General features: G+C 72.3%; 106 protein-coding genes, 1 tRNA gene, 2 pseudogenes and 2 riboswitches (2 of these 111 cut by a window edge). Of the genes and pseudogenes, 69 read left to right on the top strand and 40 right to left on the bottom strand.

Features of this window, described 5'->3' with window-relative positions:
- The 4 genes from rdgB to FHS22_RS25550 form a co-directional block, all read left to right on the top strand.
- On the top strand, positions 1-242 hold the 3' portion of the coding sequence (rdgB, locus tag FHS22_RS25565) for an RdgB/HAM1 family non-canonical purine NTP pyrophosphatase (RefSeq protein WP_184945593.1). 388 nt of this gene lie to the left of the window's left edge; 242 of the gene's 630 nt are visible here — the last part of the coding sequence; the start codon falls outside the window, past its left edge; the stop codon is at positions 240-242.
- 146 nt (positions 243-388) lie between these two features.
- Positions 389-2,167 (top strand): molybdopterin-dependent oxidoreductase, encoded by a 1,779-nt coding sequence (locus tag FHS22_RS25560; RefSeq protein WP_184945592.1) that lies wholly within the window; start codon positions 389-391, stop codon positions 2,165-2,167.
- 112 nt (positions 2,168-2,279) lie between these two features.
- Entirely contained in the window at positions 2,280-3,029 is a 750-nt protein-coding gene (locus FHS22_RS39360) for a toxin glutamine deamidase domain-containing protein (protein ID WP_338047941.1), read from the top strand.
- The gene (locus tag FHS22_RS25550) at positions 3,026-3,295 is read left to right on the top strand and encodes a hypothetical protein (RefSeq protein WP_184945591.1); all 270 of its coding nucleotides are present in this window, start codon (positions 3,026-3,028) and stop codon (positions 3,293-3,295) included. The genes FHS22_RS39360 and FHS22_RS25550 overlap by 4 nt, the downstream gene beginning before the upstream one ends.
- Before the next feature lie 92 nt (positions 3,296-3,387).
- On the opposite strand, the gene FHS22_RS25545 is transcribed toward FHS22_RS25550, so the two are convergent.
- Positions 3,388-5,910, bottom strand: coding sequence for an ABC transporter permease (locus tag FHS22_RS25545; protein ID WP_184945590.1), 2,523 nt, complete (start codon positions 5,908-5,910; stop codon positions 3,388-3,390).
- A gap of 1 nt (position 5,911) precedes the next feature.
- Complete coding sequence (locus FHS22_RS25540; protein WP_184945589.1) at positions 5,912-6,682, bottom strand: ABC transporter ATP-binding protein; 771 nt, start codon at positions 6,680-6,682, stop codon at positions 5,912-5,914.
- Positions 6,683-6,821: 139 nt separating this feature from the next.
- On the opposite strand from FHS22_RS25540, the pseudogene FHS22_RS39645 reads away from it, so the two are divergent.
- Positions 6,822-6,935: pseudogene (locus tag FHS22_RS39645) on the top strand (LEPR-XLL domain-containing protein); the annotation flags it as partial.
- Here FHS22_RS39645 and FHS22_RS25535 read toward each other — a convergent pair.
- Entirely contained in the window at positions 6,887-8,002 is a 1,116-nt protein-coding gene (locus FHS22_RS25535) for a hypothetical protein (RefSeq protein ID WP_184945588.1), read from the bottom strand. The pseudogene FHS22_RS39645 and the gene FHS22_RS25535 overlap by 49 nt on opposite strands.
- 129 nt (positions 8,003-8,131) lie before the next feature.
- Here FHS22_RS25535 and FHS22_RS25530 point away from each other — a divergent pair, with 129 nt between their 5' ends.
- Together FHS22_RS25530 and FHS22_RS25525 are read left to right on the top strand one after the other, a co-directional pair.
- The gene (locus tag FHS22_RS25530) at positions 8,132-9,175 is read left to right on the top strand and encodes a sensor histidine kinase (protein WP_184945587.1); all 1,044 of its coding nucleotides are present in this window, start codon (positions 8,132-8,134) and stop codon (positions 9,173-9,175) included.
- Complete coding sequence (locus FHS22_RS25525) at positions 9,172-9,804, top strand: response regulator (protein ID WP_184945586.1); 633 nt, start codon at positions 9,172-9,174, stop codon at positions 9,802-9,804. The genes FHS22_RS25530 and FHS22_RS25525 overlap by 4 nt, the downstream gene beginning before the upstream one ends.
- 72 nt (positions 9,805-9,876) lie before the next feature.
- On the opposite strand, the gene FHS22_RS25520 is transcribed toward FHS22_RS25525, so the two are convergent.
- A complete protein-coding gene (locus FHS22_RS25520; protein WP_338047940.1) occupies positions 9,877-10,542 on the bottom strand; it encodes a response regulator transcription factor in 666 nt (221 codons plus the stop codon).
- A gap of 11 nt (positions 10,543-10,553) precedes the next feature.
- Positions 10,554-11,750 (bottom strand): sensor histidine kinase, encoded by a 1,197-nt coding sequence (locus tag FHS22_RS25515; protein ID WP_420830009.1) that lies wholly within the window; start codon positions 11,748-11,750, stop codon positions 10,554-10,556.
- Positions 11,751-11,916: 166 nt separating this feature from the next.
- On the opposite strand from FHS22_RS25515, the gene FHS22_RS25510 reads away from it, so the two are divergent.
- A complete protein-coding gene (locus FHS22_RS25510) occupies positions 11,917-12,633 on the top strand; it encodes a hypothetical protein (RefSeq protein WP_184945584.1) in 717 nt (238 codons plus the stop codon).
- A gap of 391 nt (positions 12,634-13,024) precedes the next feature.
- On the opposite strand, the gene FHS22_RS25505 is transcribed toward FHS22_RS25510, so the two are convergent.
- The 3 genes from FHS22_RS25505 to bcp all read right to left on the bottom strand — a co-directional run bounded on the left by FHS22_RS25505 (position 13,025) and on the right by bcp (position 14,137).
- Positions 13,025-13,097, bottom strand: a tRNA-Leu gene (locus FHS22_RS25505).
- A gap of 190 nt (positions 13,098-13,287) precedes the next feature.
- Positions 13,288-13,563 (bottom strand): hypothetical protein, encoded by a 276-nt coding sequence (locus tag FHS22_RS37440; protein ID WP_221474078.1) that lies wholly within the window; start codon positions 13,561-13,563, stop codon positions 13,288-13,290.
- A 97-nt stretch (positions 13,564-13,660) separates the two neighbouring features.
- Positions 13,661-14,137 carry a thioredoxin-dependent thiol peroxidase gene (bcp, locus tag FHS22_RS25495; RefSeq protein WP_184945583.1) on the bottom strand — a complete coding sequence of 159 codons (477 nt, stop codon included), beginning with the start codon at positions 14,135-14,137 and terminating at the stop codon, positions 13,661-13,663.
- Between the two features lie 98 nt (positions 14,138-14,235).
- Here bcp and FHS22_RS25490 point away from each other — a divergent pair, with 98 nt between their 5' ends.
- Positions 14,236-14,574 (top strand): DUF3618 domain-containing protein, encoded by a 339-nt coding sequence (locus FHS22_RS25490; RefSeq protein WP_184945582.1) that lies wholly within the window; start codon positions 14,236-14,238, stop codon positions 14,572-14,574.
- Between the two features lie 54 nt (positions 14,575-14,628).
- Here the strand turns inward: FHS22_RS25490 and FHS22_RS25485 are convergent, their stop codons facing one another.
- Complete coding sequence (locus tag FHS22_RS25485) at positions 14,629-15,822, bottom strand: amino acid deaminase/aldolase (RefSeq protein WP_184945581.1); 1,194 nt, start codon at positions 15,820-15,822, stop codon at positions 14,629-14,631.
- 153 nt (positions 15,823-15,975) lie between these two features.
- On the opposite strand from FHS22_RS25485, the gene FHS22_RS25480 reads away from it, so the two are divergent.
- Positions 15,976-16,593 (top strand): DUF6286 domain-containing protein, encoded by a 618-nt coding sequence (locus tag FHS22_RS25480; RefSeq protein ID WP_184945580.1) that lies wholly within the window; start codon positions 15,976-15,978, stop codon positions 16,591-16,593.
- A gap of 185 nt (positions 16,594-16,778) precedes the next feature.
- Here FHS22_RS25480 and FHS22_RS25475 read toward each other — a convergent pair whose 3' ends face one another.
- The 5 genes from FHS22_RS25475 to FHS22_RS25455 form a co-directional block, all read right to left on the bottom strand.
- Positions 16,779-18,680: a hypothetical protein gene (locus FHS22_RS25475; protein WP_184945579.1), complete on the bottom strand. Its 1,902-nt coding sequence runs from the start codon at positions 18,678-18,680 to the stop codon at positions 16,779-16,781.
- 105 nt (positions 18,681-18,785) lie between these two features.
- Complete coding sequence (locus tag FHS22_RS25470; RefSeq protein WP_184945578.1) at positions 18,786-20,162, bottom strand: L-serine ammonia-lyase; 1,377 nt, start codon at positions 20,160-20,162, stop codon at positions 18,786-18,788.
- Between the two features lie 73 nt (positions 20,163-20,235).
- A complete protein-coding gene (gcvH, locus tag FHS22_RS25465; protein WP_184945577.1) occupies positions 20,236-20,628 on the bottom strand; it encodes a glycine cleavage system protein GcvH in 393 nt (130 codons plus the stop codon).
- Positions 20,625-21,728 carry a glycine cleavage system aminomethyltransferase GcvT gene (gene gcvT / locus FHS22_RS25460; protein WP_184945576.1) on the bottom strand — a complete coding sequence of 368 codons (1,104 nt, stop codon included), beginning with the start codon at positions 21,726-21,728 and terminating at the stop codon, positions 20,625-20,627. The genes gcvH and gcvT overlap by 4 nt, the downstream gene beginning before the upstream one ends.
- A 33-nt stretch (positions 21,729-21,761) precedes the next feature.
- Positions 21,762-21,857, bottom strand: a riboswitch (glycine riboswitch).
- A riboswitch (glycine riboswitch) is annotated at positions 21,858-21,956 on the bottom strand.
- Between the two features lie 88 nt (positions 21,957-22,044).
- Positions 22,045-22,644, bottom strand: a complete 600-nt coding sequence (locus FHS22_RS25455; protein ID WP_184945575.1) for a PadR family transcriptional regulator — start codon at positions 22,642-22,644, stop codon at positions 22,045-22,047.
- 65 nt (positions 22,645-22,709) lie between these two features.
- Between FHS22_RS25455 and FHS22_RS25450 the strand changes: the two genes are divergently transcribed.
- Positions 22,710-23,420, top strand: coding sequence for an ABC transporter ATP-binding protein (locus FHS22_RS25450; protein ID WP_184945574.1), 711 nt, complete (start codon positions 22,710-22,712; stop codon positions 23,418-23,420).
- Entirely contained in the window at positions 23,417-26,191 is a 2,775-nt protein-coding gene (locus FHS22_RS25445) for an FtsX-like permease family protein (RefSeq protein ID WP_184945573.1), read from the top strand. The genes FHS22_RS25450 and FHS22_RS25445 overlap by 4 nt, the downstream gene beginning before the upstream one ends.
- Before the next feature lie 32 nt (positions 26,192-26,223).
- On the opposite strand, the gene FHS22_RS25440 is transcribed toward FHS22_RS25445, so the two are convergent.
- The 4 genes from FHS22_RS25440 to FHS22_RS25425 are packed head-to-tail and all read right to left on the bottom strand — an operon-like array spanning position 26,224 to position 30,382.
- Positions 26,224-26,919, bottom strand: a complete 696-nt coding sequence (locus FHS22_RS25440; RefSeq protein WP_184945572.1) for a gamma-glutamyl-gamma-aminobutyrate hydrolase family protein — start codon at positions 26,917-26,919, stop codon at positions 26,224-26,226.
- A 2-nt stretch (positions 26,920-26,921) separates the two neighbouring features.
- Positions 26,922-27,686 carry a 3-oxoacyl-ACP reductase gene (locus FHS22_RS25435; RefSeq protein WP_184945571.1) on the bottom strand — a complete coding sequence of 255 codons (765 nt, stop codon included), beginning with the start codon at positions 27,684-27,686 and terminating at the stop codon, positions 26,922-26,924.
- 6 nt (positions 27,687-27,692) lie between these two features.
- Complete coding sequence (locus tag FHS22_RS25430) at positions 27,693-29,036, bottom strand: aldehyde dehydrogenase family protein (RefSeq protein WP_184945569.1); 1,344 nt, start codon at positions 29,034-29,036, stop codon at positions 27,693-27,695.
- A 2-nt stretch (positions 29,037-29,038) separates the two neighbouring features.
- The gene (locus tag FHS22_RS25425) at positions 29,039-30,382 is read right to left on the bottom strand and encodes a glutamine synthetase family protein (protein ID WP_338047939.1); all 1,344 of its coding nucleotides are present in this window, start codon (positions 30,380-30,382) and stop codon (positions 29,039-29,041) included.
- An 89-nt stretch (positions 30,383-30,471) separates the two neighbouring features.
- On the opposite strand from FHS22_RS25425, the gene FHS22_RS25420 reads away from it, so the two are divergent.
- The 5 genes from FHS22_RS25420 to FHS22_RS25400 all read left to right on the top strand — a co-directional run bounded on the left by FHS22_RS25420 (position 30,472) and on the right by FHS22_RS25400 (position 33,379).
- The gene (locus FHS22_RS25420) at positions 30,472-31,203 is read left to right on the top strand and encodes a FadR/GntR family transcriptional regulator (RefSeq protein WP_184945567.1); all 732 of its coding nucleotides are present in this window, start codon (positions 30,472-30,474) and stop codon (positions 31,201-31,203) included.
- Between the two features lie 37 nt (positions 31,204-31,240).
- Positions 31,241-32,020, top strand: coding sequence for a hypothetical protein (locus FHS22_RS25415; RefSeq protein WP_184945566.1), 780 nt, complete (start codon positions 31,241-31,243; stop codon positions 32,018-32,020).
- Between the two features lie 49 nt (positions 32,021-32,069).
- Positions 32,070-32,387 carry a hypothetical protein gene (locus FHS22_RS25410; protein WP_184945564.1) on the top strand — a complete coding sequence of 106 codons (318 nt, stop codon included), beginning with the start codon at positions 32,070-32,072 and terminating at the stop codon, positions 32,385-32,387.
- The gene (locus tag FHS22_RS25405; RefSeq protein WP_184945614.1) at positions 32,387-33,076 is read left to right on the top strand and encodes a nucleotidyl transferase AbiEii/AbiGii toxin family protein; all 690 of its coding nucleotides are present in this window, start codon (positions 32,387-32,389) and stop codon (positions 33,074-33,076) included. Before FHS22_RS25410 ends, FHS22_RS25405 begins: the two co-directional genes overlap by 1 nt.
- Before the next feature lie 108 nt (positions 33,077-33,184).
- A complete protein-coding gene (locus tag FHS22_RS25400; RefSeq protein ID WP_184945562.1) occupies positions 33,185-33,379 on the top strand; it encodes a CsbD family protein in 195 nt (64 codons plus the stop codon).
- A gap of 31 nt (positions 33,380-33,410) precedes the next feature.
- On the opposite strand, the gene FHS22_RS25395 is transcribed toward FHS22_RS25400, so the two are convergent.
- The 3 genes from FHS22_RS25395 to FHS22_RS25385 are packed head-to-tail and all read right to left on the bottom strand — an operon-like array spanning position 33,411 to position 35,885.
- A complete protein-coding gene (locus tag FHS22_RS25395; RefSeq protein WP_184945560.1) occupies positions 33,411-34,202 on the bottom strand; it encodes an ABC transporter ATP-binding protein in 792 nt (263 codons plus the stop codon).
- The gene (locus tag FHS22_RS25390; protein WP_184945558.1) at positions 34,199-34,975 is read right to left on the bottom strand and encodes a FecCD family ABC transporter permease; all 777 of its coding nucleotides are present in this window, start codon (positions 34,973-34,975) and stop codon (positions 34,199-34,201) included. Before FHS22_RS25390 ends, FHS22_RS25395 begins: the two co-directional genes overlap by 4 nt.
- Positions 34,965-35,885, bottom strand: coding sequence for an ABC transporter substrate-binding protein (locus FHS22_RS25385; protein WP_221474076.1), 921 nt, complete (start codon positions 35,883-35,885; stop codon positions 34,965-34,967). The genes FHS22_RS25390 and FHS22_RS25385 overlap by 11 nt, the downstream gene beginning before the upstream one ends.
- Positions 35,886-35,895: 10 nt before the next feature.
- Here FHS22_RS25385 and FHS22_RS25380 point away from each other — a divergent pair.
- The 6 genes and pseudogenes from FHS22_RS25380 to FHS22_RS25355 form a co-directional block, all read left to right on the top strand.
- Positions 35,896-36,255: pseudogene (locus tag FHS22_RS25380) on the top strand (MFS transporter); the annotation flags it as partial.
- Between the two features lie 128 nt (positions 36,256-36,383).
- Positions 36,384-36,797 (top strand): YciI family protein, encoded by a 414-nt coding sequence (locus tag FHS22_RS25375; RefSeq protein ID WP_221474103.1) that lies wholly within the window; start codon positions 36,384-36,386, stop codon positions 36,795-36,797.
- A 7-nt stretch (positions 36,798-36,804) separates the two neighbouring features.
- Complete coding sequence (locus tag FHS22_RS25370; protein ID WP_184945555.1) at positions 36,805-38,070, top strand: RNA polymerase sigma factor; 1,266 nt, start codon at positions 36,805-36,807, stop codon at positions 38,068-38,070.
- Positions 38,071-38,262: 192 nt separating this feature from the next.
- Positions 38,263-38,511, top strand: coding sequence for an acyl carrier protein (locus tag FHS22_RS38380; RefSeq protein ID WP_184945553.1), 249 nt, complete (start codon positions 38,263-38,265; stop codon positions 38,509-38,511).
- Between the two features lie 11 nt (positions 38,512-38,522).
- Positions 38,523-39,824: a beta-ketoacyl synthase N-terminal-like domain-containing protein gene (locus tag FHS22_RS39355; protein WP_184945551.1), complete on the top strand. Its 1,302-nt coding sequence runs from the start codon at positions 38,523-38,525 to the stop codon at positions 39,822-39,824.
- 408 nt (positions 39,825-40,232) lie between these two features.
- On the top strand, positions 40,233-42,005 hold the full coding sequence (locus FHS22_RS25355; RefSeq protein WP_338047938.1) for an ABC transporter ATP-binding protein: 1,773 nt from the start codon (positions 40,233-40,235) through the stop codon (positions 42,003-42,005).
- A 33-nt stretch (positions 42,006-42,038) separates the two neighbouring features.
- On the opposite strand, the gene FHS22_RS25350 is transcribed toward FHS22_RS25355, so the two are convergent.
- A complete protein-coding gene (locus tag FHS22_RS25350; protein ID WP_184945547.1) occupies positions 42,039-42,899 on the bottom strand; it encodes a hypothetical protein in 861 nt (286 codons plus the stop codon).
- Positions 42,900-43,357: 458 nt separating this feature from the next.
- Between FHS22_RS25350 and hutU the strand changes: the two genes are divergently transcribed.
- Together hutU and FHS22_RS25340 are read left to right on the top strand one after the other, a co-directional pair.
- Positions 43,358-45,013: a urocanate hydratase gene (gene hutU, locus FHS22_RS25345; protein ID WP_184945545.1), complete on the top strand. Its 1,656-nt coding sequence runs from the start codon at positions 43,358-43,360 to the stop codon at positions 45,011-45,013.
- Positions 45,014-45,273: 260 nt separating this feature from the next.
- Positions 45,274-46,119: a MurR/RpiR family transcriptional regulator gene (locus tag FHS22_RS25340; RefSeq protein ID WP_338047937.1), complete on the top strand. Its 846-nt coding sequence runs from the start codon at positions 45,274-45,276 to the stop codon at positions 46,117-46,119.
- Positions 46,120-46,150: 31 nt separating this feature from the next.
- On the opposite strand, the gene FHS22_RS25335 is transcribed toward FHS22_RS25340, so the two are convergent.
- From FHS22_RS25335 to FHS22_RS25325, 3 genes are all read right to left on the bottom strand, one after another.
- Positions 46,151-46,900: an ABC transporter permease gene (locus FHS22_RS25335; RefSeq protein WP_184945543.1), complete on the bottom strand. Its 750-nt coding sequence runs from the start codon at positions 46,898-46,900 to the stop codon at positions 46,151-46,153.
- Positions 46,901-46,927: 27 nt separating this feature from the next.
- Positions 46,928-47,887 carry an ATP-binding cassette domain-containing protein gene (locus FHS22_RS25330; RefSeq protein WP_184945542.1) on the bottom strand — a complete coding sequence of 320 codons (960 nt, stop codon included), beginning with the start codon at positions 47,885-47,887 and terminating at the stop codon, positions 46,928-46,930.
- A gap of 137 nt (positions 47,888-48,024) precedes the next feature.
- Complete coding sequence (locus FHS22_RS25325; RefSeq protein WP_184945540.1) at positions 48,025-48,555, bottom strand: PadR family transcriptional regulator; 531 nt, start codon at positions 48,553-48,555, stop codon at positions 48,025-48,027.
- A 99-nt stretch (positions 48,556-48,654) separates the two neighbouring features.
- Here FHS22_RS25325 and FHS22_RS25320 point away from each other — a divergent pair, with 99 nt between their 5' ends.
- The 12 genes from FHS22_RS25320 (at position 48,655) to FHS22_RS25265 (ending at position 63,439) form a co-directional block, all read left to right on the top strand.
- Positions 48,655-49,341: an SDR family oxidoreductase gene (locus FHS22_RS25320; RefSeq protein ID WP_184945538.1), complete on the top strand. Its 687-nt coding sequence runs from the start codon at positions 48,655-48,657 to the stop codon at positions 49,339-49,341.
- A 141-nt stretch (positions 49,342-49,482) separates the two neighbouring features.
- Entirely contained in the window at positions 49,483-50,700 is a 1,218-nt protein-coding gene (locus tag FHS22_RS25315) for an allantoate amidohydrolase (protein WP_184945608.1), read from the top strand.
- Entirely contained in the window at positions 50,688-52,040 is a 1,353-nt protein-coding gene (locus FHS22_RS25310) for a formimidoylglutamate deiminase (protein WP_184945537.1), read from the top strand. The genes FHS22_RS25315 and FHS22_RS25310 overlap by 13 nt, the downstream gene beginning before the upstream one ends.
- 79 nt (positions 52,041-52,119) lie before the next feature.
- A complete protein-coding gene (hutI, locus tag FHS22_RS25305) occupies positions 52,120-53,268 on the top strand; it encodes an imidazolonepropionase (protein WP_184945535.1) in 1,149 nt (382 codons plus the stop codon).
- Between the two features lie 205 nt (positions 53,269-53,473).
- Complete coding sequence (locus tag FHS22_RS25300) at positions 53,474-54,412, top strand: sigma-70 family RNA polymerase sigma factor (RefSeq protein WP_184945533.1); 939 nt, start codon at positions 53,474-53,476, stop codon at positions 54,410-54,412.
- Positions 54,413-54,856: 444 nt separating this feature from the next.
- A complete protein-coding gene (locus tag FHS22_RS25295) occupies positions 54,857-56,167 on the top strand; it encodes an ammonium transporter (RefSeq protein WP_184945531.1) in 1,311 nt (436 codons plus the stop codon).
- Positions 56,164-56,502, top strand: coding sequence for a P-II family nitrogen regulator (locus FHS22_RS25290; RefSeq protein ID WP_184945529.1), 339 nt, complete (start codon positions 56,164-56,166; stop codon positions 56,500-56,502). The genes FHS22_RS25295 and FHS22_RS25290 overlap by 4 nt, the downstream gene beginning before the upstream one ends.
- A gap of 17 nt (positions 56,503-56,519) precedes the next feature.
- A complete protein-coding gene (locus FHS22_RS25285; protein WP_338047936.1) occupies positions 56,520-58,805 on the top strand; it encodes a [protein-PII] uridylyltransferase in 2,286 nt (761 codons plus the stop codon).
- A gap of 251 nt (positions 58,806-59,056) precedes the next feature.
- On the top strand, positions 59,057-62,002 hold the full coding sequence (locus FHS22_RS25280) for a nitrate- and nitrite sensing domain-containing protein (RefSeq protein ID WP_184945527.1): 2,946 nt from the start codon (positions 59,057-59,059) through the stop codon (positions 62,000-62,002).
- A complete protein-coding gene (locus tag FHS22_RS25275) occupies positions 61,999-62,421 on the top strand; it encodes a roadblock/LC7 domain-containing protein (protein WP_068921742.1) in 423 nt (140 codons plus the stop codon). Before FHS22_RS25280 ends, FHS22_RS25275 begins: the two co-directional genes overlap by 4 nt.
- Positions 62,422-62,508: 87 nt before the next feature.
- The gene (locus FHS22_RS25270; RefSeq protein WP_184945525.1) at positions 62,509-62,871 is read left to right on the top strand and encodes a DUF742 domain-containing protein; all 363 of its coding nucleotides are present in this window, start codon (positions 62,509-62,511) and stop codon (positions 62,869-62,871) included.
- On the top strand, positions 62,852-63,439 hold the full coding sequence (locus tag FHS22_RS25265; RefSeq protein WP_184945524.1) for a GTP-binding protein: 588 nt from the start codon (positions 62,852-62,854) through the stop codon (positions 63,437-63,439). Before FHS22_RS25270 ends, FHS22_RS25265 begins: the two co-directional genes overlap by 20 nt.
- Before the next feature lie 57 nt (positions 63,440-63,496).
- On the opposite strand, the gene FHS22_RS25260 is transcribed toward FHS22_RS25265, so the two are convergent.
- From FHS22_RS25260 to FHS22_RS25235, 6 genes are all read right to left on the bottom strand, one after another.
- Positions 63,497-63,943: an SRPBCC domain-containing protein gene (locus FHS22_RS25260; RefSeq protein WP_184945522.1), complete on the bottom strand. Its 447-nt coding sequence runs from the start codon at positions 63,941-63,943 to the stop codon at positions 63,497-63,499.
- A gap of 92 nt (positions 63,944-64,035) precedes the next feature.
- Positions 64,036-65,664, bottom strand: a complete 1,629-nt coding sequence (gene betA / locus FHS22_RS25255) for a choline dehydrogenase (RefSeq protein WP_184945519.1) — start codon at positions 65,662-65,664, stop codon at positions 64,036-64,038.
- A complete protein-coding gene (locus tag FHS22_RS25250; RefSeq protein WP_184945517.1) occupies positions 65,661-66,596 on the bottom strand; it encodes an ABC transporter substrate-binding protein in 936 nt (311 codons plus the stop codon). The genes betA and FHS22_RS25250 overlap by 4 nt, the downstream gene beginning before the upstream one ends.
- A 159-nt stretch (positions 66,597-66,755) precedes the next feature.
- Entirely contained in the window at positions 66,756-67,748 is a 993-nt protein-coding gene (locus FHS22_RS25245) for an ABC transporter substrate-binding protein (protein ID WP_184945515.1), read from the bottom strand.
- On the bottom strand, positions 67,745-69,733 hold the full coding sequence (locus FHS22_RS25240) for an ABC transporter permease (RefSeq protein WP_184945513.1): 1,989 nt from the start codon (positions 69,731-69,733) through the stop codon (positions 67,745-67,747). The genes FHS22_RS25245 and FHS22_RS25240 overlap by 4 nt, the downstream gene beginning before the upstream one ends.
- A complete protein-coding gene (locus FHS22_RS25235; protein ID WP_184945511.1) occupies positions 69,730-70,839 on the bottom strand; it encodes a quaternary amine ABC transporter ATP-binding protein in 1,110 nt (369 codons plus the stop codon). Before FHS22_RS25235 ends, FHS22_RS25240 begins: the two co-directional genes overlap by 4 nt.
- A 397-nt stretch (positions 70,840-71,236) precedes the next feature.
- Between FHS22_RS25235 and FHS22_RS39020 the strand changes: the two genes are divergently transcribed.
- The 4 genes from FHS22_RS39020 to FHS22_RS25215 all read left to right on the top strand — a co-directional run bounded on the left by FHS22_RS39020 (position 71,237) and on the right by FHS22_RS25215 (position 76,316).
- A complete protein-coding gene (locus FHS22_RS39020; RefSeq protein ID WP_338047935.1) occupies positions 71,237-74,206 on the top strand; it encodes a sensor histidine kinase in 2,970 nt (989 codons plus the stop codon).
- A 3-nt stretch (positions 74,207-74,209) separates the two neighbouring features.
- Positions 74,210-74,617 carry a DUF742 domain-containing protein gene (locus tag FHS22_RS25225; protein ID WP_184945509.1) on the top strand — a complete coding sequence of 136 codons (408 nt, stop codon included), beginning with the start codon at positions 74,210-74,212 and terminating at the stop codon, positions 74,615-74,617.
- Positions 74,618-74,721: 104 nt separating this feature from the next.
- The gene (locus FHS22_RS25220; protein ID WP_184945507.1) at positions 74,722-75,264 is read left to right on the top strand and encodes a Uma2 family endonuclease; all 543 of its coding nucleotides are present in this window, start codon (positions 74,722-74,724) and stop codon (positions 75,262-75,264) included.
- Positions 75,265-75,632: 368 nt separating this feature from the next.
- The gene (locus FHS22_RS25215) at positions 75,633-76,316 is read left to right on the top strand and encodes a pentapeptide repeat-containing protein (RefSeq protein ID WP_184945506.1); all 684 of its coding nucleotides are present in this window, start codon (positions 75,633-75,635) and stop codon (positions 76,314-76,316) included.
- A gap of 181 nt (positions 76,317-76,497) precedes the next feature.
- On the opposite strand, the gene FHS22_RS25210 is transcribed toward FHS22_RS25215, so the two are convergent.
- The 3 genes from FHS22_RS25210 to FHS22_RS25200 all read right to left on the bottom strand — a co-directional run bounded on the left by FHS22_RS25210 (position 76,498) and on the right by FHS22_RS25200 (position 81,311).
- Positions 76,498-78,858, bottom strand: coding sequence for a putative bifunctional diguanylate cyclase/phosphodiesterase (locus tag FHS22_RS25210; RefSeq protein ID WP_184945504.1), 2,361 nt, complete (start codon positions 78,856-78,858; stop codon positions 76,498-76,500).
- 216 nt (positions 78,859-79,074) lie between these two features.
- On the bottom strand, positions 79,075-80,028 hold the full coding sequence (locus FHS22_RS25205) for an SIS domain-containing protein (protein WP_184945502.1): 954 nt from the start codon (positions 80,026-80,028) through the stop codon (positions 79,075-79,077).
- 92 nt (positions 80,029-80,120) lie between these two features.
- Positions 80,121-81,311, bottom strand: coding sequence for a hypothetical protein (locus FHS22_RS25200; protein ID WP_184945500.1), 1,191 nt, complete (start codon positions 81,309-81,311; stop codon positions 80,121-80,123).
- Positions 81,312-81,452: 141 nt separating this feature from the next.
- Here FHS22_RS25200 and FHS22_RS25195 point away from each other — a divergent pair, with 141 nt between their 5' ends.
- From FHS22_RS25195 to FHS22_RS25180, 4 genes are read left to right on the top strand one after another with little or no spacing between them, the layout of a single operon-like run.
- Positions 81,453-82,595: a polyamine ABC transporter substrate-binding protein gene (locus FHS22_RS25195; RefSeq protein WP_184945498.1), complete on the top strand. Its 1,143-nt coding sequence runs from the start codon at positions 81,453-81,455 to the stop codon at positions 82,593-82,595.
- Positions 82,592-83,497, top strand: coding sequence for an ABC transporter permease subunit (locus tag FHS22_RS25190; protein WP_184945496.1), 906 nt, complete (start codon positions 82,592-82,594; stop codon positions 83,495-83,497). The genes FHS22_RS25195 and FHS22_RS25190 overlap by 4 nt, the downstream gene beginning before the upstream one ends.
- Positions 83,490-84,263, top strand: a complete 774-nt coding sequence (locus FHS22_RS25185) for an ABC transporter permease (RefSeq protein ID WP_184945495.1) — start codon at positions 83,490-83,492, stop codon at positions 84,261-84,263. Before FHS22_RS25190 ends, FHS22_RS25185 begins: the two co-directional genes overlap by 8 nt.
- Complete coding sequence (locus tag FHS22_RS25180) at positions 84,263-85,297, top strand: ABC transporter ATP-binding protein (protein WP_184945494.1); 1,035 nt, start codon at positions 84,263-84,265, stop codon at positions 85,295-85,297. The genes FHS22_RS25185 and FHS22_RS25180 overlap by 1 nt, the downstream gene beginning before the upstream one ends.
- Here the strand turns inward: FHS22_RS25180 and FHS22_RS25175 are convergent.
- Positions 85,291-85,869 carry a TetR/AcrR family transcriptional regulator gene (locus tag FHS22_RS25175; RefSeq protein ID WP_338047934.1) on the bottom strand — a complete coding sequence of 193 codons (579 nt, stop codon included), beginning with the start codon at positions 85,867-85,869 and terminating at the stop codon, positions 85,291-85,293. The two genes, FHS22_RS25180 and FHS22_RS25175, sit on opposite strands and share 7 nt — an antisense overlap.
- A gap of 157 nt (positions 85,870-86,026) precedes the next feature.
- Between FHS22_RS25175 and FHS22_RS25170 the strand changes: the two genes are divergently transcribed.
- The 7 genes from FHS22_RS25170 (at position 86,027) to FHS22_RS25140 (ending at position 95,531) form a co-directional block, all read left to right on the top strand.
- The gene (locus FHS22_RS25170) at positions 86,027-87,295 is read left to right on the top strand and encodes a glycosyltransferase (RefSeq protein WP_184945491.1); all 1,269 of its coding nucleotides are present in this window, start codon (positions 86,027-86,029) and stop codon (positions 87,293-87,295) included.
- A gap of 30 nt (positions 87,296-87,325) precedes the next feature.
- Entirely contained in the window at positions 87,326-88,732 is a 1,407-nt protein-coding gene (locus FHS22_RS25165; RefSeq protein ID WP_184945489.1) for an aminobutyraldehyde dehydrogenase, read from the top strand.
- 137 nt (positions 88,733-88,869) lie between these two features.
- Positions 88,870-91,917, top strand: a complete 3,048-nt coding sequence (locus tag FHS22_RS25160) for a sensor histidine kinase (RefSeq protein ID WP_184945487.1) — start codon at positions 88,870-88,872, stop codon at positions 91,915-91,917.
- On the top strand, positions 91,914-92,336 hold the full coding sequence (locus tag FHS22_RS25155) for a roadblock/LC7 domain-containing protein (protein WP_184945485.1): 423 nt from the start codon (positions 91,914-91,916) through the stop codon (positions 92,334-92,336). Before FHS22_RS25160 ends, FHS22_RS25155 begins: the two co-directional genes overlap by 4 nt.
- 90 nt (positions 92,337-92,426) lie before the next feature.
- Complete coding sequence (locus tag FHS22_RS25150) at positions 92,427-92,795, top strand: DUF742 domain-containing protein (RefSeq protein ID WP_184945483.1); 369 nt, start codon at positions 92,427-92,429, stop codon at positions 92,793-92,795.
- Between the two features lie 7 nt (positions 92,796-92,802).
- On the top strand, positions 92,803-93,342 hold the full coding sequence (locus FHS22_RS25145; RefSeq protein ID WP_184945481.1) for a GTP-binding protein: 540 nt from the start codon (positions 92,803-92,805) through the stop codon (positions 93,340-93,342).
- Between the two features lie 911 nt (positions 93,343-94,253).
- A complete protein-coding gene (locus FHS22_RS25140; protein WP_184945479.1) occupies positions 94,254-95,531 on the top strand; it encodes a flavin-dependent oxidoreductase in 1,278 nt (425 codons plus the stop codon).
- A gap of 54 nt (positions 95,532-95,585) precedes the next feature.
- Here the strand turns inward: FHS22_RS25140 and FHS22_RS25135 are convergent, their stop codons facing one another.
- The 5 genes from FHS22_RS25135 to FHS22_RS25115 are packed head-to-tail and all read right to left on the bottom strand — an operon-like array spanning position 95,586 to position 99,971.
- Positions 95,586-96,593: a methyltransferase gene (locus tag FHS22_RS25135; protein WP_184945478.1), complete on the bottom strand. Its 1,008-nt coding sequence runs from the start codon at positions 96,591-96,593 to the stop codon at positions 95,586-95,588.
- 20 nt (positions 96,594-96,613) lie between these two features.
- A complete protein-coding gene (locus FHS22_RS25130) occupies positions 96,614-97,396 on the bottom strand; it encodes an ABC transporter ATP-binding protein (RefSeq protein WP_184945476.1) in 783 nt (260 codons plus the stop codon).
- A 9-nt stretch (positions 97,397-97,405) separates the two neighbouring features.
- On the bottom strand, positions 97,406-98,194 hold the full coding sequence (locus FHS22_RS25125) for an ABC transporter permease (protein WP_184945606.1): 789 nt from the start codon (positions 98,192-98,194) through the stop codon (positions 97,406-97,408).
- Entirely contained in the window at positions 98,194-98,985 is a 792-nt protein-coding gene (locus FHS22_RS25120; protein ID WP_184945475.1) for an ABC transporter permease, read from the bottom strand. The genes FHS22_RS25125 and FHS22_RS25120 overlap by 1 nt, the downstream gene beginning before the upstream one ends.
- Positions 98,985-99,971, bottom strand: coding sequence for an ABC transporter substrate-binding protein (locus FHS22_RS25115; protein WP_184945474.1), 987 nt, complete (start codon positions 99,969-99,971; stop codon positions 98,985-98,987). Before FHS22_RS25115 ends, FHS22_RS25120 begins: the two co-directional genes overlap by 1 nt.
- Positions 99,972-100,543: 572 nt before the next feature.
- On the opposite strand from FHS22_RS25115, the gene FHS22_RS25110 reads away from it, so the two are divergent.
- From FHS22_RS25110 to dprA, 17 genes are all read left to right on the top strand, one after another.
- Positions 100,544-103,540 carry a sensor histidine kinase gene (locus FHS22_RS25110; protein WP_184945473.1) on the top strand — a complete coding sequence of 999 codons (2,997 nt, stop codon included), beginning with the start codon at positions 100,544-100,546 and terminating at the stop codon, positions 103,538-103,540.
- Between the two features lie 34 nt (positions 103,541-103,574).
- Positions 103,575-103,997 carry a roadblock/LC7 domain-containing protein gene (locus FHS22_RS25105; protein WP_184945472.1) on the top strand — a complete coding sequence of 141 codons (423 nt, stop codon included), beginning with the start codon at positions 103,575-103,577 and terminating at the stop codon, positions 103,995-103,997.
- 34 nt (positions 103,998-104,031) lie between these two features.
- Positions 104,032-104,490, top strand: coding sequence for a DUF742 domain-containing protein (locus tag FHS22_RS25100; protein ID WP_184945471.1), 459 nt, complete (start codon positions 104,032-104,034; stop codon positions 104,488-104,490).
- Positions 104,471-105,064: a GTP-binding protein gene (locus tag FHS22_RS25095; RefSeq protein WP_184945470.1), complete on the top strand. Its 594-nt coding sequence runs from the start codon at positions 104,471-104,473 to the stop codon at positions 105,062-105,064. The genes FHS22_RS25100 and FHS22_RS25095 overlap by 20 nt, the downstream gene beginning before the upstream one ends.
- Before the next feature lie 131 nt (positions 105,065-105,195).
- Positions 105,196-106,743, top strand: a complete 1,548-nt coding sequence (gene ffh, locus FHS22_RS25090) for a signal recognition particle protein (RefSeq protein ID WP_184945469.1) — start codon at positions 105,196-105,198, stop codon at positions 106,741-106,743.
- Positions 106,740-106,865 (top strand): hypothetical protein, encoded by a 126-nt coding sequence (locus FHS22_RS38355; RefSeq protein WP_260408257.1) that lies wholly within the window; start codon positions 106,740-106,742, stop codon positions 106,863-106,865. Before ffh ends, FHS22_RS38355 begins: the two co-directional genes overlap by 4 nt.
- Positions 106,866-107,099: 234 nt before the next feature.
- On the top strand, positions 107,100-107,561 hold the full coding sequence (rpsP, locus tag FHS22_RS25085) for a 30S ribosomal protein S16 (RefSeq protein ID WP_184945468.1): 462 nt from the start codon (positions 107,100-107,102) through the stop codon (positions 107,559-107,561).
- 1 nt (position 107,562) lies between these two features.
- Positions 107,563-107,805 (top strand): RNA-binding protein, encoded by a 243-nt coding sequence (locus FHS22_RS25080; protein ID WP_184945466.1) that lies wholly within the window; start codon positions 107,563-107,565, stop codon positions 107,803-107,805.
- 99 nt (positions 107,806-107,904) lie between these two features.
- Positions 107,905-108,420: a ribosome maturation factor RimM gene (gene rimM, locus FHS22_RS25075; RefSeq protein WP_184945464.1), complete on the top strand. Its 516-nt coding sequence runs from the start codon at positions 107,905-107,907 to the stop codon at positions 108,418-108,420.
- A gap of 2 nt (positions 108,421-108,422) precedes the next feature.
- On the top strand, positions 108,423-109,229 hold the full coding sequence (trmD, locus tag FHS22_RS25070) for a tRNA (guanosine(37)-N1)-methyltransferase TrmD (RefSeq protein ID WP_184945463.1): 807 nt from the start codon (positions 108,423-108,425) through the stop codon (positions 109,227-109,229).
- Positions 109,230-109,386: 157 nt separating this feature from the next.
- Positions 109,387-109,740: a 50S ribosomal protein L19 gene (rplS, locus tag FHS22_RS25065; protein WP_184945461.1), complete on the top strand. Its 354-nt coding sequence runs from the start codon at positions 109,387-109,389 to the stop codon at positions 109,738-109,740.
- Between the two features lie 316 nt (positions 109,741-110,056).
- Positions 110,057-110,926: a signal peptidase I gene (gene lepB / locus FHS22_RS25060; protein WP_184945460.1), complete on the top strand. Its 870-nt coding sequence runs from the start codon at positions 110,057-110,059 to the stop codon at positions 110,924-110,926.
- Positions 110,927-110,935: 9 nt separating this feature from the next.
- Positions 110,936-111,538 carry a signal peptidase I gene (lepB, locus tag FHS22_RS25055; protein WP_184945458.1) on the top strand — a complete coding sequence of 201 codons (603 nt, stop codon included), beginning with the start codon at positions 110,936-110,938 and terminating at the stop codon, positions 111,536-111,538.
- A gap of 190 nt (positions 111,539-111,728) precedes the next feature.
- Positions 111,729-112,052 (top strand): DUF2469 domain-containing protein, encoded by a 324-nt coding sequence (locus tag FHS22_RS25050; RefSeq protein ID WP_067184127.1) that lies wholly within the window; start codon positions 111,729-111,731, stop codon positions 112,050-112,052.
- Positions 112,053-112,278: 226 nt separating this feature from the next.
- Positions 112,279-112,632, top strand: coding sequence for a YraN family protein (locus FHS22_RS25045; RefSeq protein WP_184945456.1), 354 nt, complete (start codon positions 112,279-112,281; stop codon positions 112,630-112,632).
- Between the two features lie 51 nt (positions 112,633-112,683).
- A complete protein-coding gene (locus FHS22_RS25040; protein WP_184945454.1) occupies positions 112,684-114,309 on the top strand; it encodes a YifB family Mg chelatase-like AAA ATPase in 1,626 nt (541 codons plus the stop codon).
- A protein-coding gene (gene dprA, locus FHS22_RS25035; protein ID WP_338047933.1) for a DNA-processing protein DprA crosses the window boundary here: on the top strand, positions 114,306-114,707 show its start. It continues 831 nt past the right edge of the window; the window shows 402 of its 1,233 coding nt (coding positions 1-402); it begins with the start codon at positions 114,306-114,308; the stop codon falls past the right edge of the window. Before FHS22_RS25040 ends, dprA begins: the two co-directional genes overlap by 4 nt.

Here is a 114,707-nt window from a genome sequence, read left to right as displayed (position 1 = left end):
TCGCGTGCGCGGCCGCGCTGGCCCTGCCCTCGGGGGAGGAGCGGGTCGCCGAGGGCACGCTGCACGGCGTGATCATCGACGCCCCGCGCGGGACCGGCGGGTTCGGCTACGACCCGATCTTCGTCCCCGACGGGGAGACCCACACGACCGCCGAGATGTCCTCCGCGGAGAAGGACGCGATCAGCCACCGGGGCCGCGCCTTCCGCGCCCTGGCCCCGATCCTGGCCGACGTGCTCGGCTGAGACGGCGGGCCGCCCCGTCCGGCGGGCCCGCCCGGTCGCCCGCCCCGCCCCGCCCGGTCGCCCGCCGGTCACGGCGGCCGGTGCGTCCGGCCGCCGTAACCGGCGCGTAAGAACCTCCGCGCCCCGGCGGGCGTAGCGTCGGAGGCATGGAGAGCAACAGGCGCGTGCCTGCCTGGGCCGCGGCACTGACCGGGCTGGTCGCGGGCGCGGTGGCGATAGGAATGTCCCTGCTCGCCGCGGGGATCGTGAAGCCCGCGGCGTTCCCGGTCCTCGCGGTCGGCGACACCGCCGTCGACCTGTCCCCGCCCTGGCTGAAGGACTGGGCGATCCGCACCTTCGGCGAGGCCGACAAGACCGTCCTGATCGCGGGCGTCCTGGCGGTCCTCGCCGCCCTCGCCGCCGGGACCGGCGTCCTGGCCTCCCGCGACACCCGCCACGGGCAGGCCGCCCTGGCCGTCCTCGGGGCGATCGGCCTCGCCGCCGCGCTGACCCGCCCCGGCGCGGGCCCGGCCGACGCCGTCCCGGCCCTCGCCGGCACCGCCGCCGGCATGGTGGCCCTCGCCCGGCTGATCCACCCCAGGTTCGTCCGCCGCTCCCGCGCCTCCGGCCCCGACGCCCCCCGCCCCTGGTCCGGAGGGAGGACGGACGCTGAGACGGCGGACGCTGAGACGGCGGACGCTGAGACGGCGGACGCTGAGACGGGGACGGCCCCCTCCCCGGCATCCGGCGCACCGCAGGCACCCCGTGCGGACACCGGGCAGGCGCCCCGCGCGGACACGGCCACCGGACCGCGAGCCGAGGAGCCGTACGGCACACCGGTGCCCGCCGTGATGCGGGCGGGCGAGGACCTCCACACCCTCGACCGGCGCGCGCTGCTGACCGGGCTGCTCGGCGGGGCGGCCGTGGCCGGGGCCACCGGCCTGGCGGGCCGGCTGCTGTCCGGCGGCACCGAGGTGGACACGGCCCGCGCCGGACTCGCGCTCCCGCGCCCCTCCGTCTCCGCCGGACCGGTCCCCGCCGGAACCGACCTGAAGATCAGGGGACTGTCGCCCTTCTTCACCCCCAACGCCGACTTCTACCGGGTGGACACCGCCCTCATCGTCCCCAGAGTCGACCCCCGCGACTGGACCCTGAAGATCCACGGCATGGTCGACCGGCCGGTCGAGCTGACCTTCGACGACCTGGTGAGACGGCCCCTGGTCGAGGCCGACGTCACGCTCTGCTGCGTCTCCAACGAGGTCGGCGGGCCGTACATCGGCAACGCCCGCTGGCTCGGCGCCCGCCTGGCCGACATCCTGCGCGAGACGGGCGTGCACAAGGACGCCGACATGATCCTCAGCGTCTCCTCCGACGGCTGGACCTGCGGCACCCCGGCCGACGTCGTCATGGACGGCCGGGACGCGCTGCTCGCCGTCGCGATGAACGGCGAGGCGCTCCCCGTCGACCACGGCTTCCCCGCCCGGCAGGTCGTCCCCGGTCTGTACGGCTACGTCTCGGCCACCAAATGGGTGACCGAGATCAAACTCACCCGCTTCGACCGGGACGAGGCGTACTGGACGCCCAGAGGCTGGGCCGCCAGGGGACCCGTCAAGACGCAGTCGCGCATCGACCTCCCCGGACCGGGCGCCGGCCTGCCGCCGGGCCGCACGGTGATCGCGGGCGTGGCCTGGGCGCAGCACAAGGGCGTGGACGCCGTCGAGGTGCGGATCGACGGCGGGCCGTGGCGCCAGGCCAGGCTCGCGGAGGCGCCGACCGCCGACACCTGGCGGCAGTGGGCCCTCGACGACTGGGACGCCACCCCCGGCAGGCACACCATCGAGGTGCGGGCCACCGACGCCACCGGCTACACCCAGACCGCCGACCGGACCCCCATCGCCCCCGACGGCGCCACCGGCCTGCACACCGTCGAGGTCACCGTCGCCTGACCGCCTCCCCGCAGGGAAGACTCCTTTCCCTGATCTGGTCAACTCCACTCCGCCGCAAACGTGAGCGGCCTACCATCGGGCAGCGGAACGGGTGGGACAAGGGGGGATTTGTGTGACGCGACGGCTTGCGCCCGCGGGGGTCTACAACCCGGTCGTGACCTCGGACGGCAAACGGTGGCGCGACTTCGAGCTGGATGCCCCGGCACCCGCGGTCATCGCCCCGCCCAGGGAACCCGAGCGGGAGCCCTGGCGGCCGCCGCCACTGGACCGGTACCGGCCGTACGGCGCCGCCGGCGGGCTCACCCCGCCGCAGCCGCAGGCCCAGGCCGACATCGAACGCGCCGTGCCGCTCGACGACCGGGGCGCCCCGCGGCGCTTCCCCGACCCCCGCGGCATGTGGATCCGCCTGATCAACGGGACCGGCGCCGCCGACGACCCGTTCCGGGCCGCCAACTCCCTCGACTGCGCGCTCGCCGTCCTCGCCACCTGGTACGGCATGCCCACCGCGGCCGCCCCCCGCTACCCCGAGTACGACCGGATCGGCAAACCGCTGCTCACCGGCGAGAGCGGCGGCCCCGCCCGCGCCGAACGCTGGCTCGGCCACCGCCTCCAGCACGTCGGGCAGGGCCGCCGCGCCTACACCCCCATCGCGCAACTGCTCCTGGCCGGCGGCCACGGCGCGGCCGCCCTCATCATCACCCGCTGGCCGAGCGGCGGCAGCCACGCCTGGAACGCCGTCAACTCCGGCGGCGAGGTCATCTGGATCGACGCCCAGCGCGGCCACATGGCCGTCGAACCGCCCTACGACGCCGTGACCGGCGTCTTCTGCGTGGTCATCGACCGGGAAGGACGCAGGCTGTGAACCTCGAACAGGCACGGGCCGTCGCCGAGGAGTACGTCAACGGTGTCCGCCCCCTCGACGACGCCCTGGAGATCGGGATCTACGCCTTCAAGGAAGGCTACGTCGCCTGGCCCAAGGAACCCGAACCCGACGACCCCGGCGTCCTGCCCGAGACCGTCGGCTCCGGCTGCATCGTGATCGACAGGGCCACCGGCGAGATCGCCATCCGCCCCCTCCTCAACCCCGAGACCGTCGCCGAGCAGTGGCCGGGGCGCCGCCCCCGGTGACGGCGGCCGCCGAAGGCGCCGCCCCCGGCAGCGCGGCGGCCGGGGCGCCGCCCCCGATCGCGGACGCCCCGGCCACCTGAGGAACACCCCGCTCAGCCGCTCGCCAGCGACCCCACGATCGAGGCGCGCGCCGCCCTGCGGGCGGGCAGCACCGCGGCCACCACCCCGGCCAGGCCCGACAGCGCCACGAACGCCAGCACCTGCGCCACCGGCAGCCGGAAGATGACCCCCGTCGTCATCGTCTGCGTCGCCGCCCAGCCGAACACGACGCCCAGCGCCACACCCACCAGCGCACCGATGACACCCAGCACCAGCGCCTCCACCGAGAGCATCCGGCGCAGCTGCGGCCGGGTCAGCCCCAGCGCCCGCAGCAGCGCCGACTCCCGGGTCCGCTCGTGCACCGAGAGCGACAACGTGTTCGCGATGCCCAGCAGCGAGATGAGGATCGACAGGCCCAGCAGACCCGTGATGATCATCAACATCATGTCGAGGGCCTCGTCGAACTCGCCCCGGACCTCCGTCGAACTCGCCACCATCGCCGTCGGGTACGGCTGCGCCGCCGCCTCGACCGCCCTGCGCGCCCGGTCCTCCGCCACGCCGTCCCTGACGTTGGCGACGACCTGAGTGTCGTCGAGCCGGCCGAAGAACTCCTCGAAGTCCTTCTCCGCGACCGTCACCGAAGGCAGCAGGCTGCTCTCCATGGAGAACGTCGCCACGACCCTGAGCCGGACCGCGCCCCGCTCCTCCGTCTCCACCGGGACCGTGCCGCCGACCTTCACCCCCAGCCGTTCGGCGACCTGGTCGCCCAGGACCACCGCACCCGGTCCCAGGGAGGCGAACGACCCCGTCACGGCCTTCGGCGTGAACCCGCCGGCCGGAGTGAAGGTGCCGACCGTCTCCGTGTCCCGCGCCCCCCCGCCGCCGACCTTCGCCGTGGTCGTCCGCAGCGCCACCACCGATGCCAGCTCCGGCCTGGACCGCAGGTCCTCCGCAAGGGCGCGGGGCAGCCCCCCCTCCCGGCCGCCCTGCGCCTGCACCATGTAGTCCACCGGGAACTGCTCGTCCAGCTTCGCACCGAACGTCTCCCGCGACGTCGCGGTCAGCACCGAGATCAGCGTCATCAGCGTCACACCGATGGTCAACGCCACCGTCGTGGTGGCCGACCGCCTCGGATTGCGCTGCGAGTTGTCCACCGCGAGCCTGCCCGGCACCCCGAACAACCGGCGGGGCAGCCACCCCGCGAACGCGCTCAACGGCCTGACCAGCACCGGCCCCAGGATCAGCACCGCCAGGAAGGTGAGCGCACCGCCCAGCATGACCACGTACAGCGCGCTCTCGCCCGGCCCCGTGCTCACCCCGTACGCCGTCGCACCACCCCCGGCCAGCAGGAACAATCCCGCGAAGACACCCCGCAGCACACCGGTCCGGAACGTCTGCTCCTCCACCTGCGAGCGCAGCGCCGCGATCGGCGCCACCCGCGTCGCCGCCCGCGCCGGCAGCAGCGCCGCCGCCACCGTCATCAGCACGCCCAGCACCATGCCGACCGCGACCGTGCGCGGAGCCAGCGCCACCCCGCCGGAGGGCACCTCCATCCCGGTGCGGCCCAGCACCGCCAGCGCTCCCGCACCCAGGCCCAGACCGGCCAGCAGACCGAGCACCGACGCGATCAGGCCCACCACCGCCGACTCCAGCAGGACCGAGCCGAACACCTGCCTGCGGGTCGCCCCGATGCAGCGCAGCAGCGCCATCTCCCGGGTCCGCTGCGCCACCAGGATGTTGAACGTGTTGTAGATGACCAGCGCCGCGACGAACATCGCGACCAGGCCGAACAGCAGCAGACCCACCATCAGCACCGTGGTGTTCGCACCGTTGGACGCGGCCAGGTCGTCGGCGTACTGCGCACCGGTCTTCACCTCGGCCCCGGCGCCCACCGCCGCCACCACCGACCTGCGCACCGTCTCCGCGTCCACCCCGCCGGCGGTCACCACGTCGATCTCCCGGAAGCCCTTCTCCCCGGTCATCTCCGCCGCGGTCGCGGTGGTGAAACCGACCGCCCCCGTGTACGCCAGCGCCTGGTCGACCCCGATGTCGAACAACCCGACCAGCGCGAACTCGTGCTTGCCCTGCTCGGAGTCGAGCACGGTGATCGTGTCACCCACCGAGAACCCCCGCGTCTTGGCGGTGTTCTCGTCCAGTACGGCCTCCGCCGCGCTCCGCGGCGCCCGCCCGCTGACGATCTCGGTCCGGTTGAGCCTGCCCTCCGGAATCGAGATCCCCGACGTCGGGAAATCTCCCGCGGCCTTGCCGTCCTTGCCGATCAGCGCCGCCGTACCCCGTACGATCCCCTGCGCCTCCGCCACGCCCCCGACGCCGCGGACCTTCTCCAGCAGCTCCGCCCGGACGGCCGGCTCCTCGGGCCCCTCGCCCTCCGCCGGCAGCACCACGATGTCGATCTTGTCCGCCGCCGCCGCGAACTTCTGCCGGAAACCCGCCTCGATCGTGTCCGTGAGCACGAACGTGCCCGCGATGAAGCCCACGCCGAGCATGATCGCCACGGACGTGAGCAGCAGGCGCAGCCTGTGCGCCCGCAACCCGGCCAGAGTCGTCTTCAGCAACTCAGGCCTCCAGCTTCATCAGGGTGTCGAGCACCGACTGCGGCGACGGCTGCGCCAGCTCGCTCACCAGCAGGCCGTCCCGGAGGAACACCACCCGGTCGGCGTAGGAGGCCGCGACCGGGTCATGCGTCACCATCACGATCGTCTGGCCCAGCTCCCGCACCGACGTGCGCAGGAACGACAGCACCTCGGCCCCGCTGCGCGAGTCCAGGTTCCCGGTCGGCTCGTCGGCGAAGATGACCTGCGGCTTGCTGATCAGCGCCCGCGCCACCGCCACCCGCTGCTGCTGGCCGCCCGACAACTCCGTCGGCCGGTGCCCCAGCCGGTCGCGCAGCCCGACCGTCTCCACCACCCTGTCGAACAGCACCTGGTCGGCCTGACGGCCCGCGATCTCCAGAGGGAGCCGGATGTTCTGCTCCGCCGTCAGCGTCGGCAGCAGGTTGAACGCCTGGAAGATGAAACCGATCCGCTCCCGGCGCAGCAGCGTCAGCTGCTTGTCGTTCAGCTCCGTCAGCTCCACGTCACCGATGTGCACCTGACCCCCGCTGACCGTGTCCAGCCCCGCCAGGCAGTGCATCAGCGTCGACTTGCCCGAACCCGAAGGGCCCATGATCGCGGTGAAGGCCCCCGTCGCGAACGCGATGTCCACCCCCCGCAGGGCGTGCACGGCCGCATCCCCCTGCCCGTAGACCTTGGTCAGCCCCCTGGCGAGCACGGCGGGAACCGCGTCCTCCCGCGCGCTCCACGCGCCGACCTCTCCGGTGATGGTCACGTCGTTCTCTCCTCCGCAACGGCTGCGATCTGATGGAAAAACGCTATTGCCAGGAAAAACGCGATTCATCGGACTCACGGACGGACTTCACCTCAGCCGGACGACCAGCCCCGCCGGTCCCGTGCGACCAGCGGGGTAGCCCCGCATCCTCCATTCGGCCGACCCCGCCCCCGAAAACGAGCCGCCCCCGAAAACGAGCACCGATCAGAGCAACCCGCAGCGACCGCACCTCCCCCGCCTGCGCAGGCGGTAGCCGGCGGTGGCGACACCGAGCGCAACCGCCCAGACCGGCCAGTACGCCATCGGACTGGCCAGCCAGTCGGCCGGGTCCGTCCAGTCGGTGACACGCACGGCGGTGGCACCGGCCGACGCCAGCGCGACCGTGACCACCGAAGCGAAGGCGACCGGGAACACGAGCGGTACCGGCCTGCCGGCCAGCCCGATCACCCATCGCGGCCACACCTCGCCCCAGCGCTGCGCCAGCCCGAGCGTGAGCACACCGCCGAGCACGGCCAGCGTCGCCAGCCCCGCCCCGGCCCAGACCATCCCCGACTCGTGCAGCCAGCGCAACTCCTCCACGGAGAACAGCAGCGGGATCTCCAGCACCCACGCCCACCGGACCACGGCATAGAAGAGCGGGATGACGAAGGCGACATAAGCTGCTCGGCGCCCCCAACGTGCCGCCGAGGCCGGACTCGTCCAGGACGGAGCCCCACCGCGCGAACGGCCGCACCCCTCACAGCGACCACCGGTACGCCGCTGGAACGCCAGCGCCGCGGCCGCCCACAGCACCCCACCGACCAGGCAGATCAGCAGATTCAGCACCGGCCACGGCAGCGCGGCCTCGAAGTAGTCCACAGGCGGCCAGCCCCACGGCAGCCCGACCAGGGCGATCGGCGCATACGCCAGTGCCATCAGAACCCGCTGGTCGGGAACCAGCACGACCAGGACGAAGGCGGCGGCCCATGACAGAGCCGACACCACGACCCGCAACGGGCCGCGCAGCCGCACCCGCGCCATGACCAGCGCCAGCACCGAACCCACCGCCCCCAGCGCCGCGACGACGGGCGCGGTCCCCGCCGCCGTCGCGTGACCGAGCAGCGACTCGTACCGGGCATCGGGGACATCACCCTCACCGAAGGGGAACCCGCGCCCGCCCAGCGCCCACCAGAGCCCGAGCCCGCCGTACAGGAGCGACCAGAGCCCGGCCGCCCAGGCCGCACAAGCCGCCCAGCGAGGCCGGCGGGCCGCCGCCCGAGCGATCGCCGTACTCCCGGACGCCGTACTCCCGGACGCCGTATCCATGGGTGTCGTTTCCATGAGTCCAGCGTGGACCGGAGACGGGCACGCACCCCATCCGCCGTTCGGCGGATCCGGCACCCCGACCACCCCCCGCGACCTGCCGTTCGGCCGACCCGCCCGCCGCACACCCCCACTACAGTCGAGACCATGGACATGATCGCGGCCCTGGTGGCACTGGGCGCGATGACCGCCGCACTCCTGCCGCGCACACCCGTCCCACGGGCCGCGACGACCGCGGGAACCACATCGCTCGCGATCACCGCCTGCCACCCGCTGCTGGGACGACACGGCGAAACCACCCTGTGGATACTCGCCGAAGCCCTCCCCCTGCTCGCCCTCGCCCTCCTGGCCGCCAGACACGCACCCGCACCCCGCACCGCCATCTCGACCGGCCTGCCCGCGGCGGCCGTCGCACTGATCCTCATCCGAACCCTGTGGCCCGGAGAACCGTCCCTCACGGTCACGGCCTGCGCAGCATGGTCCCTCCCCGCCATCGCGGCCACCGGAACGGGCCTCTACATGCGCTCCCTCGACACCACCCGGCACCGCGCGGTGGCCGACGCCAAACGCGCGCAGCGGCTCGCACTCGCCCGCGACCTCCACGACTACGTCGCCCACGACATCAGCGGCATCCTCGTCCAGGCACAGGCCGCCCGCCTGGCACCCGGCCCACTGCCCCCCACCGTCGCCGACGCGCTACGGCGCATCGAAGAGGCAGGCCAGAGAGCGATGGCCGCCATGGACAGAACCGTGGAAATGCTCCACGACCGGCCCGGCACCCACGACGACCACCACCTGCCCGGCACCGAAAGCCTGGAGAACCTCGTCAGCGGATTCTCACCCCCCGCGAACCTCGCCATGACCCCCGGCCTGGACCTGCCCCGCGAGACGTCCGCCACCGTCTACCGCGTGGTGACCGAAGCACTCACGAACGTGCACAGGCACGCCCGGCAGGCGACCCGCGTCGACGTCACGGTCACCCGCGAAGGAGCAACCGTACGAGTACGGATCACCGACGACGGCGGCGGATTCTCCGAAACCACCGGCAGAGGCGGATACGGCCTGGCCGGCCTGACCGAACGGGCCGAACTCCTCGGCGGCTCACTGTCGGCCGGCCCCACCCCGGGCGGATGGCACGTGACCGCCGTCCTGCCCGCCGAGACGACGACCACAGCAGAGGCGGAGACATGACCACACGGATACTCCTCGCCGACGACCAGGAGGACATCCGCATCGGCTTCCGGCTCATCCTCGACTCCCAACCCGACATGACCGTCGTGGCCGAAGCCGCCGACGGACAGAGAGCCGTCGAACAGGCCCGCCGCCTCCGCCCCGACGTGGTACTCGCCGACATCCGCATGCCACGCCTCGACGGACTGGAAGTCACCAGACTGCTGGCCGACGAGACCCGGGTGATCGTGGTCACCACCTTCGACCTCGACGAATACGTCCACACGGCACTGCGCAACGGAGCCTGCGGATTCCTGCTGAAACGATCCGGCCCCACCCTGCTCACCGAAGCGGTCCGCGCAGCCATGGCCGGCGACACACTGATCAGCCCCCAGATCACCGTCCGCCTGCTCCGCAGCCTGCGCATCCCCGCCACCCCCGGCCACCCGACCACCGAACCACTGACCAGCCGCGAACTGGAGATCGCCCGCCTCGTCGCACACGGCCGCACCAACGCCGACATCGCCGCCGAACTGGTGATCAGCCCCGGCACCGTGAAAACACACCTCGCCAACATCCAGCGCAAGGTCAACGCGACCAACCGCGTCGGCATCGCCGCCTGGACCTGGAACTCAGGTCACATGAGCTGACCCCGACCACGAACCGGCCCGACCACGAACCGGCCCCCACGACGGAACCCGCCCCCCGACACGAGACCACCCCTAATCAGCCGAATGCGGCACGACCAGCCCCGACTCGTACGCGTACACCACCACCTGCGCCCGATCCCGCAACCCCAGCTTCGCAAGCACCCGCCCCAGATGCGTCTTCACCGTCGCCTCCGCCAACTCCAACCGCCCCGCCACCTCCGCATTCGACAACCCCCGCGCCACCAGCACCAACACCTCCCGCTCCCGCGCCGTCAACCCCGACAACGCCGGAGCCTCCACTCCACCCGCCGACGGAAGATGCACCGCGAACCGCTCCAGCAACCGCCGCGTCGTACTCGGCGCCACCACCGCATCCCCGCTGTGCACCGAACGGATCGCACTCACCAGATCCGCCGGAGGCACATCCTTCAACAGAAAACCCGACGCCCCCGCCTTCAACGCCGCGAACGCATAATCATCCAGATCGAACGTCGTCAGAATCAGCACCCGCGGCCCCCCCACCCCCGCACAGATCAACCGCGTCGCCTCCACCCCGTCCATCACCGGCATCCGCACATCCATCAACACCACATCCACCCCACCCGCACGCACCGCCTCCACCGCGGCCCGCCCATCCGCCGCCTCCGCCACCACCTCGACATCCGGCTGCGCCCCCAGCACCATCCGGAACCCCGTCCGCAACAACTCCTGATCATCGACCAGCATCACCCGGATCACCGACCCCCCCGTCATGCCGCCCTGCTCCCACCCGGCTCGCCACCCGGCAACCGCACCACCACCTGAAACCCACCCCCAGGCCGCGGCCCCGCCTCCACCGACCCGCCGAACATCGCCGCCCGCTCCCGCATCCCCACCAGACCATGACCACCCGGCCACTCCCGCGCCGCAGCCCCCCGACCGTCATCACACACCCGCACCACCAACTCACACACCCCGTACTCCACCTCCACCACCGCCCCGGACCCCGGACCACCGTGCTTGAGCGTATTGGTCAACGCCTCCTGAACGATCCGGTACACCGTCAACTGCTCACCCTCGGGCAACTCCCGACGCTCCCCGGACACCCGCAACTCCACCGGCAACCCCGAAGAACGCACCCGCTCCACCAACTCCTCCAACCGCGACAGATCCGGCTGCGGGGCATACTCCTCCGACTCCCCACCAGCGGCCCGCAACACCCCCACCATCCGCCGCATCTCCGCCAACGCCCGCCGCCCCGTCACCGAGATCGCCCGCACCGCCTCCCGCGCCTGCTCCGGATCCCGATCGATCGCATACCCCGCCCCATCCGCCTGAACGATCATCACACTCACGTTGTGCGCCACCACGTCATGCAACTCCCGCGCGATCCGCGCCCGCTCCGCCGCCGCCGCCAACCGCGCCCGCTGATCCCGCTCCCGCTCCGCCCGCTCCGCCCGCTCCTCCAAACCCTCCAGATAACGACGACGCGTATTCGCGTAAATCCCCGAAATCCAGACCGTCACCACGAACACCGACGCACTCGCCCACGTCCCGAAATCCGGATCCTCCGTGACCCGCCCGAACGACAGAGCCAACCCCAGCTCCGCCACCAGCCCCGCCGCCACCGCCCACCCCACCGGCCGATACGACGCCACCGCATACAACGCCACCAGAACCGACAGATTGAACGGCAACGGCTCCACACCGGACAACCACTGGACGAAACTCACGCCCGACACCACCGCGAACACCGCCAGAGGCCACCGCCGCCGCCACGACAACGGCGCCACCAGCGCCACAGCCAGCGCCACACACCACCAGAACGGCGGCAGAGCCGGACCGAACCCCGGCATCGACGCATACGACACCAGAAAGACCAGACAGAGCACCACCAACGGCGCCAGCCACAAGACGTCCACGACCCCCGGATGCCGCCGGCCCCACTCACGAAATCTCCCGAACACCCTCCCACCATACGTATCCGCAGATCAGCGCCCTTCCCCCAAAAGACGGAGACCCGCCTACGACCCAGGTCGCACGTCACCCGACGCTTACGCAGTGCTTACGCCCCCTACGGCACCCTGATTTCCGGGAGCACCCTCACGGGTGAGCAAAGGGAGAAACTCTTCAATGGCGGATCACAACGACACCGGGTCACGCGGCCCCGAGGACGCGCCGCGCGACCCGGAGGCCCGAGCCGACGACACCACCGAACTGCCGGCCCCCGGCCGGAACCAGGGCGAGAACCAGGAGCAGAGCAAGCACACCCCCGCGGACGACCCGCCCGCCCGGGAAACCACCGCCGCCCACGCCACGCCCGGCCCCTCCGCACCCGGCCCTGCCGGACCGCCCCCGCCCACCGGGCCGTACGGCCCCTACAGCCCCGGCGGCCCCGGCTGGAAAGCCCCCGGCTGGACCACGACCACCACGGCCACCGCAACCCAGCCACCGGCAACGGGCCGATACACCCGCCTCACCCGTGCCGCCCGCGGCAAACCCTTCCAGATCATCGCCGCAGCCCTCATCGGCGCCCTCCTCGGCGGCGGAACCGTCGCCGTCCTCGACCGGATCGGCGACCGCCACCGCGCCGGGCACATCGCCCACCGCATGGACGCCTACCGGACGGACGAACACCCCCGCCCCCAGGACGACCGCGGCCCCCTGCGCCAGCGCATCGACCCCGACGGCGAACGCGGCTACCGAGGGGAAGGCCCCCGCCTGCGCATGCCCCGCGGCGACATCTCCCAGGTGCCCCGCTTCTGCGAACCCATCGAGGGCGGCTTCAAATGCACCCTCCGCAGCCCGGAATCCGCCCCCACCACCCCGACACCATCCCCGACCCCCTGACCACCCGCTCCGGGAATCGGACCAGGAAGACGCGGAGAACCGAAGAAGACGACCACCGCATCGGCCGGTGACCCGAGAACGGGTCACCGGCCGATGCGTGTCAACTAGGGCTTGAAGTCGCGACCGTGCTCTTCATGTGGGCTCGCCAACGCCATCCCCTGCGGCAGAGCCGCGCAACGCGGTACTCTCGTCCGCCCCGGCGAACGCGATCGCATGCTCCTCTTCCAGATTCTTCTGCCGGAGAAGGCTAATTGCCTCGCGTATTACTGCGGATCGCGATGAGGCTTTGCTTTGGAGGCTGTATTGCCTGATGAATAAGTCGTCTTGCGGTGAAAAGGTTATGCTAGTGGTAGTCGACTTAAGCTTGACCGTATAATTTCTCGGAAACTTGTGGGGTTGGTGGGACTCGAACCCACGCTTTGCGCCCCCTAAAGACGCCGCCTCTGCCGCTGGGCTACAACCCCTATTCTTTCCTGCGAAATTTTCTGTCTGTGAACGGCAGTTCGGACAGAGGAATCGCAGGTTCTCTATTCTGTTGTCGAGCCAGTCGCCACTGATGTGGTCGACATGCAGTGTGAGGGGGTTGCCCTCCCACACGTCCTCGATCTTACATGCGCCGCAGCGGTAGGGCACGCCCGCTTCCTGAAGTGCTCGTCAGAGCAGGAGGGGACTGGTTCTGCGGGAGCCCTCCGGCTGCACGCGGAGGATCTCGGCTGGACGCAGGCGCCTCGACGACCGTCGTCCCCGGTTGTACGCCTGCCCCACGAAGTGGGAGGTGTCGATCCCGAAGCGCTTCAGTTGGCGGCTGATGTGCGCATGGTTGCCACCCGCAATGGTAATGCCGAGGTGGCGGAGGACGTCGTAGACGCCGAGGGAGTTGGCCGCCGCCTCGGCCAGCATTCCGGGGGTGTACCTGTATTTGGTCGGCATGCCCCGATCATATTGGTCGGGATGTCTCGGGGCCAGGGAATTCTTGTGTCGGTCATTGGGGCATGCGCAAGCCGTACTAAATGGTGAAAAATGGCATTCAGTCGAGTCCGAGCTCGCGGCGGAGGCGGGCGACGTGGCCGGTGGCCTTCACGTTGTAGAGGGCTTTCTCGATTTTTCCGTCGGGGTCGATGACGAAGGTGGAGCGGAGGACGCCGACGGTGGTCTTGCCGTACATGGTCTTCTCGCCGTAGGCGCCGTAGGCCTTGTGGACCTCCAGGCCGGGGTCGGACAGGAGGGGGAAGGTGAGGGCGTCGTGTTCGGTGAATTTGGCGAGTTTGGCGGGGGTGTCCTTGGAGACGCCGAGGACGGTGATGCCGGCGGCGGTGAGGGAGTCGAGGCTGTCGCGGAAGTCGCAGGCCTGCTTGGTGCAGCCGGGGGTCATGGCGGCGGGGTAGAAGTAGAGGATGACGCGTTGGCCGCGGTGGGTGTCCAGGGACACGGTGGTGCCGTCCGCGGCGGGGAGGGTGAAGTCTGGGGCGGCGTCGCCCGGTTCGAGTTTCATGATTTCCTCCATGGAATGGTTCCGGGGTCAACCTACCGGCCTGTCCGGAGTGTCGTCGGCGCGTGGGACCTGACAGACTGATCAATGTCAAGGGCGATGAGAGGAGAGCCATGGCGGACACCGATCCCGCGGAGTTGGAGCGGCGGATCGAGCGTACGCGTGCGGAGTTGGCCCGGACGGTCGACGCCATCGCGGACCGGGTGAGTCCGGGGAATGTCGCGCGGCGGACCGTCGCCAGGGCGGAGTCGAACGCGCGGGAGTTCGTGGTCTCTCTGGGGGAGCGGATCAGTGGTGCGGTGGGGGTCGCGCCGCGGCCGGTGAAGCCTGAGGGTGAGCCGGATGATCTGTGGGCGGGTGAGCGGCCGGGGTTGGCGCCGGTGCTGGTGGGTGTGGGTGCGGTGCTGGTGGTCGGGGCGGTGGTCGTGTTGTGGCGCCGTCGTCGCGGGTGACGTCGTCGTAGGTGGCGCTGTCGTAGGTGACGCCGTCGCGGGTGGCGCCGGGGGTCAGAGGAAGGTGCGGCCTTCGCCGCGGTAGGTGGGGACTTCGTCGACGGTCTGTTCGCCGTCGATGAGGTGGAGGGTGGCGAAGCGTTCGCAGAGTTCGCCTGCTTTGGCGTGACGGAACCAGACGCGGTCGCCGAGGCGGAGGTCTTCGGCGGCCTGGCCGGTGAGTGGGGTCTGGACTTCGCCGGCGCCTTCGTCGGAGGTGTAGCGCAGGCCGCAGGGCAGGTAGGGCTGGGGGAGCCGGTCGGGTCCGGGGGTGCCGGAGGCGATGTAGCCGCCGCCGAGGACGGTGACGGTGGCGGGGGCGGGGCGGCGGACGACGGGGAGGGCGAAGAGGGCGGCGGGGCGGCCGGTGTGGCCGCGGTAGAAGTCGAAGAGGCGGGGTTGGTAGAGGCCGGATCCGGCGGCGATCTCGGTGATGGCTTTTTCGCGGGTGGTGGTGGTGATGCTGCCGGTGCCGCCGCCGTTGACGAATTCGAGGTCGGCGAGTTGGCGGACGGCTTGGACGATGCGGCCTCTGCGCATGATGAGTTCCTGGCGGGAGCGGGCCTGCATCCAGCGGATGGCGTGGGTGAGGGCGGGTTTGCCGGGTGGGTTGTCGCCGACGCCGGCGATCTGTGCTTCGTAGGCCATGAGGCCGACGAGGCGGAGGCCGGGGCGTTTGGCGGTGTCGGCGGCGAGGTCGGCGGCCTGGTCGGGTTCGCGGACGGGGGAGCGGAGGGCGCCTGCGCGGAATTTTCCGCCGAGGGTGACGTATCCGGCGTCGATGTCGAGGCAGATGCGGATTTCGTGGCGGTTGCGGACGTCGGCGGTGGCCGATTCGATGAAGTCGAGGTGTTCGGAACGGTCCACCATGATGGTGATCTCTTGTGCGGCGCGGGGGTCGGCGGCGAGGGTGGCGAGTGCGGTGCGGTCGGCGGTGGGGTAGGCGACGAGGATGTCGCGTAGTCCGGTGGAGGCGAGCCAGAGGGCTTCGGGCAGGGTGAAGGCCATGATGCCGGTGAAGCCGTCCATGGCGAGGATGCGTTCGAGGACGGGTCGGGAGCGGATGGATTTGCTGGCGACGCGGATGGGTTTGCCGTGGGCGCGTCGTGTCATGTCGGTGGCGTTGGCGTGCAGTGCGGCGAGGTCGAGTACGGCGAAGGGGGGGTCGAGGTGTGCGGTGGCCCGGTCGTAGCGCTGGCGGTCGTCCATGGGGGCAGGATAACTTGTGCCCGAGATAATATGAGCCTTGTTCATGTTACTTGCCGGAGGTAAATTCTCCCGCCGGGGCGGTGCCGGGTTCGGGCAAGTCCCGGGGGCGCGTCTCCCCGCGGAGCCCCGCCGGGCACTAGACCTGACCGGGTGATGACTACTCTCCAGGGGACTCTGGCGGGGCCGGGCAGCGCCACGCTGGAAGAGCGCCCGCGCGCCGTCCGCCGCCGGTCGGTGCGGATGCTCCGGCCGACCCGGGCCCCGGCGGGCGTGGCGGTCGCGCTGACGGTCTCGGTGGCGTTGTCGGCGGCGGTGGGCGGGACGTTCGGCCTGCTGACGGGCTCGCCGTTCGGGCTGGTGCCGTACCAGAAGCTCGCGACCGGGGCCGGTGCGCTGAGCTGGTCGGATCCGGCGGTGGCGGGTGTCTCGGTGCTGCTGGTGGCGGGGGGCCTGCTGCTGGTGGCGCTGGCGGCGGTACCGGGGCGGACCCGGCTGGTGCCGCTGGAGACGGGCGACCCGCTGACGGTGATCGGACTGACCAGGACGGGGCTGCGCCGTACGCTCCGGGCCGCGGCCGAGTCGGTGGACGGGGTGGAGCGGGCGCGGGTGAGCCTGGGCCCCCGCCAGGTCGAGGTGGTCGTGATCACCGATGCGCAGCGGACCGGCCGGCTGCTGCGCCAGGTCGGCGCCGCGGTCGGGGACCGGCTGGGGGGCGTGGGGGCGATGTACGGCGGCGAGGTCGTGGTGCGGCTGCGCGGGCGGGGCAACTGATGAGGGCGTACCTGGGCAACCGGATCGGCCTGGCCGTCACCGGGACGGTGCTGGCGGGGGCCGGGCTGTACGGCTTCCTGCGCGGGCGGGGGGAGCTGTCCGGCCTCCGTCCCGAGGAACCGGTCCTGGACCGGGGGCTCCCCGCCCGGCTGGCGGAGGATCCGTGGCCGGGGTGGGTGGCCGCGCTAGTACTTGTAGTACTGGCGCTGGTATCCGTCCGGTGGCTGCTGTGCTCCCTGGGCTGGGGGCGGTGGGGCAGCCGGAGCGCGACCGGGACCGCGATGCTGGGCGTCGCGCTGAAAGAAGTCGAAGGACTCAGCCGGATCCGGGTCAGGGCCGTGGAAGGGGACCGGGTCCGGATCGCGGTGAGCTGCGAGCCCGGCGCCGATGTCGGCGCCCTGGTGACGCGGATGAACAAGGACGCCGTCGACAGGGTCCGCAGGACGCTTGGGGACGAGCGGCTGGGGGCGCTGGTCCGCCTGCACGTCCGCCGTCGCTGACGCTGCGCCGTGCGGCGCGGGCATCGGCATGGGGACCGGCTCGGGTTCCCGCGCCGCGGCGGCGTCCGGGTGCTCCTTCCGGGTCCCGTACGGCCTGCGCGGGCCGAAGGCCAGTCCGGCGGCCAGGCAGGCCAGCGGTACGGCGGGCACCACGTAGCGGTGGTCGAAGGCCGCGATGAACATGGGCAGTGCGATCAGCATGACGGCGGCCGCCCACGGTGCCAGCACCGCGCCGCCCAGGGCCCAGCGGTCCCGTCCGGTCGGCGGGGCGGTGTCGCGGTGGGCTCCCGCTCCGGGCGGGGGCCGGTCGCCGTCGTCCCCGGTCCGGGGGGAGGGCTCGGCGAAGGGGCCCTCGGCGGAGAGCCGCAGGCGGGTGAGGACGCCGATCAGGCCGATGAGGAGGATGACGGCGAGGAAGGGGCCGCGCAGGAACCCGTGTTCCTGGTAGGCGCGGAGCCAGCCCGCGTAGGGGTCGGTGAGGTGGAGGTCGCCGGGCTCGCCCTGGTAGGCGAGGGCGATCTCCTCGGCGCTCCGGCCGCGGGAGGCGGTGCCGTCGGGCAGGGAGGCGGCCGCGTCGGGGAAGACGTAGGCGCTCTGGTCGCCTTCGGTCGGGTAGACGCGGCGGTTCCAGTCGAAGACGTACGCGAGGTCGGTCAGGCCGGCCCGGAGGAAGTCCAGGGGCTGCGCGGTGATGGCCTGGACGGCGAAGTCGCCGGCGAGGGCGTCGCGTTCGGCCCAGCTTCCCTTGATCTTGCTGATGGGGGAGTCGGCGCCCCAGATGTAGACGGGGGGCGGTTGCCGGGCGCTCAGCGGCTCGGTGGGGCAGAGCGCGGCCTCCGGGCCGGTGGGCAGGACCTTCGCGCAGTCGGCGAAGGTCATGGTGCGTGCCCACAGGAAGGTGCTGCCCCGGGTGAGGCCGTACTCGCCGTGCTCGGACTTGAACCAGGCGGCGTATCCGCCGAGGACGAGGGCGCTCGCGGTCGCGGTGGCCAGCAGTGCCCGCCAGCCGGCCCGGCGCAGGGCCAGGCAGAGCAGGACGACGGCGATCAGCGGCAGTCCGATGGTCCGGGTGGTGGTGGCCGCGGCCAGCAGGAGGCCGGCGAGCAGGGCGGCCCAGGCGGGCGGGCGGCGGCGCCAGAGCAGCAGGGTGACCGCCAGCACGACGAGGAACTGGAAGGGCAGGTCGGCCATGACGAGGTGTTCGAGCTGGATCTGGTGGGCGTCCAGCAGGATGGGGAGGGTGGCGAGCGTCGCGCCCCAGCCGGGCAGGGCGGCCAGGCGGCGCAGGAGCAGGTAGACGCAGCCGGCGGTGGTCAGGCCGAGCAGGTGCTGGGCCACGGCGACGGCCTGGACGCTCTCCAGGGGGCCCAGGAGCCACAGGAACAGCGAGTAGCCCGAGGGGCGTGACTCCATGGGCCGGGGGTCGAGCGCGGTGCCGAGGTAGGAGAAGGAGTCGGCCCAGAACCACAGGGCGGGCCGGTATCCCAGTACGGCCAGGGCGCGCAGGGCTCCGCCGGCCAGCAGGGCGGCGGCGAAGAGCCAGTGCCTGCGGAGGAAGCGGGCCACCGGGTGGGCTCCCGTCGTCACCGGGACCTCCTGAGCTATGAACGGGTCACAAACGATATCGGGAGGACCGCACAGCCTTGTACGGGATCGCGAACTTTGTTCGCCTGCCGGGGCCGTCGGGGCGGGTCAGCACTCGATGACGTTGACGGCCAGGCCGCCGCGGCTGGTCTCCTTGTACTTGTCGAGCATGTCGCGGCCGGTGTCGCGCATCGTCTTGATCGCCTTGTCGAGTGAGACGAAGTGGCGGCCGTCGCCGCGCAGCGCCATCCGGGCGGCGGTGATGGCCTTGATCGAGGCGAGCGCGTTGCGCTCGATGCACGGGATCTGGACCAGGCCGCCGATGGGGTCGCAGGTCAGGCCCAGGTTGTGCTCGATGCCGATCTCGGCGGCGTTCTCCACCTGCTCGGGGGTGCCGCCCAGCACCTCGGTGAGCCCGGCGGCGGCCATCGAGCAGGCCGAGCCGACCTCGCCCTGGCAGCCGACCTCGGCGCCGGAGATGGAGGCGTTCTCCTTGAACAGCACGCCGATCGCGCCGGCGGTGAGCAGGAAGCGGACCACTCCGTCGTCGTCGGCCTTGCGCACGAACCGGTCGTAGTAGGTGAGCACGGCCGGGACGATGCCGGCCGCGCCGTTGGTGGGGGCGGTGACGATCCGGCCGCCGGCGGCGTTCTCCTCGTTGACGGCGAGGGCGAAGAGGGTGACCCAGTCCACGGTCTGCAGGGAGTCCTTCTCCTGGGACTCGGCCTGGAGCTGCCGGTGGAGCTGGTGGGCGCGGCGGCGGACCTTGAGCCCGCCGGGGAGCACGCCCTCCTTGGAGATGCCCCGCTCGACGCACTCGGACATGACCTGCCACAGGTGCAGCAGCCCGGAGCGGATGTCGGCCTCGGTGCGGCCGAAGGCCTTCTCGTTCTCCAGCATCAGGCCGGAGATCGACAGGCCGGTCTCGCGGCAGTGGGCGAGCAGTTCGGCGGCGGTGGTGAAGGGGTGGGGCAGGGCGGTGTCGTCGGCCTTGATGCGGTCGGCGCCGGTGGCGTTCTCGTCCACGACGAAGCCGCCGCCGACGGAGTAGTAGACCTTCTCCCGCAGGGTCTCCCCGTGCTCGTCGAGGGCGGTGAAGCGCATGCCGTTCGGGTGGCCGGGCAGCGAGATCTTGCGTTCGAAGACGAGGTCCTCGCCGACGACGAAGGGGATCTCGCGGGAGCCGTACAGGCGGACGGTGCCGGAGGCCTTCATGGCGGCCAGCCGGTCCTCGACGGTGTCGACGTCGACGAGCTCGGGCTTCTCGCCGGACAGGCCGAGCAGGACGGCCTTGTCGCTGCCGTGGCCCTTGCCGGTGAGGCCGAGGGAGCCGTAGAGGACGGCCTCGACCCGGGCGGTCTTGTCCAGCAGGCCGTCGTGGTCGAGGCCGCGGGCGAACTTGTGGGCGGCGGCCATCGGCCCGCCGGTGTGGGAGCTGGAGGGGCCGATGCCGACCTTGAAGAGGTCGAAGACGCTGATCGCCATTGATCTTGGTCCTTCGCGTCGCCGTGACCGTGCGCGCGGTGGCGTGCACGGTCACGGCACAAGAGGGGAAATATCAGGATTCGCCCGAGGTGAGGGCGGTGTACTCCTCGGCGGAGAGGAGGTCGTCGGCGTCGCCCTCCAGGCGGACGCGGAACAGCCAGCCTTCGCCGTACGGGTCGTTGTTGACCAGTGAGGGGTCGTCCACGACGGCGGCGTTGACCTCGACGACCTCGCCGCTCACGGGCGCGTAGATGTCGCTCACCGACTTGGTCGACTCGACCTCGCCGACCGCCTCGCCGGCGGTGATCGCGGCGCCGGGCTCGGGGGTGATCTGCACGTAGACCACGTCACCGAGCGCCTCGGCGGCGTAGGCGGTGATGCCCACGGTGAGGGTCAGGCCGTCGTCGACGCCCGCGACCCACTCGTGCTCCTTGGTGTAGTGCAGTTCGTCGGGAATGCTGCTCACTTGTTCCTCCTGTAGAAAGGCAGGTCGACAACCTCGACCGGCTCATGGCTGCCCCGGATGTCCACCGACAGGTCCTCTGCCCGGTCGCCGCCGACGTAGGCCGTGTCGACGTAGGCCATGGCGACGGGCCTGCCCAGCGACTGGGAGGGCGCCCCGCTGGTGACCTCGCCGACGACCGCGCCGCCGGCGGCCACGACCGGGTAGCCGTGCCGGGGCACCCGGCGGCCGGTGGCGACCAGGCCCACCAGGCGTCGGGAGGGCGGGAGGTCCTTGAGGGGTTCCAGGGCGGACCGGCCGACGAAGTCGCCCGGCTTGTCGAACCTCACCACACGGCCGAGGCCCGCGTCGAACGGGGTGAGATCGGCCGAGAGCTCGTTGCCGTACAGCGGCATGCCCGCCTCCAGGCGGAGGGTGTCGCGCGCCGACAGCCCGGCCGGGCGCAGGCCGTACGGCTCGCCGGCCTCGGTGAGCGCGGCCCAGAGCGGCTCGGCGTCGGCCGCGTCGACGAACAGCTCGAAGCCGTCCTCGCCGGTGTAGCCGGTGCGGGCGATGAGCGCGGGGCGGCCGGCGACGGTGGCGGGCAGGCCCGCGTAGTACTTCAGGCCGGGCAGGTCGGCGTCGGTGAGCGCGGCGAGGATCTCCTGCGAGCGGGGCCCCTGGACGGCGACGAGCGCGTACCGGTCGGAGCGGTCGTCGACGGCGGCGTCGAACGCCTCGGCGCGCTCGGTGAGCTCCGCGGCGACCGCGGGGTAGTTGGAGGCGTTGGCGACGACCATGAACTCCTCCGGCGCGAGGCGGTAGACGATCAGGTCGTCCAGCACGCCGCCCCGGGCGTTCACGATCATCGTGTAGCGGGCGCGGCCGGGCTCCAGCGCGGAGAGGTGGCCGACGAGCGCGTGGTCGAGCGCCTCGCCGGCCTGCGGCCCGGTGACGAAGATCTCGCCCATGTGGGACAGGTCGAACAGGCCCGCCGCCTGGCGGACCGCGTTGTGCTCGACGGACTCGCTGCCGTAGCGCAGCGGCATCAGCCAGCCGGCGAAGTCGGTCAGCGTCGCGCCGAGGGCCTCGTGGACGCCGCGCAGCGGTGTGGGTCGGGACATGTTCGCACCTCAGACAGGGGTCGGATGAGAGCATCCTCCCCCTCTGTCATGGTTGCCTGAGAGCTTCACCCGGTTTTTGCCGGACTTTCACCTTCGGCGAGGCCGCGGAGGCCTGCTTTCCAGAGGGCACCTACCCGCACGGTCCTTTGCCTTGAGAGGTTCGCGGGGAGGGCTTGCTCCTTCAGGGGTCCTGGCCTGGCTGTCAGGACGCTCTCCCGCACGGGTTCATCGGTGTCGCGGTCAGCCTAACGGCCCCGGCCCACTGAGCGAAATCCCCCGGGGCGGAGCGGCGCCGCGCCGTCCCTCCCGGCCGGGGTCAGGCCCCCGCGCGCAGGTCCTCCCCGGCGGGGCCGCCGTCCTGCTCGCCGGGCCGTACGGCGTGCACGTCCCCGGCGCGCGCGGCCGACGCGGCCAGGCGCTCCTCCGCGCCGTCGACGATCTGCAGGTCGGCCCGGGTGTGCGCGATGGCCGCGTCGACGAGCAGGGCGACCAGCGGGTCGTCCTGCTCGCGGCGGAGCCGGGTCAGCCCGGCCAGGTCCGACAGGTAGGCCTGGCGCTGCGCGGACACGAACGCGGCCAGGGTCTCCGTGCCGAGCCGGGCGCCGGCGAGCAGCTTGAGGAACAGCTCGTCGCGGAAGCCCGCCGAGCGGGCCCAGGGCGCCACCGCCCACTCCCGCAGCTCTCCGGCGCCCGCCTCGGTCAGCCGGTAGAGCGTCTTGTCCGGGCGGTCGCTCTGGGCGACGTGGCTGCGGGTCACGTGGCCGTCCCTGACCAGCCGCTCCAGGATCTGGTACAGGTGGCCGATGTTGAGGCCGCCCCACTGCGGGCCGACGGCCGACTCGAACCGCGTCTTGAGTTCGTAGCCGTGGCTGGGCCCGTCGGCCAGTAGGGCGAGTACGGCGTGGCTGAGCGGCATGCTCCCTACATTGTCACAGACCAAGGGCTTCCCGGGAGTCCATACATTGTGACAATGTATGGATCATGGGCGTTGAAGTCGGTGTGCGGGGCGTCAGCCGCACATATGGATCGAGCAAGGCGCTGGACGAGGTCACCCTGGAGATCGAGGCCGGCCAGGCGGTCGCCCTCATGGGGCCCTCCGGAGCGGGCAAGTCCACGCTGCTCCACCTCGTCGGGGCGATGGACCTCCCCGACGGAGGCGAGGTGCACGTCGGCGGCGAGCGCGTCGACACGCTGAGACGCCGGGGCCTCGACCGGCACCGGCGCCGGGTCGGCTTCGTCTTCCAGCGCTTCCACCTGCTGCCCGCCCTCAGCGTGCTCGACAACGTGCTCGCCCCGGTGCTCCCGCGCCGGGTGGACTTCGACCGCCGGGCGCGGGCCCGGGAACTGCTGGAGGCGGTCGGGCTGGCCGGCCGGGAGCGGGCGCTGCCCGGCGAGCTCTCCGGCGGCCAGCAGCAGCGGGTGGCCGTCGCCCGGGCGCTGATCTGCCACCCGCCCCTGCTCCTGGCCGACGAGCCGACCGGAAACCTCGACAGCGTCACCGGCCAGGAGATCGTGGACCTGCTGTTCACGCTCCGGGAGGAGTACGGCATGACCATGCTGGTCGCCACGCACAACCCGGAGGTGGCGGCGGCGTGCGACCGGGTGGTGCGGATGCGCGACGGCCGGATCATCGGCGACGACCGCGTGACGCCCGCCGAGAACGTGCTCGACCGGATCGGCAGGCTCGGATGACGCGCCTGGTCTGGTCCCAGCTCCGGCACCGGCTCGGCCGGGCCCTGGTGCTGCTGCTCGGCGTCGTGGTCGCGGCCACCGCCTTCACCGTGCTGACCGGGACCGCCGAGACCCAGCGCCTGGAGATCGCCGGCACGGTCGAGGAGAACTTCCGCTCGCAGTACGACATCCTGGTCCGCCCGAAGGGCTCGGCCACGGTCCTGGAGCGCTCGCAGGGGCTGGTCCGCGCCAACTACCTGTCGGGCATCTTCGGCGGGATCAGCATGGAGCAGTACGAGAAGGTCAAGCGGATCAACGGCGTCGACGTCGCCGCCCCCATCGCCATGATCGGGTACGTCATGCAGGGCGGGACCGAGGCGATCGACGTGACCGACCTGCTGCACGAGGGCGACCGCACCCTGTTCCGGGTGGAGCGCACCCGGGTCACCGACCGCGGCCTCACCCGGATCCCGTTCCGGCAGCCGCAGTACGAGTACGTCACCCGCCGTCCGATCAAGATCGACTTCAGCGAGCTCAAGCGGAGGAACACCACTTTCGTCATGGGGGCCGAGGAGGTGCTCCCCGGCGACCGGCGGGCCTCGCTGAAGACCTCGCTCGGCTGGTCGGAGGACCCCGCGAAGGCGAGCCCCTTCCCCTCCGAGGGGACGCTCCCGGTCGTCCACCACTGGTCGTTGAAGACCGGCTGGGGGGAGTTCAACCCCGAGGACGCGGGTCTGCGGCTCGGGCGGGCCTCCGTCCCGATCGACCAGGAGTTCCCGTTTCTGCTCGCCGCCGTCGACCCGGAGGCGGAGGCGAGGCTGACCGGGCTGGACCGGGCGGTGGTGGAGGGGCGCTACCTCAAGAACGACACGCCCGAGGAGGTCTCCAGCGAGGTCAAGCTGCTCGCCTCGTCCGTGCCCTACGCCGACCAGCAGGACGAGATCGTGATCCGCAGACTGTCCGAGGAGGCGGCGGAGAAGGTCGTCGAAGGTGTTCCGGCCCGGAAGTTCCTGCCCTACCTGGACGCGAACCGGGGCGAGGAGGTCAGGCGGACGACCATCGACGCCGGGCAGGTCTACGAGAAGCTGCTCAGATACTGGTCGGACATCCCCCAGGGGCGGTACTGGTCGCTGAAGCGGTACTGGACGTCGGAGCCGACCGAGTACCGCGAGCAGGGCGGGCGCAGACTCGCCGCCCTGCCGGTGCGCAACACCCTGGAGGCCTGGAAGAACCCGCACGCCGATCTGGAGTGGGGGGACGACATCCCGGTCGCACCCGTGGGGGCGGTCGACACCCAGTTCCGCGGGCTGACCCCCAGAACGGTCGAGGGCATGATCACCGACGGTCTCACCAGCCGCGTCGTCGGCCGGTTCGACCCCCGTAAGCTCCCCGGGTTCAGCGAGCTGACCCGGCTGCCGATGGAGACCTACAACCCGCCCGTCGCCAGGCCCGGCGACGCGCGCACCGCCGGGCTGCTCGGGAACCGGAGCCTGCTGCCCAACGACAATGTGGCCGGCTACCTCCAGGCCCCGCCGCTGCTGCTGGCCAACCTCCAGGCACTGGAGCAGATCGCGAGGATGACCGAGGGACGGCCCACGGTGAAGGCCCCGCTGAGCGTGATCCGGGTGCGGGTCTCCGGCGTCGTGGGGACCGACCCGGTCAGCCGGGAGCGGATCAGCCAGGTCGCCCGGGAGATCGTCGCCGCCACCGGGCTGGAGGTGGACATCACGATCGGCTCCTCGCCCTCCCCGGTCACGGTCGAGCTGCCCGCCGGGTCCTTCGGGCGGCCCGCGCTCACCCTGGCGGAGGACTGGGTGAACAAGGGCGTCGCCTACCGGATCCTCAACGCCGCCGACCGCAAGTCGCTCGTGCTGTTCACGCTGGTCCTGGCCGTGTGCGGGCTGTTCGTGCTGAACGGCGCGGCGGCGGCCGTCCGGGCCCGGCGGGCCGAGCTGGGTGTGCTGGCCTGCCTGGGCTGGTCGCGGCCGAAACTGTTCGGGACCGTGCTGGCCGAGGTCGGGCTGGTCGGCCTGCTGGCGGGTACGGCCTCGGCCGCGCTGGCCGGGCCGGTCGCGGCGTGGGCGGGGGTGGCCCCGCCGGGGGACCGGATCTGGCTGGCGGTTCCCGCGGCGGTGGCGCTGGCCCTGCTGGCGGGGCTGGTCCCGGCCTGGCGGGCCTCGCGGGTGCCGCCCGCGGAGGCGGTGCGCCCCGCCGTACGGCTGCCGCGCCGGGCCCGTTCGCCGCGCGGGACGGCCGGGCTCGCGGTGGCCGGGCTGGCCCGGGTCCCCGGCCGGACCCTGCTGGGCGCGGCGACGCTCGCGGTCGCCGTCTTCGGGCTGACCGTGCTGCTCGGCGTCACCCACGGCTTCCGGGGCCGGGTGGTGGGCTCGCTGCTCGGCGACGCCATCGTGGTCCAGGCCCGCCCGGCCGACTACGCGGCGGTCGCGGTGATGTTCGCGCTGGCCGCGCTGGCCGTGGCCGACGTGCTCTACCTCGGCGTGCGCGAGCGCGACGCGGAGCTGGCGGCGCTGCGCGGGTCCGGCTGGTCGGGCGGGGCGCTGGCCCGCCTGATCGTGCTGGAGGGGGCCGGGGTCGGGCTGCTCGGCGCGCTGAGCGGGGCGGTCGCCGGGACGGCGGCGTCGTTCGCGCTGGCGGGCGAGCTGCCGCCCGCGGTGGCCTACGGGGCGCTGGCCGCGGCGGGAGCCGCCGTCGTGCTGGCCGCCCTCGCCTCGGCCGCCCCCGCCCTCCTCGTCCAGCGCCTCCCCCTGGCGCGCATCCTCGCCCAGGAGTGAAACGGAGGAGGACCCGCCGGCGGGGAGCGGCGTCAGCGGCGGGCGCGGTCGACCAGGGCGGCGAACAGGGCGCACTCGTCGTCGGCCTCCGGGTGCCACTGCACCGCGCAGGCAAAGGGGTGACCGGCCAGCTCCACGGCCTCGACCGTGCCGTCCTCGGCGTGGGCGGTCGCGGTCAGGCCGTCGCCCAGCCGGTCGGCCGACTGGTGGTGGTAGTGGGCCACGTCGGCGCTCCCGGCGCCGAGGATCTCCTCCATCCGGCTGCCCGGCGCGAGCCGTACCGGCAGGCGGCCGAACCGGCCCGGGGCCGGGGCGTGGCCGTCGTGGCCGACCAGGTCGGGCACGTGCTGGTGCAGGGTGCCGCCCAGCACCGTGTTGAGGACCTGCAGGCCCCGGCAGACGCCCAGGAACGGCAGCCCCGTGTCGAGGGCCGCCTGGACCAGCCCCAGTTCGGCGTCGTCGCGGAATCCCCGGATGTAGCCGGTCCTCTCGTGGGGCGGCTCGCCGTACCGGGCCGGGTCGAGGTCGCCGCCCCCGGCCACGATCAGCCCGTCCAGCCGCCCGGCCAGCGCGGCCGGGTCGCCCGCCGGGGGCAGGATCACCGGCTGGCCGCCCGCGCGGGCCACGTGCTCGACGTAGCCGTACGGCAGCAGCGCGGCGGTCATGTCCCAGACCGTGAAGCGCGCGGGCTCGACATAGCAGGTGATGCCGATGACGGGACGGGACACGGCTACAGGGGGGTGACGTAGGCGCCGGAGATGCCCCCGTCCACCAGGAACTCCGAGCCGGTGATGAAGCTCGCGTCGTCGGAGGCGAGGAACGCCACCGCGGCGGCGATCTCGGACGCCTCGGCGAACCGGCCGAGCGGGATGTGCACCAGGCGGCGCTGGGCCCGCTCCGGGTCCTTGGCGAACAGCTCCTGCAGCAGCGGCGTGTTCACCGGTCCCGGGCAGAGCGCGTTGACCCGGATGCCCTCCCGGGCGAACTGCACGCCCAGCTCCCGGGACATCGCCAGCACCCCGCCCTTGGAGGCGGTGTAGGAGATCTGGGAGGTCGCCGAGCCCATCACCGCCACGAACGAGGCGGTGTTGATGATCGACCCCCTGCCCTGCCGCCGCATGTAGGGGATCACGTGCTTGCAGCACAGGTAGACGCTGGTCAGGTTGACCTCCTGGACCCGGCGCCAGGCGTCGATGCCGGTCTCCAGGATGGAGTCGTCGTCCGGCGGGGAGATGCCCGCGTTGTTGAAGGCGATGTCCACGCCGCCGTAGGCGTCGAAGGCCGCCTGGTACATCCGGGCGACGTCGTCCTCGCTGGTGACGTCCGCCTTCACGAACAGGCCGCCCACCTCGGCGGCGGCCTTCGCCCCGGCCGTCTCGTCGACGTCGGCGCACACCACCCTGGCGCCCTCCCGGGCGAAGCGGTGCGCGGTGGCCAGGCCGATCCCGCTGCCCGCCCCGGTGATGACGGCCACCCGGTCCTGCAGACGCTGCATTGCCCCTCACTCCTCCGAAATGAAGACGTTCTTGGTCTCGGTGAACGCCGACAGGGCGTCGGGGCCCAGTTCGCGGCCGAGTCCCGACTGCTTGAAACCGCCGAACGGGGTCCAGTAGCGCACCGACGAGTGGGAGTTCACGCTCAGGTTCCCCGCCTCGACGGCCCGCGCCACCCGCAGCGCCCGCCCGACGTCGCGGGTCCAGATCGACCCGCTCAGGCCGTAGCGGGTGTCGTTGGCGAGCCGTACGGCCTCCGCCTCCCCGTCGAACGGCGCCACCGACACCACCGGGCCGAAGATCTCCTCGGTGAACGCCGGGTCGGTCACCTCCGGGGTCAGCACCGTCGGCGGGAACCAGAAACCCGGCCCGGACGGGCACGAGCCCTGCAGGTACGGCGTGCCGGTGACGAAGGACGCCACCCGGTCCCGGTGCGCGGCGCTGATCAGCGGGCCCATCTCGACGGCCTCGTCGAGCGGGTCGCCGACCTTCACGCCGAGCACCGCCTCCGAGAGCCGCTCCATGAACTCGTCGTAGACGGAACGCTCCACCAGGATCCGGGAGCGCGCGCAGCAGTCCTGGCCCGCGTTGTCGAAGACCGCGTACGGCGCCGTGGCGGCGGCCTTCGCGAGGTCGGCGTCGGCGAAGACGAGGTTGGCGCTCTTGCCGCCGAGCTCCAGGGTGAGCCGCTTGACCTGCCCGGCGCACGTCGCGGCGATCTGCTTGCCCACCTCGGTCGAGCCGGTGAACACGATCTTCGCGACGTCCGGGTGCCCGACGAGCCGGGCGCCCGCCGTCTCGCCCTCGCCCGGCACCACCTGGAGCACGCCCTCGGGGATGCCCGCCTCCAGAGCCAGCTCGGCCAGGCGCAGCGCGGTCAGCGGCGTCTGCTCGGCGGGCTTGACGACCACCGTGTTGCCCGCCGCCAGCGCCGGGGCGACCCCCCAGGTCATGATGACCATCGGGAAGTTCCACGGCACGATCACGCCGACCACGCCCAGCGGCTCGGCGAACGTGACGTCCAGCCCGCCGGGCACCGGGATCTGCTTGCCGTGGTCGCGCTCGGGCGCGCCGGCGTAGAAGTCCAGCACGTCGCGGACGTTGCCCGCCTCCCAGCGGGCGTTGCCGGCCGTGTGGCCCGCGTTGGCGGTCTCCAGGGCGGCCAGCTCCGCCGCACGGGCGTCCACCAGCGCCGCGAACCGGCGCAGCAGCCGGGCGCGGTCGCCGGGCGCCACCTTCCGCCAGGCGGTGAACGCCGCCCTGGCCCGCGCCACCGCGCGGTCCACCTCGGCCGCGTCGGCGGCCTCCACCTCGGCGACGACCTCCTCGGTCGCCGGATTGACGATCTTCATGCTCACATCCGCTCGAATCCGCGCGTCAGCTCCCAGTCGGTGACCGCCGCGTCGAAGGCGGCCAGCTCGACCCGGGCGTTGTTGGCGTAGTGCGCCACGACGTCCTCGCCGAAGGTCTCCCGGGCGACCTCCGAGCCCTCCCACAGCTCCAGCGCGTCGCGCAGGGTGTGCGGGACGGTGCCGGCGTCCGAGGCGTAGGCGTTGCCGGTGAACGCCTCCTCCAGCTCCAGCCCGTTCTCGATCCCGTACAGCCCCGCGGCGACCATCGCCGCGACCGCGAGGTAGGGGTTGACGTCGCCGCCGGGCACCCGGTTCTCGATCCGCAGCGACGGCCCGTGCCCGACCAGGCGCATCGCGCAGGTCCGGTTGTCCACGCCCCACTTGACCGCGGTGGGGGCGAAGCTGCCCGGCACGTACCGCTTGTAGGAGTTGACGTTCGGGGCGTGCAGCAGGGTCAGCTCGCGCAGGCAGGCGAGCTGCCCGGCGATGAAGCGGCGCCCGGTCTCGGAGAGCCCGTGCGGCCCGTCGCCGGCCATCACCGGCTCCCCGCCGGGGGTCCTGAGCGAGAGGTGGATGTGGCAGGAGTTGCCCTCCCGCTGGTTCGGCTTGGCCATGAAGGTGATCGACATGCCCTCCTGGGCGGCGATCTCCTTGGCCCCGTTCTTGTAGACGGAGTGGTTGTCGCAGCTCGTCAGGGCCTCGGCGAAGCGGAAGGCGATCTCGTGCTGGCCGAGGTTGCACTCGCCCTTGGCCGACTCGACGTACATCCCGGCGCCCTCCATGCCGAGCCGGATCCGGCGCAGCAGCGGCTCGACCCGGGCGGTGCCCAGCAGGGAGTAGTCGACGTTGTAGAGGTTGGCCGGGGTCAGGTCGCGGTAGCCCCTGCGCCAGGCCTCCTCGTAGGTGTCGTTGTAGACCACGAACTCCAGCTCGGTCCCGGCGCACGCCAGCCAGCCGCGCTCGGCCAGCCGGGCGAGCTGGCCGCGCAGGATCTGCCGGGGCGAGGCCGCCACGTCCGTGCCGTCCTCCCAGACCAGGTCGGCCATGAGCATGGCCGTGCCCTCCTGCCAGGGCACGCGGCGCAGGGTGGACAGGTCGGGACGCATCACGAAGTCCCCGTACCCGCGATCCCACGACGACATGGCGTAGCCGTCCACCGTGTTCATGTCCACGTCCACCGCGAGCAGGTAGCTGCAGCCCTCCGCGGCGTGCTCGGCCACCTCCTCCAGGAAGTAGCGCGCCGACAGGCGTTTGCCCTGCAACCGCCCCTGCATGTCGGCGACCGCCAGCAGCACCGTGTCGATCCGTCCCGCCGCCACCTCGTCGCGAAGCTCGCCGAGATCCACGCGCCCTCCTCGCCGGAGTCTTATTGGGCTAGTGTCAGACCATTGAGGTGCACCAGGGTTGGAGTTGTCAAGAGCCTCAAGGGGAGACAGTGGACGAGTCGGCACGACTGTCGGCCGTGCTGCGGCCGGTCCGGGCGGGCAACGCCTTCGAGGAGACCGTGGAGCGGCTGCTGCAGGCCATCAAGCTCGGGGTCGTCGCCGAGAAGCTGCCACCGGAGCGGGAGCTCGCCGTACGGCTCGGCATCAGCCGCGTCACCCTGCGCGAGGCGATCCGCGCGCTGCAGGAGGCGGGCTACCTGGAGGTGCGGCGCGGCAGGTACGGCGGGGCGTTCGTCACCTACGCCCCGCCCCCGCCCCGGAGCGGGGACCTGCGGCGGGCCGTGGCCGACATGGGCACCGGCGAGCTGGCCGACGCGCTCACCTTCCGGCTGGCCGTCGAGTGCGGCGCGGCCCAGGTGCTGGCCGCCGCCGCGCAGGCCGGGGAGCTGACCGGGGAGCGGCGGGAGACGCTCCGCCGCCGCCTGGCGGAGGCCAACTCCGCGGGCCCGGACGACTACCGCCGCCTGGACACCGCCTTCCACCTGTCCATCGCCGAGCTGACCGGCTCCTCCCTGCTCGCCGCCACCTGCGCCGACGCCCGGCTGCGGGTCACCGACCTGCTCAACGCCATCCCGGTGCTCCAGCGCAACATCGAGCACGCCGCCGTCCAGCACGAGGCGATCGTGACCGCGATCCTCGCCGGGGACCCGGACGCCGCCCGCCACGCGGTGGCCGAGCACCTGGAGGGCACCGCCGCGCTCCTGCGCGGCTTCCTCGCCTGACCTGATCGGAGGGCCGGCTCGCATAGGCTCGACGGGCATGGGGGACTGGTTCCGGCAACGCATCATGGACACAGGACGGCTGCCGCTGTTCTGCTTCTTCGTCGCGCTGATCCTCGCCTTCGTCTTCACCCGCATCAACGTCCGGCTCATCCGCGCGAAGGTCGGCTGGTTCCGCAACGTCAACGTCGGTGAGATGCACATCCACCACGTGGTGTTCGGCGTGGTGCTGAGCCTGCTCGGCGGCGTGGCCGGGCTGCTGGTCTCGGGCGTCTCCCAGGGCTGGTACGCCGTGACGGCCGCCGTCTTCGGCGTCGGGGCGGCCCTGATCCTCGACGAGTTCGCGCTGATCCTGCACCTGCACGACGTTTACTGGGAGGAGGAGGGCCGCACCTCGGTCGACGCGGTGTTCGTCGCGATCGCGGTCACCGGCCTGCTCCTGCTCGGCCTGCGCCCGCTGGGCTGGGAGGACCCCGACGGCACCCCGGAGGGCGCCTGGCTGGCGGCCGGGCTCATCGTGGTCAACCTCCTGCTCGCGGTCGTCACCCTGCTCAAGGGCAAGATCTGGACCGGCCTGGTCGGCCTGTTCGTCCCGATCCTGCTGGTCCCCGGCGCGCTCCGGCTGGCCCGCCCCGGCTCGCCCTGGGCCCACTGGTTCTTCGCCCCCGGGTCCCGCCGCCCCCGGCCCGGCCGGATGGCCCGCGCGATCCGCCGTGAGGAGCGCTGGCGCCGCCCGGTCATCCGCGCCAAGATCGCCTTCCAGGAGTTCGTGTCCGGCCGCCACGACCTCCCCTCCACCCGGCTGCGCACCCGCCGGTGACGGGCGGGCGAGCTGCCGGATCCGGCGACCGGAGGGCATACTGGAGTGCGTGAGCACACTCCTGTCCCGCTGGGAGGACGTGGGCCGGCGGGTCCCCGCCTCCCTCGCGGACCTGCGAGGCCCCGCGACGGGAAAGGTGGCACTCCCGCCTCACCTCGCCTGGTCCGGTCTGACCGAGTTCGACCTGGCCGACCGGCGGCTCCGGATGAGCCTGTACCGGACGGTCATCACCGGCGGGGGGCGTGCCGACGTCGAGCTGTACCTGAACGCGGACCTCCTGGTCGCCGACTGGCCGCTGCTCCGCAGAGGGCTCGGCCGGAGCTACCGGAAGGCCTGGGAGGACAAGATCTCCGCGCTGGGGACGTGATGGGATTCCCGCCGTTCCAGGAGCGGATCCTGCAGATCGCACTGCCCGCCTGCGACCGGTTCGGCCTGGTGCTGGCGGGAGGCCACGCCATGCGGATGCACGGTCTCACCGACCGGCCGAGCAGGGACCTCGACTTCGCGACGGCGGCCGAGACACCGCTGCCGGAGGTCGCGGACGGCATGGCCGAGACCTTCCGGAGAGCGGGGCTGGAGGTCACCCTGCACGCGGTGACGCCCCGCATGGGCCGCATGGTCGTCACCGACCCGGTGAACGGGCAGAGCTGCGAGTTCGACCTGATGCGGGAGGCCCTGCAGCACGGGCCCGTCCTCGTCGGGGACCTCTCCGTCATCGGACTGGAGGACGCGGTCGGGCTCAAGATGCGGGCCCTGCACGAGCGCAGCCTCGCCCGCGACGTCATCGACGTCGCCGCCGTCTCGGAGCTGTACGGCTTCCGCGAGCTGGAGCGCCTCGGCCGCCTGCACAACGAGGAGTTCTCCCTCGCCGAGCTGGTGATGCGGCTGGAGTTCGTCGACCTCATCGCCGACGAGGAGTTCGAGGCGTACGGCCTGGACGAGGAGCGGATCGGGGAGATCCGCCGGTTCGCCGCCGCCTGGGTCGAGGACGTCAAACTCCGCCGGGCCGAGGAGGGCGACGCCGAGTACGACTCCGACGTGCCCGAACTCGACTGAGGCCGGAACGGCCGGTGCCGCCGGCCCGGGGACGCCCGGAGACATGACCAGCAGTTTTTCGGGCAGATGACGGTTCATCCTGATGAAAGGGTAGGAACCGTGAGCCTCATGGAGAAACTCAACCTGCGTGAGCTGAAGGCCCGGGCGAAGCGCCGGATGGGCCACCGGACCGGCAACCGCCGCCTGGCCGCCGAGGGGCGGACCGAGGAGGCGGAGGCGAAGCTGCTCAGGACCCAGGACGAGATCCTGGACGCCGTGGCCGAGATGCGCCGCGAGTACGGCATCCGCCGCCGCACCCCCTGACCACTCCGGTCGCCCGCGGCCCTGAGCGGTCCTACGCGGACCCGGCGACGGGGTGCAGGGGCGCACTCCCGTAGCAGGTGACGGTGAGGTTGCCCCGGCCGTCCCGGCCGGTCTCGGCGTCGATCCCGAAGACGTCCCGCAGCCGCTCGGGGGTGAGCACGTCCCGGGGCGTGCCGGACGCGACGGGCGCGCCCCGCTCCATCAGGACCAGCCGGTCGCAGTACCTGGCGGCCAGGGAGAGGTCGTGCAGCGCGACGAGCACGGTCTGGTCCGTGCCGGCCAGCAGGTCCATCAGCTCGAAGCGGTGCCGCACGTCCAGGTGGTTGGTCGGCTCGTCCAGCAGGATGCACCGGGGCTGCTGCGCCAGGGCCCGCGCGATGTGGGCCCGCTGGCGCTCGCCGCCCGACAGCGTCTTCCAGTCCCTGTCCCTCAGGTGGGTGAGGCCCAGCCGGGCGAGCGCCGCCTCGACGACCGCGTGGTCGGTGCGGCTCGGCCCCCGCCACCGGTCCCGGAACGGCGTGCGCCCGAGGGAGACGACGTCGCCGAGCCGCAGGTCGCTCTCCGTCTCGGCGGCCTGCGCCACGAAGGCCGTGTGCCGGGCGATCCGGCGGGCGCTCCAGCCGCGGATGTCCTGCCCTTCGTAGCGGACCGCACCCGCCGACGGCGTCCTCATCCCCGCGACGCAGCGCAGCAGCGACGACTTGCCGGAGCCGTTGGGACCGAGCAGGCCGACCGTCTCGCCGGACCCGATCTCCAGGTCGACGCCCCTGACGATGTCCCTGCCCGCCGCGGCCCAGCGCAGATTCTCGATCGTGATCCTCACAGCTCACCCCGCCTGCGCAGGACCAGGAGGAACAGCGGGACGCCGGCCAGGGCGGTGAACACTCCGACGGGCACCTCCCGGGGCGCGAACGCGATCCGCGCCAGGGCGTCGGCCCAGACCAGGAAGATCCCGCCGGCCAGTGCCGTGAACGGCAGCAGGGTCCGGTGCAGCGGCCCGACCAGGAACCGCACGCCGTGCGGCACGATCAGGCCGACGAATCCGACGGCCCCCACCGACGCCACGGCCACCGAGGTCAGCAGGGCGGTGGCGATCAGCAGGACCAGCCGCGTCACCCGCACGTCGACCCCCAGGGACGTCGCGGTGTCGGCGCCGAAGGAGAACCCGTCGAGCGCAGTCGCGTGCAGCCAGACCGCCGCCAGTCCCACCGCGCCCGCGCCCAGGACGACCACGGTCACGGCGCCGGCCGACGCCCCGGAGGACACGCCCAGCAGGTAGGGGTCGGCGAGGGCGTTGCGGGTCACCGCCTGCAGTGCGGCCCCGCAGACGGCCAGGGCCGCCCCCACCAGGGCGGCCAGGAGCACCCGCGGCAGCCGCAGATCCCAGATGAGCGAGTCGAGCAGGGGCGGCAGCGGCTCGGCCGCCAGCCCCAGGCGCAGGCCCAGCGCCCGGGCGAGGTCGGAGTAGGTCACCGCGCTGCTGCCGATCCGCACCGAGACCGCCACGGACACGGCCAGGGCCGCGAGGCCGAGGAGGAACAGCGCCCCCGGCGCCCCGCCGGTCCGACGCGCGGGGCCGGTGGGCTCAGCGGGCATGGCCGAGCCGCTCCAGCCCGTCGGCGACCAGCCGCAGGGTGTTCACGGTCCGCACCGACGGGTCCAGCTCCACGCCCGGGACCTCGATGAAACGACCCTCCCGCACCGCCGTCAGCTTGGCGGCGAGCGGGTTCTCCCGCATCATCGCGATCTTCTCCTCGGCGGAGTCCCCGGGCCTGCCGCGCTCCGACAGGTCGCCGATCACGATGACGTCGGGGTCCCGCTCGGCGACCTCCTCCCATGACACCTCCGGCCACAGCTCGCCGACGTCGTCGAAGGCGTTCTCGGCCCCGAGGAGCCTGCTCATCGCGCTGGGCATGCCCCCGTCGCCGGCGACGTAGGGGACGCCGTTGAACATCGAGTACAACCAGACGATCGAGGGTTTCCCGGCCGCCTTCCTCCCGGCGTCCGCCGCCGCCTCGACCACGGCCCGCTGCTCCGCGACGAGCGCGGCGGCCCGGTCCTCGACCCCGAAGATCCGGCCCATGTTCTCGTAGTCCCGGAACAGCAGGTCGAACGGGGTCAGCCGGGCCTCGTTCGCGTCCGGGCAGTCCGCCGCGCTCACGTACGTCGGCAGCCCCGCCTTGTGAAGCTCCTGCCGGGTGCCGGCCCTGTCCCCGGTGAAGAGGGAGCCGAACGGGGAGACGGCCAGGTCGGGGGCCGCCGCCCGCAGCTGCTCGGAGGTGAGGATCTTGGGGTTGAGCACGGGGATCCTCTCGTAGGCGGCACGGCCGCGCGGCGGCACGCAGGAGCACCGCCCGGCCACCACGGCGCGGCCGCCGGAGGACTCCGGCCGGCGGCGGGTCCTGCGCGACCCGCGGTTCCTGCGGCTGTGGGCGGGTGCCACGGCCTCGGGCCTGGCGACCTGGGCGCTCCCGTTCGTCCTCGGGCTCGCGGTGCTCGACCGCACGCTCACCCCCGCGGGTCTCAGCCTGGTGCTCCCGGTGCACCCGTCCGTGGTGGCGGCCGCCTATCTCGCCGCCGGTCTGGGGATCGAGCTGTTCAACGTGCCGTGGTTCACCGCCACCCAGCGCGAGGTCGACCCCGCCCTCCTGGCCCGTGTCTCCTCACTCGACTTCCTGCTGTCCTACGGGCTCGCGCCGGTCGGGCTCGTGCTCATCGCCCCGGCGATGGACGCCTTCGGGCGACCGGCGGTGCTGGGCGTCTGCGCGCTGGTCTGCTTCCTGGCCCCCGCGGCGGCGGCCCTCGTCCCCGGCGCGCGGGGGTTCTCCCGGAGGCCGCCCCGCGACCCCGGCCCGGCCGGGTCCTCCGCTCCTTGAGCGTGCGGGCGGCCGGAAATAGTTTGTGATCCGGCGGAGGCGGATGTCCGGTCGGAGCGATCGGCTCCGACGTCTCCGATGAGAGGCGCCGCCAGGGGCGCCGGTGGAGAGGAGACGCCGTGAAGTACATGATCATGCTGTACGGCTCGCAGCGGGACTACGACGCCATGGCCGGCAGGCCCGCCGACCCGGCGGTCTGGTCCGCGGAGGACGTCGCGGCCATGCACGCGTTCATGGAGAAGTGGAACGGGGAGCTGGTCGAGTCCGGGGAGTTCGTCGACGCCCAGGGCCTGACCGCTCCCGTGCACGCCCGGAGGATCCGGCTGGAGAACGGGGTCCCCGTCGTGACCGACGGGCCGTACGCCGAGACCCAGGAGGTCCTGGCCGGCTACACGCTCGTCGAGTGCGAGAGCTTCGACCGGGCGACCGAGATCGCCGCCCGCCTGGCGGACACACCGCACCCGGAGTCCGCCGTCCTGACCCGCGAGTGGTACGTGGACGTGCGGCCGGTCGCCGGGGGCTACGACGAGCTGGAGGCGTAACCGCGCCGTGACCGACGACGCGACCGGCGGAAGCGCCGGCGGACTCGGGGACCTGCTGCGCCTGCTGGCGCCGCAGGTCCTCGGCGCGGTGGTGCGGCGCTACGGGCATTTCGCCACCGCCGAGGACGCGGTGCAGGAGGCCCTGCTCGCGGCCGCCGTACAGTGGCCGGAAGACGGGGTTCCGGACAACCCGCGGGGCTGGCTGGTCAGAGTCGCCTCACGCAGGCTGACCGATCTGCTCCGCGGTGAGCAGGCCCGCCGGAACCGCGAGGACACCGTCGCCCGGTGGAGGGCGCCCGGGCCGTGGCCGGAGCCCGCCGCGGGCAGGCCGGCGGCGGACTCCGACGACACGCTCATCCTGCTGTTCATGTGCTGCCACCCCTCGCTCTCGGCGGCCTCGCAGATCGCGCTCACCCTGCGGGCGGTGGGCGGCCTGACCACCGCGGAGATCGCCCGGGCGTTCCTCGTGCCGGAGTCGGCCATGACCCGGCGCATCAGCCGGGCCAAGCAGCGGATCAAGGACAGCGGCATCCCCTTCGGCATGCCCTCGGGGGCCGAGCGCGCGCAACGGCTCGGAGCGGTCCTCCACGTGCTGTACCTCGTCTTCAACGAGGGGTACGCCAGCACGTCGGGACCGGACCTGCAGCGCACCGAGCTGTCGGCCGAGGCGATCCGGCTCGCCCGCATGGTCCACCGGCTGCTGCCCGGCGACGGCGAGGCGGCGGGACTGCTGGCGCTCATGCTGCTGACCGACGCGCGCCGTCCGGCGCGCACCGGGCCGGACGGCGCGCCGATCCCGATGGCCGAGCAGGACCGGAGCCGCTGGGACGCCGGGCGCATCGCCGAGGGCGTGGCGCTCGTCACCGGTGTGCTCGGCCGCAGGGCGACCGGCCCGTACCAGCTCCAGGCGGCCATCGCCGCGCTCCACGACGAGGCGCCGAGTGCCGGGGAGACCGACTGGCCGCAGATCGCGGCGCTGTACGAGCTGCTGATGCGCATCTCGGGCAATCCCGTGGTGGCGCTGAACCACGCCGTCGCGGTGGCCATGGCCCGGGGCGCGCGCGAGGGCCTCGACCTGGTCGGCGGGCTCGAGTCCGACGGGCGGATCGCCGGGGACCACCGGCTGCACGCCGTCCGCGCGCACCTGCTGGAGATGTCCGGTGACCGGGCGGCGGCGCATGACTCCTATCTGGAGGCGGCCCGGCGGACGGGCAGCCTGCCTCAGCAGCGCTACCTCCACGCCAGGGCCGCCCGCCTCGCGGACGGCCGGTGAACTGACGCCCGCCTCGCGGACGGCCGGTGAGGCGGCGTTCTCCGCTCGGATCCGGTGGACTCCGGCTCATCGATAAATGAGCGGAAACCCGGGGAATTTAGCCTCAGACCCCCTAGACAGAACATCTGTCTGGAATGCATAGTCCGGAGACTGCAGGGGCGCGAGTGGACCGATCTTTTCAGAGGTGGGCGAATGACAAGCCTCGATTCAGCTACATCCGTCGTCCGGTCGGCGATCGCCGAGGTGCTCAGCGTGCCGAGCGATCAGGTGAAGCCCAGCGCCACCATCGCCGACCACCAGATCGACAGCCTCGAATGGGTGGAGATCGCCGTCATCATCGAGGAGAAACTGGGCATCCAGCTCGAACCTGCCGACTTCGCCGAGGCCCGGACCGTGGCGGACATGGCGGGGATCCTGCACACCGCCCTGGCGGCCCGGTGACACGCGAGCCGGTGACACGCGAGCCGGGGACGGCCGGGCCGGGAGCGGGCGGGCCCGCGACCGGACCGGCGGCGGCACGTGTGGTCGTCACCGGCCTCGGGGTCAAGAGCCCGGCGGGCAACACCGTCCACGAAGCCTTCACCGCCGTGCTCGCGGGAAAGTCGCTCGCCACCGCGATCCCCGGCCTCGCCGGGGGACCGGTGCCCATCGGCTGCCCGCTGGCCCCGTTCGAGCCGCTCGACTACTTCACCGGCCGGGAGCTGCGCACCCTCGACCGCACCGCGCAGATCGGGCTGGCCGCCGCGATCGACGCCGTCACCGACGCGGGGGACCCGCCCGCGGAGGGCTGCGGCGTCTACGTCGGCACCGGCGGCGGCGGGTTCGCCACGCTGGAGAACCTCATCGTGGGGCACACACTCGGCCGGGAGAAGGTGCCCGTGCACGCCGTGCCGGCGTTGATGTCCAGCTCCACGGCCGCGCGCATCGCCATCCGGTACGGCTACCGCGGCCCGTGCCTGACCTTCAACACCGCCTGCGCGAGCGGCGCCACGGCCATCGGCGAGGCGCTGCGCGCGATCCGCTCGGGCACGGTCGGCGCGGCCGTCGCCGGCGGGCTCGACGCGCTGCTCTCCCCGCTGGTCATGGAGGCGTTCGCCAAGGTCGGCGCGTTGTCGGAGCGGCTGGACGCGCCCGCCGAGGCCTCCCGGCCCTTCGACGGGGAACGCGACGGCTTCGTCATGGGCGAGGGCGCGGCCTTCCTCGTCCTGGAACGTGCCGACCTCGCCGAGGCGCGGGGCGCCCGCGTCTACGGCGAGGTGAGCGGCTACGCGGCCAACTGCGACGCCAACCACATCGTCGCGCCGCTCCGGGACGGCTCCGTCGCCGCCGGCTGCATGCGCGCCGCCCTGGACGACGCCGGCCTGGCCCCTGCGGAGATCGGCCACGTCAACGCGCACGGCACCTCCACCCCGCACAACGACGACGCCGAGGCGCTCGCCCTGCGGGACTGCTTCGGCGACCGCCCCGGGGGCCGCGCGGGAGACCGGCTCCGGGGCGGGACGCCGCCGGTGACCTCCACGAAGGGGGTGACGGGCCACCTGGTCGGCGGGGCGGGCGCCTTCGAGGCCGTCATGGCCCTGCTCTCGGCCCGCGAGGGCCTGGTCCCCCCGACCGCCAACTTCGCCTCGGGCCCCGCCGCCGACCTGATCGACCTCGTTCACGGCGCCCCGCGGCGGATCCCCGTGGCCCCCGCGCTCTCCAACTCCTTCGGCTTCGGCGGCAGCAACGCCTGCCTGGTCCTCACCCCGGCCTGACCCGCCGTACGGCTCCGCCACCTGGAGCGCCGGCCGCCGCACCCTCCCGCGAGCGGTCCGGCGCTCCTCGCCGTTCCGGCCGCCCGCCGCATCGCGCACCCCCGCCCCCGCGCCTTCCGCGCCTTCCTGCGCCTTCCCGGGATTCCCGGGCCTGCCGGACCTCCCCGCGCGGGCCGAGCCCTCGCCGGAGACGGCCCGCACCGCCCTCTGAGTCAACCTAGGTTGACACGAGATCGTCGTCAACTTATGTTGACAATAGCGACTTTGGTCTACGAACCCCGGCGAAACGCTCAGGGAGAAGGCATGCGCAGTAGACAGGAAGAAGAGCGACCGGGGGCCGGTCGCGTGCGTTCAGAGGGGATGGCAGTGACCGCACCCGAGTCCGGGACCGAGAGGGGAGCCGGCGGCGTGACCGAGTCCGGCGGTGGGACGGCGCCGGGAGGCACGACCGGCAGCGCGTCGACGGCGCCGTGGCGCCTGCTGCTCGGCCGTGTCCGGCCGCACCGGCGCGTGCTCCTGCTCGGCGGGGTGCTCAGCCTCGTCAGCTCGCTGGCCGGACTGGCGATGCCGCTCCTGGCCAAGCTGGTGGTGGACGCGTTCGGCCGGGAGCAGTCCCTGGCCGGGCCGGTGCTCGGCCTGACGGCCGCCGTGGTCGTCGGCGCGGCCGTCGGAGCGCTCGGCAGATACGTACTGGAGCGCATGGGCGAGGGCATCGTGTTCTCGGCCCGGCGGACCCTGGTGGAGCGCATGCTGCGATTGCGCGTCTCCGAGGTGGACCGCCTCAAGCCAGGTGACCTGCTCTCCCGGGTGACCTCCGACACCACCCTGCTGCGCGCGGTGTTCACCGACGGGATCGTCGAGTCGGTCGGCGCGGTCTTCATGCTGGTGGGCGCCGTGGTGATGATGGCCTTCATGGACGGGGTCCTGCTGCTCATCACGCTGGCGGTGCTCGTCCTGGTCGGCGGCCTCGTGGGCCTGGTCATGCCACGGATCCAGAAGGCGTCGGTCCAGGCGCAGGAGTCGGTGGGCGAGATGGGCGCGGTGCTCGACCGCGTGCTCCAGGCGTTCCGCACGGTCAAGGCCAGCGGAGCGGAGGACCGGGAGATCGCCGTGGTGGGCGCCGCGGCCCGCGAGGCGCGGGACCGCGGGATCGCCGTCGCCTGGTGGACCTCCATCGCGGGCATCTCCGCCTGGGTCGCCGCCCAGCTCGCCTTCGTGGCCGTGCTCGGCGTCGGCGGGGCGCGGGTCGCCTCCGGCGCGCTGGAGGTCTCCTCGCTGATCGCCTTCCTCCTCTACCTGTTCTACCTGGTCGCCCCGGTCGGCCAGCTGGTCCAGGGCGCCACCCAGGTGCAGAGCGGCCTGGCCGCGGTGAAGCGGATCCGCGAGATCGAGGACCTCCCCACGGAGGAGGCCGCCGGGGAGATCCCCGCGCCCGGCACGGCCCCCGCCGGGGTGACGTTCGAGTCCGTGGCCTTCCGCTACGGCGACGACCGGCCCGCCGTCCACCAGGACGTCTCCTTCACCGTTCCGGCCGGCGGCATGACCGCGCTCGTCGGCCCCTCGGGAGCGGGCAAGTCCACGGTGTTCGCGCTGCTGGAGCGGTTCTACGACCACCAGGAGGGGACGGTCGCGGTCGACGGCCGCGACATCAGGCGCTGGCCGCTGGCCGAACTGCGCGCCGCCCTCGGCTACGTCGAGCAGGACGCGCCCGTGCTGGACGGCTCGCTCAGGGAGAACCTCCTGTTCGCCGCGCCCGGCGTGGCCGAGGGCGAGCTGCGCAGGGTGCTCGCCCTGACCCGCCTGGAGGACCTCGTCGCCCGGCTCCCCGAGGGGCTGGACACCGAGGTCGGCCACCGCGGCATCCGGCTCTCCGGAGGCGAGCGCCAGCGGGTGGCCATCGCGCGGGCGCTGCTGCGCCGCCCCCGGCTGCTCCTGCTGGACGAGGCCACCTCCCAGCTCGACGCGGTCAACGAGCTCCGGCTCCGTGAGGTGATCGCCGAGGTGGCGCGGGAGACGACCGTGCTGGTGATCGCCCACCGGCTCTCCACGGTCACCGGCGCCGACCGGATCGTGGTGATGGAGGCCGGCCGGGTCAGGGCCGTCGGCACCCACGACGAGCTGCTCGCCGAGGACGACCTCTACCGCGAGCTCGCCGCCACCCAGTTCCTGATCTCCAGCTGAGGTCGGTCTCCACGGTCCCGGCCGCAGGCGCGATCAGCCCTCCGGCCGGGCGCCGTCCTCCCCGTACTCCCGTGCGGCGAGTGCCCGCCCCGCCGCGATGGCGCTCCGCACGCTGCCGGCGAGGGCGCTCTCGTCGGCGGCCGCGTGCTCGAAGAGGCTCGTCCCGCCGGGGCGGGCGAGCAGGTCGCGGTGCGCGTCGTCGCCGCCGGGCCGCCTCCGGGCGTGGAGCATCGCGTCCGCCTCCTGGACGAGGCGGGCGTACGTCTCCAGCTCGGCGACACGCTGGGTGACCGCCGCCACCGACCGCCGCAGCGCCTGCAGTCGGGGGTCGGGCACGGCCGCCGCCCCCCGGACGGCGGCCTGCTCGGCCCGCAGGACGGTGTGGGAGCGCAGGAGGCGGGCGATCTCCCACAGCCGGTGCGGGATCAGTACGTTGTCGGCGACGGCGTCCAGCAGCCCCTCCCGCCTGATCCGGGAGGACGCCACCGCATCGGCGGCCTGGAGGGCCCGGCCGAGCAAGGCGTGGGCCTCGCCGTCGAGATCACGGGGAACCACGTAGCGGTCGCGGTAGAGGCGGGTGAGGCGTCGCGGGGAATCGTGGTTCCACAGCAGGGGGACGGCCATCGCGAACACGGTCAGCATCGCGATGGCGAGCAGGCTGGTCGCGGGCCTGTCGAACAGCAGTTCCCGGAGCTCGCCGACCGCCATGGCGAGAGAGGCCGTCACGATGACGGTCAGGAATATCACCACGTGCTGCGCGGTCCGGCGGTCGGCGTAGCTGTGCCGGCCGCCCTGCGGAAGCCCTGCGAGCTGCCGGTTCCCGGCGATCCTGAGCCGGTCTTCGCGGGGGATGGAGGGATCGGTGATCGGCCAGTGATGTGCCCGGGAGTTCACGGTGAAGGTCGTCCTCCAGTGCTTCCGACACGGTCCGCACATCTTATTGATCACCGTGAGGCGTTTCCAGGGCGCGTACGGCGGTGGACAAGCCGACCGCCGACCGGGTGGGGCGGGCGGTCGGGCGCCGGCGCTCCGTAGACTCCCGGCAAATTTCCGGGCCGCCGGCGGGCTGGTTCGGGCAAGCGGGAGCACCGGCCCGGTTGGCCGTACCGGAAACCGGGAACTCCCCGCTCTGCGAAGCCTCTCCTTCGCGCCGGGGCGCCCGCCGGGCGCCCGCGGCTGATCGCCCGGCCCGTCCGTGCGGGGCGCGGCCGGGACCGCGACCGGAAGGCGGGCGTCCCGAGCGGTCCGCCGGGATGCCCGCCTGCGGGCCGGCCTGTGGTCTCCGGGTTGACCTGTGGCCTCCGAGTGACAAATATGAATACATTCATTCAGGTCGATGGGGAGGCTCAGGCATGACCGGCAGCCGGACCGTCCGCGCGCCGCGCGGCACCACGCTCACCGCCAAGGGGTGGCCGCAGGAGGCGGCGCTCCGCATGGTCCAGAACAATCTGGACCCCGAGGTGGCCGAGCACCCGGAGCAGCTCGTCGTCTACGGCGGCTCGGGCAAGGCGGCCCGCGACTGGCGCTCGTTCGACGCGATCACCCGCACGCTGACCACCCTGGAGGGCGACGAGACGCTGCTCGTGCAGTCCGGCCGCCCGGTCGGCGTCTTCCGCACGCACGAGTGGGCGCCCCGGGTGCTCATCGCCAACTCCAACCTGGTGCCCGACTGGGCGAACTGGGAGGAGTTCCGCCGCCTGGAGGCCGCGGGCCTGACCATGTACGGGCAGATGACCGCGGGCTCGTGGATCTACATCGGCACCCAGGGCATCCTGCAGGGCACCTACGAGACCTTCGCGGCCGTGGCCGCCAAGCGCTTCGGCGGCTCGCTGAGCGGCACGATCACGCTGACCGCGGGACTCGGCGGCATGGGCGGCGCCCAGCCGCTCGCCGTGACCATGAACGGCGGCGTGGCGATCTGCGTCGACTGCGACCCGCGCAGCATCGAGCGGCGCATCGAGCACCGCTACCTCGACGTGAAGGCCGCCGACCTCGACGAGGCGCTCCGCCTGGCCTACGAGGCGCGCGACCAGCGCCGCCCGCTGAGCATCGGCGTCGAGGCCAACGCCGCCGACGCCGTGCCGGAGCTGCTCCGCCGCGGCGCCGAGATCGACATCGTCACCGACCAGACCTCGGCCCACGACCCGCTGATGTACCTGCCGCTGGGGGTCGCCTTCGACGACATGGCCGCCGAGCGGGACAAGGACCCGGCGGGCTTCACCATGAAGGCGCGCGAGTCCATGGCCAGGCACGTGGAGGCGATGGTCGGCTTCGCCGACGCGGGCGCCGAGGTCTTCGACTACGGCAACTCGATCCGGGGCGAGGCGCAGCTCGCCGGCTACACCCGCGCGTTCGACTTCCCCGGCTTCGTGCCCGCCTACATCCGGCCGCTGTTCTGCGAGGGCAAGGGCCCGTTCCGCTGGGCCGCGCTCTCCGGCGACCCGGCGGACATCGCGAAGACCGACCGGGCCATCCTGGAGCTGTTCCCCGACAACGAGCCGCTCGCCCGGTGGATCCGGATGGCCGGGGAGAAGGTCCACTTCCAGGGCCTGCCCGCCCGCATCTGCTGGCTCGGGTACGGCGAGCGCCACCTGGCCGGCGAGCGGTTCAACGACATGGTCGCCTCCGGCGAGATCGCGGCCCCGCTGGTGATCGGCCGCGACCACCTCGACTGCGGTTCCGTGGCGAGCCCGTACCGCGAGACCGAGGCCATGCTCGACGGCTCCGACGCCATCGCCGACTGGCCGCTGCTGAACGCGATGCTCAACGTGGCCTCCGGCGCGGCGTGGGTCTCCATCCACCACGGCGGCGGCGTCGGCATCGGCCGCTCCATCCACGCCGGCCAGGTCACCGTCGCCGACGGCACCCGGCTGGGCGGGGAGAAGCTCACCCGGGTCCTCACCAACGACCCCGGCATGGGGGTGATCCGGCACGTCGACGCCGGTTACGACGAGGCCGTCGCGGTCGCCGGAGCCCGCGACGTCCGCATCCCGATGCGCGAGTCCTGAGCACGCCGCACGGAAGCCCGCGGACGCGCGTCCGCGGGCTTCCGCCCGCGCGCCCGGCCCGGAACGCTGAGGCCCGCCCGGCCCGGGATGCTGAGGCCCGCCCGGCCCGGGACGCGGAGAGCCGGGCCGTCCCGTCCCGGCGGGCGCCCGGAGCCGGCGTGAGACGGGAAGGCGATCACACCGGGCGCTTGGGTACCGTGAGGCCCTCTGAGGTGCCCGGGCCGGGAGCGACCGCGGGCGGCCGATCGGTTGGAGGGGACGTGGGCGGCGGACTCGACCGGCTTCTGGACGGTCACCGGCTCTCGCCGGTGCAGCGGCGTATCGCGCGCTACCTCGGCGACCACCTCGCCGAGGCGATCTTCCTGTCCAGCGTGGAGCTGGCCGAGCGCGCCGGGGTGAGCCAGCCCTCGGTGACCAGGTTCGCCATGGTGCTGGGCTTCGCCGGCTACCCCGAGCTCCGGCAGGCGCTGCGGCCCCTCGTCGTGGGCGGAGGCGCGGGCGGGGGCGGGGGCGCCGCCGGGCGGGAGGCGCCGCGCGCCAACGACCTGCAGACCGCGATCGACGTGGAGGTCGGCAACCTCCGCGCGGTCCGCGAGGGGCTGGCCGACCCGTCCTCCGTCACCGAGCTGGGCGCGGCGCTGGCGGCGTGCGAGCCGCTCCCGGTGCTGGGCCTGCGGGTCTCCAGCGGCCTGGCCACCACGTTCGCCTACTACGCCCGCCGGATCCACCCCGACGTGCGGCTGCTGGCCCACGGAGGCTCGGAACTGGCCGACGGCCTGCACGCCGCGCGCCGGGCGGGGGCGGGCTGGCTGCTCGCGGTGGTCCTGCCCCGCTACCCGGCCGAGGCCGTACAGGCCCTGAAGAGCGCCCGGGAGCTGGGCCTGCGCACCGCGGTGATCACCGACCGGGAGGACGTGCCGTTCGCCGCGGACGTGGTCCTGGCCGCCCCGGTCGGCGAGCGGCTGGTGTTCGACTCGCACGCGGCCCCGCTCGCCCTGGCCATGGTGCTGGTGGAGGCCATGGCGGACGCGGCGCCGCTGCGCACCCAGGCCCGGCTGGAGGAGTACGAGCGCATGACCGACCGGGCCGGGACCTTCATCGCCTGACCGGCGCCGGCATCACCGGACGTCCCGCCGGCTAGCCCGCCAGCTTCCGCAGCGAGCGGACCGACCACGTCAGGGTGAGCACGCCCAGCACCAGGAAGAGGCCGAAGGCGATCGGAACGGTGCTGTGGGTGAAGTCGTCCACGAACATGGCCCGGCCCGCCTCGACCGCGTAGTAGAGCGGGTTGAACTTCGCCACGGTCTGCATCCACTCGGGGGCCACCGACATCGGCAGCATCAGGCCGGAGAGCAGCATCAGCGGGAGCAGGAAGAACTGCACGATCTGCGACATGCCGTTCTCGTCGCGCACCGCCAGGGCCAGGCCGTAGGAGAGGTTGGCGGAGAACAGGCCGGTCACGGCCATGAGCAGCAGCATGAGGCCCATGGCGGCCAGGCTGATCCGCAGCCCCATCAGCGCGGCCACGCCGAGCACCAGGACCGACTGCAGGACCAGCATGGCCATGTCCTTGACGACCCGGCCGAGGATGATGGCGGGCCGCCAGGCCTGGCTGACCGCGAGTCGCTCCAGCACCCCGTTCCGGGTCTCGTTGATCATTCCGAAGCCGGCGAACATCGAGCCGAAAAGGGCGATCATCACCAGCGCGGCCGGGGTGAACATGACCAGTGCCTCCGCCAGCGTCCCGTTCGGGGCGATGCTGGTCAGCAGCGGGGCGAAGAGCAGCAGGTAGAGGACCGGCTGCATGATGCCGATGATCGGCCAGGCCAGGTTGCGGCGGAGGACGCCGAACTCGTAGCCGGCGAACAACATGGTGTGTCGAAGCATGGGGGAACTCCTCGTGCGGGTGGGGGATCAGGCGGCGTCGCGCAGGGAGCGGCCGGTGTGCTTGAGGAAGACGTCGTCGAGCGTGGCCCGGTCGAGGGAGATGGACCGGATGGCCAGGTCCTCCGCCTCCAGGGCGCGCAGCAGCGCGGGCAGGTTGTGCTCGCCGTCGTCGAGGTAGGCGCGCAGGGACTCGCCCTCGGTCTGGGTCTCGGTGATGTACGGCTGCGCGGCCAGGAGCTTCCGCGCGCCCTCCAGGTCGTCGAGGCGGAGCGTGACGACGTCGCCGGAGACCTCCTTCTTGAGCTTCTCCGGGGTGCCCTCGGCGACGATCTTCCCGTGGTCCACGATGACCAGCCGGTCGCAGAGCGCGTCGGCCTCGTCCAGGTAGTGGGTGGTCAGCAGCACGCTGGTGCCCTGGTCGCGCAGGGTGCGGATCTCGTCCCAGAGGTTGGCGCGGTTCTGCGGGTCGAGGCCGGTGGTGGGTTCGTCCAGGAAGACCAGGGGCGGCCGGTTCACCAGTCCGATGGCCAGGGAGAAGCGCCGCTTCTGGCCGCCGGAGAGGGTCTTCACCGGGCGGTTGGCGATCTCGGTCAGGCTGAAGGTGGCGAACAGCTCCTCGGCGCGGGCGAGGGCCTGCTTGCGGGAGAGACCGGCGATCCGCCCGGCCAGGACCAGGCTCTCCAGGCCCGGGGCGTTCTCGTCGACGCCGCCGTTCTGGCCGACGTAGCCGATCCTCTCCCGGACCATGGCGGCCTCCTTCACCACGTCGAACCCGGCCACCCTGGCCGTGCCCGAGGTGGGGGCGGTGAAGGTCGCGAGCATCCGGACCGTGGTGGTCTTGCCCGCGCCGTTCGGCCCGAGGCAGGCGAAGATCTCGCCCTCGTCCACGGCCAGGTCGATGCCCCGGACGGCCTCGACCTCCTCCGTCTTGCCCCGCCCCCGTTTGGCGACGAAGGTCTTGCGCAGGTCGTGAGCTTCGATGATCATGGCTTCTCCGTGTGTCGGGGATGTCGAGCATGGACCCTCCCCTTATGAGAAGGGCAAGTGGTTTTCCGCCGGATCCCGGATCTCCGCAGTGGCGGGACCTCCACCCGGGCGGACGCGGAGGGTGAAGGGGCCGGGCGTCAGGGCAGTTCGCCCTTCCTCACCCTCCCCACGGCCTCCTCCACCCAGGTGAGCTGCGCCCGGAGCTGGAGGATGTTGAGCCGCAGGCACTCGTCGATGTGCGGGGGAGCGCCGTAGGCCTGCTTGCCGCCCATCGCGCGGGTGACCATCTCGACCGAGAACCGCAGTTGCGCCGCCCGCGCCTCCATGGCGGAGGTCAGCTCGGCCTGCGAGAGCCGGTCCATGAAGGTCAGCGCCACCTGGAACGGGTCGACGATCGGCTTGATCTCCCACCAGTGGCCGAGCAGCCCCCGCATGAACTCGGCCCGGCCGATGTCGGTGAGCCCGTAGACGGTCTTGCCGCCCTTGCCCTCCTCCACCCGGTCCAGCAGGCCCTCGTCGGCCATCTTGCCCAGGCCGTGGTAGATCGAGCCGTAGGCGAGGTTCGCCCAGTGGTGGGTGCCCATGAGCTCGAGGCGGCGCCGTACCTCGTATCCGTGCAGCGGGCCGTCGAGCAGGACGCCGAGGATCAGGATCCGCGTGGAGGACATATGCAAGTTTGTACTCAAATTTGTATATGTCGTCAATATCAAAATGTGGATACGGGGTGTCCGGACGGTCGGGCGGGGCGGGGCAATAGGGTGGGCGTCATGTCAGCACGTCCTGTCGCACTGGTCACCGGAGCCTCCCGGGGGATCGGGGCCGCCGTCGCGCGCGCCCTGGCGTCCACCCACGACCTGCTGCTCGGAGGCAGGGACTCCGGCGCGCTGGAAGAGCTCTGCGCCGGACTGCCGGGCGCGCGGCCCTGGCCGGTGGAGCTGACCGCCGTCACGGAGGCCGACGTCGCCGGGATCGACCGGCTCGACGTGCTGGTGCACAGTGCGGGCGTGGTGACCCTGGGCCGGATCGAGCAGACCCCGGCCGAGGTGTGGCGGCGCACGATGGAGGTCAACGTGGTCGCGGCGGCCGAGCTGACCCGGCTGCTGCTGCCCGCCCTGCGTGCCGCCGGCGGCCACGTCGTGCTGGTCAACTCGGGCGCCGGGCAGCGGGCCAATCCCGGCTGGGTCTCCTACGCGGCCAGCAAGTTCGCGCTGCGCGCCCTCGCCGACGGGCTCCGGCTGGAGGAGCCGGGCCTGCGGGTGACCACGGTCTACCCCGGGCGGGTGGACACCGACATGCAGCGCGGTGTCCGCGAGCAGGAGAACGGCGCCTACGAGGCGGAGAAGTACCTGAACCCGGACTCGGTGGCCCGGGCCGTGCTGGCCGCGGTGACCGCCTCCCCGGACGCCCACGTCACCGAGATCACCGTCCGGCCGTCCGCGGGTCCCGTCAGCTGAGGACGCCGGAGCCGGCCGCACCGGCCCCGCCGCAGGCCCGCCGGGCCGCCCGTGAGAGGAACGGCCGGATCGTGCCGCCCGGAGGAGGGCCGGGTGGCGAATGAATGACTCCATTCACATAATGGAGGGGTGTTCGACGAGATGTGGGGTGCCATCGAGCACCTCGGACGCGACGACCGGACCCGGGGCTACCTGCGCGACGCCTGGTCACCCGCCGACCTGGAGCTGAGGGAGTGGTTCCGGCAGGAGGCCGCCCGGCGCGGCCTGGACCTGCGAGAGGACCGCAACGGCAACCTGTGGGCCTGGTGGGGCGATCCGTCGGCCAGGCCCGGCGTGGTCACCGGCAGCCACCTCGACTCGGTGCGGCAGGGCGGCGCCTTCGACGGCCCCCTCGGGGTCGTCTCGGCCTTCGCCGCGCTCGACGAGCTCGCCGCGAAGGGGTTCGAGCCGGCCAGGCCGCTGGGGGTCGCCTGCTTCACCGACGAGGAGGGCGCCAGGTTCGGCGTGCCGTGCATGGGCTCCCGGCTGCTCACCGGGGTGCTCGATCCGGACCGCGCCCGCGGCCTGACCGACGACGGGGGCGACTCCATGGCCGAGGTGCTCCGCCGGGCCGGGCGCGATCCCGGCGCGCTCGGCCGGGACGACGAGACCCTCGGGCACGTGGGCGTCTTCGTGGAACTCCACGTGGAGCAGGGCCGGGGGCTCGTCCACGAGGGCGCCCCGGTCGGCGTGGCGGGCACGATCTGGCCGCACGGCCGCTGGCGGTTCGACTTCCGCGGCCGGGCCGACCACGCGGGCACCACGCGGCTGGAGGACCGCGACGACCCCATGCTGCCGTTCGCCCGCACCGTGCTGCGCGCCCGCGAGCTGGCCGAGCGCGGCGGCGTGGTCGCCACCTTCGGCAAGCTCCGCGTCTCGCCCGGCAACGCGAACGCCGTCCCCGGCCTGGTCAGCGCCTGGCTCGACGCCCGGGGCGGGGACGAGGCCGCGGTCCGGGCGCTGGTCGCCGAGCTGACCGCGTTCTCCGGCGCGGAGGTGGCGGGCGAGTCGTGGACCCCGGCCGTCTGCTTCGACGCCGTCCTGCGCGACCGGCTGGCCCTGGTCGCCGCGCGGGCGCTCGCCCGCCGTACGGCGGCGCCGGGCGCGGCGGACGGGGCCGTGACCCCGGTGCCGGTGCTGGCGACCGGGGCCGGGCACGACGCCGGGATCCTCGCCGCGGCGGGGGTTCCCAGCGCGATGGTGTTCGTTCGCAATCCAACGGGCATCTCTCACTCTCCGGAAGAACACGCGGAGGCGTCCGACTGCCATCGGGGGGTCGCCGCCCTCGCCGCCGTCTTGGAGGACCTGTGCCAGAGCTGACCTACTGGTGCGAGCTGGCCTGGCTGCCGCCGGGCGAGGCGGTCGCGGGCGTCCTCGTCGAGATCGAGGGCTCCCGGATCGCCGCGATCACGCCCGGCGTGGCCGGGCCGCCGCCGGGCGCGACGCGGCTGGCCGGGCTCACCCTGCCCGGGCTCGCCAACGCCCACTCCCACGCCTTCCACCGCGCGCTGCGCGGCGTGACCCAGGCCGAGCAGGGCAGCTTCTGGACCTGGCGTGAGCGGATGTACGGCGTGGCCGGGGCGCTCGACCCCGACTCCTACCACCGGCTGGCGACGGCGGCCTTCGCCGAGATGGCGCTGGCCGGGATCACCTGCGTCGGCGAGTTCCACTACCTGCACCACACGCCGGACGGCACGCCGTACGACGACCCGAACGCCATGGGCCACGCGCTCGTGGCGGCGGCGCGGGAGGCTGGGCTGCGGATCGCGCTGCTGGACGCCTGCTACCTGACCGGCGGGGTCGGCGAGCCGCTCGGCGGGGTCCAGCTCCGCTTCGGCGACGGCGACGCCGAGCGGTGGGCCGTGCGGGCCGAGGCGCTCGCCGCCGCCTACGCCGGGCAGCCCGACGTGGAGGCCGGCGCGGCCGTGCACTCGGTCCGCGCGGTCCCGGCCGAGCACCTGGCCACGGTCGCGGCCTTCTCCCACCACCACGCGGCCCCGCTGCACGTCCACGTCTCCGAGCAGCGGGCGGAGAACGCCTCCTGCCTGGAACGCTACTCCGCGACCCCCGTCCAGGTCCTGCACGAGCACGGCGTGCTGGGTCCCCGCTCGACCGCGGTGCACGCCACGCACGTCTCCGAGGTGGACGTCGCGCTGCTCGGCCAGTCCAGGACGTACGTGTGCATGTGCCCGACCACCGAGCGCGACCTGGCCGACGGGATCGGCCCGGCCCGGGCGATGCACGAGGCCGGCTCGCCGGTCACGCTCGGCTCCGACAGCCACGCGGTCGTCGACCTGTTCGAGGAGGCCCGCGCGGTCGAGCTGGACGAGCGGCTGGCGAGCGAGCGGCGCGGCCACTGGCGGGCCGCGGAGCTGCTCCAGGCCGCCACCGCCGCCGGCCACGCCTCGCTGGGCTTCCCCGACGCGGGCACGCTCTGCCCGGGGGCCTGGGCCGACCTGGTCTCGGTCCGGCTCGACTCGGTCCGCACCGCGGGCGGCGGCCCGGCCGCCGAGACCGTGGTCTTCGCCGCCACCGCCGCCGACGTGCACTCCGTGGTCTCGGGCGGGCGCCAGGTGGTCGCCGAGGGCCGCCACGTCCTGGGCGACGTGGGCGCGCTGCTCGCCGAGGCGGTCGCCGAGGCGCGCCGGGAGCGGGTATGACGGCGGAGCAGGACACCGGGACGGCCCCCGCAGAGCGACGGGACCGTCCGCGCGGCGGACGAGGAGCGGGGAAGCGCCGATGAGCACGCTGTTCGACCGGATCGGCCTGCTGTACACCGGCGATCCCGGGCGGGAGGAGATCGAGCACGCCGCCCTGGTCGTCGAGGACGGCCGGGTGGTGTGGACCGGCCCGTCCGGGGACGACCCGGGCGCGGACGAGCGGGTGGACGTCGACGGGCGCTGCGTGGTCCCCGGGTTCGTGGACAGCCACGCCCACCTGGTCTTCGCCGGTGACCGCACCGCGGAGTTCACCGCGCGCATGTCGGGGGAGCGCTACACCGCGGGGGGCATCCGCACCACGGTCGAGGCGACCCGCGCGGCCAGCGACGCCCTCCTCGCGGCGCGGACCGCGGCCCTGGTCGCCGAGATGCTCGCCCAGGGCACCACCACGGTCGAGATCAAGAGCGGGTACGGCCTCACGGTCGCCGACGAGCGGCGCTGCCTGGAGATCGCCCGGGGCTTCACCGAGGAGACGACCTACCTCGGCGCGCACGTCGTGCCCCCGGACGTGCCCTCCGCCGACGACTACGTCCGCACGGTCACCGGGGAGATGCTGTCGGCCTGCGCGCCGTACGCCCGGTGGGTGGACGTCTTCTGCGAGCGCGGCGCGTTCGACGCCGACCAGACCAGGGAGATCCTGTCCGCCGGGATCAAGGCCGGGCTGCTCCCGCGCGTGCACGCCAACCAGCTCGGCCACGGGCCCGGCGTGCAGCTCGCGGCCGAGCTGGGCGCCGCCTCCGCCGACCACTGCACCCACCTGACCGAGGCCGACGTCGAGGCGCTGGCCTCCGCCGGGGTGGTGGCCACCCTGCTGCCGGGCGCGGAGTTCTCCACCCGCTCGCCGTACCCGGACGCCCGCAGGCTGCTGGACGCGGGGGTGACCGTCGCGCTGGCCACCGACTGCAACCCGGGGTCCTCCTTCACCTCCTCCATGCCGTTCTGCCTCGCGCTGGCCGTACGGGAGATGGGCATGACGCCGCTGGAGGCGATCAGGGCCGCCACGCGCGGCGGGGCCTGGGCGCTGCGCCGCACCGACGTGGGCACGCTCCGGCCGGGGTCCCGGGGCGACCTGGTGATCCTGGAGGCGCCGTCCTACGTCCATCTCGCCTACCGGCCCGGGGTACCGCTGGTGACGCAGGTCTGGAAGGAGGGCCGCCGCCTCGTCTGAGACGATTTCCGCCGTTTCTCCGAATTCCGTCCGGCCCGGAGTCATCCTCCTTGAGGAGGAGAACGAAACCGTTCTGCGGGCGTAGTTCTTTAGGGAATCTTTGCCCTGGCCCGGGCGTTGATTGGGCAAGCGACGTGTCCGTGCGCGCGGGGCCTTGGGCGAGCGGGCGGGCACGTCATAAGCAGGCGGAACGAGGTGCCATCGAATGGCAAGGCCGACGGGGAATCGTACGCAGGACCAGCATGTCTCGGACCGGGACCTGCTCGGGACCTACCTGGCCGAGATCGGGCGGGTCCCCCTGCTGACCGCGGAGGAGGAGGTCGAGCTCGCGAAGCGGATCGAGGCCGGCCTCTTCGCGGAGCAGTTGCTGGACGGGGGGGCGACGGAGCCGCGGATCGCGGACGCCGCCGACGAGGAGCTCGAACGACTGGCCGTTTCGGGACAGCGGGCCAAGGATGAGTTCATCCAGGCCAATCTACGTCTTGTGGTGGCGGTCGCGCGCAAATACTCCGGGCGGGGAATGCCGCTCATCGACCTGGTCCAGGAGGGGAATCTGGGGCTGGTGCGCGCGGTGGAGAAATTCGACTACCGGCGGGGTTACAAGTTCTCCACCTATGCCACGTGGTGGATCCGCCAGTCGGTGGGGCGCGCCATCCACGAGCAGGCCCGCCCGGTCCGGCTGCCCACCCACGCGGGCGAGCAGATGACCCGGCTGATGCGGGTCCGCAGGGACATGCTGGCCGAGTTCGACACCGAGCCGACCGACGCCGACCTGGCGGCGGTGCTGGAGCTGCCGATCGAGCGGGTCCGCGAGCTGCGCCGCTGGGCGTCCGACCCGGTCTCCCTCCAGCTCGGCGTGGGCGACGAGGACGAGACCGAGCTCGGTGACATGATCGCCGACGAGACGTGGGCCGACCCCGAGCAGCAGGCCATGGAGATCCTGGAGCGCGAGCGCCTGGAGCAGTGGCTGACCGGGCTGGAGGGGCAGACCCGCGAGATGCTCCGCTGGCGCTACGGCCTGATGGACGGCCGCGAGCACACCCTCACCGAGGTCGGCGAGCGCTACGGCATCGGCCGCGACCGCGCCCGCCGCATCGAGCGCGACGCCCTGGCCCGCCTGCGCAGGATGGCCACGGCCGCCTGACATCCCCGCTGCGGCGTTCGCCGGTACGGCCCTCCTCGGAGGGCCGTTCGTCGTTTCCGGGCCCGTCCCGGCGTGTCGCCCGCGTTCCGCACCCGATGTGCGGCCGGGGCCTCCGGTGGGGGCGGGCCGTACGGCGGGCCGATTCCGGTCATCGGATTCCCGAGGGTCCACCCGTCCGAAACAAGGCTGAAACACCGTCCCGCCGAGATTCACAGATGCGAAACACGCAAGGTCGTGCCCCGAAACCACGGAGGAACACGCTGTGGCGCACGGGAGAGGACGCCGGGCCGGAAAGGCCGGAGACGCGTGGGTGCGGATCCGGGCGCGGCACGGCGGACCCGCCCCGGCAGGAACGTCAGTGCGCGGCCGGTCGAAGGAGCCCTGGAAGCGCCCACTGCGACTGTGCAACCGGCCACACGCCAATCGGAAGGAGGGTCGCGTCGAATGAAGATCGATAGCGGCTCCACTGCCTGGATGCTCGTGAGCACCGCGCTCGTGCTGCTCATGACCCCGGGCCTCGCGTTCTTCTACGGGGGAATGACCAGGGCCAAGAGCGTCCTGAACATGATGATGATGTCGTTCGCCAGCATCATCACCGTGACGATCACCTGGGTGCTCTTCGGGTACTCGCTCGCGTTCGACACGGTCGGCGAGGGCGACGGCTTCCTCAACAAGATCGTCGGAGGGCTCGACAACATCGGGCTGATGGGCGTCAACGAGGCCGCCTACAACGACACCTTCCCGATGATGGTCTTCTCCGCCTTCCAGCTGACCTTCGCCATCATCACCGTCGCGCTGATCAGCGGCGCGATCGCCGACCGCGCCAAGTTCGGCGCCTGGGTGCTCTTCAGCATCGTCTGGGCCTCGATCGTGTACTTCCCCGTCGCGCACTGGGTGTGGGGCGGCGGCTGGCTGACCCAGCTCGGCATCGAGGACTTCGCGGGCGGCACGGTCGTGCACATCAACGCCGGAGCCGCGGCCCTGGCGCTGGCGCTGGTGCTCGGCAAGCGCGCCGGCTGGGGCAAGGAGCCGATGCGCCCGCACAACCTGACCCTGGTGCTGCTCGGCGCGGGCCTGCTCTGGTTCGGCTGGTTCGGCTTCAACGCCGGTTCGGAGCTGGCCGCGGACGCCACCGCCGGTCTGGCGTTCATGAACACCCAGATCGCCACCGCCGTCGCGGCGGGCGCCTGGCTCATCGTGGAGAAGTTCCGCGACGGCCACGCCACCTCGCTGGGCGTCGCCTCCGGCGCGGTCGCCGGTCTGGTCGCCATCACCCCGGCCTGCGGTTTCGTGGACCCCTGGGCGGCGATGGTGATCGGCCTGCTCGCCGGCGCCGCCTGCGCCTACGCGGTCGGCCTGAAGCACAAGCTGGGCTACGACGACTCGCTCGACGTGGTGGGCGTGCACCTGGTCGGCGGCGTCATCGGCGCCGTGGCCCTCGGCTTCGTCGCGGCCTACCCCTTCCTGGACGGCCAGAACAAGGGCCTGTTCTACGGCGGCGGCTGGACCCAGCTCGGCCTGCAGGTCCTCGGCCCGGTCGCGGTCGGGGCCTACTCCTTCATCGTGACGTACATCCTCGGCAAGATCATCGACAAGACGATGGGCTTCCGCATCACGCAGGAGGAGGAGGTCGCGGGCATCGACATCACCACGCACGCCGAGACCGGGTACGACCTGGGCACCTTCCACGCCTCGGGCGTGGCGGCCCCCAACGGCTCGGTGGCGGCCCCGGCAGGTAAGAAGGTTGAGGCATGAGACTCATCACCGCGGTCATCAAGCCCTTCAAGCTCGATGACGTGAAGGCGGCCCTGGAGCAGTTCGGGGTCAAGGGAATGACGGTCAGCGAGGCCAGCGGGTACGGCCGCCAGCGCGGTCACACCGAGGTCTACCGGGGCGCCGAGTACCAGGTGGACCTGGTCCCCAAGGTCCGGCTCGAGGTGCTCGCCGAGGAGGACGACGCCGAGGACGTGATCGACGTCATCGTCAAGGCGGCGCAGACCGGCAAGATCGGTGACGGCAAGGTCTGGTCCGTCCCGGTGGACACCGTGATCCGGGTCCGCACCGGAGAGCGCGGACCCGAGGCGCTCTGACCGGTGAGAGGCGACCGGTGAGAGGCGACACCCGCTCGTACGCCGCGGCCCGCAAGGAGCGGGCCGCGGACGTCGACCGCTGGCTGACGGACCTGCTCCGGACCGCCTGCGGCACGCCGTACGGGCGCGACGGGGGAACGAGGGGAACGGACGAGCGCGGCGCCCTGAGCGGGGTCGCGCTCGTCGCGGTCGGCAGCCTGGGGCGTTCGGAGCTCGCCCCGGGCAGTGACCTGGACCTGGTCCTGCTCCACGACGGCCGCGGCGGTGGCGACGGTGTCGCCCGCGTCGCCGACCGGATCTGGTACCCGGTCTGGGACTCCGGCATCGGCCTGGACCACTCGGTGCGGACCGTGGACGAGGCCGCCAAGGTCGCGCGGGAGGACCTCAAGGCGGTGCTCGGGCTGATCCAGGCCCGGCACGTGGCGGGGGACCCCGAACTGACCCGGGCCGCGCGCGAGACCGTGCTCTCCGAGTGGCGGGCCGACTCCCGCCGCCGCCTGGCGGAGCTGCGCGAGGCCGCGGACCGGCGCACCGAGAGCAGCGGGGAGCTGGCCTTCCTGCTCGAACCCGACCTGCGGGACGCACGCGGCGGCCTGCGCGACGTCCAGGCGATGCAGGCCGTGGCCGCGGCCTGGGTCGCCTCGGCCCCCGGTCCCCGGGTCCGCGAGGCCTACGAGCTCCTGCTCGACATCAGGCACGCCCTGCACCTGGTGACCGCCCGCGGCGCCGACCGGCTGGTCCTGCAGGAGCAGGAGGCGGTCGCCGGGGCGCTGGGCCTGCTCGACGCCGAGACGCTCATGCGCAGGCTCGCCGAGGCCGGCCGGACGGTCGCGCACGCCTACGGCGCCACCTGGCGCACCGTGGACCGGCTGCTGTCCGGCCCCGCCCCGAGGGGCCGGCGCCCGCTCGCCGACGGCGTCGTCGAGCACGGCGGCGAGGTCGTGCTCGCCCGCGGCGTCGACCCCCGCAAGGACCCCGTGCTCGTGCTCCGCGCGGCCGCCGCCGCCGCCGAGGCGGGGCTGCCGCTCGCCCCCGCCACCGTGAACACCCTGGCGGCCCAGTCGCCCCCGCTCCCGGTGCCCTGGCCGGACGAGGCGCGGGACGCGCTGGTGGCGCTGCTCGGGGCCGGGCGCGCGGCGGTTCCGGTCTGGGAGGAACTGGACCAGGCGGGTGTGCTGGTCCGGCTGCTGCCCGACTGGGAACGGGTACGGCACCGCCCGCAGCGCAACCCGGTGCACCGCTACACCGTCGACCGCCACCTGATCGAGACCGCGGCCGGAGCCGCCGCGTCCACCCGCGAGGTCTCCCGCCCCGACCTGCTGCTCATCTCCGCGCTCCTGCACGACGTCGGCAAGGGCTACCCCGGCGACCACTCCACCACCGGTGCCGTCGTCGCCCGCGACATCGCCACCCGGATGGGCCTGCCCCCGGCGGACGTGGAGACCGTGGAGACCGTGGTCCGCCACCACCTGCTGCTCCCCGAGACCGCCACCCGCCGCGACCTCGACGACCCGGTGACGATCTCCCGGGTGGCCGAGGCGGTCGGCTCGCGGGAGGTCCTGGAACTGCTCGCCGCCCTGGCCGTCGCCGACGGCAACGCCACCGGGCCCGCCGCCTGGAACTCCTGGAAGGCCTCGCTGGTCGCCGACCTGGTGCGCCGTACGCGCTCGGTGCTGGCCGGCACCCCGCTCCCGCCCGCGCCCTCCCTCTCCGCCGGGCAGGCCTCCCTGGCCCGGCACGGCGGCGGCGCCATCCGCGTCAACGGGGGAGCGGTCACCGTGGTCGCGCCCGACCGGGCGGGGCTGCTCTGGCACGCGGCCGGGGTCCTCGCCGCCCACCGGATGGTGGTGCGGTCCGCCTCGGCGGCCTCCGCGGGGTCCACCGCGGTGATCGAGTTCTCGGTCGTCCCGGAGTACGGCACGCCGCCCGACCCGGCGACCCTCGAAGCGGATCTGCGTCTCGTCCTCGCCGGCCGCCTCGACATCGAGCAGCGCCTGGCCCGCAGGACCCGTTCCCTGCGACCGCCGCGGGTGCCGGTCGCACCGCCCCGGGTGACCCTGGTGGACGACGCGTCCCACACGGCTACCGTGATAGAAGTACGCGTTCACGACCGACCGGGGCTATTGTGGCGAATCGGCAGAGCTTTTGGCGAATGTGGTCTTGACGTACGCGCCGCGCGCGTTGAGACTCTCGGCGCAGAGGCGGTGGACGTCTTCTACGTGGTCGACAGGGCGGGACGTCCGCTGACGGACGAGGCCCAGCGTGCACAGGTGCGTGATCAGGTGCTGGCGGCGTTGCGATAACCATCGGAAACCAGTCTCTCGTCACCTTTGTAACGATTAAGTCCGGTTTGTCGGTTATGTCGGTTCTGTCCCGTGAGGGTGTGGTCTGATGATGACCACTTATGTCGTGACGGTGAAGGGTAGCGAGAGCGGTGACGACGGGACCTACCGATAGCGAGCACGCATCGGTGCGCGACCGCGGCAAGCGGCCTGCCGCCCGATTCGGTTTGCGCAACTGGCGTGTGCGGTCGCGCCTTACGGCACTGATCCTGGTGCCGACCGCGGTGGGCGTCGTGCTCGCCGGAACACGTGTGGTCGCCTCCATCGACAGCGTCGCGGGGTACCAGCGCACGGAGTCCGCGGCGGAGTACGCCGGCCGCCTGCGCGATCTCGCGCAGGCCATGGGCCTGGAGCGGGACCGGGGCGCCTGGGCGGCTTTCCAGAGCACGAACAAGAGCCTGGTGACCAGTGCTCAGACGCAGCGCAAGACGGTCGACGACCTCCTGAAGAAGGTCCGGCTGGACCTGCAGGCGATCGACGACTCCTACGGCCCGCGAGCGGTCAAGGCCGCCCGGGACGCCGGATACCAGCTCGACAGCCTGGGCAGGAAGCGGGAGCTGCCGGGCACGACCCGTGCCGAGAGCTACAGCGACCTGATCAACCCGCTGCTCCGGCTGCACGAGGAGCTCTCGCTCGTCAGCGACGATCCGGAGATCATCGGCAACCTGCGCGGGCTCAGCGCGCTGGCCTACGCCAAGGAGGAGGTCTCCAAGGAGCGGGCCCGCCTGCTGGCCGGGTACTACGCGCCCCACCTGATCAACGACCAGGAGGTCGAGGAGTTCATCGCCTCCCGGTCCCGGCTGCAGGAGCGCACGACCGAGTTCGCCATCGAGGCGGGCGCGAGCAACGGCCAGCTGCTCAGCACCGCCCTCGTCGACGAGCGGGTGCACCGCGCCGAGCTGACCAAGTCCAAGGCGATCGCGCTCGCCGGCAGCGGAAACGCCGGAGGCCGCCTGCTGACCGACTTCAACGAGGTCAAGCAGTGGTTCAACGACAACGCGGTGGTCATCGAGCGGATGGGGAAGGTCGAGGACGAGGTCGCCGACGACGTGCTCACCCGCGCCCGTGATCTGGAGAGCACGGAGCAGCGCAGCGCGATCATCGCGGCCGGCCTGATCCTGGCCCTGCTGATCCTGGTCCTCGGCCTCACGGTCATCATCGCCCGTTCGATGGTCCTGCCGCTGCGCCGCCTGCGCATCGAGGCGCTGGACGTCGCGGGCTTCAAGCTCCCCGAGGTCGTGCGCCAGCTCCGGGTCTCCGGCGACACCCAGACGCCCGAGGTGGAGCCCATCTCGGTGGACAGCCGGGACGAGATCGGGGAGGTCGCCAAGGCCTTCGACGAGGTCCACCGGCAGGCCGTACGGCTCGCGGCCGAGGAGTCCGAGCTCCGCTCCAACATCAGCGCGATGTTCGTCAACCTCTCGCGGCGGACCCAGACCCTGGTGGAGCGGCAGATCTCGCTCATCGACGGTCTGGAGAAGGGCGAGCAGGACGGCGGCCGCCTGGCCGACCTGTTCAAGCTCGACCACCTGGCCACCCGCATGCGCCGCAACTCCGAGAACCTCCTGGTCCTCGCCGGCCACGAGCCGACCCGCAGGCGCAGCCAGCCGGCCAAGCTCGTCGACGTCGTCCGCGCCTCGCTGTCGGAGGTCGAGGACTACGAGCGGGTCCAGGTCAAGGTGCACCGCGCGATCTCGGTTGCCGGAAGCGCCGCCAACGACATCGTCCACCTGGTGGCCGAGCTGGTGGAGAACGCCATCCAGTTCTCCCCGCGGGCCAGCCAGGTCGTCGTCTCCAGCAGCATGATCGAGGGCGGCGGCGCGCTGCTCGCGGTCAGCGACGCGGGCATCGGCATGACCGGCGAGGAACTCGTCGAGACCAACCGGCGCCTCGCCGACCCGCCCGTCGTGGACGTGTCCGTGTCGCGGCGCATGGGACTGTTCGTGGTCGGCCGCCTGGCTCTGCGCCACGGCATCCGCGTCCAGCTCCGGCCGCAGGAGGCCGGAGGTCTGATCGCCATGGTCCTCTTCCCGCCGGAGCTCATCGTCGCGGCGGCCCAGCAGGTCCCGACCCCGTCGTGGGGGATCGAGCCGCCGGCCTCGCAGAACTCCTTCGGTCAGGGGTCCTTCGGGCAGAGCTCCTTCGCCGACGGGTCCCTCGGCCAGGGGGCTGCCGGTCAGAGCTCCTTCGGGCAGAGCTCCTTCGCCGACGCCTCCTTCGGTCAGGGGTCCTTCGGCCAGAGCTCTCTCGCCGACGGGTCCCTCGGTCAGGGGTCCTTCGGCCAGAGCTCCTTCGCCGACGCCTCCTTCGGCCAGAACTCGCTGCCGCCGGCGCCCTCCTTCGGCTCGGTCCCGGCCGAGCACCCGATTCCGGACCAGCGGCAGCCGTTCCCGGCCGCGCCCCTCGGCGCGCCCCCGGTCGGCGAGTCGACCCTGCCCAAGCGCCAGACCGGAGGGACGACCGGCGCCGGAGGCCCGGGCGCCCCCGCCGACGCCTCGGGCGGCGGCTTCTCCGCCTGGGGGCAGGTCTCCCACGACGATCCCGTCACCGCCTCGATGCCCGCGGTCGGGGTCTCCCCGCTCGAACCCGAGCAGGAGGAGTTCCTGCCGATCTTCGCCTCCGTCGAGTCGGCCTGGTTCCGCCGGGTGGAGGGCGCCGAGGAGCCGGAGGAGCTCGCGGAGGACTCCGGATGGGAGGACGAGCCCCTCGCCGCCGAGCCGGTCCTGCGCGAGCAGGACGAGGTCCCGGCCGAGGAGCCCACTCCCGCGGTGGGCGTCGCGGTCCACATGCCGGCCCTCGCGCCGGTCGAGGAGGCGGACCCCGCGCCGCTCAGGGAGCCGGTGCAGGCAAGGGCGAAGGCGCCGGTCCGTGAGCCGGAGAACTGGCGGACCCCGGCCGACGCCGGCTGGCAGGCCGCCCAGGCGGCCAGCGACCCCAGTCTCGGCGGGATCACCGCCGCAGGTCTGCCCAAGCGGACCCCCAAGGCCAACCTGGTGCCCGGCGCCGCCGCCAGCGTGCCGGTGACGCCGATGCCGCCCATCTCCGCCGAACGGGTGCGCAACAGGTTGTCGAGCCTTCAGGCGGGCGTGCGGCGGGGCCGTGCGGAACTATATGAGGACACCGCCAGAAACAGGGCGGAAAAGGAGGAGGGCCAGTGACTACTCTGAGCCATGAGGCGCGCAGGTTCGACTGGCTGATCACCGAGTTCGTCCGCGGCACTCCCGGTGTCGCGCACGCGGTGGTCGTGTCGGCCGACGGACTGCGGATCGCCAGCTCCGAGGGGTTCCCGGACGACCGGGCCGACCAGCTCGCCGCCGTCGCGGCCGGCCTGCTCAGCCTGACCGTGGGCGCGTCCCGCGTGTTCGAGGGCGGGGCCGTCACGCAGACGGTGGTCGAGATGGAGCGCGGCCTGCTGCTGGTCATGGCGATCAGCGACGGTTCGGTGCTCGCGGTGCTGGCCTCTCCCGAGTGCGACATGGGCCTGGTGGCGTACCAGATGACGCTGCTCGTGGACCGTGCCGGACAGGTGCTCACCCCGGCGCTCCGGGCCGAGCTGCAGTCCTCCCGGGGGCGCTGATGAGCAGGATCGCGGCGCAGCCCGCGCCCGCCCACCGGGCGGGCGCACCCCGTCACGCGTCCCCGGCTGCCGGACGAGGAGAGGGCCTTGCTGGGCGTTGACGGAACCGGGGACGAGGAGCCCCTGTTCCGTCCGTACGCGGTCACCGGCGGTCGCGCCGAGCCGCGCTATCACATGGCGATGGAGACGCTGGTCTCCTCCTCGTCCATCATGGACGAGGAGCTGGCCCTGCTCACCCCCGAGCAGGACGCCATCATCAGGCTCTGCCGTTCGTTCCGGTCGGTCGCCGAGATCTCGGCGCTGCTGAGGGTCCCGCTCGGCGTGGCCCGCGTGCTGGTGGCGGACATGGCGGACGAGGGTCTCGTCCGGCTCCACCAGCCGCGCCTCGACCAGGGACAACCGGATCTCAACATGCTCGAAAGGGTGCTCAGTGGACTTCGCAGGCTCTAACCGCGGCGGCCTGACGTCGACGAAGATCGTCGTCGCGGGCGGGTTCGGCGTCGGCAAGACCACATTCGTGGGCGCCGTGTCCGAGATCCTCCCGCTGACCACGGAAGCCGTCATGACGGAGGCGAGCTCGGGGGTCGACGACCTCGGTCTCACGCCGACCAAGACGACGACCACCGTCGCGATGGACTTCGGCCGCCTCTCCCTGGACCAGGACCTGATCCTGTACCTGTTCGGCACGCCCGGGCAGCACCGGTTCTGGTTCATGTGGGACGACCTGGTCCGCGGCGCCATCGGCGCGGTGGTCCTGATCGACACCCGCCGCCTGGCCGACGGCTTCCCGGCGATCGACTACTTCGAGGAGGCCAAGCTCCCGTTCGTGGTCGGCATCAACGGCTGGGACGGGCAGTTCCCGCACTCGGAGGAGGAGGTGCGGGAGGCTCTGGCGCTCGCCCCGCACGTCCCCATCGTCCGCACCGACGCCCGCTCCCGCGACTCGGTCAAGGCCACGCTCATCACGCTGGTCGAGCACGTCCTGCGGGTCCGCGCCGCCTACGGCATGTCGGTCTGACGGGGACGGAGCAGGCGGGGCCTGCCGGCGGGACCGGTCCCGCCGGCAGGCCCCGCCTCAGGCTCCCCTCCCCGCCTCGCCCTCGCTGCGCGCTTTCAGCGCCTCGCTGAGGCGGACGAAGGTCTTCTCGTACGTGGCGATCACCGGTGAGAGCAGGGGGACCAGCGCCCCCACCATGGTCTCGCGCTGGACGAGGGTGGTGCCGCCCCCGGCCGGACGGAGATCGAACTCGTGGACCGCCTGGAGGACCGCGGAGCCGACCACCCTCCACCGCCAGCTGAGCCGGCGTCCGGGTTCGGCTTCCAGGACGCGGGTCCTGGAGGTCATCGAGCGCCCGCCCTCGGTGACGGGCATGCGCAGCGCCAGGACGCCGCCGGGGACCAGGTCGCCCGCGGCTCCGGTGAACATCGGGTTCCACTCGGAGTAGCGGGAGAAGTCGGTGAGGACGCCCCAGACGTGCTCGGGGGGTGCCGCGATGTCGGTCGTCGAGATGAGCTGGCGCATTCGCACTCCCATGGTCGTCGGCGGGAAAAGTCAAGATCACTTTAGGTGGCGGTCCCCGGCCGCCCGGGCGCCGGGCCGCGCCGCGGGACGGCTCACCCGGCGTGGCGGTGGAACTCGACCGGTTCGGGGGGCAGGGGGGCGGCGCCGGTGATGAGGTCGGCGGCCTTCTCCGCCAGCATCATCACCGGGGCGTAGATGTTGCCGTTCGTGACGTACGGCATGGCGGAGGCGTCCACCACGCGCAGGCCCTCGACGCCGTGGACCCGCATCGTCGCCGGGTCCACCACGGACATCTCATCGGTGCCCATCCGGCAGGTGCACGAGGGATGCAGGGCGGTCTCGCCGTCGCGGGCGACCCAGTCGAGGATCTGCTCGTCGGTCTCCACGGCCGGGCCGGGAGAGATCTCGCCCCCGCTGAACCCGGCGAAGGCCGGCTGGGAGAGGATCTCCCTGGCCTTGCGGACCGCCTCGACCCACTCGCGGCGGTCCTGCGCGGTGGACAGGTAGTTGAAGCGCAGGGCGGGCTTGTCCCGGGGGTCGGCGCTCCGGATCCGCACGCTGCCGCGCGAGTCGGAGTACATCGGGCCGACGTGGACCTGGTAGCCGTGGCCGGTGGCCGGTGCCGAGCCGTCGTAGCGGATCGCGATCGGCAGGAAGTGGAACATCAGGTTCGGGTAGGCCACCTCGTCGTTGGAGCGGATGAAGCCGCCGGCCTCGAAGTGGTTGCTCGCCCCCGGTCCCGAGCGGCGCAGCAGCCAGTCCGCTCCGATGAGCGGCCGCCGCCACCTCGCCAGCGCCGGCGCCATGGAGACGGGCTCGACGCAGGCGTGCTGGACGTAGACCTCCAGGTGGTCCTGGAGGTTCTCGCCCACCCCCGGCAGGTGGTGGACGACCTCGATGCCCAGCCCTTTGAGCAGGTCCGCGTCGCCGACGCCGGACAGCTGCAGGAGCTGCGGGGAGTTGATCGCGCCGCCGCAGAGGATCACCTCGCCCGCGCGGACGCGCTCTCCGCCGAACTCGACGCCGACCGCCCGCCTCCCCTGGAAGACGACCTTCGAGACGTGGGTCCGGGTCCGCACGGTGAGGTTGGGGCGGTCCATCACCGGGTGCAGGTAGGCGCGGGCGGCGCTCAGCCGGCGGCCCCGGTGGAGGTTGCGGTCGAAGGCGGCGAAGCCCTCCTGGCGGAAGCCGTTCACGTCGTCGGTGAGGGGGTGCCCGGCCTGCTGCACCGCCGCGAAGAACGCCTCGAACAGCGGACCCCTCGCCGGGCCCCGCTCCAGTGTCAGCGGCCCGCCGCGCCCGCGGAAGCCGGTGCCGGGGTCGGCCAGGCAGTTCTCCATGCGCTTGAAGTACGGCAGGCAGTGGGCGTAGTCCCAGGCCTCCATGCCGGGGTCGGCCGCCCAGCGCTCGTAGTCCAGCGGGTTGCCGCGCTGGAAGATCATGCCGTTGATGCTGCTGGAGCCGCCGAGCACCTTGCCGCGGGCGTGGTAGACGCGGCGGCCGTTCATGTGGGGCTCGGGCTCGGACTCGTACTTCCAGTCGTAGAACCGGTTGCCGATGGGGAACATCAGCGCGGCCGGCATGTGGATGAACACGTCCCACCGGTAGTCGGCCCGGCCCGCCTCCAGGACCAGGACCCGGACCGACGGGTCGGCGCTCAGCCGGTTGGCCAGGGCGCAACCGGCGGAGCCGCCGCCGACGATGACGTAGTCGTAGCTCACCTGGGCACCCAGTCCTTCCAGACGATCTCGTTGGCCTCGATCCACTCGGCGGCCGCCTCCTGCGCGCTGAGGCCGTCGTCGGCGATGCCGCCCGCGACGGCGTTCTGCTGGTCGTTCGTCCAGGCGAAGTTGCGCACCAGCTCGTAGGCCCTGCCGCCGGTGTCGGCGAACCTCCTGCTCACGATCTTGTCGAGCAGGTAGGGCGGGTAGTCGCAGGCGACCTTCTTCGCGTCGGCGTCGCAGCCGATCGCGTAGGGCGGAAGGTTGATCTTGACGAGTTTCAGCCGGGTGAACAGCCACTGCGGCTCGTAGAAGTACATGAGCAGCGGTTCGCGCCGTTCGGTGGCGCGTATCGCCGCCTTTATCAGCGCGTCCTCGCCGCCCGAGTAGACGACCTTGTAGTCGAGCCCGAGATTGCGCACGAGAGCCTCGTCGTTGGTGACATAGGAGGGGTCGCCGTCGAGGAGCTGACCCGAATCGCCGCTTTTGGATGTCCGGAACAGGTGGGCGTATTTATTGAGATTCCGCCAGTCGGTGATGTCTGGATATTTCTCGACCATCCACTGGGGGACATACCACCCGATAATGCCCTTGTTTCCGTTCCTGCCCGCGGAGACCGCGACCTTCTTCTCCTCGATGTAGGTTTTCTTCTCCGCCTCGCGGCCCCAGTTCTCCACGATGACGTCCACGGTGCCCTTCTCCAGGCCCTCCCAGGACTGGGCCTCGTTGAGCTTCACCGTCTCCACCTCGTAGCCGAGCTCCTTCTCCAGGAGCGCGCCGAGGACCGCGGCGCTGGCCTCGTAGCCGACCCACGGGTTGACGGCGATCCGCACGGTGCCGCCGGTCCGCTCCGGAGCGGGCTCCTGCCCGCCGCACGAGGTGAGCAGGAGCAGCGCCGCGAGACCCGCGGCGAAGGTGGTGCCACGTCTCATCAGCTACCTCCAGGGTGGAGGCCGGGGCCCGAGGCCGCCGCCGGGGCGCCGCCGGGACCACTGCCGTGGTCACCGCCGGGACGCCGCCGCGGTCGCGGGAGCCGTACGGCCTCCGGGAGGGCCCGGCGGGCGGCGCACCGCCCGCCGGGCCGGGTCACGTTACTTCGGGATCCAGGCGGCCCAGACCGTCGGATTGGCGTCGACCCACTTCTTGGCGGCGTCCTCGGCGGACATGCCGTTGTTGGTGATGTCGTTGGCCACGGCGTTCTGGTGCTCGTTGGTCCAGCTGAAGTTCTTGACCAGCTCGTAGGCCTTGCCGCCGGTGTCGGCGAACTTCTTGCTCACGATCTTGTCGAGGTCCAGCTCGGCGTAGTCGCAGGCGACCTTCTTGGGGTCGGCGTCGCAGCCCTCGGTGTACGGCGGCAGGCTGACCCGGGCCAGCTCGACCTTGTTGAACAGCCAGTGCGGGTCCCAGAAGTAGAACAGCAGCGGCTTCCTCTGCTGCTGGGCCTGGGTGGCGGACTCGATCAGGGCGGCCTCGCTGCCGCCGACGACGACCTTGTAGTCCAGCTTCAGGTTCTCGATGATCGCTTTCTCGTTGCTCACGTAGGAGGGGTCGCCGAAGAGCAGCTGCCCCTTGTCCCCGGACTCGGAGGTCCTGAACAGCTCGGCGTACTTGTTCAGGTTCCTGTAGTCGGTGATGCCGGGGTACTCGTCGGTCATCCACTTGGGGATGTACCAGCCGATGACTCCCTTGTTCCCGGTGGAGCCCGCCTCGACGGCGACCTTCTTCTCCTCGACGAAGGTCTTCTTCAGGTCCTCGTGGCCCCAGTTCTCCACGATGACGTCGACGTCGCCGGTCTCGAAGCCCTCCCAGGAGACCTGCTCCGCGAGCTCCTTCTTCTCGACGGTGTAGCCGAGCTTCTCCTCCAGGAGATGGGTGATCACCGCGGCGCTGGCCTCGTAGCCGGCCCACGGGTTGACGGCGATCTTCACGGTGCCGCCTCCGGCGGGCGCCGACGATCCGGCGGCGCCCGCGGACGGCTGCGCGGGACCGGTGCCGGTGTCCACCGTGGCGCCGCCGCAGCCGGCGGCGGCCAGCCCCAGCGCGAGCACGCCGGCGAGCAGCCGGATCCGGTGTGCGATCCTCATGCGATCCTCTTCTTTCCGGTGGTGGTTCGGGGGGAGGGGCGCGCGCCGGCGCCCTGCGTGATCCGGTCGAGCATGATGCCGAGCAGCACCGTGGCCACCCCGGCGGCGAAGCCCATGCCGAAGTCGGCGCGCTGCGAGAACCCGGAGACGACGTCGTAGCCGAGGCCGCCCGCGCCGACCAGCCCGCCGACCACGACCATGGCGAGCGTCATGACGATGCCCTGGTTGGCGGCGAGCAGGATCGCCCGGCGGGCCATCGGCAGCCGTACCTTCCACAGCAGCTGCCATCCGGTGGACCCGCACGAGAGCGCGGCCTCGACCGCGGCCGGGGAGACGTTCCTGACCCCGTCCTCGACCAGGCGGATGACCGGGGGCACCGCGTAGATCACCGAGGCGAAGACGGCGGTGAACCGGGTCGCGCCGAACAGCGCCAGCGCGGGCAGCAGGTAGACGAAGGCGGGCATGGTCTGCGCGGCGTCGAGCAGCGGGCGCTGCACGGCGGCGAACCGCGGGGAGCGGGCCGCCGCGATGCCGAGCAGCACCCCGGCGAGCAGGGTCAGCGCCACCGCCACGAGCACGGTGGTGAGCGTCTCCATGGTGTGCTGCCACAGGCCGATCAGGGCGGTGGCGAGCAGGCAGCCCACGGCGACGGCGGCGGGCCGGGGTCCGCCGGTCCGCCACGCGACCGCGAGCACGACCGCCGCGACGAGCCACCAGGGTGCGCTGGTGAGCACGGTCTGCAGCGGGTTGAGCAGTGCCTCTGTGGTGAGGTTCCGGACCGCCTCGGTCAGGTCGTACCAGGAGAACGTGACGGCGTCGACGGCCTCGTTCACCGGCCCGGCGAGGCGGAGCACCAGGCCGGCGGGGAACTCCTCGGGCAGCGCGCGGCCCAGCGCGGGGCCCCCGAGCGCCACCGCGGCCGCGCAGAGCCACCGGAGGCGGGAGGCGGACAGGGCCCGGGCCTTCCCCGGCCGCGCGGCGCCGTACGGCGGGCGGGCCGCGGCGGAGGAGGTCACCCGGTCGAGCACGATCGCCATGACCACGATGGCCAGGCCCGCCGGGAGCATCACGCCCACGTCGGCCCGGGTCAGCCCCCGGATGATGTCCGAGCCCAGGCCGGGGGCGGCGATCAGCGCCGCGATCACCACCATGGACAGCGCCATCATGATGGTCTGGTTGACGGCCAGGCCGATCGTGGCCCGCGCCATCGGCAGCTCGACCTTGCGCAGGGTCTGCCCCCGGGTCGCGCCCAGTGAGACGGAGGCCTCGACGGCGGAGGGGGAGACCTGCCGGATCGCGAGCGCGGTGATGCGGATCGCGGGCGGGACCGAGTAGATCATCGTGGCGACCGCGGCCGAGGCGGGCCCGATCTGGAAGAACAGCACCATCGGCGCCAGGTAGGCGAAGGTGGGCATGATCTGCATGACGTCGAGGACCGGGTCGAGCAGGCGGCGCAGGCGCGCGGAGTGGCCCGCCAGGATCCCCAGCGGCAGGCCGGCGGCCAGGGAGAGCAGGACCGCGGTGAGCACGAGCGCGAGCGTGGTGACGCTCGCCTCCCACACGCCCAGGACCCCGAACGAGCCGAACCCCAGGGCGGTGAGCAGCCCGGTCCGCCACCCGCCGGCCAGCAGGCCGATCCCGGTCGCGATCCCGCTCAGGCCCGCCCAGCCGGGGGCGGTCAGCACGGTCAGGAGCACGTCGTAGAGGCCGCCGACGAACAGGCGCACGTAGTTGACGAAGAACAGGAAGACCGGGCTCTGGTTGCGGTTGGCGTCCGCCCAGGCCCGCACGTCGCCGATGATCCGGAAAGGGGCGGCCTCCGGGTCGTGGGGCAGGGTCGCGGTCCCCCGGAAGGCGAGGTAGGCGGCGGTCGCCGCGGCGGCCCCCGCGAGCAGGGGCGCCCAGGGCGGCAGCCGTACGGCCCGGCGGGGGAGGGGCGGCGGGGACGCCTGGACGGGCGGGGCGGGGGGCGCGTGGGAGGTCATGACCCGGCTCCGGACGCCGGCCCGCCCGGCGAGGGGCGCTGCGGAGGTACGGCGGGCACGGGCGGGCGCCCGGCCATGGCGGCGAGGATGTCGAGGCGGTCGACCACGCCGGTCGGCTCGCCGTCCTCGACGACGCGGATGGGGCGGGCGGACTCCAGCGCGGCGGGGACCGCGTCGCGGATGATCGTCCCGGCGGGCAGCACGGGGCCGTCGAGGCGCTCGCCGGGGGCCGGGGCCCGGCGGATCCAGCGCAGCGAGAGGACCTCGCCCCTGGGCACGTCCCTGACGAAGTCCGCCACGTAGTCGTCGGCGGGGGCGCCGACCAGCTCCTCGGCGGTGCCGACCTGGACGATCGAGCCCGCCCGCATGATCGCGATGCGCTCGCCCAGCTTGAGCGCCTCGGACAGGTCGTGGGTGATGAACACCATGGTCTTGCCCACCTCGCGGTGGAGCCGGACGACCTCGGCCTGCATGTCGCGGCGGATCAGCGGGTCCAGCGCGCTGAACGGCTCGTCGAACAGCAGCACCTCGGGGTCGACGGCCAGGGCCCTGGCCAGGCCGACCCGCTGCTGCATGCCGCCGGAGAGCTCGTCCGGCCTGGCCTCGGCGAAGCCGTCCAGGCCGACCAGGGAGAGGATCTCCCGCGCCCGCTCGTGCCGCCCGGCCCGGGGCACGCCCTGGACCTCCAGCCCGTAGGCGACGTTGTCGACGACCTTGCGGTGCGGCAGGAGGCCGAAGTGCTGGAAGACCATGCTGACCCGGTGCCGGCGCAGTTCCCTGAGCCGGGAGGGGGAGGCGGCGCGCACGTCCTCGCCGGAGATCGAGATCTCCCCCGCCGTCGGTTCGATGAGCCGGGTCAGGCAGCGGACCAGGGTCGACTTGCCGCTGCCCGACAGGCCCATCACGACGAACACCTCGCCGGGCCGTACGGCGAAGCCCACGTCCCTGACGGCGGCGACGCACCCGGTCTTCTCCCGCAGCGCGTCGGGGCCGAGCGCGGCGTCGGGGCCGCCGAGGACGCGGTCCGCGCGGGGGCCGAAGATCTTCCACAGGCCACGGACCTCGATCGCGGCGCCGTCGGGTGAGGTCCCGTCGGGTGAGGCCACTGGCTTCCTCCATGGTTCGGCGCCCGGATTCCGTGAGGGTACGGGCGCAGGGGGAACGATATGGCGGTTTGCTCCGGAATAACAATGCTGTGATCTTCCGGAGACCACCGCGCTTCTGTTGTGTTACGCCGGAGGCCGGATATGGAACGGTGTAAACGGTCATAAAGGTATTGAAAATACGTAACCGGATATTCGGTCATCCGAATTGAAAGTTCAATCGTAAATTGGAGCTCCAGGTTCTCGCCTCGCTCGAGGTATCAGGAGGCATTTGTATGACTATGGTCGGTGTTCTTCACTGGTGAAGGTGTGCTCGAATCGTCGTCAGGTACGGCTAATTCGGCCAGAGAGTTCACACCGAGGGGCAGCGTTCGGTGAGTGTTCGGTGAGTACAGACTCGGTGAGTGCAGATACGGCCCGCGACGCGGGCGGCACGGCCGGCGCCCGGGACGCGGGCAGCGGCCTGCGCCTGCGCAACTGGCGGGTGCGGTCCAGACTGGTCGCGCTCATCCTGGTCCCGACCGCCGCCGCCGTGCTGCTCGGCGGCGTCCAGGTCGTCGCGTCGATGAGCGCGGCCGCCGGCTACCAGCGGGTCAACGACCTGGCCCGGCTCTCGGACCGGATCGGCGCCCTCACCCACGAGCTGGCCGAGGAGCGCGATCGCACCGCCTGGTTCATCATCCTGGGCCGCCCGGAGCGCGGCGTGAAGGGGGTGCGCGACCAGATGGACGAGGTGGACGCCGCCGCCGTCCCCGTCCGCGACGGCGGCGGCCGGCTCAGGGACGCGGTGGGCGGCCGCACCGGGGACGAGGTCGAGGCCGCGCTCGCCCGCCTGGACGACCTGGCCCCGCTGCGCCGTCAGGCGCTGGAGGAGGGGCTGCTGCCGGACGCCGCCGTCGACGCCTACACCCTCGTGATCGCCGATCTCCTCTCCCTCCACGACGAACTCGGCAAGGGCAGCTCCGACGACCGGCTCTTCGGCCGGTCGCTCACCCTCGACGCGCTGGCCCGCGCCAAGGAGAACCTCTCGCTCCAGCGGGCGCTGCTCTCCCTGGTGCTGGTCGCGGGCCGGTTCGAGCAGGACCAGATGGAGCGCTTCCTCGGCGCGCTCGCCTCCGAGCAGAGCGAGCGCAGGGCCTTCGCGGCGGAGGCCGAGGCCGCCGACCGGCGCTTCTTCGACGAGACCGTCAACGGGCACAGCGCCGACCGGGCCGACTTCCTGCGGGAGCTGGTCCTGCTGCGGGCCTCCTCGGGAGCCCCGGTCAAGGGCCTGGACCTGGGGGAGAAGGACGACGCCGGGCAGTGGTACGAGGCGGTCTCGGTGACGATCGACCGGATGCGCGCGGTCGAGCAGCGGCACGCCCAGGGGATCGTCGCCCGGAGCCAGGAGCTCGGCGACGCCGAGCAGGGCCGGGCCCTGCTGGTCGCGGGCTCGGTGGCCGGGCTGCTGCTGGCCGTGCTGCTGATCACCACCGGGGTGGCGCGCTCGCTGGTCAGGCCGCTGCGGCGGCTGCGCAGGGAGGCGCTGGAGGTGGCCGGGAAGCGGCTGCCCGCCTACGTCCAGCGGGTGCGGGAGTCGTCGGGAGAGGGCGAGCCCGCCGCGGAGGTGCCGCCGATCGGGATCCTCTCCCGCGACGAGATCGGCGAGGTGGCGCGGGCGTTCGACGAGGTCCACCGCGAGGCCGTACGGCTGGCGGGCGACGAGGCCAGGCTGCGCACCACGGTCAACGCGATGTTCGTCAACCTCTCCCGCCGGAGCCAGACCCTGGTGGAGCGCCAGCTCACCCTGGTGGAGCGGCTGGAGCGCGGCGAGCGCGACGACGACCGCCTGGCCGACCTGTTCAAGCTCGACCACCTGGCCACCCGCATGCGCCGCAACAGCGAGAACCTGCTCGTCCTCGCCGGGCAGGAGGTGGCGCGGCGCTGGCGCAGGCCCGTCGAGGTGATGGACGTCGTCCGGGCCGCCCTGTCGGAGGTGGAGAACTACGACCGGGTGGTCACCCGGATCCAGTCGGAGGTGGCCGTCGCGGGCCCGGCGGTGAGCGACGTGGTGCACCTGCTGGCCGAACTGGTGGAGAACGCCGTCGCGTTCTCTCCGGGGGAGAGCAGGGTCGTGGTCTCCAGCAGCCGGATCGACGGCGGCGGCGTGATGATCTCGGTGACCGACCAGGGCATCGGGATGACCCCGGCCGAGCTCGCCGAGGTCAACGCGCGCCTGACCGCACCGCAGCCCGCCGACGCCTCGGTGGCCCGCCGGATGGGCCTGTTCGTGGTCGGCCGGCTGGCGCTCAAGCACGGCATCCGGGTCCAGCTCCGCCCCCAGGACTCCGGCCTGACCGCCATGGTCCTGCTCCCCGAGGCGCTCCTCGCCCCCCTGCCCGGCGCGGCCGTCCCCGGTCCCGGCGTCCCCGGCCCCCCCGGTTCCGTGTTCGGCGCGGCGCCCGGCTCCCCCTTCACGAGCGGGCCGTCGTTCCAGGGAGCACCGGCCCCCGCCCCCTTCGCGGCTCCGGCCGCCCCCGCCCCTTTCGCGGCTCCGGCCGCCCCCGCCCCCTTCGCCGTTCCCCCCGCAGCGCGGGCCGTACCGCCGCAGGCCGCACCGCCCGGCTCGACCGGCCCCGGCGTATGGGACCCGGCCGCCCGTCCCGGAGCCCGGGGCGGAGACCGTCCCACCCCTCCCTCCGGGCCGTTCGACCGCTCCGCGGCGGTCCCGCGCGGGGAACCGGGGCCGCCCGGCCGTTCCGCCGCCGTCCCTCCCGGGGAGCTCGGGCCGTTCGACCGCTTCATGACGGGCTCCCATGAGGTCGCCCGTCCGCCGGGGCGCTTTCCGGCCTCCGGTGAGGCGGCCGAGACCGGACCGCTGCCCAGGGTGGAGACCTCGGCGCTGGACTCCGGGGGCGAGTACCTGCCGATCTTCGCCTCGGTGGAGTCGGGCTGGTTCCGCACGGCCGGCCGCGCGGGCGGGGAGCCCGCCCCGGCCGGGGACGCCGCTCCGGACGGGCCCGGGAGCCCGCCGGCGGCGGGGGAGTCGTGGTCGTCCCCGGCGGACGGCGGGTGGCAGGCCGCGAGAGCCGCGAGCGATCCCTCCTATGGCGGCCTGACCTCTTCCGGACTGCCGCGGCGCACTCCCAAGGCCAACCTGGTCCCCGGCTCGGTGGCCTCCGCAGGCCCGGCCCCGGCCGGACCCGGGCCGCATGCCCCGGCCGGACCCGGGCCGCATGCCCCGGCCGGACCCGGACCCGGGCCGCAGGCGCCCGCCCCGCCGCCGCGGCCCGCGCAGCCGATCTCGGCCGAGCGGGTGCGCAGCCGACTGTCGAGCTTCCAGCAGGGCGTGCGCCGGGCCCGCAACGAGCTCCCGAACCGGGAGAGCTGAGCCATGGCGGGCCCCTACTGGAACGACCCGCCGCCCGGGTACGGCGCGCCGTACGGGGAGCCGCGACAGGAGGAAGAGGAGAGCTCGCTGGTGCGGATGTACGCCGTCACCGGCGGCAGGACCGCGCCGCGCAGGCAGCTCGCGATGGAGGCGCTGGTCTCCTCGGCGACCTCCGGCGGCCTCGGCATGTCCTTCACCCGCGAGTACCGCGCGATCAGCGAGCTGTGCCGCCAGGTCCGCTCGGTCGCCGAGATCTCCGCCCTCCTCGGCGTCCCGCTCGGCGTCGCCCGGGTCCTGGTCTCCGACATGGAGGCCGAGGGCCTGGTCCGCGTCTACCATCCCCAGGTCCGCGAGAACGGCCCCGAGCTCGGCCTCCTCGAACGCGTCCTCAGCGGCCTGCGCCGCCTGTGACTCCCTCGGCGCTGACGGGAGCCGACGCGCCGCCGGGAGGTCGCTCGGGAGAATAAGATTTCGAGTGGAGAAGCCCACCCCGGCGAAGCGAAGGAGGCAGTGGGATGTCGGATGAGTCGAAGACGTTCAGCGAACTCCTCGCCCAGGCGGCGGAGCGTGACGGCTACAAGGTCGAATGGTACTCCGGGAAGATCGTGATGCAGGCGTCGGCGTCCGCCTTCCACAATCTGATCGTCAGCGAGACGATCCGGCAGATCCCGTCCGGAGAATGGTGGGCGTTGCCCGACATGGGGGTCGGAACCCCCGGTGACCACCGTGGCCCGCAGCCCGACATCGTGATCATCCCGGCTCGCAGCCTCGCCGATGACGAGAACCCGGTCCGCAAGGAGATCGTCGCCGCCGTCATCGAGGTCGTCTCGAAGAACACCCGCTCCGAGGATTACGGCGACAAGCCCGAGATGTACGCCTCGATGGAGATTCCCATCTACGTGATCATCGACAGAAGGTGCGAGACCGTACGGGTCTTCAGCGAGCCCGACGTCAACCGCTACACCCGCGAGAGCGTCAGCAACTTCGGCAAGCCGTTCACCCTTCCTGAGCCCGTGATGCTGACGATCGACACGGACGGCTACCCGGGCGCTCGCTGAAATCGCCGAGGGCGGTCCCGCAGGCCGATCAGGGGGCCGTACCGACCGGTGACCTGCGCCGTCTGTGACGTTGATCGGGGTCGTGCTTCGGTGGGGGCTTCTGCCGGGTTCATGGTCGTGGCACCGCCGCACCGGGTGCGGACCGTAGATGCGACCCTTTCGGTATCCTCCCGCGTTCCCGCCGACGCCGAAGCAATCAGTGCGGGTCCGGTGCAGGGCTGCTCGCCGTCGCCTGGCGGCCATGCTGGCCGGAAGGAGCGCAGGGCGGGCCGCCGTCGCCGGGCGGCCATCGGTGGCGGGAAGGAGCGCACGGCTGAGCACCGCAGGGCGTCACCACCCGCCCCCACCCCGGGACTTAGTCTCTCTTCATGCCTCCTCGCGCTCCTCGTGTCCAGTCGCCCCGGGTGAAGGAGCCGGTCGCGCCCAAGCTGCCCTCGTCGCTCTCCGCGGCGAGGGCTCCCGAGCATGACCTCGACGATGACGGGACGTACCGGTCGCTTGAGTTCAGGGGCCTGGACATGTCGTCCCGGCAGGCGGAGGCGGCCGATTTCGAAGGCTGCCGTTTCACCGACACGGGACTGTCCGGTACGGAGCTGCACCGGGCGGGTTTCTCCGATGTGGAACTGGAACGCTGCGACCTGTCGAACATGGTCGCCAGGACCTCGGCGATGCACCGTGCCCGGGTCTCCGCGAGCCGGTTGACCGGCATGTCCTGGTCGGGGTGCGCATTACGGGACGTGCTGTTCGACGGCTGCCGCGCGGACCTGGCGGGCTTCAGGTTCTCGACCTTCAAGGACGTCGTCTTCCGGGACTGCGTCATGCCGGAGGCGGACTTCCAGAACGCGGATCTGAGAGGGGTCCGGTTCGAGCGCTGCGACCTGACCGGCGCCCGGTTCTCAAGCGCCCGGATGGAGGGCGCCCGGTTCGCCGACTGCACGCTGCTGAGGATCAACGGCGTGACCGGTCTCAGGGGCGCGATCGTCAAAAGCCGGGACGCCCAGGGGTTGGTCTACAGCCTGGCGGGCGCGATGGGCATCACCGTCGAGGACTAGGGTCCGCCGACGGGCTCCCGGGCTCCGGCGCCCGCCGCGGCCCGGTCCGTGGGCGGGCGGTCCAGGCGGCGGTATCTGCCGGGGGCCGTGCCGTACCCGCCCTTGAAGGCGTTGGAATGCGGATTCCGAACCGGAGCCGACCGCGGCGGCGATCTCGCTCAGCGCGGCGGAGAGGGGCGGATCAGGCGGCGTGCCGCCACGGGGTGACCTGCAGCAGATCGTCGACCTCTCCCGAGGAGATGGGCGGGGAGAACAGGTAGCCCTGGGCCAGCGGGCAGCCCATCTGCTGCAGCACGCCGGCCTGCTCGCGGGATTCGACGCCCTCGACGACGGTGCGCAGCTCCAGGCTGGCGGCCAGTTCCACGATGGCCTTGGTGAAGGCGCGGGCCTGGTGGTGGTCGGTGCCGGTGAGCGGGGCGGTGAAGGAGCGGTCGATCTTGAGGATGTCGACCGGCAGGGTGCGCAGGTAGGCCAGCGAGGAGTATCCGGTGCCGAAGTCGTCCAGCGCGATGCGCACTCCGTGGGCGCGCAGGTCGGCCAGGACGTCCACGATGCGCTGGGTCTCGGCCGGGCTGGTGGCCAGCAGCATGCTCTCGGTCACCTCCAGCGTCAGCGCGTTGCGGGGCAGCGCGTGGCGGGTCAGGATCTCCAGGACCGTCTCCCGGAAGGTGCGCTCGCGCAGCTGGCGGCCGGAGACGTTGACGGTGACGGCGATGCCGTGGCGTTCGTGCCACCGCTTGGCGTCGGCGCAGGCCCGTTCCAGGGCCCAGCGGCCGATGTCGACGATCAGGCCGGTGTCCTCGGCGACGGGGATGAACACGTCGGGGGGGACGGGGCGGCCGTCGGTGGGGGTCCAGCGCAGCAGGGCCTCGACGGCGTGGATGGCGCCGGTGGTCAGGTCGACGACGGGCTGGTAGTTCAGGGTGAGCTCGTCGCGGGCCAGGGCCTGGCGCAGGCCGGCGGCGATCTCGGCGTGGTGCAGGCGCTCGGCGCGCAGGGTGTAGTCGAAGACGGCGATCTGGCTCTTGCCGGCGGCCTTGGCGGCGTACAGGGCCAGGTCGGCGTCGCGCAGGGCGTCGCTGGCCGTGGTCAGGGAGGCCTCGGCCAGCACGCCGACGCTGGTGGTCACGTACAGCTCGCGGCCGTCGACGGCGTAGGGGGCGCGCACCGCGGCCAGCACCTGCTCGGCCAGGGCCAGGGCGTGGGCGGTGGAGGAACCCGGGCCGGCGGGCAGCACGAGGGCGAACTCGTCACCGCCGAGCCGGGCCAGGACCTGCCCGTCGGCGGTCAGCGCGCGCAGGCGGCGGGCCACGACGGTCAGCAGCTCGTCGCCGACGGGGTGGCCGTAGGTGTCGTTGACGTCCTTGAACCCGTCCAGGTCCAGCAGCAGCAGCGCGGGCGCGGGCCTGCCGGGGTGCGCGAGGTGGTCGGCGACGGCGCCCTGCAGGGCCTCGCCCAGCAGGGCCCGGTTGCCCAGACCGGTCAGCGGGTCGTGGCAGGCGCGGTGGGCCAGGCTGCGCTGCAGGACGTCCTGCTGGTGCAGGGCGTCGCGCAGGTCGGCGGCCTGGGTCTCGGCGACTCCGGTCACCACGCTCAGCCGCAGGACCAGCAGGACGGCCAGGATCAGGGTCAGCACCGTGATCACCAGGTCGCTGTGCGAGGAGACGTCGCTCTTCAGCCACCCGCCCAGGATGGAGGCCGCCGGGCTGAGCAGCGCCAGCGCCAGGAAGACCAGGACGCGGTTCCGGCCGGTGGCGGCCGCGGGCCGGATCCGGCCCGCGGCGGCCATGCTGGGGTGCAGCGCCGCGGCCCCGATCAGCGCCGACCAGCCCAGCCAGCCGGCCGTGGTGAGAGGGCCGGCCGGGCGGCCGGCGACCTGGTCGAGCAGGTAGGCGCCGTCGGCGGCGAACAGGACGAGGTAGGAGACGCTCAGCAGGTTCAGCCACGGCGCCCGGCTGCTGTCGAGGATCATGCGGGTGATGACGCCGAAGACGAACAGGTCGATGACCGGCGGGACCAGCGCGAAGACCAGCCCGGTGCTCAGGCGGCCGCTCTGGTCGATCGCCGGGTCGATGAGGAAGGTCCACAGCGGCATGGCCGCGCCGACGCTGATGATGCCGCCGTCCAGCAGGCCCGCCCAGCGGGAGCCGCTGGTCTGCAGGTTCAGCGAGATCAACGCGGTCAGCGACAGGCCGTAGGCGGCAAGGGTGCCGATCCGGTACAGCTCCAGCAGCTCGGGACTGCCCAGCCACACGCCGCCGAGGCCCCAGACCAGCGTGGTGGCCGTCCAGGCGACCACGACGGCCATGCGCATCAGCCGCCACGGCCGCGACCGGGCCAGGCCGTGGCGGCGGGTGCCGGCGAAGATGGCCAGCGCCGCGGCACCCTGCCCCGTCGCCCAGAACAGCACCTCCACCATCGGCAACCGGCCGGTGGCGAGCGAGGCGGCCGCCGTCAGAACGCTCCCCAGGAGCAGGAAGCCCAGCCAGGCATGGGGACGGACGCCCCTGCGGGCCGCCGCCGCGGGCGAAGACGGGTTCATCGGGTTTCTCCTAGCCGTGTGTCCCGGCAGCCGGCCGGTCCCCAGGGGTGACCGCCCGGCGGGCCGGTGGCGGCCGACGGCGCGGTCAGGCGAGAGACCCGCATGAGACCGTCGGCTCCGGGCTCTCCTCATCGGCCGACGACCCGGGCAGGTGAGAAAACCTGGCGAACCGGTCGGATCCCGGACGGGCCCGGCCGTACGCCCGTCCGCCGGGGGCTACCCGAGCCACCAGCGGGCGGCGACGAGTTCGGCGACGAGGGTCTCGGTGAGCAGGGACACCTCGGGGTCGTCGTCGTGGAGGTAGCGGACGGCGGCCTTGGCGCCGGGGAGCTCGCCGCCGACGGTCAGGACGGTGGAGCCCCGCTGCCGGATCCAGTCCATGGCCTGCTCGTCGTAGCGGGAGCCGGGGAAGACCAGGGCGCGGTAGTCGAGGGTCTTGGTGAGGTAGACGTCGACGTGCGACCAGTCGCCGGTCTCGCAGGCGGTGGCGGCCCTGCGGGGGCCCTCGCGGAACATCAGCGCCGACTGCTCGGCCGAGGACAGGTGCTCGGCGGGGGCGACGGTGTAGACGCCGTGGGGGCCGTCGAGCAGCCTCGCCGCCTCCTGGAGCCACTCGCCGCGCCGGTCCAGCAGGTCGCCGGTGGCCTCGGCGGTGCGGCGCAGCAGCGCGGGCACGTCGGTGTCGGTGCCGGTGAGGCGGTTGCGCAGGGCCATGAGCAGGGCCGCCGTGTGCTGGAAGGTCCGGCAGGCGACGCCGCCGCGCTCCTCCCCGGCGAGCATCGGGACCACCAGGTCCGCGCCCTCGGTGATCGGCGAGCCGGGCCGGTTGGTCAGGGCGGCCACGGGGGCCCGGCCGCGGTAGCGGGCGACCGCGTCGAGGGTCTCGCGGCTGCCGCCGGTGGCGGAGACGGCGACGACGAGGGTGTCCGGGGTCGCCGGGTAGGAGGCCGTGGCGGAGGCGTACTCGGCGACCGCGTCGAACCCGGCCGCGCGCAGGCCGAGGGCGGCCACCCGGGCGGCGTAGCGGGAGCTGCCCATGCCGAGGAGGACCACCCGCCGGATTCCGGAGGGGACGGCCTCGAACGGGTCCGCGGCCTCCAGGGAGTCCGCCAGCCGGGCCAGCGCCTCCGGCTTTGCCTCCAGGTCGGCGAGGTACAGCTCGGGGTCCACGTGTTCTCCTTGTCGTCGCGGCGTGCCGGAGCAGGCTATGCGGGTGCGCCCGGGGGCGGTCCGGTGGGGTGCGGGGAGGCGGCGGGCGGGGGTCAGGCGTACCAGGAGCGCAATACGCCCATGGGGGCGTAGCGCCAGCGGGGCAGGTGCCTGGCGGCGTAGATCAGCTCGCGGCACTCCTGCTCGGCCGCGAAGGCCCGCAGCAGCCCGCCGTGGAGCAGGTGGGGGTGCCCTCGCTCGTGCAGGCGCTCCAGGTAGGCGTCCTCCAGGGAGCGGGTCGCCTGCACCGCCCACTGCGCGATCCGGTCGGGATCGGCGCCCCGGCGCCTGATCGCGACCTGGCCGGCGTGCTCCAGGCTGGTGGAGAGCTGTGCGAGGTCGCGGGCGGCCGGCTGGAAGAGGTCGGTGTCGGAGACCGTCGGGTTGCCGTCGAAGTCGATGACCGCGTACCCGTCCCGCCAGCGGAGGATCTGGCCGACGTGCAGGTCTCCGTGGATGCGGATGAGCGGCGTCGCGTCATGGTCCGCCAGGACGCGGAACCGCTCCGCCAGGAGGTGCGCGCGGGCGGCCAGCCATTCGCCGTCCTCGCCGCCGGTCAGTTCCAGCGCCTCGCGCAGCGCGGCCTCGGCGCGGACGGACCAGGGGCTCGGCGGGCGGGCGTCCGGGCCGCCCCCCGGACCGTCGCCCCGCGGAGCCCGGCCGCTGCGCGGGTCGCGGGCGGGCGGCCGCTCCCTCCCGCCGGGAGGGAGGGCGGGCGAGAGCCGTACCGGGTCGGGGAAGACCGCCGAGGGGGTGGCGAGGGCGACGTGCAGGTCGGCGGTGAGCACGCCCAGGTCGCCGGCGAAGGCCGTACGGCCGGCCGCGGCCTCGTCCACGCACCACTCCCAGCCGTCGCGGGCGTCCGGCAGGTAGGCGGTCACCAGGGCGAGGAGCTCCCCGCCGCGGGAGAGCGCCGCGTACGGCGTCGCCGTGGCGGTGAATCCGGCCTCGGTCAGGTGGGCGAACATCTCGGGCGCCGGGTGGGGGAGCGGGGCGGGCGGGGTGAGCCACTTGACGACGAGGGCCTCGCCGACGACCACGGAGTGGTTGGTCTGGTCCGCGTCGAAGCCGCGCTCGACCGCTCCGGGGGGCGGCGAGGGGAGGTCGTGGAAGGTCCTGACGGCGTAGGGAGAGGGGATCTCCGAGGTCAGGGCGGTGCCGAGCAGGCCGAGGAGCTCGGCCGTACGGCCGTCGCCCGCACGCGGTGCGGCGGTGAGCCGCTCCCATGTTGAACGTCGGTTCAAGAATCGAATCGAACTTCCATGTGACGATGTCGTGAAAAGTGTTGCCGATGTTGATGTTGCCTGCAACACTCCTGCTTTGGTCTGTCGTGTCCGTAACGACCCGACCATCCTATAAATCTGAATTTTGAAGGAGTAGCGGCCGTGTCTCGTTCCCGGTACGCCCGTCGTCTTCCGGCTGCCGCTCTGGCCGCCGGTCTCGCGCTCGCGGTCTCGGCGTGCGGCGGAGAGGCCGCCGATCCCGCAACGTCCGCCGACCCCGCGGCGCCCGCCGCCGGTGCGACCTCCGCGCAGCTCGACCCGAACGCCGACCTGTCCAAGCAGAGCCTCGCCATCTCGGTCTGGGAGGGCTACACGCCCAAGGAGCTTCCGCAGCAGGTCAAGGAGAAGCTCAAGACCGAGCTGAAGGTCACGCTGCACGCCAACAACGAAGAGATCATGGCGAAGCTGACCTCCGGCACCGACACCGGTCTCGACGTCGCCTTCGTCTCCGGGCAGTACGCCCAGGCACTCAACGAGGCCGGGCTGCTGGAGCCGATCCACCCCGAGCTGGTCCCGAACCTGGCCAACCTCTTCCCCGAGGCCAAGGAGCTCTCCTACGACAAGGGCAACGTCTTCTCCGTCCCCTACACCTGGGGCACGACCGGCATCTGCTACCGCACCGACCTGCTGAAGACGCCGCCGACCAGCTGGAACGACCTGCTCAGCCCGCCGGCCGAGGCCAAGAAGAAGGTCACCATGATGATCACCGAGCGCTGGCTGGCCCTGCCCGCCATCAAGGCGCTCGGCTACTCGGTCAACACCCGCAGCGACGAGGAGATCGCCAAGGTCAAGGAGAAGCTGCTGGCCGCCAAGCCGAACCTGCTGGCCTACGACGACACGACCTTCCGCGATCGCCTGAAGAAGGGCGAGGCCGTCATGGTCGAGGCGTGGGACGGCTGGTGCCCGGCCGGCGAGAAGAACATCGACTTCGTGATCCCCAAGGAGGGCAGCGACCTCTGGGTGGACACGATGGTGGTGCTGAAGTCCTCCAAGAACAAGGAGGCGGCGCACGCCTTCATCAACTACATCCTGGACCCGAAGGTCCACGGCTGGGCCGCGGAGAACATCCTGTACGGCGTGCCGAACAAGGCCGCGATGGACCTGGTCGACCCCGAGCTGAAGGCCAGCATGCCCTCGCTGCAGATGACCCCGTCGCAGCTGCTCCAGGGTGAGTCGATCATCGACCTGGGCGAGGACTCGGTCAAGTTCACCAGGCTCGCGACCGAGGTCGCGGCGCAGCAGTGACACGTTCCACCGTCTCCGGCGCGACCGCGGCACCGCGGTCGCGCCGGTCGCGCGCCCCCGGCCGGACGGCGGCGGGGCGGTCGGCGGTGGGGCGGCTGGTCTTCCTCGGGCCCGGCCTGGCCTACCTGATCGTCCTGCTGCTGGTCCCGCTGGCGCTTGTCCTCAGTTATACGATCTTCCGCCGGGGCCGCTTCGGCGGCGTCGTCTACGAGGCGACCGGGGAGAACTTCACCCGGCTGCTCGACCCGCTTTATCTCGACGTCATCGTCGGTTCACTGAAGCTGGCCAGCATCGCCACGGTGATCGCGCTGCTGGTCGGCTACCCGACGGCGTACCTGATCGCCCAGCTGCCGCGGAAGTGGAAGACCATCGCGCTGGTCGCGATCGTGCTGCCCTTCTGGACGAACTTCCTGGTCCGCATCTACGCCTGGATCGTGCTGCTCAGCGGCCCCGGACTGGTCAACTCCACGCTCGGCGACCTGGGACTCGGCCCCTTCGAGTTCCTCTACAACCAGGGCACGATCGTCACCGGGCTGGTCTACTCCTACCTGCCGCTGATGGTCCTGCCGCTCTACGCCGCGATCGAGAAGCTCGACCCGCAGCTCCGCGAGGCCTCGGCCAACCTCGGCGCCCGGCCCGCCCGCACCTTCGTCTCGGTCACGCTGCCGCTGACCCTGCCGGGCGTGGTCACCGGGTGCCTGTTCGTCTTCGTGCCGAGCTTCGGCAACTTCATCATCCCCGAGCTGCTCGGCGGCGGGCGGTCGATCATGGTCGGCAACCTGATCAGGGACCAGTTCCTCAAGGCGCGCGACTGGCCGTTCGGCTCCACGCTGGCGCTGGCGCTGCTCGCCGTCCTGGTCGTCCTGCTGCTCCTGCAGGCCTGGAGTGCCCGCCGTGCGTAGACCCCGCCTGCTGTACGTCCCGTTCTGGGCGACCTACGTCTTCCTGTACGCGCCGATCGCGGTGCTGGTCGTCATGTCGTTCAACTCCGGCGACTCGCCGTACTCCTTCGAGGGCCTGAGCCTGAAGTGGTACGGCGAGCTGGCCGGCAACGCCGAGATCGGCAAGGGCCTGGTCAACACCCTGGTGGTGGCCGCCGGCTCGACCGTCCTGTCGACCGTGCTGGGCACGCTGCTGGCCGTGGGCATGGCCCGCCACAGCAGGTCGAAGGTGCTGGACGCGATCGGCGTGCTCCCGGCGGTCCTGCCCGACCTGGTGCTGGCCATCGGGCTGCTGGTGTTCTACGCCTCGATCAGGATGACCCTCGGCCTGCACTCGGTGCTGCTGGCGCACACGGTGTTCGGCATGGCGTTCGTGGCCGCGGTGGTCCGCACCCGGCTCGCCCACGCCGACACCTCGCTGGAGGAGGCCTCCCGCGACCTGGGCGCGGGCCCGGTGACCACGTTCTTCCGGATCACCCTGCCCCAGCTCGCCCCGGGCATCGCCGCGGGCGCGCTGCTGGCCTTCACGCTCTCCGTCGACGAGTTCGTCATCGCGTTCTTCACCGCGGCGCCGACCGAGCCGACCCTGCCCATCGTCATCTACTCAATGGTCCGCTTCGGGGTCACCCCGGAGATCAACGCGCTGGCCACGCTGCTGCTGGCCGTGAGCTTCACCGTGGTGATCGTGGCCCAGCGGATGACCCGACTGACGGAGTCCCTTTCCTGATGCTGCAGATCACAGGTGTCAGCCGCCGGTTCGGCGACGTCACGGCGCTGGCGGACGTCTCCCTGGAGATCCGCCAGGGCGAGTTCTTCGCGCTGCTGGGCCCCAGCGGCTGCGGCAAGACCACGCTCCTGCGCATCCTCGCCGGGTTCGAGTCGCCGGACTCCGGCACCGTCACCCTCGACGGCGCCGACCTGCTCGGCCAGGCCGCGCACCGCCGCCCGGTCAACCTGATGTTCCAGTCCTACGCGCTCTTCCCGCACATGACCGTGGCCAAGAACGTCGCCTACGGACTGGAGCGGGAGAGGCTGTCGAAGGCGGAGATCCGGGACCGGGTCGGCGAGGTGCTGGCCAAGGTGGGCCTGGAGCAGATGGCCGGGCGCAGGCCGCAGCAGCTCTCCGGCGGCCAGCGCCAGCGCGTCGCGCTGGCCCGCGCGATCGTCAAGCGGCCCCGCCTGCTCCTGCTCGACGAGCCGCTCTCGGCGCTGGACAAGAAGGTGCGCGCGGAGATGCAGCTGGAGCTCAAGCGGCTCCAGCACGAGGTCGGCATCACCTTCGTCGTGGTCACCCACGACCAGGAGGAGGCCATGTCGCTCGCCGACCGGATCGCGGTCTTCAACGCCGGCCGGGTGGAGCAGGTGGACGAGCCGGTGGCGCTCTACGAGCGGCCGCGCACCCCCTTCACGGCCGGTTTCGTCGGGGCGAGCAACCTGTTCGCGGGCCGGGCCTGCTCGGCCGGCCTGGCCGCCGACGGCCTGGGCGTGCTGCCCGGCGTCTCGGACCTGCCGGACGGCACGCCCGCGCTGCTGGCCGTACGGCCCGAGCGGCTCCGGCTGGACGGCGAGCAGGGTCAGGGAGTGCTGCGGGGCGAGGTCGCCGACGTGAGCTTCTACGGCGGGGTGTCGCACGTCTCGGTCGCCGTGCCGGGCCGTGCGGAGCCGGTCCTGGTGGCCACGCCGGGCGCCACCCAGGTCCGGGCGGGCACCCGCGTGGCGCTGTCCTGGGCGCCGGGGGACGGGGCGCTGGTCCCTCAATGAGACGTCTTCAGAGCGTTGCCCGTGGCCGTGCGGGCGTAGGCGAGGATGAGGTCCGCCGCCTCCTCCGGGCCGATCACCGGGTGACGGGCCGTTATGCGGTAACCGTACGCGTCCTCGAGCGCGACCAGGTTGCGCGCGACGACCTGGGAGTCGTCGGTCAGCGTGAAGGTCCCCAGCGCGCTCCCGGTCTCCAGGATGCTCTGGTACATCGCGACCTGCCGGTCGTAGAGCGTGGTGAGCAGCAGCGCGTACATCCGGTTGCGGGAGGCGGCGCCGCCGAGCTCGTTGAGCAGCCGGACGTCCGGGTCGTCCGGGCCGTGCGGCAGGCCCGAGCGGATGGTCACGACGAGCTTCTCCGCGGGGTCGCGCATGCCGCTGATCCGCTTGAGGCGCAGCTCGTAGAAGCGCTCCATCCCGGCGTGGTGGGCCTCGACCAGCAGCTCGCCGAGGTTGGGGTAGTGGTACAGCACCGCCCCGGAGGTCAGTCCCGCCTCCTCGGCGACGTGGTTGAGCCCGACGCCGTCGGTGCCGTGCCTGATGATGGCCCGGCGGGCCGCGTCGATGAGATCCACACGCCGATCCGACCGGCTCTTGCGCGCCATATTCCCCCGTTCGTTCACACCCGTGATTTACGCCGGGGTCCATAGTGACTGCTGTCCGGCATTTCCGCTAGATCAAGTTTTAAACCCATATTCAATAGAAACAGTCCCCCGAGACCTGGAGGCCGCGATGTCTCTCACCATCCTGTTCATGCCGGAGAGCGCCTACGGGCCGACGAACAACTGCATCGGCATCGGTGACATTCTGCGCAAGCGCGGTCACCGGGTCGTCTTCGCGGCCGAGGCGTCCTGGAAGGGGAAACTGGAGGCGCTCGGCTTCGAGGAGGACCTGGTCGACCTCGCGCCCCCGTCGGACGAGGAGCAGGACCCCGGGCAGTTCTGGAAGGACTTCATCCGGGACACCGCGCCCGAATACCGCAAGACGACGGCCGAGCAGCTCGAGACGGTGACCAAGCCGATCTGGGACGCTCTCATCGACGGCGTGAAGTACTGCGAGCCGCAGCTCAAGGCGATTATCGAGCGGGTTCGGCCGGACGTCATCGTCGAGGACAACGTCATTACTTTCCCGGCGCTTCTCACCGCGGGCAAGCCGTTCGTCCGCATCGTCTCCTGCAATCCGCTGGAAGTCCGCGGGGAGAATGTCGCACCGGTCTTCTCCGGCCTCCCGGTCGGCGACCGCTCGGAATGGCAGGCATTCCGCGACGAGTACGACCGGACCCACCGCGAGGTCTGGACCGCGTTCAACGAGTGGTGCGTCGCCCAGGGCACCGCGCCCCTGCCCGACCTGGACTTCATCCACGAGGGCGACCAGAACCTCTACGTCTTCCCGGAGATCGCCGACTACACCGACGCCCGCCCGCTGGGCGCGAACTGGCACCGCCTGGACTCCTCGGTCCGCGAGACCGACGACTCCTTCGAGCTGCCGGAGTCGATCCGGGGCGAGGGCGCGCTGGTCTACTTCTCGCTCGGCTCGCTGGGCTCGGCCGACGTGGAGCTCATGCAGCGGGTGATCGACGTGCTGGGCACCACCCCGCACCGCTTCATCGTCTCCAAGGGCCCGCTGCACGAGGAGATCAAGCTCGCCGACAACATGTGGGGCGCCGAGTTCGTCCCGCAGACGAAGATCATCCCGATGGTGGACCTGGTCATCACGCACGGCGGCAACAACACCACCACCGAGGCGCTGCACTTCGGCAAGCCGATGATCCTGCTGCCCCTCTTCTGGGACCAGTACGACAACGCCCAGCGCATGCACGAGCTGGGCTACGGCGTGCGCCTGGCCACCTACGCCTTCGCCGACGAGGAGCTGACCGGCGCGCTGGAGCGGCTCCTGGGCGACACCGGGCTGCGCGCGCGCCTGGCCGCCGCCGGCGAGGAGATCCGCCGCCGCGACGGCCTGCGCAGGGCCGCCGACCTCATCGAGCAGGCCGGCGCCTGACGTTTTTCCGAGCACGAGCAGGGATGTCCCATGGGTAAGTTGATCAATCCGGCCACCGGCGAGTCCGCCGCGGAGGCGCACGCCACTCCGGTCGGCGAGGTGGCGGCGGCCGTACGGCGGGCGCGGGCGGCGTTCGCCGAGTGGAGCGCGGCGACCCCGGCCGAGCGGGCCAGGGTGCTGCTGCGCCTGGCGGACCTCGTCGAGGCCGACGCCGAGGAGCTGACCCGGCTGGAGGTGACCGAGACCGGCAAGCCCGCGGCGGTGTTCCGCGACGGCGAGCTGCCCTTCGCGGTGGACAACCTCCGCTTCTTCGCCGGGGCGGCGCGCTCGCTGGACGGAACCGGGGCGGGGGTGTTCAGCGCCGGGTACACCTCGGTGCTGGTCCGCCGCCCGGTCGGCGTGGTCGCCTCGATCGCCCCGTGGAACTTCCCGCTCGTGATGGCGGTCTGGAAGGTCGGCCCCGCGCTCGCCGCGGGCAACGCGGTGGTGATCAAACCGGCGCCGCAGACGCCGGGCACCACGCTCCGGCTGGCCGAGCTGTTCGCCCGCGCCGGGGCGCCGGACGGGCTGCTCCAGGTCGTGCTCGGGGACGCCGAGGTCGGCCAGGCGCTGGTCACCGACCCGGGTGTGGACATGGTGAGCGTCACCGGCTCCACCGAGACCGGGCGCGCCGTCATGCGCGGGGCGACCGGCTCGCTGAAGCGGGTCCACCTGGAGCTCGGCGGCAAGGCTCCGGCGCTGGTCTTCGGCGACGCGGACCTGGCGGAGATGGCCAGGGGCGTGGCGCTGGGCGCGACCTACAACACCGGTCAGGACTGCACGGCCGCCACCCGCGTCTACATCGCCCGGGAGGTGTACGGCGAGGCCGTCGAAGCGCTTCACGGGACACTGGCGCAGATCACGGTGGGCGACCCCTGGGACCCGGCCACCGACATCGGCCCGCTGATCTCCGCGGGGCACCGGGACCGGGTGCACGGCTTCGTCGAGCGCGCGGTGTCCGCGGGCGCCGCGGTGCTGCGCGGCGGCGCCCCGGCGGAGGGGCCCGGGTTCTTCTACCCGCCGACGCTCGTCGACGGCGCCCGCCAGGACAGCGAGATCGTCCAGGGCGAGCTGTTCGGGCCGGTGCTGGTGGCCCTGCCGTTCGACGGCGAGGACGAGGCGGTGCGGCTGGCCAACGACACCCCCTACGGCCTGGCCTCCTCGGTCTGGTCCTCCGACGTGTCCCGGGCGCTGCGCGTCTCGCACCGCCTCGACGTGGGTGTGACCTGGGTCAACGACCATCTGCCGATCGCCTCGGAAGCCCCGCACGGCGGGGTGAAGGGAAGCGGCTTCGGCAAGGACATGAGCCAGGAGGCGGTCCAGGAGTACTCGGTGACCCGCCACCTGATGATCAAGCACCAGGCTCCGGAGGCGAGGGAGTCGTTCCGGCCCGCTTAGAACTATCAGTCCTCAAGGCATCGAAAGTCCCTTTTGTAGGGATTTATAGATATTTACTCCATTCGTCGTGACATAAAGGATGTGCTCAAATTGCTTCCGCCGCTTCCCTACCCGGCGAGGGGTTACGTAGGCCAGTGATGACCCAAGACCGTCGCAGCCGTCGACCGGCAGGGGCGGGCAGCCGCCTCCTGCCGGCGAACTGGCGCGTGCGTCCCCGCCTGGTCGCGCTGATCCTCCTGCCGACCGCGGCGGCCGTACTGCTGAGCGGATTCCAGTTCACCACCGCGCTGTCCACCGCCACCGAGTACCGCCGGATGTCCGAGGTCGCCTCGCTGGTCGAGCGGCTCGGCACCCTCGCCCACGAGATGGCGGAGGAGCGCGACCTCACCGCCTGGTACATCGCCGACAACCACCGGGCCGCCCGGCTCGCACAGGTCCGCAAGCAGCGCGAGGCGGTGGACCGGGCCGGCACCGAGGTGCTCAAGGCGGTCGCCGCCGTCGGCGCTGAGGGGCACGCCGCCCGTGTCCGGAGCGAGGCCGCCCAGGTCCGCCGCTGGCTGCACGGCCTCGACGGCCTGCGCAAGCTGGTCACCGAGGGCGGGGTACTCCCCCGTGCGGCCCTCGGCATGTACTCGCGCATGATCGCCGACTTCGTCACCCTCCACGACGACCTCGGCCGCAGCGGCGGCGACGAGCGCCTGATCGCCGACGCGCTGGCCCTCGGTGCCCTGACCCGCGCCAAGGAACAGGTCGCCAGGCAGCGGGGCATCCTGCTCGTCGCCCGCCTGGAGGGCGGCTTCGACTTCGACGACCCGGCGGACTTCCTCGGGGCCTACAAGAGCCAGCAGAGCGAGCTGGCCGCCTTCCAGGCGACCGCCTCCACCGCCCAGATCAGGCGGCTGCGCGAGGCGGTCAGCGGCCCGAAGATCGACCGGGCGGACGCCACGCGCGCCCTGGTCATGTCGCGCATGCGTGAGAACAAGGGCCTGGGCGCCGTGGGCATCCGGAGCTGGTTCGACGCCTCCAGCGCGACCGTGGACGGCATGCGGACCGTCGAGCGCGACATGGCCGCCGCGGTGGTCGCGCGCAGCCAGGAGATGGAGGCCGCCGAGGAACGCAGCGCCATGATCTCCGGTGGCGCGATCCTGGTCCTGTTGGTCCTGATCCTGCTCATCACCTCCTGGGTGGCGGGCACGCTGGTGCGCCCGCTGCGCAGGCTGCGCAGCGAGGCGCTGGAGGTGGCCGGGAGCAGGCTGCCCGAGACCGTCCGCGTGCTGCGGGAGTCGGGCCAGGCGGGCTCGCCGGTGGAGGTGCCTTCCATCGGCGTGCTCTCCCGCGACGAGATCGGGGAAGTGGCCCGGGCCTTCGACGAGGTCCACCGCGAGGCCGTGCGGCTGGCGGGAGACGAGGCCCGGCTGCGGGCCAACATCAACGCGATGTTCGTCAACCTCTCCCGGCGCACCCAGTCGCTCGTGGAGCGCCAGATCGACCTCATCGACGACCTGGAGCAGGGCGAGCAGGACTCCGACCGGCTGGCGAGCCTCTTCAAGCTGGACCACCTGGCCACCCGCATGCGCCGCAACTCCGAGAACCTGCTGGTCCTCGCCGGTCAGGAGCAGAGCCGCCGGTGGAGCGAGCCGGTTCCGCTGGGCGACGTGGCGCGGGCCTCCCTGTCCGAGGTCGAGAACTACGAGCGGGTCACTCTCAGGGTCGAGTCCGGCATCCTGATCATCGGTCAGGCCGTCAACGACATCGTGCACCTGATCGCGGAGCTCGTCGAGAACGCGATCTTCTTCTCGCCGCAGGACACCAAGATCACGGTGACCAGCAACGGCAACGAGATGGGCAGCGTGATCGTGGCGGTCACCGACCAGGGCATCGGCATGAGCGACGAGGAACTGGCCGAGGCCAACCGCCGCCTGGCCGAGCCGCCCTCGGTGGACCTGTCGGTCTCCCGCCGGATGGGCCTGTTCGTGGTCGCCCGCCTGGCCCAGCGCCACGGCATCCGCGTCCAGCTCCGCCGCCCGGAGACCGGCGGGCTCAGCGCCGTGGTCCTGCTGCCCGCCCAGGTGGTCGCGCAGTCCATGACGCCCCAGCCGGCCATGGCCGCCGCAGCCCGGCCCGCGGTTCCCGCGCTCGACGCGGACCCGTTCGCCGGAGGGCTGCGGACCGACCCGTTCGGATCGACCCCCTCGGCGGGCTCGTCCTTCGGCTCGTCCTTCGGCTCGTTCAGCTCCTTCGGCGGCCCCGCGCCGCAGGGGGCCGCCGGACCCGCCGGTCCCGCACCGGCGGGCTTCCCGCCTCCCGGCCCGCCCAGGGAGGAGCGTCCTCCCTTCGGGATGCCCCCGCTGGAGGACACGCCGTTCGGCGCGCCCCCCGCGGTGCGGGCCGCCACCCCGGTCCCGGCTCCGGTCGCGCCGGAGATCCCGCCGGTTCCGGAGGCCCCGCCGTCGGTGGCGGACCTGTGGTCCAAGCCGATGATGTCCGCCTCGGACGTGGAGAGCCTGTGGTCCTCGCCCCTCACTCCGGCCGCGCCGCCGTCCTCCCCGCTCGACCGGACCCCGCCGCCGGGGCTCCCCGACCGGAGTTCCCCCTCCTGGCCTGAGGCGCCCGCGCCGGAGTCCTGGTCCGAGCCGTCCCCGGCGGAGTCCTGGGCGCCGCACCGGCTGGAGCAGACCGAGAACACCCAGACGCTGCCCGCGGTCGGGGTGCCGGTGACCGAGCCGGAGCCCGAGGAGTTCCTGCCGATCTTCGCGGCGGTGGGCTCCGACTGGTTCCGGAGCAGCGTCCCGGTGGACGGGCCGGGCACCGGCGCGGTCACCGGCTCGGGCCCCGGGCCGGTGGAGGACGGGACCGGTACGGCCCCGGCGCAGCCCGCGCCCGCGGCCGGGCCCGCCGAACCCCAGCCCTGGAGCAGCAGCCCCGCCGACCAGGGCTGGGCCGCCGCCGAGGCGGCCAGGAAGCCCGCGGAGGGCGGGCTGACCGGGGCGGGACTGCCCAAGCGGGTGCCCAAGGCCAACCTGGTCCCCGGCGCGGCTCCCGCCGCGTCGGCGCCGGTCACCCCGATGCCCCCGATCTCGGCCGAGCGGGTCCGCAGTCGTCTGTCCAGTTTCCAGAAGGGCGTCCGGCAGGGCCGCGCCGAGATGAACGAGCGGTCCAGCGCCGCCGAGGGAGAGAAGCAGTGAACCACCAACTCAGTCAGGCCGCCCGCGGCTTCAATTGGCTGATCACCGAGTTCGTCAAGGAAATGCCCGGCGTGGCCCACGCGGTGATCGTCTCCGCGGACGGGCTTCCGCTGGCCTACTCGCAGGGATTCCCGAAGGACCGCGCCGACCAGCTCGCCGCGATCACGGCCGGCATGGTCAGCCTGACCCAGGGCGCCGCCCGGGTCTTCGAAGGCGGCCCGGTCGTGCAGACCGTGATCGAGATGCAGCGGGGACTCCTGCTGACCATGTCGATCAGCGACGGTTCCGCGCTCGCCGTACTGGCCTCGCCGGACTGCGACATGGGCCTGGTGGCCTACCAGATGACGCTCCTGGCGGAGCGCGCGGGCCAGGCGCTGACCCCGGCCCTGCGCGCCGAGCTCCAGGCGTCCCAGCGGTAGGCGTCCCGGCGACAGGCGGACGCCCCGGCAGCGGGCGGGCGTCACTGACGAAACATCAGGACAACAATGGAGAAGGAGGGATAGCATCCGATGAACGAGCCGCCGCCTCAGGCCAAGAGCGGACGGAATCGTTTGATTCGTCCGTACGCTGTCACCGGGGGAAGGACCGCTCCTCGGACGCAGCTCGCGCTCGAGGCGCTGGTCTCCTCGGCGACCGCTCCGGGGGTGGACCCCTCCATGCTCTCCACGGAGTACCAGGCGATCACCTCGTTGTGCCGGCAGATACGATCGGTCGCCGAGGTCTCGGCCATGTTGCACATGCCGCTGGGCGTGACCCGCGTGCTGATCGCGGACATGGCGGCGGAGGGCCTGGTGCAGATCCACCATCCGTCGCTGGATGCCGGAAAGCCGAACCTCAACTTGCTTGAAAGGGTGCTCAGTGGGCTTCGCAGGCTCTGACGCCGGGATGACGTCGACGAAGATCGTGGTCGCCGGCGGCTTCGGTGTCGGCAAGACGACCTTCGTCGGCGCGGTCTCCGAGATCATGCCGCTGACCACGGAAGCGGTCATGACGGAGGCCAGTTCCGGGGTCGACGACCTCTCGCAGATTCCGACGAAGCGGACCACCACGGTGGCCATGGACTTCGGCCGGGTCTCCCTGGACCGGGACCTGATCCTGTACCTGTTCGGCACGCCCGGGCAGCACCGGTTCTGGTTCATGTGGGACGACCTCGTCAAGGGCGCGATCGGCGCGGTCGTGCTGGTCGACACCCGCCGGCTGGCCGACAGCTTCCCGGCGATCGACTACTTCGAGGAGGCCGGGCTGCCCTTCGTGGTCGCCCTCAACGGCTTCGACGGGGACCACCTGCACGGCACGGAGGAGGTGCGGGAGGCCCTGACGATCTCCCCGCACATCCCGATCGTCCGGACCGACGCGCGCTCCCGCGACGCGGTGAAGTCGACCCTGATCACCCTGGTCGAGCACGTCCTCACCATCCGCGTCTGACCCGTGCCGTCCCGGGCCCGGCCCGCGGCCGGGAGGACCGGGACGGCACGGCGGCCGGAGTCAGCCGGTGGGATCCGCGACGAGGGTCCTGGCGTCGATCGCGCTCTTCAGATACCCCTGCTCCAGCATCACGTCGGCGACGCGCTGCAGCCGCCGCGGGTCCAGACCGGTCGGGAAGGTGCCCAGCCTGATGGCCGCCGCGCCGTGGCCAGGGCCCGGCGGCGGGGAACGCGGAGACGTAGTCGGCCATGCTGATGTCCAGGGTGCCGCTGAGCAGGGTGGGGATCGCCGCGGCGCCGCCCTGGACGATCTCCTTCCGCACCGTCAGGCCCGCCTCCCGGAAGAAGCCCCTCTGCTCGGCGACGAAGAGGGCGGAGCCGTCGGGCACGGGGAGGGCGCGTCGGTCCGTGAGGTACGCCTTCTCCGGCGCGGGGCCTTCCCCGCGGCTTTCCGCGAGGCCTTCCCCGCGGCCCCGCCGGATCCGGCGGATCGTGCCGTCCGGGCGGGGCGGTCGGCGGATCAGCGTAGCCTCCGCCCGGTAGTGGATCACAGGGGCTTTTCCGCCGCGCGGGGCGGCCGCCCCCGTTTTCAACGGAGCATCAGTACGGCCCTCGGCGGGCGATCCACATAACGGGAGTTCGAGGAGGCGGATCCTCCTCGTTTCCCGATTTCCTGAATTCTCATTCAATTGCCGTGCGCCTATCCTGGCGGACCGGCGGTGGATTTCCGGTCGCTCTTTTCCCGATCCGCGGGTAGGGAGAGACCCCGGCCGAGGAGAACGCCGTCAGGGATTCACCTCATATGTGGTGCCACGGACCTCGCATCGGCAATAAGGTCATCGCCGGACGATTGTCGTCACGATCACGAATGGTCTCCCTGCGCAGGGGCCGCGGCACGTATCGGGGGAACGCATGCACGTCCTGGTCATCGGCGGCGGTATCGGCGGCCTCACCACCGCGCTCAGCCTGCACGCCGCCGGGATCGGATGCACGGTCGCCGAGTCCGCCGCGGAACTGCGCCCGCTCGGCGTGGGGATCAACGTCCAGCCCCACGCGGTCAGGGAGCTGACCGAACTCGGCCTGGGCGGCCGGCTCGCCGGGATCGGCGTCGCGACCAGCTTCCAGACCTACGCCGACCGCTTCGGCGGCACCATCCTCGCCCTGCCGCGGGGCAGGGCCGCCGGTTACCGCTGGCCGCAGTACTCCGTCCACCGGGGCGCGCTCCAGATGCTGCTGCTCGACGCGGTGCGCGAGCGGCTCGGACCGGAGGCGGTGCGGACGGGATTGTGCTTCGAGGACGTCGTGGAGGGCTCGGACGGGGTCGTCGCCTCGCTCAGGGACGTGCGGACCGGAGAGGCGCTCGGCCTCGCCTCCGACGTGCTGGTCGGGGCCGACGGAGTGCACTCGGCCGTACGGGCACGACTCCATCCGGACGGCGGGCCGCTGCTGTGGAACGGGGTCCGGATGTGGCGCGGGATCACCGAGAGCGAGCCGTTCCTGGACGGGTCCACCCTGGCCGTCGTGGGCTCGAACCGGTCGTGCAAGTTCGTCGCCTACCCCGTCTCCGCCGATCGCAGGCGGATCAACTGGGTCGCGGAGGTGAAGACGGGGGACGGCGGGGAGGTGCCGGCGGCCGACTGGTCCCGGGAGGGGGCGCTGGAGGAGGTCCTGCCGCACTTCGCGGACTGGAGGCTCCCCTGGCTCGACGTCCCCGGGCTGCTCGCCGGGGCCGGGCGCATCCTGGAGTACCCGATGGTGGACCGGGATCCGCTGCCGTCGTGGGGCCGGGGCCGGGTGACCCTGCTCGGGGACGCCGCCCACCCGATGTACCCGGTCGGCTCCAACGGCGGCTCGCAGGCCGTGCTCGACGCCCGGGTGCTGGCGCGCTCGCTGGCCGCGTCCGGCCCCGTCGAGGGGCTGGCCGCCTACGAGCAGGAGCGCAGGACGGCCACCACCCCGCTGGTCCTGGCCAACCGCGAGATGCCCATGGAGCGGATCATCGCCCTGGTGGGGGAGCGGGCCCCGCTGGGGTTCGGGGACGTCTCCGAGGTGCTCACCGCCGAGGAGATCGCCGAGATGGCGGCCGGCCAGCGGCGGATGACCGACACGGACGTCACGCTCCTGAACGAGCGCCCGTCCTGGAGCGTCGTCCGGGACGCGCGGGGGAGGGGCGCCGGGACGGGGGACTGAGCGCCGCGGCCGGCGGTACGGGCGCCCGCACCGCCGGCCGCGGGACCGGGCCGGTCAGACGGGCAGTGCCTCGACGATGCTGGATCCGGCCGTCAGCTCGATCTGCCGGTTCAGGCGGAGCCCGGCCTTGCCGAGCAGCTCGCCGTACTCCGACGCGCTGCGCTCCATGCCCTGGCCGAACAGGGCGAGCATGCGGATGTCGACGTCCTTGGAGACGTGGGGGGCGTCGTCGTCGGGCACGACGAACTCCACCAGCAGCACCCGGCCGTCCTCGGCCATGGCCTCCCGGACGTTGCGCAGGATCCGCACCGCATCCTCGTCGGACCAGTTGTGGACCACGCTGCCCAGCATGTACGCGTCGGCTCCGGCCGGGACGGAGGCGAAGAAGTCGCCGCTGACGCATTCGCACCGGTCTTCAAGACCGGCCTTCGCGAAGGACTCCCGCGCGCCGGGGACCACCTGCTCCAGGTCGAACAGGACGCCGCGCACGTTTGAATAGGCGTTCAGCACCGCGGCGAGCACGTGCCCCCTGCCGCCCGCCACGTCGACGAGGGTCCGCACGCCGGAGAAGTCGTAGCGGGAGGCCACGGCTTCCGCGAACGGCCACGACCGGGCCACCATGTAGTCGTCGAACAGCCGTCCCGCGGCGGGGTTCGACTTGAGGTAGCCGCTGTACAGCGGCCCGAACCGCTCGACGAAGGCCGACCTCCCGGTGCTCACGGTCCGCGGGAGCATGCCCACGCCGTACCAGAAGCCCTCTTCGGCGATCATCCGTACGGCGGGACGCAGCGAGTTCGGCACGTCGCTGCGGAGCGTGGCGCCCGCCTCGGTCAGCTCGTACACCCCCGGCGCCGTCGTCGCGACGATCCCCATGGAGGCGAGCTGGCGGAGCACCCGGCCGAGGGCCGGCGAGTCGGCACCGCAGCGGGCCGCCAGCTCGCCCGTGCTCAGCGGCCCCTCCCGCAGGTGGTCGGCGCAGCCCAGTTCGGCCATCACGGCCAGGGCGGCGAACCGGGAGACCCCGCCGATCGCGTCCCAGACCGGTGCCTGTGGGTCGTCCATTGGCAAGTCCTCTCTGATCGTCAGGAAGAGACGGCCGGGTCGTTCCGCATACCGCGGACCAGGCGGCCGACCTCGGCACGGAGGTGCACGAATGCGGGGTTCTCCCGGGTGGTGATCTGGTCGCGCGGGCCGGGCAGGTCCACCCGCAGGTCGCCGGCGACCGTGGCGGGGGCCTTGGACAGGACCACGACCCGGTCGCCGACGTAGACGCTCTCGTCGATGTCGTGGGTGATGAGCAGGATCGTCATGTCGTGGTGGCTGCGGACGCGCAGGGTCAGGTCCTCCAGGTCCTCGCGCGTCTGCGCGTCGACCGAGCCGAAGGGCTCGTCCATCAGCATCAGGGCGGGCCGGTAGGCCAGGGCGCGGGCGATGGAGACGCGCTGCTGCATGCCGCCGGAGAGCTGCCACGGGTACTTGCCCGCGGCCCCGGCCAGGCCGACCTGCTCCAGCGCCTCCGTCGCCGCCTCCCGCCGCCGCGGCCGGTCCATGCCCTTGCGCCGCAGCGGCAGCGCGACGTTGTCGCCCACCGACATCCAGGGGAAGAGGGAGCGGCTGTAGTCCTGGAAGACCACGGCCAGGTCGTCCGGCGTCCGCTCGACGGGCTTGCCTCCCAGGGTCACGGTCCCGCCGGTGGGACGCAGGAGCCCGGCGATGGAGCGGAGCAGGGTGGACTTGCCGCATCCCGAGGGGCCGACGATGCACACCAGTTCGCCCTGGGCGACCTTCAGGTCGATGCCCCCCAGAGCGTGGTGGGCGCCGGGCCCGCCGCCGTAGACGTGGGTCAGGTTCGAGATCTCAAGCACAGCGGGTCCTCAGGTTGTACGGTTGGCGCCGCGGTGCCAGGACAGCACACGTCGCTCGGCCACGAGAAAGACCGAGTTGAGCAGGTATCCCAGAACACCGAGGACCACGATGGTTCCCCAGACGCCGGGCAGGTCGTAGGACCTCTGGGCGTCGAGGAGTTGGAAGCCGATCCCGTTGACGCTGCCCACCAGCTCGGAGATGACCATCAGGATCAGCGCCAGTGACAGGCTGAGCCGCAGGCCCGCGAAGATCTTGGGCATCGCGGAGGGCAGGATGACCCAGAACAGCCGCTGGCTCCGCGACAGCCCGAAGACCGTGGAGGTCTCCAGGTGCTGCCGGTCGACGTGGCGCGCGCCGTCACTGGAGTTGAGCAGGATCGGCCAGACGATGCCGAACACGATCGTGGCGATCTGCATCTGCGCGCCGACGGAGAACAGCGCGAGGAAGAAGGGAAGCAGGGCGGGAGGCGGGATGGCGCGCCCGAACTGGACGAGCGGGTCGATGAACCGGGACAGCAGCGCCGAGCGCCCCAGCATGACGCCGAGGACGACGCCGATCACGCCCGCGAGCAGCCATCCGGCGAAGAGCCGGCCGACGCTCGTGGGGATGTTCTCCAGGGCCGCGTCGGTGAGCCAGAGCCGCTCGGCGGGACCGGAGAACCACATCTCGTGCATGCGGGCCGCGATCGTCGTGGGAGGAGGGAAGAAGATGTCCTCCGCCAGGCGGGTGGCGGCCTCCCACGCCACCAGCACGACGGGTACCAGCCACAGCCGGCCGAGGGCGCGCAGGAACCGCATCACCGCGTCCCCTCCGTACGGGCCAGGTGCCAGTGGAACAGCCGCCGCTCGGCCAGGGTGAACAGGCTGTTGGAGATCACTCCGATGGCCCCGGCCCAGATGGTCGCCGCCACGGTGTACTCCAGCGCGTCGGTGCTGCTGCCGGACTCCAGGATGAACGTGCCGATGCCGCTGGAGCCTCCTCCGAGCAGCTCGGCGCTGATCGCGAGGATCAGCGCGATCGCGGCGGCCAGCCGTACCCCGGTGGCGATGAACGGGGCCGTGCTGGGCAGGGACACCCGCCACAGCACCGCCAAGGGCCCGAAACCGAAGCTGCGCAGCGTCTCCTTGGCCAGCGGGTCGACGTCCCTGAGGCCGTACATGGTGTTGATCAGAACCGGCCACCAGGCGGCGTAGACGATCACCGCGACCTTCATGTCGAACCGGTCGGAGAACAGCAGCAGGGCCAGGGGGATCAGCGCCACGGACGGGATCGGGCGCAGGAACTCCAGGACGGGCCGGAGCGCGGACTCCACCCGCGGCAGGGTGCCGAGCAGGAAGCCGACGGGAACGGCGATCAGGACGGTGAGCAGGAGGCCCGCCGCCCAGGCGCCCAGGGTGGAGACGACGTCGGCGAGGAAGTCGCCGTCCGCCGCCAGCTCGACTGCGCGGCCGACCACCGTGGAGGCCAGGGGGAACACGATGGGGTCGATGAGCCCGGTCCGCCCGGCGAGCTCCGCGACACAGAACAGCCCTGCGATGCCGATGGCGCCGCAGAGCAGTCTGTTGTCGAGCAGGGAACGTCCCGTCATCACCCGTTGGCACCCGGGAGGATGGACTTGGCCGGGACCGCGGTCTTGAGGTAGCCCTGCTCCACCATCAGGTCCGAGACCCGCTGCAGGCGGGTCTCGTCGAGGCTGGTGGGGAAGGTGCCGAGCGTGATGACCGCGGCGGTGGCGGCGTCGATCTTGGTGAAGGTCGGCAGGATCTTCTCGACGGCCTTGCGGTCGGAGGCGGCGATCTGCTGGGCCTTGGCGAGCCCGCGCTGGAAGGCGGCGACGGTCTTCGGGTGCTGGGTCAGGAACTCCTCGGTGACGACCACGCCCGCGATGGGGAAGTCCGCGGTGGGGCCGGTCATGGTGTCGGCCAGCTTCTGGGCGCCGATGTTCTTCTGGACGGCGGTCAGGTGCGGCTCGGTCATCCAGGCCGCGTCGACGATGCCCTGCTCGAGCTTGCCCGCCATCTCGGGGAAGGGGAACTCCAGGAAGGTGACGTCCTCGGCGGTGAGGCCGTGGGCCTTGAGAACCGAGGTGACGGCCAGCGTGCCGATGTTCTTCTGGCTGTTGACCGCGATCTTCTTGCCCTTGAGGTCGGCCGGCGTCTTGATGGGGGAGTCCTTCGGCACCATGATGTTGAAGGAGTCGGGCGTCGCCTGGTACAGGTCAGAGACGATCTTCAACTTGTTGCCCGCCGAGACGGCGAGGAAGGTCGAGACGTAGTTCGTCTGCGTGGCGTCCAGCGAGCCGCCGATGAGGCTCTGCTGGGCCTGGGCGCCGCCCTGGACGGTCTCGATCTTCACCGTGAGGCCCTCTTCCTTGAAGAAGCCCCTCTCGTTGGCGATGTAGAGGGCGGCCGAGTCGGGGATCGGCAGCGCGCCGATGGTGATCTCGGCCTTCTCCAGCCCGCCCGCCGCGCCGGCTTCAGCCGTGTCGGCGGGGTCCGAGCCCCCGCAGGCGCTGAGCGCCAGTACGGCGGCGAGTCCTGCGACGATGGCCCGGCTCGCGAGTCTGAACTTCATCAGCTCTCCTTAGCTGCATTGATCTCCTCGGCGGGACTCGGTGAGGCGCTGGGGCGGTGTGGGGGGTGGTCCCGGGAGGCGAATGATCAAGGGGGTGTCGATCGGGGATCAGAGTAGCGGAGGGAATCAGCCGAATAACAAATGTCGCCTATCAGGCTAAACCGGTCATAATGTGACTTATCCCGCTTTGTGGGCAGTCGTTGGTTTTGTCCCATGATGGGGTGCTCTAGAGGGATGTCCGTTCGCCTCTGCGCGGGTTTTCTGCCGGACCGGAAGCGGTGTCTGGTTGGGGGGTGTGTGACGGTTATGGATAATCCGCGTCTTATGTGCCGTTGGCCGAACTCTTCCGGTTGTGCTCCAATAACCTCTACCCCATGGATGCATCGACGTCCCATGCTTATCAATTGATGTGACGCGATCCCCCGCGAAGAGTGGGTCCGAGGAGAGGCAGCGGAAGCCCAGTGAGGACAGCGTCAATCCCCAGCGAGCTCAGGTCTGAGCCGGCCAACGCCCCAGCCGCCGTCGCCCAGGGCCGGGATCTCGGGCCGCGGGCCGCCAGGAAGGGCGGAGGGATGGCCCTCCGGAACTGGCGGGTCCGGTCGCGGCTGATCATTCTCATCGCCATCCCCACCATCGCGATGATCGTCCTGGGCGGCCTGCGGGTGATCGCCTCGATCAGCAGCGCGGCCGAGTACGAGCGCGTTCGCGCCGGCGCCGAGCTCGCCGCCGCGCTCAGCGAGCTGGCGCACGAGCTCGAAGGGGAACGCGATCTCTCGGCGCGCTTCGTGGCGCAGGGACGCCCGGCCGGCGGGCAGGAAAGGCTGAAGGAGCAGCACGAGGTCGTCGACAGGGCCGCCGGCGCCGTCGGCGGCCGTCTCGACCTCATCCTCGGCGGGGACGACGCGGACGACTTCGGCGAGCGCGGCAGGACCGAGCTCTCCCAGGTGCGCAACCGCATCGACGAGCTCGGGAGCATGCGCAAGACGGCGTTGGAGACCCAGCTCCCCGCCCAGCCCACGATCTCCATGTACACCCGGACCATCACCGACCTGCTGGCTCTGCACGACGACATCGTCCAGGGCGTCACCGACCAGGTCCTCGCCGGCGGCGCGCACGCGTTCGGCGCGCTGGCCAGGGCCAAGGCGCAGGCGTCCGAGGAACGGGCCATCCTCGCCGTCGCCCTCGCCGCGAGGAGGTTCACCTCCGAGAGCCTGGACGCCTTCGTCGCCGCCCGGGCGGGGCGCGACAGCGAACTCGCGACCTTCAAGGCCGAGGCGACGGTCGCCCAGAAGCAGCTGTTCGACGACACCGTGAGCAGCCAGAAGAAGGACCGCGCGGAGTCGATGCGGCTGCGCGCGCTGGTCCTGGCCGGCGCGGACGCCCCGCTCGTGCGCGTCGACGTGTCCCAGCGCGGAGCCGGGGACCAGGCCACATGGTTCGACGCGGCCTCCGACGTCATCACGCGGATGCGCGAGGTGGAGAAGGAGGTCGCCGGCACGGTCATCACGCGGAGCCAGGCCCTGCAGGAGTCCGAGCAGCGCAGCGCCCTGATCGCCGGAGGACTGACGGCCCTGCTCCTCCTGCTGCTCCTGGCCGTCACCGCGATCATCGCCCGCTCGCTGGTCAAGCCCCTGCGCAAGCTGCGGACCGAGGCGCTGTCCGTCGCCGGGCAGCGCCTGCCCGACACCGTGCAGAAGCTCCGCGAGACCGGCGACATGTCCGCGGCCGAGGTCGTGCCGATCGGGGTGGCCTCGAACGACGAGATCGGCGAGGTGGCCCGGGCCTTCGACGAGGTCCACCGCGAGGCCGTACGGCTGGCGGGCGAGGAGGCGTCGCTGCGGAGCAACGTCAACGCGATGTTCGTCAACCTCTCCCGGCGCAGCCAGACCCTGGTCGAGCGCCAGCTGGCGCTCATCGAGAACCTGGAGCAGGGCGAACAGGACGAGGAGCGGCTCGGCAGCCTCTTCCGCCTCGACCACCTGGCCACCCGCATGCGCCGCAACAGCGAGAACCTGCTGGTCCTCGCGGGGCAGGAGCCCGCGCGCCGGTGGAGCCAGCCCATCCCGCTGATCGACGTGGTCCGCGCCTCCCTGTCGGAGGTCGAGAGCTACGAACGGGTGGACCTGCGGATCTCCGGCGGGGTCGCGGTGGCCGGTACGTCCGTCAACGACGTCGTGCACCTGGTCGCCGAGCTGGTGGAGAACGCGATCTCCTTCTCCCCCAGGGAGACGAAGGTCATCGTGTCGAGCAACCGCATCGACGGCGGCGGCGTGATGATCTCGGTGACCGACCTCGGCATCGGCATGACCGGTGAGGAACTCGCGCAGGCGAACTGGCGGCTGGCCAACCCCCCGGTGGTGGACGTCTCGGTCTCCCGCCGCATGGGCCTGTTCGTGGTCGGCCGCCTCGCGCTGCGGCACGGCATCCGGGTGCAGCTCCGCCAGCAGGACAGCGGCGGCTTGACCGCCATGGTGCTGCTGCCGGAGAACCTGCTCGCGACCGTCGGCGCGCAGATGCCGGGCATGGGCCAGCCGGCCGGGATGCCCCCCGCGCCCCAGATGGGCGACTGGGGCGCGGCCGTGCCGTCGATGCCGTCGATGCCTTCTGCGCCGTCGATGCCCTCCGTGTCCTCGATGCCGTCGATGCCCTCGCTCTCCCCGATGGACGACCGGCCGCCGGTGCTGGCGAGCCCGGTCACGCTGGACACGGCGCGCCCCGCGTTCTCCTCGTTCGAGGCGGCCAGGCAGGACTTCAACTCCTTCGACGCGGGGCAGGGGGCCGCCCCCTTCCAGTCCTTCTCCGGGAGCGGCGGTTTCGGGCAGTCTCCGGTCGACACCCCCTGGCCCGGCCACGTGCCGGCGCCCGGCTCCGGTCCCGGCTGGCCGAACGTCTTCGCCGAGGAGCCGGGAGGACCGTGGCCCACGGGGCCGATGCGCGGCGGCGACACGGGGGCGTGGCCGGATCCGGCCGCGCCGCCGGGATCGCGAGGGTTCGCGACCGCGGCGGACAGCACGGGCCCGCTGCCCGCGGTGCACGACTCCTTCCCCCTGGAGGAGGAGCGGGAGGAGTTCCTGCCGATCTTCGCGGCGGTGGAGTCCGACTGGTTCAAGAAGGCCGAGCCCCTCGCCCCGGCAGGGTCCTTCGAGGACTCCGGGTCCTTCGAGGGCTCCGGCGCCCCCGCACCGCGGGAGCGGAGTGAGGACCTGCAGGAGACCGCGACGGTCCAGGCGCCGCTGCGGTCGGACGCGTGGTCCTCTCCCGCGGACGCGGGCTGGCAGGCGGCCAAGGCGGCGAGCGAGCCGACACTGGGCGGGCTCACCGGCTCCGGGCTGCCCAAGCGGGTGCCGAAGGCGAACCTGGTGCCCGGCGCCGCCCCCTCCGGCGCGGGGAGCGCCCCGCAGGCTCCCGCCCCGCGGGCGACGGTCTCCCCGGAGGCCGTGCGCAACCGGCTGGCGAGCTTCCAGCGGGGGGTACGGCAGGGCAGGGCGGTGGCCAAGGGAGAGATCGGCGAGGACCAGGCGTATCCCGGCCCCGGCCGGGGTCCCGGCACAGACAGGGAGAACCGGTGAGCGTGTCCGGCAGGATCGGCAAGGAGGAAGGCACGTGCGAGAACTGAGCCAGGCCGCTCGGGGGGTCAACTGGCTGATCACCGACTTCGTGAACAACGTGCCAGGCGTTGCGCACACGGTCGTGGTCTCGTCCGACGGCCTGCCTCTGGCGTTCTCGGACGGGTTCCCCCGGGACCGGGCCGACCAGCTGGCCGCGGTGGCCGCGGGCCTGATCAGCCTGACGCAGGGCGCGTCCCGGGTCTTCGAGGGCGGAGCGGTCACCCAGACCGTGGTGGAGATGCAGCGAGGGCTGCTCCTCATCATGTCGATCAGCGACGGTTCCTGCCTGGCCGTCCTGGCCGCGGCCGACTGCGACATGGGGTTGGTGGCGTACCAGATGACCCTGCTCGTCGAACGGGCGGGGCAGGTGCTGACACCGGCCGTCCGAGCCGAGCTCCAGGCATCCCATCCCCGGTGAGGGTGCGCAATGGATACTGTCCTAGGAGGGTGCCGTGGCAGGCCGCGGTTGGACCGATGAAGGGGGCCCGCTGAGCGGGCCGCCCTACGCGTCGACGGACAACGCCCACCGGCAGCAGGGTGGTCCTTCGCATCACGTACAGCCGGCGCCGGCGGAGCAGAGCTCCCTGGTCCGGCCGTACGCCGTGACCGGGGGGCGCACCGCCCCCCGGACCCAGCTCGCCATGGAGGCGCTGGTCTCCTCGGCGACGTCGATCCATCACGATCTGTCTACCCGCACGCCGGAGTACCAGGCGATCAGCGCCCTCTGCCGGCACGTGCGCTCGGTCGCCGAGATCTCCGCGATGCTGCGCATCCCCCTGGGGGTCACGCGGATCCTGGTGGCCGACATGGCGGCCGAGGGGCTGATCCAGCTGCACCAGCCCCAGCTGAACGCGGGCAAGCCGGACCTCAACCTGCTGGAAAGGGTGCTCAGTGGACTTCGCAGGCTCTAGCCGCTCCGGCGGCCTCACCTCGACCAAGATCGTTGTCGCCGGTGGCTTCGGTGTCGGGAAGACCACGTTCGTGGGCGCGGTCTCGGAGATCCTGCCGCTGACCACGGAGGCGGTGATGACCGACGCGAGCGCCGGGATCGACGACCTCGGCCTCACCCCCAACAAGACCACCACCACGGTGGCGATGGACTTCGGCCGGGTCTCCCTGGACCGGGACCTGATCCTGTACCTGTTCGGCACGCCCGGGCAGCACCGGTTCTGGTTCATGTGGGACGACCTGGTCCGCGGCGCGATCGGCGCGGTCGTGCTGGTCGACACCCGCCGGCTGGCCGACAGCTTCCCGGCGATCGACTACTTCGAGGAGGCGCGGCTGCCCTTCGTCGTGGCGCTCAACGGCTGGGACGGGAGCTACCCGCACGTGGAGGAGGAGGTGCGGGAGGCTCTGACGCTCGATCCCGGCATCCCGATCTCGCGGACCGACGCGCGCTCCCGCGACGCGGTGAAGTCGACCCTGATCACCCTGGTCGAGCACGCCCTGACCGTCCGGATGGCCGTCCCCGGCTGGGGCCGCTGAACAGGGTGATCCCGCCCTCCCGCCCGCGGCGCCCGCACGGGCGCGACCGCACCGGGGCGCCGGTCGCATCCTCCAGCGGATAGGCTGGGAGGTCGAGTCGCAGACCTGTAGCGCAGAGGCTGGCCAATCACGTGTTCGAGACGCTTTCCGACCGGCTCACATCGGTCTTCTCCTCCCTTCGATCCAAGGGTCGGCTCTCCGATGCCGACATCGACGCGACCTGCCGCGAGATCCGCATCGCGCTGCTCGAGGCCGACGTCGCGCTGCCCGTCGTCAAGACGTTCGTGGCGCAGGTCAAGGAGCGCGCTCGCGGAGCGGAGGTGTCCCAGGCGCTGAACCCGGCGCAGCAGGTCGTCAAGATCGTCAATGACGAGCTGATCGAGATCCTGGGCGGTGAGACCAGGCGGCTCCGCTACGCGAAGAACCCGCCGACCGTCATCATGCTCGCCGGTCTCCAGGGCGCCGGCAAGACCACCCTGGCGGGCAAGCTCGCCCGCTGGCTGCGGGAGCAGAACCACGTCCCGCTGCTGGTGGCCGCCGACCTCCAGCGCCCCAACGCGGTCCAGCAGCTCGCCGTCGTGGCCGAGCGGGCGGGCGTCGCGGTCTACGCGCCCGAGCCCGGCAACGGCGTCGGCGACCCGGTCGAGGTGGCCCGCCGGTCGATCGACCACGCCCGGCGGCAGCAGCACGACATCGTCGTCATCGACACCGCCGGCCGCCTGGGCATCGACCAGGAGATGATGAAGCAGGCCGCGGACATCCGCGACGCGGTCTCGCCGGACGAGGTCCTGTTCGTCGTCGACGCCATGATCGGCCAGGACGCCGTCTCCACGGCCCAGGCGTTCATGGACGGCGTCGGGTTCGACGGCGTCGTGCTCACCAAGCTCGACGGCGACGCCCGCGGCGGCGCCGCCCTCTCGGTCCGCCACGTCACCGGCAAGCCGATCATGTTCGCGTCCACCGGTGAGAAGCTCGAGGACTTCGACGCCTTCCACCCGGACCGGATGGCCTCCCGCATCCTCGACATGGGCGACATCCTCACCCTGATCGAGCAGGCCCAGAAGACCTTCGACGAGCAGGAAGCCGCCAGGATGGCGGGCAAGCTCACCTCGGGCGAGGGCTTCACCCTGGACGACTTCCTCGAGCAGATGATGATGGTCCGGAGGATGGGCCCCATCAAGAACCTGCTCGGCATGATGCCCGGCATGGGGCAGATGCGCGACCAGCTCAACCAGGTCGACGAGCGCGACCTGGACCGCATCGCCGCCATCATCCGCTCCATGACCCCGGGCGAGCGCCAGGACCCGAAGATCATCAAGGGGTCGCGCCGCGAGCGCATCGCCAAGGGCTCCGGCGTCACCGTGACCGAGGTCAACAACCTGGTCGTGCGGTTCTTCGAGGCGCAGAAGATGATGAAGCGGATGGCCGGCGGGCTGGGCATCCCCGGCATGCCGGGCGGGCGCAAGGGCAAGGGCGCGCAGAAGAAGGCGGCCAAGGGCCGGCGGGTCAGCGGCGACCCGCGCAAGGCGGCGCTCGGCAAGGCCGCCTCCGGCGGTGCGGAGAAGACCCCCGACCTCGGCGGCGCCCTCGGCAACCTGGGCGCCGGCCAGCTCCCGCCCGGCCTGGAGCTGCCGCCGGGCTTCGACCCCTCCACGTTCAAGTTCCCGGGGCAGAAGTGAGCGACGAGAACGGCGGCGACGACGGCAGGTTCTTCTCGCGTGCCCGGTGGATCTGGGTGGTCATCATCCTCGGGTTCATCACCGTGGCCGCGCTGGAGCTGCTGGGGGTCCGGCCCAAGTAGGCCGTCCCGGGCCGACGGCATTGCCGAGATTTTTCCCGGCCCGGCCGTACGGGAGTGCGGCCGGGTGGCCGGACACCCCCGTGCGTCTGGCACAATGACATGTTGGAACATCCCGACCACGCGGGCGCCCTCTAACCCCCGCCGGTCGTGCCTGTCCCTGTAGCGGTCCGCTCCTCGTGCCCCACTCGATGAGACGCCGCTCGCCCACGCTCTAATGCAGGAGAGACCACACCAGTGGCAGTCAAGATCAAGCTCAAGCGGCTCGGCATGATCCGCAATGCGCAGTACCGTGTCGTCATCGCCGACAGCCGCACCAAGCGTGACGGCCGGGCGATCGAGGAGATCGGCCTGTACCACCCGAAGGAGAACCCCTCGCGCATCGAGATCAATGCCGAGCGGGCGGCCTACTGGCTGGGTGTCGGCGCGCAGCCGACCGGGCCGGTGCTGAAGCTCCTCAAGATCACCGGTGACTGGCAGAAGTTCAAGGGCGAGCCCGCCCCGGCGCCGAAGCTCGTCGCCGAGCCCAAGCCGGACCGGCACGCCGCCTACGAGGCCGCGGCCAAGGAGACCCTCTCCCTCGACGCCGCCGCCACCACGCCGAAGAAGTCGGTGAAGAAGGCGAAGGCCGACGAGGCCCCCGCCGAGACCCCGGCCGAGCCGGTCGCCGCCGAGGAGAAGCCGGAAGGCGAGGCCTGAGGTGCTTGAGGAGGCCCTCGAGCACCTGGTGAAGGGCATCGTCGAGCATCCCGACGAGATCCAGGTCCGGGCCCGCCGCATCCGCAGCGGGCGCGTGCTTGAGGTCCGGGTCCACCCCGAGGACCTGGGCAAGGTCATCGGCCGCGGCGGCCGTACGGCCAAGGCGCTCCGCACCGTCGTGAACGCGCTTGGCGACGGCAAGTACGTCCGGGTCGACCTGCTCGACCTGGACGAGGTCCGCTGACACGGGTTCCATGAGCGGACGGGTCACCCACCGGTGTGGGTGACCCGTTTGCTTTCTTCAGCTTCTTTCTTCGCATATTTCTGACTTCAGGAGACGGGCGTGCAGCTTGTCGTTGGCCGGATCGGCCGCCCGCACGGGCTCCGCGGCGACGTGACCGTGGACGTGCGTACCGACGACCCGGAGCGGCGTTTCGCCCCGGGGGCGGTCCTGTCCACCGACCCCGCCTCCGCCGGCCCGCTCGTCGTCGCGTCCCGGCGCTGGCACTCCGGGATCCTCCTGGTCCGCTTCGAGGGCGTGGACGACCGGAACGGCGCCGAGGAGCTCCGCGGCACCACCCTCGTCATCGACTCGGCGGACGTCCCGCCCTCCGACGATCCCGACGAGTTCTACGACCACCAGCTCATCGGCCTCACCGTGGTCACCCCCGGCGGCGAGCGGGCCGGCGAGGTGACCGACGTGCTCCACCACGGCCAGGACCTGCTGGTGATCCGGCGCGGCGGCAGGGAGGTCTACGTGCCGTTCGTCAAGGCGCTGGTCCCGGAGATCGACCTGGAGAAGGGCACGCTCCTGGTGGACGGCCCGGCCGGTCTGCTGGATCCGGACCAGATCGCCTGACCATGCGCATCGACATCATCTCGATCTTCCCCGAGTACTTCGCCCCGCTCGGCGTCTCCCTCATCGGCAAGGCCCGCGAGCGCGGCACCCTCGACATCCGCCTGCACCAGCTCCGCGACTGGGCGCACGACGTGCACCGCACCGTGGACGACACGCCCTACGGCGGCGGCCCCGGCATGGTCATGAAGCCGGACCCGTGGGGCGCCGCCCTCGACGACGTCCTCGACGCCGATCCCGCCGCCCGCCCCCGGATCGTCGTTCCGACGCCGAGCGGGGTCCCCTTCACCCAGAAGCTCGCCATGGAGTACGCCGCGGAGCCGTGGCTGCTGTTCACCCCGGCGCGCTACGAGGGCATCGACTCGCGCGTCATGGCCGAGTACGGCTCCCGCCTGCGGGTGGACGAGGTCAGCATCGGCGACTACGTGCTGGCCGGGGGGGAGGTGGCGGTGCTGGTGATGGTCGAGGCCGTCGGGCGGCTCCTGCCCGGCGTCCTGGGCAACGCCCGCTCGGCCGTGGACGACTCGTTCGCCCCGGGTGCGATGGAGAACCTGCTGGAGGGCCCGGTCTACACCAAGCCGCCCGAGTGGCGGGGACACAGGGTGCCGGAGATCCTGCTCTCCGGGCACCACGGGAAGATAGCCCGGTGGCGGCGGGACGAGGCGCTGCGCCGTACCGCGAAGAACCGTCCGGAGCTGCTCTCGGCGCTCCCTCCCGAGGGTCTCGACAAGCACGACCGGGCGCTTCTCTCCGAGCTCGCGGAGCTCGCGGAGCTCGGATTTCCGGTGGGCGGCCAGGATGTGGCAGACTGAATCGTTGCCGCCGACTGTCCGCAGTCCGGTGCGCGCCGTCGGGCCCGAGAGCCCGGCTCCCAAGACACAGCCAGCCCAGCATGTGCGTCCACCGCGATGCCGCCTCACCGCGGCCGGGTGGACCTCCGCGTGCTCGCGTAAATGAGGTACCACTGCCATGCACACGCTGATCACCGAGCTCGAGAAGGCCACGCTCCGCAGCGACGTCCCGAACTTCCGTCCCGGTGACACGCTCGAGGTCCACGTCCGAGTGATCGAGGGCAACCGCTCCCGTGTCCAGGTCTTCAAGGGCTTCGTCCTGCGCCGCCAGGGCAGCGGCGCCCGTGAGACCTTCACCGTCCGCAAGATCAGCTACAGCGTCGGCGTGGAGCGCACCTTCCCGGTGCACAGCCCGGTCATCGAGAAGATCACCGTCGTGACCCGCGGTGACGTCCGCCGCGCCAAGCTCTACTACATGCGCGACCTGCGCGGCAAGGCCGCCCGCATCCGCGAGAAGCGCGAAGCCCGCTAAGGCGTCCGAAGCTCCGTCCAGGCCCGTCCCCTGCGGGGGACGGGCCTGCGGCGTACGGGGGGGCGGCCGTCCCACCGGGCGGGCCCGGCGCCCCTGTGAGCCGAGCGGCCCCTGGTCCGCCGTCCTCCCGGCGGGGGACCGCGGGGCGGCCGGCGGAGGGGTCCCGACCGCCGCAAACGTCAGGGCCATAACGGAAAAGCGATTCCTCTATGGGGTAAACCCGGCGGTTTCTCGCTGGGAGGATGAGGGAATCGGGAGCAGTCCTTAACCCCCGGCTCGGTCGCTGAACTCCGGTCATCATCTAGGCTCGTGAGAGATGACTAGCGAAGACCAGGCGTGCGACGCAGCCTCGCGTCGACCAGTCGAGGACGAGGTGGACGTGGTCGCGGAAGACACCAAGAAGACGGCCAAGGGCGGCAAGGACAAGAAGAAGGGCTCCTTCTGGCGGGAGCTACCGGTCCTGATCGTCGTCGCGCTGGTCCTCGCGTTCCTGATCAAGTCCTTCATCGTCCAGGCGTTCTACATCCCGTCGGAGTCGATGGAGAACACCCTCCTGAAGAACGACCGGGTCCTGGTCAACAAGCTCGTCTACCACGTCCGCGACATCGAGCGCGGCGACGTGGTGGTCTTCTCCGGCGTGGACTCCTGGGACGGCGAGGTGGAGTTCGAGGAGCCGTCCAACCCGGTGGCCGCGTTCTTCCGCGCGGTCGGCACCGCCTTCGGCGTGGTGCCCGGCGAGAAGGACTACATCAAGCGCGTCATCGGCGTCCCCGGCGACACCGTGAAGTGCTGCGACGACAAGGGCCGGGTCACGGTCAACGGAGTGCCCCTGGACGAGAAGGCGTACCTCTACCCGGGTGACGTCCCGTCCCGGGAGGGCTTCGACATCAAGGTCCCCAAGGGCCGGCTCTGGGTCATGGGCGACCACCGTCAGGTCTCCCTCGACTCCCGCGAGCACCAGCAGGACCCCGGCGGCGGCACCATCCCGATCGACCAGGTGATCGGCAGGGCGTTCGTCATCGTCTGGCCCTTCTCCAGGGCCACCACTCTCCCCATCCCCGACACGTTCAGCCAGCCGGCGCTGGGCGCCGCGGCCGCCCTGGGAGGGGCAGCCCCCTTCCTCGGGGGCGTCGCGGGCGCGGTCCCGCTGGTGCTGTGGCGTCGTCGCCGGCGTGCAAGGCGGTAGCCGTACCTCATGACTGTCGAACCCGAGAGCAAGCAGGACAAGCCCTCCCGCAAGGGCGGCCTGCGCGAGACACTGTTCCTGCTGGTCTCCGGCGTCGTGGTGGCGCTGCTGCTGCAGGCCTTCGTCTTCCAGTCGTTCTGGATCCCCTCGGAGTCCATGGAGAACACCCTGCTGGTGGGCGACAGGGTGGTCGTCAACAAACTGCACGGGGCGGTCGAGCGCGGCGACGTGGTGGTCTTCAAGGGCTGGGACGGCAAGGACACCATCAAGCGGGTCATCGCGATCGGCGGTGACACCGTGAAGTGCTGCGACGCGCAGAAGCGGATCACCGTGAACGGGGTGCCCCTCGACGAGAAGGCCTACCTCCACCCCGACGACTTCCCCTCCGGGGACGAGTTCGAGAAGGTCGTGCCCGAGGGGCGGCTCTGGGTGATGGGCGACCACCGCGCGGCCTCCCACGACTCCCGCGGGCACGAGGAGCAGGAGGCGAACGGCGCGATCCTGGAGGAGGACGTGATCGGCCGGGCCGTGGCGATCTACTGGCCGTTCTCGCGGGCGGCCGTGCTCTCGACGCCTGACACGTTCACGCAGGACTTCACCAAGGGCGGGTAGCCGTGCCGGGCCCGCTCGCCGCGGCGCCCCGGGCGCGGCGGGCCGCCGCGGACGCCCCTCGGGCGAGGCGCCGTCCCCCTCCCGGGACGGCGGTCCGGTCGGGACGGGGCATGGAGATGGGCAAGAATGAGGTGGGGGCCGGTGTCGCCTGATCGGGCGGGCTGGGAAGGCGCGTGACAGGAGGAACGGGATGAGCGCAGAGGATCTCGAGAAGTACGAGACCGAGATGGAGCTGCAGCTTTACCGTGAGTACCGCGATGTCGTCGGCCTGTTCACCTACGTCGTGGAGACCGAGCGGCGTTTCTACCTCACCAACTCCGTCGACCTGGACGTCCGCACGGCGGAGAACGGCGACGTGTTCTTCGACGTGAAGATGCAGGACGCCTGGGTCTGGGACATGTACCGGCCGGCCAGGTTCGTCAAGAACGTCCGGGTGGTCACGTTCAAGGACGTCAACGTCGAAGAGCTGGCCAAGCCCGACCTGGAGATGCCCAAGGAGGGTTTCTCCGGCTGACCGCGGGGTTCCCCGGCAGACGCGCCGTCCCGGCGCCACGGGCGGCTTCCGCCTGCGGCCGCTCTCCGCCGCCGCTCTCCTCCCGCACCCGGTCCGCAGCGCGCGGCGCCTCGCGCCCGGGTTCTCCACAGGCCCGGCCGGGCTCCGGCCAGACGTCCACAGAAGCGGGTTCGGTCTCTTCCCGAGGCCGTGAGCTGGGCCAGGGTCGGGGACCGGAGGTGGTTCCATGGCCGCGAAGGATGAGCTCGGCAAGCACGGCGAACAGATCGCCGTCGACTACCTGCAGGCGCACGGCATGCAGGTCCTGGACCGCAACTGGCGGTGTCCGGACGGTGAGATCGACGTGGTCGCCCGCGACGGGCGGGACCTCGTCGTGGTGGAGGTGAAGACCCGCTCCGGCCGGAGCCACGGGACCGCCTTCGAGGCGGTGACCGCGGTGAAGCTCGCCCGGCTGCGCAGGCTCGCCGGGCGGTGGCTGAGCGCGCGGGCCGAACGGTTCGACTCGGTCCGGATCGACGTGGTGGCGCTGGAGCGGTTCGCCGGAGACTTCGCCATCCGCCACGAGCGGGGGGTGTGCTGAATGCCCTCCGGACCGTCGCGGACAGCCGGGCCCGTTCCGGGGGTGGTGTGAGTGGCCGTCGCGCGCACACGCTGCGTCTGCCTGGTCGGGGTGACCGGCCACGTCGTCGACGTCGAGGCCGACGTGGGAAGCGGCATGGCAGGCGTGCACCTCATCGGCATGCTGGACACCGCGCTGAGCGAGGCCCGGGACCGGGTCCGCTCGGCGGTGGTCAACAGCCACCAGCCCTGGCCCGACGCACGGATCACGGTGAGCCTGTTCCCGGCCAGCCTGCCGAAGCGGGGGAGCATCTTCGATCTCGCGATCGCGGTGGCGCTGCTCGCCGCCGCGGGATCGGTGCCCGGAGATCGGGTGGCCGATCCGTTCTTCCTCGGCGAGCTCGGACTCGACGGCTCGCTCAGACCTGTGCGGGGTGTGCTTCCCGCCGTTCTGGCGGCCGTCGCCGCCGGTGCCCGCACGGTCGTCGTCCCGGCACGCAACGCGGCCGAGGCGGGCCTGGTGCCTGAGGTGACGGTGGTCCCCGTCGCCTCTCTCGGGGAACTGGTGAGGTGGTTGCGCGGCGCCGGCGCGGACGTCCCGCCGGTCCTCGCGGACGATCCGCCCGGAAGGGAGCCCGGCGCGGGAGGGGCGGGCGGAGCGGAGGGACCCGGCGGGCCGGACGGCTCACGGCCCCCCGGCGGCTCACGGGCGCCGGGGGGTGAGGGATCCGGGGAGGCCGCTCCCGATCTGGGCGATGTGGCGGGTCAGCCGTTCGCCCGCCGGGCGCTGGAGGTCTGCGCGGCCGGAGGCCACAACCTCTGGATGCTGGGCCCGCCCGGGACCGGCAAGACGATGCTCGCCGAGCGGTTGCCCGCCCTGCTCCCCTCGCTCGACCGGGAGCAGGCCCTCGAGGTGACCGCGATCCACTCGGTCGCCGGGACGCTGCCGGCGGACCGGCCGCTGCTGGAGCGCCCGCCTTTCGTGGCGCCCCACCACACGGCGACCATCGCGGCCGTGGTCGGCGGAGGCAGCGGGGTGATCCGGCCGGGCGCGGTCTCCCTGGCGCACCGGGGCGTTCTGTTCATGGACGAGGCCCCCGAGTTTCCGATGAACGTCCTCGACGCGCTCCGCCAGCCCCTGGAGTCGGGCCGGGTGACGGTGTCCAGGTCGCTGGGCTCGGTCACGTTCCCGGCCAGGTTCATGCTCGTGCTGGCCGCCAACCCGTGCCCGTGCGCGCAGCCGTCCAGCCGGGACGAACCGTGCCGGTGCACCCCCATGACCCGCCGTCGCTACCTGGCCAGGCTCTCCGGCCCGCTGCTGGACCGCATCGACGTCAAGGCCCCCATCCTGCGGGCGACCCGGCGGGAGCTGCTGGCCGACCGCCGGTTCATCGAGCCGAGCCGGGTGGTGGCCGGGCGGGTGCTCCTCGCCCGCGAGCGCGCGGCCGAGCGGTTCGCGGGCACGCCGTGGCGGTGCAACGCGGAGATGCCCACGGGCGCCCTGCACGGCGAGTACCGCCTGCCGGGGAAGGCGATGGCGCCGCTGCTGAAATGCCTGGACAGCGGGGTGCTGAGCGCGCGGGGCCTGGACCGGGTGCTCAGGGTCGCCTGGACCCTGGCCGACCTCGCGGACCGGCGCAGGCCGGGAGTCGAGGAGACCGGCGCCGCGCTCGCGCTGTGGCTGGGGGAGGAGCGGTGAACGACGGGACCGGCGCCGGGGCCCCGGCCGAGGGAGGGACGATGAACGACCGGCTCGCACGGGTCACGCTGATGCGCCTGGCCGAGCCCGACGACGCGGTGATGGGCAGGCTCGTGGCCGCCTGCGGTCCCGAGGCCGCCGTCGCGCAGGTCCGCGAGGGGCGGCTGGACCCCGGGATCGTCCGGTGGTTCGAGAGCGTCCGCCACCGGAGCGCGGCCGGCCCGGGAGAGACGGCGGAGAGGCTCGGCCGGATCCTGGCCGCATGGCGGGCCCGGCTGGCGGAGGCCGATCCCGTCCGGGACCTGGCCGAGGGAGAACGGGCGGGGGCCCGGCTGATCGTCCCGGGCGACTCCGAATGGCCGACCCAGCTGGACGACCTCGGGGAGTCCCGGCCGTAC

It is taken from the genome of Thiemannella venezuelensis (assembly GCF_014203605.1).
GTDB lineage: Bacteria > Actinomycetota > Actinomycetes > Streptosporangiales > Streptosporangiaceae > Planomonospora_A > Planomonospora_A venezuelensis.
The sequence above is the reverse complement of the archived record's forward strand: the minus strand, read 5'-3'. Positions and strand labels throughout refer to the sequence as shown.

Coding starts and splice junctions, on each gene's coding strand:
- FHS22_RS25435 (WP_184945571.1), bottom strand. CDS start 27,686: ATGCAGCGTCTGCAGGACCGGGTGGCCGTCATCACCGGGGCGGGCAGC.
- FHS22_RS25250 (WP_184945517.1), bottom strand. CDS start 66,596: ATGAGACGTGGCACCACCTTCGCCGCGGGTCTCGCGGCGCTGCTCCTG.
- FHS22_RS25165 (WP_184945489.1), top strand. CDS start 87,326: ATGGGTAAGTTGATCAATCCGGCCACCGGCGAGTCCGCCGCGGAGGCG.
- FHS22_RS25525 (WP_184945586.1), top strand. CDS start 9,172: ATGACCACACGGATACTCCTCGCCGACGACCAGGAGGACATCCGCATC.
- lepB (WP_184945460.1), top strand. CDS start 110,057: ATGACTAGCGAAGACCAGGCGTGCGACGCAGCCTCGCGTCGACCAGTC.
- FHS22_RS25180 (WP_184945494.1), top strand. CDS start 84,263: ATGCTGCAGATCACAGGTGTCAGCCGCCGGTTCGGCGACGTCACGGCG.
- FHS22_RS25325 (WP_184945540.1), bottom strand. CDS start 48,555: ATGTCCTCCACGCGGATCCTGATCCTCGGCGTCCTGCTCGACGGCCCG.
- FHS22_RS25120 (WP_184945475.1), bottom strand. CDS start 98,985: ATGACGGGACGTTCCCTGCTCGACAACAGACTGCTCTGCGGCGCCATC.
- FHS22_RS25490 (WP_184945582.1), top strand. CDS start 14,236: ATGGCGGACACCGATCCCGCGGAGTTGGAGCGGCGGATCGAGCGTACG.
- FHS22_RS25390 (WP_184945558.1), bottom strand. CDS start 34,975: ATGCCCGCTGAGCCCACCGGCCCCGCGCGTCGGACCGGCGGGGCGCCG.
- FHS22_RS25295 (WP_184945531.1), top strand. CDS start 54,857: ATGAAGATCGATAGCGGCTCCACTGCCTGGATGCTCGTGAGCACCGCG.
- FHS22_RS25330 (WP_184945542.1), bottom strand. CDS start 47,887: ATGATCATCGAAGCTCACGACCTGCGCAAGACCTTCGTCGCCAAACGG.
- FHS22_RS25320 (WP_184945538.1), top strand. CDS start 48,655: ATGTCAGCACGTCCTGTCGCACTGGTCACCGGAGCCTCCCGGGGGATC.
- FHS22_RS25115 (WP_184945474.1), bottom strand. CDS start 99,971: ATGAAGTTCAGACTCGCGAGCCGGGCCATCGTCGCAGGACTCGCCGCC.
- FHS22_RS25405 (WP_184945614.1), top strand. CDS start 32,387: ATGGGATTCCCGCCGTTCCAGGAGCGGATCCTGCAGATCGCACTGCCC.
- FHS22_RS25300 (WP_184945533.1), top strand. CDS start 53,474: ATGGCAAGGCCGACGGGGAATCGTACGCAGGACCAGCATGTCTCGGAC.
- FHS22_RS25530 (WP_184945587.1), top strand. CDS start 8,132: ATGGACATGATCGCGGCCCTGGTGGCACTGGGCGCGATGACCGCCGCA.
- FHS22_RS25470 (WP_184945578.1), bottom strand. CDS start 20,162: ATGGCGATCAGCGTCTTCGACCTCTTCAAGGTCGGCATCGGCCCCTCC.
- FHS22_RS25290 (WP_184945529.1), top strand. CDS start 56,164: ATGAGACTCATCACCGCGGTCATCAAGCCCTTCAAGCTCGATGACGTG.
- FHS22_RS25375 (WP_221474103.1), top strand. CDS start 36,384: ATGATCATGCTGTACGGCTCGCAGCGGGACTACGACGCCATGGCCGGC.
- hutU (WP_184945545.1), top strand. CDS start 43,358: ATGACCGGCAGCCGGACCGTCCGCGCGCCGCGCGGCACCACGCTCACC.
- hutI (WP_184945535.1), top strand. CDS start 52,120: ATGAGCACGCTGTTCGACCGGATCGGCCTGCTGTACACCGGCGATCCC.
- FHS22_RS25220 (WP_184945507.1), top strand. CDS start 74,722: ATGTCGGATGAGTCGAAGACGTTCAGCGAACTCCTCGCCCAGGCGGCG.
- FHS22_RS25215 (WP_184945506.1), top strand. CDS start 75,633: ATGCCTCCTCGCGCTCCTCGTGTCCAGTCGCCCCGGGTGAAGGAGCCG.
- rplS (WP_184945461.1), top strand. CDS start 109,387: ATGCACACGCTGATCACCGAGCTCGAGAAGGCCACGCTCCGCAGCGAC.
- FHS22_RS25225 (WP_184945509.1), top strand. CDS start 74,210: ATGGCGGGCCCCTACTGGAACGACCCGCCGCCCGGGTACGGCGCGCCG.
- FHS22_RS25150 (WP_184945483.1), top strand. CDS start 92,427: ATGAACGAGCCGCCGCCTCAGGCCAAGAGCGGACGGAATCGTTTGATT.
- bcp (WP_184945583.1), bottom strand. CDS start 14,137: ATGGAGGAAATCATGAAACTCGAACCGGGCGACGCCGCCCCAGACTTC.
- FHS22_RS25430 (WP_184945569.1), bottom strand. CDS start 29,036: ATGAAGATCGTCAATCCGGCGACCGAGGAGGTCGTCGCCGAGGTGGAG.
- FHS22_RS25145 (WP_184945481.1), top strand. CDS start 92,803: ATGACGTCGACGAAGATCGTGGTCGCCGGCGGCTTCGGTGTCGGCAAG.
- FHS22_RS25315 (WP_184945608.1), top strand. CDS start 49,483: ATGTGGGGTGCCATCGAGCACCTCGGACGCGACGACCGGACCCGGGGC.
- FHS22_RS25045 (WP_184945456.1), top strand. CDS start 112,279: ATGGCCGCGAAGGATGAGCTCGGCAAGCACGGCGAACAGATCGCCGTC.
- FHS22_RS25160 (WP_184945487.1), top strand. CDS start 88,870: ATGACCCAAGACCGTCGCAGCCGTCGACCGGCAGGGGCGGGCAGCCGC.
- FHS22_RS25450 (WP_184945574.1), top strand. CDS start 22,710: ATGGGCGTTGAAGTCGGTGTGCGGGGCGTCAGCCGCACATATGGATCG.
- FHS22_RS38380 (WP_184945553.1), top strand. CDS start 38,263: ATGACAAGCCTCGATTCAGCTACATCCGTCGTCCGGTCGGCGATCGCC.
- FHS22_RS25480 (WP_184945580.1), top strand. CDS start 15,976: ATGACTACTCTCCAGGGGACTCTGGCGGGGCCGGGCAGCGCCACGCTG.
- FHS22_RS25455 (WP_184945575.1), bottom strand. CDS start 22,644: ATGCCGCTCAGCCACGCCGTACTCGCCCTACTGGCCGACGGGCCCAGC.
- FHS22_RS25245 (WP_184945515.1), bottom strand. CDS start 67,748: ATGAGGATCGCACACCGGATCCGGCTGCTCGCCGGCGTGCTCGCGCTG.
- FHS22_RS25125 (WP_184945606.1), bottom strand. CDS start 98,194: ATGCGGTTCCTGCGCGCCCTCGGCCGGCTGTGGCTGGTACCCGTCGTG.
- FHS22_RS25400 (WP_184945562.1), top strand. CDS start 33,185: ATGGAGAAACTCAACCTGCGTGAGCTGAAGGCCCGGGCGAAGCGCCGG.
- FHS22_RS25445 (WP_184945573.1), top strand. CDS start 23,417: ATGACGCGCCTGGTCTGGTCCCAGCTCCGGCACCGGCTCGGCCGGGCC.
- FHS22_RS25485 (WP_184945581.1), bottom strand. CDS start 15,822: ATGGACGACCGCCAGCGCTACGACCGGGCCACCGCACACCTCGACCCC.
- trmD (WP_184945463.1), top strand. CDS start 108,423: ATGCGCATCGACATCATCTCGATCTTCCCCGAGTACTTCGCCCCGCTC.
- FHS22_RS25050 (WP_067184127.1), top strand. CDS start 111,729: ATGAGCGCAGAGGATCTCGAGAAGTACGAGACCGAGATGGAGCTGCAG.
- FHS22_RS25170 (WP_184945491.1), top strand. CDS start 86,027: ATGTCTCTCACCATCCTGTTCATGCCGGAGAGCGCCTACGGGCCGACG.
- FHS22_RS25110 (WP_184945473.1), top strand. CDS start 100,544: ATGGCCCTCCGGAACTGGCGGGTCCGGTCGCGGCTGATCATTCTCATC.
- FHS22_RS37440 (WP_221474078.1), bottom strand. CDS start 13,563: ATGCCGACCAAATACAGGTACACCCCCGGAATGCTGGCCGAGGCGGCG.
- FHS22_RS25135 (WP_184945478.1), bottom strand. CDS start 96,593: ATGGACGACCCACAGGCACCGGTCTGGGACGCGATCGGCGGGGTCTCC.
- FHS22_RS25260 (WP_184945522.1), bottom strand. CDS start 63,943: ATGCGCCAGCTCATCTCGACGACCGACATCGCGGCACCCCCCGAGCAC.
- FHS22_RS25535 (WP_184945588.1), bottom strand. CDS start 8,002: ATGGAAACGACACCCATGGATACGGCGTCCGGGAGTACGGCGTCCGGG.
- FHS22_RS25140 (WP_184945479.1), top strand. CDS start 94,254: ATGCACGTCCTGGTCATCGGCGGCGGTATCGGCGGCCTCACCACCGCG.
- FHS22_RS25210 (WP_184945504.1), bottom strand. CDS start 78,858: ATGAACCCGTCTTCGCCCGCGGCGGCGGCCCGCAGGGGCGTCCGTCCC.
- FHS22_RS25240 (WP_184945513.1), bottom strand. CDS start 69,733: ATGACCTCCCACGCGCCCCCCGCCCCGCCCGTCCAGGCGTCCCCGCCG.
- FHS22_RS25510 (WP_184945584.1), top strand. CDS start 11,917: ATGGCGGATCACAACGACACCGGGTCACGCGGCCCCGAGGACGCGCCG.
- FHS22_RS25335 (WP_184945543.1), bottom strand. CDS start 46,900: ATGCTTCGACACACCATGTTGTTCGCCGGCTACGAGTTCGGCGTCCTC.
- FHS22_RS25560 (WP_184945592.1), top strand. CDS start 389: ATGGAGAGCAACAGGCGCGTGCCTGCCTGGGCCGCGGCACTGACCGGG.
- lepB (WP_184945458.1), top strand. CDS start 110,936: ATGACTGTCGAACCCGAGAGCAAGCAGGACAAGCCCTCCCGCAAGGGC.
- FHS22_RS25415 (WP_184945566.1), top strand. CDS start 31,241: ATGGGGGACTGGTTCCGGCAACGCATCATGGACACAGGACGGCTGCCG.
- gcvT (WP_184945576.1), bottom strand. CDS start 21,728: ATGTCCCGACCCACACCGCTGCGCGGCGTCCACGAGGCCCTCGGCGCG.